The sequence below is a fragment of the Amycolatopsis mediterranei genome, from assembly GCF_026017845.1.
Lineage (GTDB): Bacteria > Actinomycetota > Actinomycetes > Mycobacteriales > Pseudonocardiaceae > Amycolatopsis > Amycolatopsis mediterranei.
Genome location: NZ_CP100416.1, coordinates 5803776 through 5884905, shown reverse-complemented (window position 1 = coordinate 5884905; position 81130 = coordinate 5803776). Strand labels below are relative to the sequence as shown.

Genomic DNA, 81130 nt, shown 5'->3' with positions numbered 1-81130 from the left:
CGCTGTCCGCTACGAAGCCACCATCCACATCGCAGCCATCGACGAATGGCTCTGACCGACTTCGATACAGGCCCTAGTGGCAAGTCGCCGAGGGCATCGGCGATGCGGTCGGCATCGGTCTCGGTGAGCTGGGGACGACGCGAGCGCAGCAAATCGACCGACTCGGCGCGGGCGAACTCCCGCACCGGCAGCGCGGCGCCGACGTCGGTCCAGTTGGGGTTGCGGGACGTGATGATGACGTGTCCGTTGCCGTCGGGTAGCAATGGCCGCAGCGCGGTGGCGTCTTCGGCGTTGTCGAACACGAGCAGCCACCGGCTGCGTGTCTGCAGCGTGCCTCGTAGCCGAGCCAGTGCGATGGTTGGCGGGTCCTGGTCGGTGGCCAGGTCCAGGGCCTGGGCGAGTGCGGCCAAGCGTTCGGCGATGAGGGCCGGGTCCTCGGAGGGCACCCACCAGGCTAGGTCGTAGTCCTTGGCGTAGCGGTGGGCGTACTCGATCGCGGTCGTGGTTTTGCCGACCCCGCCCATCCCGTTCATCGCCTGCACCACCGCGGGCTGGCCCGAACACAACGCGGTGCGCAGACCAATCAGGAGGTCTTCGCGGCCGGTGAAGGTGAACGTGCGGGCGGGGATGTTCCAGATCCGGCCCGCGGGCATCGACAGTTGCTTGGGGCGGGCGAGATCGGTCAACGCCTGCAGCAGCTCGGTTTCCAGCTGGTCGGGTGAGGACACCGTGGTCACGGTGACGCCGCTGTCGTGGAGCCGTTGCCGGAACGCTTCCTGCCGGGCCCCGTAGCGCAAATCCCGGAACAACGCTGGCGGCCCTGCGGTGTCCTCGGCCAGCAGAAACACCAACCGCGGCAGGCCGGTGTCCGTGGCGGTCTGGAACTCCTGCTCGGTGTAGGAGACCTCTGGGCGGTCCCGAACCGGCGTGCCGTAGCAGAAGCCCGCGATGAGGACATAGACGTCGGCCTCGGCCAGCTGCTCGCGGTCGACCTGCTCCGGTGTGACATCTCGGGCGGTGAAGTAGGCCATGTCCGCCACCGCGTCCCCGGCCCGCGCCACTGCCGCCTCCGCCGCCGCCACAAATGACCGCGGCTCCGGCAGCTCTCGCAGCTCGCTGGTGTGGCTAAGAAACACCCGCCGTGCCGACGGCTTCTTCGCTTGCGCCGGCCATAGTGCACCCCATGCGGGCCGTTCGTGCACGTGCAGGACGTTGCGGTAGTTGTTAATCAGATCGCGCCCCGCCTGCTGGATGACGCCATTCTCGGACGCCGTCGCCTCCTGGGCGATCCGGTCCGGATGCGTACCCACTTCCTGGGGAATCAGTGTGGTTGGGGAGGGTTGGTGATGTCGCGGCCGGCTTGCTGGATGATCGCGTTGTCCTTCGCTGTCGCGTGTTGCGTGATCGGTCCTGTCTGGGGCACTGGTTCGTTCGCGACTTCGACGGTCTGGCTGGTTGCCGGTGGTTTCGGCGGGGCGTCGGAAGGCTGCAGCCAGACGCTGACTCCAGCGCTGACCACCGTCAGAAGCCCCACCGCGACCCATGCCCACCAACTGTCCTTCACATCGGTTGCGACGTTAATCGCCACACCCAACCCCGACGTAACCACCGCCGCGCCCAGCGCCCATGCCCATCGACGACCTCGACCGCTCACAAGCTCTAGGTTCGTTCGTCGAGCAGTCAACGCAACCGGAACCCTGTTGCGATCACTCAAACGGACCAATGCCGGGTGGGTCGTGTGCCCTGACTACAGCGTTCAGCCTTCGTCAGGCAGCGCACACTCGTGGCTAGACACAGCGTCCGACCTGCGCAGACGCTGGTCTCACGACCGACTGGTCGAGACATAGGGGAATGCATTGGTCGTGGAAGGGGTTCGAGAACGGCGCTCCGGCACTCTATGGCGTCAATACTTGACGGAGAGTTGCAGCGTGGTCTCGCACTGACGGCAGCCGTGAGCCGCTGAGGTCGTGTGCCAGCGGCACTGGTCACCAGATCTCTGTGGGCACTGCGCTTTAGGGGAGCGCCGCCCCCACAGTGCCCCGTGCGCCTCTGAACACCGCAAATGCCGCTGGTGGACCATTCGGGGCTGCCACTTCGGGGCGTCCTCGGGGCGATGCGGCTTGCTATCGGGGCTCAGCACGTGTCGGCCGCCCGCGCACGGCGTGGGCTGGGCAGGCTATTGAGCCACGTGCCTCTGTCACGCCCAGCGTCGTATCTCGCCCTGGCGGGGGAGCCTGAGCGCTGAGGTTCACCCCGAACGGTGGACAGGGGCTTACGAGGGTTCAGGCGGCGGTGCGGAGTGACTGCTCGAAGTTGTCAGGACTGAGCATCCCGATCGAGGAGTGCCGCCGCACACTGTTGTAGAAACGAACCCAATTGTCAACTGCAGCAACGAGTTCCATCTTCGTGGCGTAGGCATGCCGGTAGTAGTGCTCGTGTTTGAACGTCGACCAGAACGACTCCGCCGGGCTGTTGTCCCAGCAGATCCCGGTCGCGCCCATCGACCGGCGCAGCCCGTGCCGGAAGCACGCTGTCGCGGTCAGGTGCGCCGTGTACTCCCCGCCGCGGTCGGAATGCAGAATCGTGCCACGACATCTGCCGCCACGGGCGGCCACCGCGTCGTCGATGGCGTCAGTGACCATCTCGGCGCCGATATGGTCGGAGATGCTGTAGCCCAGCACTTTCCGGGAGTGTCCGTCCCGGACCGCGCACAAGAACATCTCGCCCTCACCGCACGTCAGATACGTGATATCGGTCAGCCAGACCGCGTCCAGCTGGCCCCGATCGAAGTGCCGGTCGATCAGATCCGGCGGGAACGACGCAGCCGGATCGACCACCGTCGTCTTCACCTTGAACGTGCGCGGGCTGATGCCCTCCAGCCCGATCGAGGCCATGATCTTGGCGACCGTCTTTGCCGTGACCACCTCGCCCTGATCACGCAGCTCGGCGGTGATCCGCGGCGACCCATAGGTCCCCCTGGAGTCCTGGTGCGCCTCGGTGATCTTCACCTCGAGATCGGCCCGACGCTGCTGCCGCGGCGTCAACACCGTCGCCGCAGCGCGTTTGGCATGCGCGTAGTACCCGGCCCTCGACACGTCCAGCAGCCGCGCCATCCGCCGGACCGAGAACCGCGTGCCCTCGGGCGAGGTGGCGCCGACGGTCCCGGCGATGTCATCGGGGCCGGCGTACTTGGCCATCAGAGCGAACCGGGCCGGTTCTTCTGCATCGCGGCAAAGTACGCCGAAGCTTTTACCAGGAACGCGTTGTCCTTCTCCAGCTCGGCCACCTGCCCGCGCAGGCGCAGCAGCTCAGCCCGCTCGGCCGCCTCCAGGGGTTTGTCCCCGTGGACCTCGGCTGCGGTGATCCGGCGTCGTTCGTCTTTGACCCAGACGCTCAACATGCCCGGATCGAGACCCAGCTCGCGGGCAACCTCAGAGATCGTCCGGCCGGAATCGATCACGCGGTGAGCAGCCTCGACCTTGTACTCGGCCGTATACGACCGGCGCTTGCGAGGAGGCATGAGGACATCCTTTCAGCAGAACAGCTGGTCCTGCTAACTCGGTGTCCACTACCCGGGGTGAACCTCAGGTGGCCCTCCGGCTGCACAGGATCCACCAGGACAGGGCCAGGGAGCGGGCGAATGAGCGCCACCGCCGCGGCAAGGGCAAGAAGTGGGCGGATCTCGGTCTGGTGTTCGCGTCGGAGGTCGGCACGGAGCTGGACCCGCACAACGTCCGCCGAATGTTCCGGAAGGTCGTGAAGGCGGCCGGCCTGGAGCCGGAGGAGTGGACGCCGCGAGAGATGCGGCACAGCTTCGTGTCGCTGCTGTCGGACGCCAAGGTGCCAATCGAGGACATCGCGCGGCTCTGCGGGCACAGTGGCACCGCAGTCACCGAACGGGTCTACCGGCACCAGATCAGGCCGGTGATGGTGGAGGCTGCGACCGCGATGGACGAGATCGTGGGACGGAGGACCCGGGACCGGTAGTCAGGCAAGGCCCCGGAACGCCTCCCGCCGGCGATTATGGGCAGGGCAAGGTAGGGCAACGCAAAGGGCTCGTGAGCTGCGGTTATGCTGCTCACGGGCCCTGCAGGTGTGTCCGTCGGGCTGACAGGATTTGAACCTGCGACCCGTTGCTCTAATTCGGTTGTCATCGGACCTGCGAACTGGGCGTCGAGATGCCCGTTGGCCAGGGCATGTCCGGGGCGTCGTTGGCTATCGTTGGTCGTTCCTCGGTAGTGCGGTGTGGCATGGATGTGACACGGGTGGAGCTTGACCTCCGAGGGGCCGGCTGCAACACCGCTTTTGTGGATCATGTCTGCCATCGATCGTCGACCGTGATCGACATGTGTCGCCACCTGGCCACTTGCCCACGCTAGCTGGTCGGAGGCTGCTGTCGCTTGTGGTCGGTTCGCGACCATTGGCGAGGGTAAAGCGTGGGTGCGGGACAGCTGTCGGCGATGTGTGCCGTGCTGGTCTGACTGAGCGATGTCAGCGACGGATGTTCGGTGTTCGGTCACGACAAAACGCCGAACACCTCGCGTCGGGCAACGTCAACGTCGATGGTGTGGATGCGCAGGACCTGCTCGGCGAGCATGGCGAGGTTCGTGGCCGTGCCGATGTGCGGGACGAGTGGCCGAACTCATCCCCGTCGAAGTGGCTGAGGTCGTCTTCGTGGGCAGGGTGCAGCCTTGTCTTCACCACGTCTCATAGAAATGATAATTATGCATGAGATTGGATGGAAATCTGCTATTTGAATACGCTCAGGGTCACAGGTTGACCCACCACGGCCATTGTGCCAGCCGAAGGATCTTCGACAGCTACCGAGCCGGGTTTTCCTGGCCCCGGCACTTGTTTCAATTGGCTTACTGTAAATCCTAAGCGATTGAGCTCGGATATGGCGTCGGCCGCATCACGTGATACCACGTTGGGCATGGGCCTTAGAATTTGTTCGCCAATTGGTGGAAGGTTACGCGAAAAGATGCCAATGGCAAAGGCGGTGACTATGACGGTTGTCATCGCGACTGCTATGATCGCCGTAAGATATTGCCATCGCCTACTTCCTGTGTATCTGGACGACGTCCGCTCCCCTTTGTCCGCAACGAGTGAAGCTCCGGCCACGTGGGCGTCGACCAGGACATCTCCTCTGCCGTTGACTAGCAGGTGTATTAAAATAATCTCTCGGGGGTTCAGTAGAAGGCCTGGAACGGTAACTGTCCGATTATCCAATGTTTGCGGGCTAATCTCGTGGCCACTAGCTTGAATACGCGCCGATATAAGCTGGTCCTGCTTTGTGCATTGTACTGCTATTGGCGAGGAAAAGTCTTCTGGTCGGATTTCAACCTTCCCCGAGTTGCGGACTTCGATCATCAGAATTCGTGGGTCACTTAGATCTTGATCATCGAATCTAACCGATAGAGTCCCCCACTGGCTTCCGTGCACCCGCGCGCCGATATCCTGGTCAGCGACCGTGGTGTAAGATAGGCGTTTCGGCCGCGTATTTTTGACGTATACGAAGATTGCGAATCCAAGGGCGAGGAGTCCTACTATTGGGCTCAACTTGGTAATCAGGTCCATGTTGCGAAAAGTCGCTACGCGGGGAGCACCCGTTACATGCACGGTTCTCAGTGTCGGCGGTTGACTCAGCGGCAGCTTCGGAAGCCATCTCGGAGACCTGCCCGTCCGGCGAGGACATTCTCTTCTTCTTGAGCTGCGGCCCTCGGTGCAGCCGCCGGCCGGTCGCGTGGGTGCCGGAGGCGGGCCCCGCGCGTGCCGGCCGATAGCGGCGCGGCCCCGGAGGGGCCGCCTTGAACAAGTAGAGAAACTTTGAACACGCCCAAGCCTGTGATGGCCGAGGCGCGACTCCGTGATGGACGGCTCGTGGAGCGGCGGTCTCGGGAGCGATAGTCAGGCAGGTAGTCAGGCAAGGCTCGAAACGGCCCGTGCGGGTGATCACGGGGAGGAATAAGGCTGACTTACACAAAGGGCCCGTGAGCTGCGGTTATGCTGCTCACGGGCCCTGCAGGTGTGTCCGTCGGGCTGACAGGATTTGAACCTGCGACCCCTTGACCCCCAGTCAAGTGCGCTACCAAACTGCGCCACAGCCCGGACCCGCACTCGCTGAGTGCGTGAGAAGTACTCTAGCGCGTCCTCCGGACAGCCCTGCAACCAGGGTCCCCGGTCCTCCTGACCTGCGGAAACACGCCGACAGAACCGGACCCCGCGATCAACCCGGGTTGGTTGGGTCAGGGTCTGTCACGCCACGGACAGGCTGTTCAAGCCCGCCGGTCGTTGGTGCTCCGTCAACGTCCATGTGTTAGTCATCGGGGTGCCCATGCACGTCTTCAGCGTGTTGAAGCCCGGGGCCGGGGCCGAGGTTCAGATGCCCCGAACGCAGCCAGGAGGGCACCGCGAGCCCAGCCAGTGTGCGGAGCGGGGGACCAGTACCAAGTGTTCAGCCCACTGAACAGCCATGTCCAGCGGGCTGAACGAAACCTCAGCCGAGCCCGGAGGTCACCGCGTTCATCAGCACTCCGGTGTCGCCCGACATCTCCCATACCATCACGCCGAGCAAGCCGCGGGACTTGAGCCAGGTGGTCTTCAACCCGATCGACCAGGCATCGTCGAATGTCCACCACTGGCCGCCGTTGCCCGTGTAGCACGAGGTTGCGACCGCCGCCGTGTCGTGGTGGACCGTGCAGCCCGGTACGGCCGCCACCAGGTTCGCGTACCCGCGGGTGCCCGCTTCCTCGGGGAACTGGCCCGGCGCCGCGCCCGTCGCCGACTGCCACTCGCCGCTCTTTCCGCCGTCGGCGACGCCCTGCCAGCCGCGGCCGTAGAACGCCAGGCCGAGCGTCAGCCGCCGGGGGTCGACGCCCGCGTTCGTGTACGCGTTGATCGCGCTTTCTGCACTGAAGTGGAAGTTGTACGGGTCGTCGGCGTCGGCGTACAGATTGCCTTGGTGGCCCGTGCGGTTCGGCTCCCACGAATTGTCGCTGCCCGACCCGTGGAAGTCATAACCCTGCACGTTCGCGACGTCCAAGTAGTTGAACATCTTGGAAACGTCCCAGCCCGCGGCGACCTTCGCCGGGTCCGCCGGGGTGAATGCGTGCAGCTGGTACCGCTTGCCGGTGGTCGCGCCGTAAGCGTCCAGCTGCGCGCGGAACTCCGCCATCAGCGCCGTCAGGTTGGCCTTGTCGTTCGGGCTCCAGTGGTTGCCCGGGTGGCCGTCGGCGCTGGCGGGCCACTCCCAGTCGAGGTCGATCCCGTCGAAGATGCCGGCCGCGGTGCCCGGCCCGCCCGCGCCGCCGTAGGGCGCGATGTTGCCCTTGAGCCACGTGTCCACACAGGACGAGACGAACTTCTTGCGTGACGCGTCGGTGGCCGCGACATCGGAGAAGTACTTCGAATACGTCCAGCCGCCGAGCGAAACCAGCACCTTCAGGTTCGGGTGCTTTGCCTTGAGCTTTTTGAGCTGGTTGAAGTTGCCGCGCAACGACTCCCAGCCGGTGTCGGCCACACCGTCGACGGACTGCGCCGCCGCGAACGGCCGTGAGTAGTCGGCCTCGGCGTCACCGGCGCCGTCGCCCTGGCTGGGGTCCTGCGGGTTGGCCGTGGTGCCCTTGGTAACCCCGGACAGGCAGGTCAGGTTCACCGGATCGATGTTCTCGAACGCGTACAGCAGGTGCGTCAGCTTCGCCGCCGCCCCCGAAGTCTCCAGGTTCTTCACGAAGTACTGGCGTCCGTAGATGCCCCACTGGACGAAGTACCCGACCTTCGCGTAACCCGAGACGATGTCGCCGGTCCGTGCGGTCACCGGGGCGCTCGGCGCCGACACGTTGTCGTAGCCGTCGCGGGCGCGCACCGTGAACGTGTACGAAGTGGACGGTGCCAGCCCGGTCACCACCGCCGACGTCGTGGTCACCGTCGTGGCCAAAGTGGACCCGCGATAGACGTCGTAGCCGATCACGCCCGTGTTGTCGGTCGAGGCCGTCCACGTCAGGGAGACGCTGCCCGCATCGGCGGCCGTCGAGCGCAGCCCGCTCGGCGCGGACGGTGGCTGCGTGTCATCGGACGGGCTGTTGGTGGTCACCGCGAGCGCCGCGCTCGCCGGAGAGGCGTTCCCCTTGGCGTCCTTCGCTTTCACCGTGAACGAGTAGGCCGTGCCCGGAGCGAGCCCGGAAACCGTGGCGCTCGTCCCGGTCACCGACGCGACCGGCGAAGTCCCCTGGTAGACGTCGTACCCGGTGACCGGAAGCGAACCGGCGGCCGACGCGGTCCACGCCAGCGCGACCGTCTTGGTCGTCTTCGCGACCAGGCGCAGGTTCGCCGGCGCGCCCGGCGGGGTGTCCGGTGAACCGTCGCAGTTGGCGTTGTCGACGCGGCACTGCGTCGGCGTCGCCGCGGCGCTGAGCCGGAAAGCCGGGCTGTACGGGTAGGTGTTCCGGCCCGGCGCCAGCGTCGCGATGTAGTAGGCGGGGGTCAGCGTGACCTGGGTGCCGTTCTGGGTCACCGTGCCGTTTTCCCCGGTCGAAGCGGTGACGCCGGCGGGCAGCGTGAAGGTGATCGCCCAGTTGCTCACCGACGCGGTTCCGGTGTTGGCGACGGTGTAGGTGCCGGTGGTGCCGCTCATCGCCAGGGTGGCGGTCAGCGAACCGGCAGCGGCGGCGGGTGGCGCGAGCGCCGCGGTGCCGCCGAGTGCGATGAGCAAGGCGGCGAGTGCGGAGCGTAGTCGTGCAGGGGTGCGTCTCATGGCGGTTCTCCAAGCGGCACGAGGCGAGATTCGATGTGGTCTAGACCACATCGAATGTAACCCGGTGCGGGGAGAACCGCGCACGCCCGAACGGCGGCAACCCGTGTCCGAACGGACGGTTAACGCCCCGAGAAGGTCGCTTTCCCCGGTCCGTCGGCGAGGAACGACTTCACCGCGTTGCGGAGGTCCTCGGTTTCGAAGAGCTCGGCCGCGATCGTCGTGATGTGCGCGTTCGCCTCGGGGACGCCGCCGGCCGAGAAGTGGTCGAGGACGCGCTTGGTCGCCGCGTGGGCGCGGGTCGGGCCTTCGGCCAGCCGGCGGGCGAAGGACCGCGCGGCCTCGTCGAAGCCCTCGTCCGGCAGGACGCGGTTGACGACGTTCCAGCGCTCCAGCGTCGCGGCGTCGTAGGTGTCGCCGGTCATCACGAACTCCTTGGCGCGCCCGACGCCGGCCCGCGCGGCGAGCCGCTGGGTGCCGCCCATGGTCGGCGTCAGGCCCACGACCTTCTCGACCAGGCCGAACTTCGCGCGGTCGGCGGCGAGGATGAGGTCGCAGGCCACGGCCACCTCGAACGCCCAGGTCAGGCACAGGCCGTGCGCGGCGAACACGGTCGGGAACGGCAGCGCCGCGATCCGGTCCGGCACCGCGAGCATCTCGTCGAAGAGCACCTTCGCCTCGGCGGGGGAGCCCTGGGCGTCGAACAGCGAGACGTCGACGCCGCCGCTGACGATCTTGCCTTCGGTGCGGATCAGCAGCGCCCGCGCGGGTTCGGCCTCCAGCTCGCCGATCGCCGAGGAAAGCGAGGACTGCAGCGAAGCCGTGTACAGGTTCAACGGCGGAGCGTCGACGGTCAGGACGGCGAGCCCGCCGTCACGATCGAGGCGGACCTGCTCAGTCATGCTCACCCTGCTTCTTCGGCTTCGACGATGTCGTCCCAATACTGCTGGGCCTCGGGGCGCCAGTCGACGTGTTTGTGATGGAACAGTTCCGCCGCTTTCGTCCCGCTCCACTTCGCCGGGAGCAGCTCGGCAGGCAGCTGCGGGTCGAGGAACGGGAACCGCCGCCACTCGTGGACCAGCTCGGTCTGCGCGCGCAGCACCGCGCGGCCGCCGGTCGGGTGCAGGCCGGTGAAGCGGTCGATGAAGTCCTCGTAGCGGTCTTTCAGCTCGGTCAGGTCCCACGACCGGGCGACCATGGACTCCTGCTCGCCGACCTCGCCGTAGGCGGCCGTGAACGACATCGCCTGCGCCTCCAGGCCCAGGTCATTGACGATCTGCTGGGCCTCCCGCTGGCGGGACAGGTCCGGGCTGACCCACACCCCGGCGACCGGCGAGCCGAAGCCCGCCCAGGTCAAGCGGGTGCGCAGCCGGTGCCGGAGGTCGCGCTTGGCCTCCGGCACGGAGACGATCAGCATCAGCCACTGCCCGTTCCAGCGGCGCTGCTCGCGGCCGAACGCGTAGATCCGGTCGGCGCCCTCGGTCAGCAGGCGGCGCCCCGGCGGGGTCAGCGACCAGCGCACGCGGCGCCCGACGCGCTCGGAGACCACCCAACCCTCGGCGGCGGAGCGGGCCAGCGCCTGCCGTGCGGACTTCTCCTCGATGTCGAGGATCCCCAGCACCTCGACGAGCATCGACGTCCAGACCGGTTTGTCCCGGGGCAGCGCGTATTCGCCGAGGACGGTCATCAGCAGCGACCGCGCGCTGGCGTGACTGACCTCGCGACGCCTGCTCACCGTGGGCCGGGGCGCGGACGATCGGCCTTCCCTCGGCTTCGGCCTGCGGCCGAGGGTGACCGGGGGAGCGGGCTCGCCCATGCTGTTCACCGACCTCACTGCGCTGCGGGACTGACAACCGAACAGGGTACCCACACTGAGTGATCAAAGCGCCACGGGACACACACAGCCGGTGGTTTGACCTTGATCTGACCGTTCAGCAGGAGGTCGTAGACTCGGCTACCTCATGAGCGCAACTCTCGTCGCGAAGGACCTGGCCGCCGGCCACGGTGACCGCACCCTCTTCTCCGGCCTCGATCTCGTCGTCGCGCCCGGGGACGTCGTCGGCCTGGTCGGGGTCAACGGCGCCGGCAAGTCGACCCTCCTGCGGACCCTCGCCGGGCTCGCGAAGCCGGACAGCGGCGAGGTCCGGCTGAACCCGCCGGCCGCGACCGTCGGGCACCTGCCCCAGGAGCCGGAGCGCCGCGAAGGCGAGTCGGTGCGGGCCTTCCTGGCGCGGCGCACCGGCGTCTCGGCGGCGCAGGCCGACCTCGACGAGGCGACCGAGGCGCTCACCGCGGGCTCGGCGGGCGCGGACGACCAGTATGCGGCGGCGCTCGACCGGTGGCTCGCCCTCGGCGGCGCCGACCTCGACGACCGGGCCGCCGAAGTGGCCGCGGACCTCGGCCTGGCCGTGGACCTGGACCAGCCGATGACATCGCTCTCGGGCGGCCAGGCGGCGCGCGCGGGGCTCGCTTCGCTGCTGCTGAGCCGCTACGACGTCTTCCTGCTCGACGAGCCGACGAACGACCTCGACCTGGACGGCCTGGCCCGGCTGGAGCGGTTCGTCTCGGGGCTGCGCGCGGCGACCGTGCTGGTCAGCCACGACCGTGAGTTCCTGGCCAGGACCGTCGACCGCGTCGTCGAGCTGGACCTGGCCCAGCAGCAGGTGAACGTCTACGGCGGCGGGTACGAGGCGTACCTCGAGGAGCGCGAAGTCGCCCGGCGGCACGCGCGCGAGGACTACGAGGAGTTCGCCGACACGAAGGCGTCGCTCGAGGCGCGCGGGCGGATGCAGCGGGCGTGGATGGAGAAGGGTGTCAAGAACGCCCGCCGGAAGCAGCCCGACAACGACAAGGCGGCGCGCAAGTTCCGCTCCGAGGCCACCGAGAAGCAGGCGTCGAAGGCGCGGCAGACTGACCGGATGATCGAGCGGCTGGAGGTCGTCGAGGAGCCGCGCAAGGAGTGGGAGCTGCGGATGGAGATCGCCGCGGCCCCGCGGGCGGGCGCGGTGGTCGCGACTTCGCGTGGTGCGGTGGTGCGGCGGGGCGGGTTCACGCTCGGGCCGGTCGACCTGCAGATCGACTGGGCGGACAAGGTCGCGATCACCGGGGCGAACGGGTCGGGCAAGTCGACTTTGCTGGCCGCGCTGCTGGGCCGGGTGCCCCTGGACTCGGGCGCCACCACGCTGGGCCCGGGGGTCGTGGTCGGCGAGGTCGACCAGGCGCGGCGGCTGTTCCTGGGTGACGTCCCGCTCTTTTCGGCGTTTGCTCGTGAGGTGCCGGAGCTGGCGGATGCGGAGGTGCGGACGCTGCTGGCGAAGTACGGCTTGAAGGCCGCGCACGTGTTGCGTTCCGCGGCGACGCTCTCGCCGGGGGAGCGGACGCGGGCGGCGCTGGCTCTGCTGCAGGCGCGGGGGGTGAACCTGCTGGTGCTGGACGAGCCGACCAACCATCTCGATTTGCCGGCGATCGAGCAGCTGGAGGCGGCGCTGGACAAGTACCCGGGGACGCTGCTGCTGGTGACGCATGATCGGCGGATGCTTGATGCGGTGCAGGTGACGCGCCGGTTGGTGGTCGATGGCGGGAAGGTCAGTGAGCTGTGACCTGCGCTGGGGTGGGTCTCGCCCCTCGCCCCTCGACTCCGCGGCCCCTCGGCGGTTGGTGAGCGGTGCTCTCGCTTTGGAGCACCGGGTGAAGCATTGTTGTGAGCAGTGCTCTCGACGGTGAGCGCTGCTCGCAGTAAGTTGTGAGCAGCGCCCTCAACCATGAGCGGTGCCGCTGTTCGGTGAGTGAGCAGTGCTCTCGCTTTGGAGCGGCGGGTTGAGAATGGTTGTGAGCAGTGCTCTTGCTGGTGAGCGCTGCACGCAGTGGGGTGAGAGCGGTGCTCTCGAGTCTGAGCGCTGCACGCTGTTAATGCGAGAGCGGCGCTCTCGCACCGGAGCGCCTCCCGCAGTCGCGCGTGAGCAGTGCTCTCGAATGCGAGCGCTGGCCGCGCAAGTCGAGTGAGCAGTGCTCTCGCAGGAGAGCGCCGCTCACCCCTTCGTCGCTCCGCCGGTCAAGCCCTTCACGAACTGCTTCTGCAACGCCAGATAAAAGATCAACACCGGCAGCGTCGCCAGGAACATCAGCGCGAACACGCTTCCCAGATCCGCCTGGTACTGGCCGATCGACCGGTAGATACCCGTCGTGATCGTGGTTCCCTGGCTGGGGCCCAGGATGATCAGCGGGTCGATGAAGTCGTTCCAGATCCAGACGCCCAAGAAGATCAACACCGAGGCCGTCGCCGGGCGCAGCAACGGGAACACCACTCGCCAGAACACCTGCATCCGGCTCGCACCGTCGAGCAGGGCCGCCTCCTCCAGCTCCACCGGCACGCCGCGGATGAACCCCGTGAACACGAACACCCCGAACGGCACGTAGTACCCCACGTTGAACAGGATCAGCCCCTGCAGGGTCGCCATCAAATGCGTCACGCGCAGGACGTCGGTGATCGGGATCAGGATGACCTGCGGCGGGATCATCAACCCGGCCAGCAGGACCAACGTGAGCACCTTCGTCCACCGCTTGCCCGAGCGCGCCAAGTAGTGGCCGAGCATCGCCGAAAGCACCGTCAGGACCAGGATCGACAGCACCGTCACCACGATGCTGTTGGTCAGGCTGACCCAGAACAACCCGTCGGGCCGGGTCAGCACCGCGTGGATGTTCGCCAACGTCGGCGGCAGCGGGAGCGACGCCGGCTCCTTCGCGATCAGCTCACCGCGCTTGAACACGTTGGCCAGCACCAGGTACAGGGGCACGAAGAAGACCGCACCGACCAGCAAGGCCACCGCGGGGCGCACCGAAAATCGGGTCACAGGTCCACCTCCCGGCGGCGGAGGAAGTTCAGCACCACCGTCGTCACCAGTGCCACGATCACCAGCATCAGCACGGCCATCGCGGACGCGTACCCGACGTGGTTCGAATCGAACCCCGTCTGCAGGACGTCGAACGCGATCGTCGCCGTGGCGCCGGAACCCGGGCCGCCGTTGGTGATCACCTTGACGTAGTCGTAGGTCTTGAACGCTGAAATCAGCAGCACCACCGTGTTGATCGTCAGCGACGGTGCCAGCAGCGGCCACGTCACCGCGCGGAACCGGCGCAACGGCCCCGCGCCGTCGATCTCCGCCGCCTCCAGCAGCTCCGGCGGCACCCCCTGCAGCCCGGCCAGGTAGACCACGACGCAGAACCCGAGCATCTGCCAGCACACGATCGACGCGACCGAGTACAACGCCACGTCCGGATCGGACAGCCAGCCCGGCGGGTGCGAGACACCCAGGTCACGCAGCAGGCTGTTGAGCGGCCCGCGGTCGTCGAGCAAGCGGGACCAGACGATCGACACCACGACCGAGCTGAGGATCACCGGGGTGAAGAACACGCTCCGCAAAGCGTTGTACAGCCACCCCTTCCGGTCCAGCAGCAGCGCCACGCCGAGGCCCAGGACGTTGGGCACGATCACCACGATCAGCGTCAGGATCGTGGTGACCTGCAGCGCGGTGAGAAACTGCGAGTCGGTGAACAGCAGCCGGTAGTTGTCGAAGCCGACGAACTTCACCGGCGGGTGGAACGGGTTGTAGTTCGTCAGGCTGTAGCCGAAGCTGATCAGGATCGGCGCCATCACGAAACACAGGTACACGAGCACGCCCGGCGCGCCGAACGACGCGAAGTGCGCCAGCCGAGGCAGGACCGGCCGGCGTCGGCGGCGACGCCGGACGACCGTGCTGGGCGGGGCAGGGGGAGCGGCGACGGCGGTCAAGGACGTCAGCCCGCCTTCGCCCATTCGGTGTCCAGGAACGCGCACGCGTCGGCCACCGGCTTGCGGCCGGTGATGACGTCCTGGGCGGCCTGGTCGACCTTGTCCTTCATCCCGGGCAGCAGCCCGTCGTCGGCGGTCTCCCAGCGGAACGCGTGCACCACGGCGTTCTGCTGCACCGCCTGCGTGTACAGGTCGTAGCCGGCCTTGAACGTCGCCCCGACGTCGGGCGGCGGCGTGTAGCCCTTGATCGCCGGGAACAGGCCGTCGGCCTTCACCGACGCGTCCAGCTGGTCCTTGTCGAGCTGGAAGCCGAGGGCGAATTTCCGCGCCGCGTCGAGGTTGGTGGCCTTGGCGTTGACGATCATGCCGCCGCCGGTGTAAGCGGGGACGACGAGTTTGCCGTCCTCGGTGGGGAAGTTGAAGACGCCGACCTCGAAGTCGTGCTTCTTCGAGTCGGCGTTGGCGGAGAACCAGTTGCCCATCGGGTACATCGCGCTCTGGCCGTCGAGGAACGCCTGCTCGGTCGCCGCGTAGTCGCGCGACACGCTGGTCTTGTCCACGTACCCCTTCGCCGCGAGGTCGGCGAGCTTCGCGAACGCGTGCTGGAACGCGGGATCGGCGAACTTCACCTTGTCCTGACGGCGCTGGGTGAGCCAGTCCGGCATCGTGTTGTAGACCTCGGTGCTGACCAGCCCGGAGAGGATCATCGACGACGGGAAGCCGTCCTTGCCGCCGCCGATGGTGAACGGCGCGTAGCCCTTGTCCTTGAGCTTGCCGGCGTCGGTGACGAGTTCGTCCCACGTCTTCGGCGGCGCCGCGATGCCCGCGTCGGCGAACATCTTCTTGTTGTAGTAGATCGGCGGGATGGTCTGGGTGTTCGCCGGCAGCTGGTAGTACTTGCCGTTGACCGGGTTGGCCTGCGGGAACTGGAAGTCCTTCAGCTCCTCGGGTGTCCACGCGTAGAGGTTGCCCGCTTCGGCGAAGCCGGCCGAGTCGACGGCGATCATCACGTCGGGGAACTGGCCGGACTGCAGGAGCTGCTTCGCGTACGACGTCCGGCCGTCGGCGGTCGGCGCGACGAGTTTCTTGACCTTGATGCCCGGGTTCTTGTCCGTGACGCGCTTGATGGCGGCGTCCCAGTAGGCCGGGGTGAGGTTCGGGGTTTCGAACGTCAGGAAGGTGATCTCCGCGTCGCCGCCCCCGCCGGTGTTCGACCCGACCGAGCACGCGCTCACCGCCAGGAGCACCGCTGCTCCCAGCGCCAGGAACCTTCTCATGACCGCCGCCTTCCGTCACCCACCATATGTGATGTACGAGGCATTCGATCGGACGTTTACCGCAGTGTCAAGCGTCGAATTCGGTCGAAATTCCGGCCGATGGCCGGATAGATCAGATCTTTACCCGGTTGAGGCGGACGACTCTGCTGGCGAAGTCGCCGGTCGGGAGGCCGGGCGGCAGTCCGCGGGCGAGGAGCACGGCGCCGCTGTGCGTGGTCCCGGCATCCGGATCCAGGTACCGGTGAGCGGGATCGAGGCCGGCCAGCCGCAGGGGCCGCTCCGGCGCGCCGAAGTGCGCGGCCTGCCGGTAGGCGAACACGACCGCGCGATCGCCGTGCACGTACTGGACCGCGGTGACGCCGTCGTCGACCGGCGGCCGGAGCCGGTACAGCGCGCCGTGCTGCACGACCGGCCGGATGTCCTTGTAGAGCGCCACGAGATCGCGGGCCGCCGCGAGGTCGCCGGCGGGCCAGTGCACGATGTCGCCGCCGAGGCCGAGCACGCCGGCCATGGCGACGTGGAACCGGAACTCGAGCGGCACCGAGCGGGCCGTCACGAAATTGGGGTTGTCGGTGACCCAGGCCGACATCGCGCGGGCGGGGTAGAGCTGGCCGTACCCGTGCTGGATCCGCAGCCGGTCGAGCGTGTCGGTGTTGTCGGAGGTCCAGACCTGGTCGGCGCGGGCGAGCACGCCGAGGTCGATCCGCCCGCCACCGCCCGCGCAGGCCTCGATCCGCAGGCCGGGGTGGTCCGCGCGCAGCCGGTCGAGCAGCGCGTACACCGCGTGGGTGTGCTCGACCCACAGCCGGTCCTGGTCGCTTTCGCCGGGCCAGCCCGCTTCGCTGAACGGCCGGTTCATGTCCCACTTGAGGAAGTCGACGCCGTGCTCGCCGACGAGCCGGTCGAGCCATTCGTGCGCCCACGCGGCGACGTCCGGGCGAGCGAAGTTGAGCACCAGCTGCCGCCGCAATTCCGAGCGGCGCCGGTGCGGGTGGTGCAGCACCCAGTCCGGATGGGTGCGGTAGAGATCGCTGTCGGGGTTGACCATCTCGGGCTCGACCCAGATGCCGAACCGCATGCCGAGCCCGTGCACCGCGTCGACCAGCGGCTTGAGCCCGTCGGGGAAGCGCTCCCGGTTGACCTGCCAGTCGCCGAGGCCGGCGTGGTCGCCGGTGCGCGCGCCGAACCAGCCGTCGTCCATCACGAACAGCTCGACGCCGAGCGCCGCCGCCCGCTCGGCGAGCGCGCGCTGCCCCGCCTCGGTGACGTCGAATCCGGTGGCCTCCCACGAGTTGTAGAGCACCGGACGCAGTTCGCCCGGGTGCGGCAGGACGTGCGCGAGGACGTAGGCGTGCCACGCGCGGCTCGCCGCGCCGAACCCGCCGTCGGTGTAGAGCCCGGCGGAAACCGGGGTGGTCAGCGGACGGCCCGGCCCGACGCGGTGGACGACGCCGTCCTGGCCGAAACCCCCGCTGACCGTCAGCCGTCCGGTCGACGAACGGGTGGTGGTCAGGCGCCACGACCCGCTCCAGGCCAGCACGACGCCGTAGACCTCGCCGTGGCGTTCGGTCGCCGTGCCGTCGTCGACCATCACCCACGGATTGGCGTGGTGGCCGGTGATTCCGCGACGGCTCCCGAAGCCGGTTTCGCCGTGCGGGGCGCTCGCGCGGTGCAACTGCGTCTCCGCCGCCCAGCGACCGGTGACGTGGCTGAGCCGGTAGTCCTCGAAGAGCGGCAACGCCCAGGTGGCCGAGTCGGCCCGGACGACCTCGACGTCGGTGTCGGCGCTCAGCTCGGTCCAGCGTTCGAGGACCGCGCCGCGCAGCCGGTAGTGCAGGGTGATCCGCAGCGGGTAGTGCCGGTCCGCGAAGAACAGCCGCAGGTGCCCGGCGGTGATCTCGTGGCGTTCGTACCGCCATTCGAGGGCGCGGGTCCCGTCGGCGAACCGGACCTGCAGAGCCGGTGTCCAGTACCGGGTGCCGCCGTCGGCGGCGAGTTCGGCGAGTCCCTCGTTCGGGTCGTTGAAGCCGTCCCACCAGGGAAGCGTTTTCGCGGACAGCTCGACGACTTCGGCGTCGGACAGCGGGGGTCCCCAGTGGACGTGGGTCGGGACGTCGTCTTCGTCCAGCCGCAGCGCGTAGGTGCTCGAGTCGCCGGTGAGCACCCAGGTGCGGTGTTCTTCGAGGAAGCTGATCCCGGCCATGCGGGACATCCTGCTCACCGGCGTGGCCGCCGCCAAGGGATGTCCCGCTCACCGGTCACCACCGAAATGTAACACCAGTGCTTCCTCAGCGTTATTCCCTGCGGCTGTTCGAGTGGCTTTCCAGGGGCGGTACTGGTTCTATCGGGTGGCGGTCGTAACAATGAGTGAGATCGGAAAGATTTGAGGGGTGGCGACGTGGCGGCGGCGCCGTCGTCAATGAGGGGAGCTCGCCGTGGTGGTCGACAGCATGTTGAAGAAAGAACAAGAGCGACCGGTGGTCCAGGTCGACTGTCCGTCCCTGCCCGATCTCATCGAGGCCAGGAAAAAGGGGCCGTCGGAGTTCGCGAAGACGCGAGAGGCGTACGAGCGCAGCCAGGGAAAGATCTTGGAGGAGTACTACGCGCTCAACTTCCCGGCGGCTATCTTGCTCGTCCGCGCGAAGGAGCAGAATGGGGCGGACGGCGGCGCGGAGCGGAACGTCCTCAAAATGAGGCTGTACTACGACGCGTTCGAGAGCACGCCGGACGTCGACGACGTCTTCCGGTCGGCTCGCCGGGTCGAGCGGAAGTACTCGGTGCTGTTGGAGGGGAAGACGCAGGAGATCCTGGCACGCGGCATCTACACCACGGCCGTCGTCCTCCTGGGCGTGCTCGACGCGATGGTGGGTTCGCCGGACAAGCCCAAGCGGATGCCCGTCGCGGCCGCGTCGGCCCAGAAGGAGATTCGCCAGATCGAGCAGAACGCGCGTGACGCCGCCCTGGACCGCGCGCTTGTCCGCTATCTCGGTGGTCTCGCCGCGGGTTTCGTCTTGGCTGTCGCCGGCGTGATCGTCCTGAAGTTCGTGCCGATGAAGGCGGAAATCGGCGCCAAGCTGATCACCTGCCTGATGGCCGGTGCCATCGGCGCGATTCTGAGCGTCATGATCCGCACGGCCCACCGGCAGAAATTGAGTGTGAGCCTCGCCCAGGGGCCGTTCGTGGTCTTTCTGTCCGGGGTCTTCCGGCTGATCATCGGCGCCGTGTTCGGCGCGGCGATGTTCGTGCTCGTCAGCGCCGGACTGGTGCCGATCGCGGTGCCCGATTCAGCGGAAAAGGTCAATTTCTTCTTCGCCGGGCTCGCTTTCCTCGCCGGGTTCAGCGAACGCTGGGCGCAAGACACGATCGTCCGCACCTTGCCCGGCGCCGCGGACCAGAACGCGGTCGTGCCGGCGCGGGGCAAGGACGGCTGAGCGCTCACGGGCGGTCGGTGAGGTACCCGCCCATCGTCTTGAAGTACTCGTGCGCGGGCAGCTCGGTTCCGTCGGCGGTGCGGACGCGCTCGACGAGCAGGCCGGGGGACTGCCCGCGGCGGGCGTCCGGCCCGGCGACGACCACCACGCCGTCGCCCTCGCGGATGAAGATCCGGCCCGGCGTGCCGCCGTAGTTCCCCTGGGACACCGACGCCTTCGTGATCCGCAGCTCCTCGCCGCGGTGGTAGGCGAACGCGTTCGGGTACGGGTCCGACAGCGCGCGCACGAACCGCTCGAGGTCGGCGGGCGGCAGGGTCCAGTCGATCAGGCTGTCGCGCCGGGCCCGCTTGTGGAAGAAGCTGGCCTTCGCCCGGTCCTGCGGCACCGGCGTGTAGCCGGTCTCGATCAGGGCGATGGCTTCGGCGGTGATCGGCGCGATGAGGTCGACCGTGCGGTGGAAGAGGTCGGTCGTGGTGTCCGCCGGCCCGACCGGGATCGCGCGCTGCAGCACGATGTCGCCGGCGTCGAGCTCGCCGTCCATCATGTGGGCGGTGACGCCGACCTCGGGCTCGCCGTTGATCATCGCCCAGATGAGCGGGGAGAAGCCCGCGTAGGCCGGCAGCAGCGAGTCGTGGATGTTCAGGGTGCCGTGGCGCGGCAGCGCGAAGATCTCCGGCGGGAGCCAGGTGCGCCAGTTGTTCGCCACGATCAGGTCGAGGTCGGCGGCCTTGAGCTCGGCCAGCAGTTCGGCGTCGTCGGGGCGGTTGCGCAGGAGAACCGGGATGTCGTGCGCGGCGGCGAGGTCGGCGACCGAGTCGGCCCAGATCCGCTCGTAGGCGTGGTCGCTCTTCGGGTGCGTGACCACGAGGGCGATCTCGTGGCCGGCGTCGATGAGTGCCTGCAGGGTCCGGTGCCCCCAGGTCTGGTAGCCGAACATCGCCACGCGCATTCGAGAGTGCCTTTCGTGATCGGGGACGAACATCACCCTGAACGTACTAGGCGAGGCTCACCTAAGTTAGGTTAGGGTTCCCTGAACCGTACCGGAGCGCGCGAGGGAGCAACATGACTGCAGAGGTCCCGATCCACGACATCGTCGGCGTGGGCTTCGGGCCGTCGAACCTGGCCCTCGCGATCGCCCTCGCCGAACACAACGCGGGCGCCGGGGCGCCGGTGACCGCGCACTTCCTCGAGCGGCAGCCGCGCTTCGGCTGGCACCGCGGGATGCTGATCGACACCGCGACCATGCAGGTGTCGTTCCTCAAGGACCTGGTCACCCTGCGGAACCCGACCAGTGAGTTCAGCTTCCTCAACTACCTGCACGCGGCCGGGCGGCTGGTGGACTTCATCAACCACAAGAACCTCTTCCCGCTGCGCGTGGAGTTCCACGACTACTTCGAGTGGGCGGCCGCCAAGGTCGACGACGTCGTCTCCTACGGCACCGAAGTCGTCTCGGTGACGCCGGTGTACGACGGTTCCGGAGTCGCGTACTTCGACGTCCGGGCCTCGGACGGCTCCTGCCTGCGCGCCCGGAACCTGGTGATGGGCACGGGTCTGCGGCCGCAGTTGCCCGAGGGCGTCACCGCCGGGGCCCGGATCTGGCACAACAGCGAACTGCTGTTCCGCGTGGACGCGCTGCGCGGTACCGACCCGAAGCGGTTCGTCGTGGTCGGGGCCGGGCAGAGCGCGGCCGAGGTCGCCGCGTTGCTGCACGAGGAGTTCCCCCGCGCCGAGGTGTGCGCGGTGTTCGCCCGCTACGGCTACAGCCCGGCCGACGACAGCTCGTTCGCCAACCGCATCTTCGACCCGGACGCCGTCGACCAGTTCTACCGCGCGGGCGAGCCGGTGAAGGACCGGCTGATGCGCTACCACGGCGCCACGAACTACTCGGCCGTCGACGTCGACCTGATCGACGAGCTCTACCGGCGGGTCTACCGCGAGAAGGTGCTGGGCGTGGAACGGTTGCGGCTGTTCAACGTCTCGCGCCCGGTCGAGGTGACCGGCACCGGAACGGTGACGATCGAGTCCCTGACGACGGGCGAGCGCACGGTCCTGGACGCCGACGCGGTCGTCTACGCCACGGGTTACCGGCCCGCGGACCCGACGCCGCTGCTCGGCGAACTGGGCCCGCGGTGCCTGCGTGACGAAGAAGGCCGGCTCCGCGTCGAGCGCGACTACCGGCTGGTGACCGAATTCCCGTTGCGCGGCGGGATCTACCTGCAGGGCGGCACCGAGCACACGCACGGCATCACGTCGTCGCTGCTGTCGAACACCGCCGTGCGGGTGGGGGAGATCCTGCAGTCCGTCGTGGACCGCCGGGTGGTCGCGGAGCCGGCCGGGGAGTTCGCGGTCAGCGCGCGGTGAGCTGCTCCCGGAGGATGTCGCCGTGGCCGGTGTGGCGGGCGAGCTCCTCGATCAGGAACAGGTAGACGAAGCGGAGGGTGACCTCGCCGACGACCGGGTGCGTCCAGCGGTCGTCGAGCGAGAAACCCGCCGCGATCTCGCGTGAGCGCGCGCTGGTCCGTTCGTACTCGGCGATCACGTCGTCGACCGTTTCTTCTTCGGTGACCACGAAACTGGGGTCCCCGGGGGTCGAAGGCCCGTCGATCTCGGCCTCGTCGAGCCCGGCGATCAGCCACTGGAACCAGCGGCGCTCGGCGACGGCGGCGTGTTTCACCAGGGCGATCGGCGTGGTCAGGGACGGCACCAGCCGGCGCCGGGCGTCCGCTTCCGACAGGCCGCGCGCGTTCTCGACGAGCGCGAGGCGGCCGCGGTCGAGCATCGCCTCCAGCAGCTCGCGTTCGGGGCCGGTGGTCTTTTCGGGCAGCGCGTACACGGCAGTCAGCTTCCTTGGTGGGGGATTCGGCCGGATCGGTCCTCCGAGACGGTGAGGACGGCCGGCACCCAGGATAGCGCTAGTGCACCGGGGCCGGGTGGTGCCGGCTGATCGGGATGACCATCGGCGTCCCGCTCACCGGGTCCGGGGTGACCTGGCAGCGGACGTCGAAGACCTCCTCGACCAGGCTCTCGGTGATCACCGACGCCGGCTCGCCGGAAGCCACCACGCGGCCCGCCTTCATCGCGATCACGTGGTCGGCGTACCGGCACGCCTGGGGGAGGTCGTGCAGCACCATCACCACGGTGCGGCCCTCGGCGCGGTTGAGGTCGACGACCAGGTCCAGCACGTCGATCTGGTGGGCCAGGTCCAGGTACGTCGTCGGCTCGTCGAGCAGCAGCACCGGCGTGCCCTGCGCGATCGCCATCGCGATCCACGCGCGCTGGCGCTGGCCGCCGGACAGCTCGTCCACCGGGCGGTCGGCGAGGTCCAGCAGCGAGGTGGCGTCCAGGGCCGCGCGGATCGCGCCTTCGTCCGATGTGGACCATTGGCGCCACCAGCGCTGGTGCGGAGCGCGGCCGCGGCCGACGAGGTCGGCCACCGTCATGCCCTCGGGGGCCACCGGGGACTGCGGCAGGATGCCGAGCCGCTGGGCGACCTGGCGGGTCGGCAGGTCGTGGATCGAACGGCCGTCCAGGTACACCCCGCCGGACTTCGGCGTCAGCAGCCGGGCCAGCGTGCGCAGCAGCGTCGACTTGCCGCACGCGTTCGGCCCGACGATCGCGGTGATCTTGCCGGCCGGGATGTCGAGGTCGAGGCCGTCGATGACGACCCGGTCGTCGTAGGCGACGCGCAGGTCCCGCACGCGCAGGGACGGTGTCATCTTCTCAGCCTCCGGAGCCGGATCGGTTGGCCCTGGCCAGCAGCCAGAGCAGCAGCGGGGCGCCGAGCGCGCCGGTCACTATGCCGACCGGCAGCGGGGACGCGGTGAGGGTGCGGGCCAGGAGGTCGCTGCCCAGCACCACCACCGCGCCGGTGAGCGCGGACGCGATGAGCGGCGGGGATGGCCGGCGCGCCAGGCGTTGCGCGATCTGCGGCGCGGTCAGCGCGACGAACGAGATCGGGCCGGCGGACGCCGTCGCGAAGGCCACCAGCCCGGCGCCGGCCAGCAGCAGCCCCAGCCGGACCGGCTGCACCGGCGTGCCGAGCCCGGCCGCCACGTCGTCGCCGAGCTGCAGCGTGCGCATCCACCGCGACAGGGCCAGCACGAGCGGCAGCAGCACCGCCAGCGCGCCGGCCAGCGGGACGACGTGCTCCCAGCCGCGGTTGGCGAGGTTGCCGACCAGCCAGCCGATCGACGCCTGGGCTTCGGTGATCTGCGCGCGGCTGAGCAGGTAGTCGGTCAGGCTGGTGCACATCGCGAAGATGCCGATGCCCACCAGGATGATCCGGTAGCCGGTGGTGCCGCGCCGCCACGCCAGGACGTACACGAGCAGGCCGGTCAGCAGCCCGCCCAGCAGGCCGAGCGTGGTGGTGCCGAGGCCGCCGCCGAAGCCGAAGGAGATCCCGGCGACGACGGCGGTGGCCGCGCCCGCGTTGATGCCGATCAGGTCCGGGCCGGCCAGCGGGTTGCGCGTGATGGTCTGGAACACCGCGCCGGACGCGCCGAACGCGAGCCCGGCCAGCAGCCCGGTCAGCGCCCGCGGCAGCCGCAGCTCCTGCACGATGTAGCCGGTGCCGCTGTCGCCGCCGCCGAACACCGCGGACAGGACGTCGGACATGCTGAGCGGGACGTCGCCGATCGTCATGCCCACGCAAAACAACGCGAACGCCAGCACGGCGAGCACGAGCGAGACGGCCACCAGCCGGAGCCGGATCTGACCGGACACCGCGGGTTTCGCGAGGCGGAAGGTCACGCGGTCGCGCCGCACGTGCAGCAGGCTCATCAGGCTTCCACCAGCTTGCGGCGGCGGACCAGGTAGATGAAGAAAGGTGCGCCGAGGAAGGCGACGATCACGCCGGCGCGGACCTCGCCGGGCCGCGCCATGATCCGGCCGAGGATGTCCGCGGCGAGCAGCAGGCAGGGCGCGAGCACCGCGGTGTAGGGCAGCAGCCACCGGTGGTCCGGGCCGATGACGAACCGCACGGCGTGCGGGACGATCAGGCCGAGGAACACGATCGGGCCGGCGACCGCGACGGAAGCGCCGGTCAGGAGCGTGATGGCCAGCGCGCCGCGCAGCCGCAGCGGGCCCAGCCGCCGCCCGAGCGCGACCGCGACGTCGTCGCCGAGCGCGAGGCTGTTCAACGCGGGTCCGCTCGCGATCGCCAGCACCACGCCGACGAGCAGGAACGGCAGGACCCGCAGCAGCGATCCGCTGTCGACACCGGCGAGCGAACCGGCCGACCAGAACCGGAACCGGTTGAGCGCCACCGGGTCCGAGAGCACCATCGCGCTGGTGAACGAGCCGAGCAGGGCCGTGACGGCGGCTCCGGCGAGGGCGAGCTTGACCGGGCTCGAGCCGCTGCGGCCCCGGGTGCCGAGGAAGTAGACGACCGTGGTCGCGGCGAGCGCGCCGGCGAAGGCGAACCAGATGTAGCCGTAGAGGGAGCTCACGCCGAGCACGGTGATGGAGAAGACGATGGCGAACGCGGCCCCGGCGCTGACGCCGAGCAGTCCCGGGTCGGCCAGGGGGTTGCGGGTCAGCGCCTGCATGAGCGTGCCGGCCAGGCCGAGCGCGGCGCCGACCAGCACCGCCAGGAGGGTCCGCGGGATCCGGACACTGTGGATGATCACGGCGTCGGCGGAGCCGTCGTCGTGCCACAGGACCTGCCAGACGGCGCCGAACGCAATCTCCTTGGAGCCCAGCCAGACACTCAGCAGGCCGAGGAAAACCAGGACGCCGAGAGCGGCCAGCAGACCGAGCGCGCGGCCCGTGTGTGGCGGGCGTCGCTCGAGAGCGATCCCTCCGGGGTCTGTTCGCACCGCACCTCCGACTGGTACTGATTTAGGTAAGGCTAACCGATGGTACAGGAGTGCATCCCCACCATCCGTTTGTTAGGGTCACCTAACTTCGCGTCCCGGTCGGGGCGCCGTGAGCAGCGGGAGGCTGGTCTACCGGTGAGCAACGGTGACGCTGTGCAGCAGCAGGTGTCGAGGCTCGGTTTCTGGCGCGACCGCCTCGCTTCGGCGCCGAAGGAGCTGCCGCTGCCGGTCGACCGGCCCTATCCGGCGGCGCCCGCCGCCCCGGCGACGCTCGCCCGGCCCGTGCCCGAGGCCGACGAGCTGACGCTCCTCGCGGCGTTCACGGTGCTGTTGTCCCGCTACGCGGGAACGGCCGACGTCCTGCTCGGGATCGGCTCGCTGGTGCCGCTGCGGGTGGATCTGGGCGGCTCGCCCGGATTTGCCGACGTCGTCGCGCGCGTCCGTGAGGCGCGAGAAGCTGCGCTGGGGCACGAGGTGCCCTTCGCCGACCTGGTCGCCGAGCTGGAGCCGGAGCCCGGTCGCGGCGGGTCGCTGCTCGTCAATGTCGGCTTCGGCGCCGCGACCGACCTGCCCCTGGACCTGAACCTGACCGGCGAGGGGGTGCGCTACCGTCCCGACGTCCTCGACGAGTCCACTGTGGACCGCATGCTCGACCACCTCGGCCACCTCCTCGCCGAGGCGGCGGAACGTCCACAGTGGCCGGTCGACCGGCTCGCGCTGATGGCCGCGCCGGAACTGCACCGGATTCTCGACGACTGGAACGACACGGACCTCGCGACGCCGCTGTCCACCTTGCCGGAGCTGTTCGCGGCCCGGGTCCGGGCAAACCCGGACGGGATCGCGCTGGTCTTCGAGGACACCGAACTCACCTACGCCGAACTCGACGCCCGCGCGAACCGCCTCGCCCACGTCCTCATCGCCCGTGGCGCGGGTCCCGAGCGGGTGGTCGCGCTCGCCGTGCCGCGGTCGGTGGACATGATCGTCGCCGAACTCGCGGTGCTCAAGGCCGGCGCCGCGTACCTGCCGCTGGACCAGGACTACCCGGGCGAGCGCCTCGCGTTCATGGTCGCCGACGCCCGCCCGGTGTGCGTGGTCACCACCCGCGCACTCGCCGGCCGGTTCGACGGCGACGTCCTGCTCCTCGATGAGCTCGACATCGGCGACGCGCCGGCGACGGACCCGGCCGCCGCGATCGTCCCGGCCAACGCCGCCTACGTCATCTACACTTCCGGCTCCACCGGACGGCCCAAGGGCGTCGTGGTTTCCCACGCGGGCGTCGCCAAGCTGGTCGCGACGCAGTCCGAGCGGTTCGGGGTGGGCCCGCACAGCCGGGTGCTGCAGTTCGCGTCGCCGAGTTTCGACGTCGCCTTCTGGGACCTGTGCCTCGGCTTGCTTTCCGGCGGCCGCCTGGTGATCGTCCCGGCCGAACGGCGGGTGCCCGGGCCGGAACTGGCCGAATACGCGCACGCCCACGGCGTCGACTTCATGATCTTGCCGCCCGCCCTGCTCGCCGAGTTCCCCGAGGACTGCGACCTGCCGCGGAACAGCGTGCTGCTGGCGGGCACTGAACGGGTGTCGCCGGAGCTGGTCCGCCGCTGGGCGCCCGGACGGCGGATGTTCAACGCCTACGGACCCACCGAGGCCACGACCAACTCGACGCTCGGCCTCTGCGACCCGGAGATCGCGCCGGGCTCGGCCGTCCCGATCGGCGTGCCGGACCCCGGCACCCGGGCGTACGTCCTCGACGCGCACCTCGCGCCGGTGCCGGTCGGGGTGGTGGGGGAGCTGTATCTCGCGGGAAGTGGTCTGGCGCGGGGGTATCTCGGGCGGCCGGGGCTGACGGCGGAGCGGTTCGTGGCGGACCCGTTCGGCTCGGGCGGACGGCTTTACCGGACCGGTGACCTCGTGAAGTGGCTGCCCGATGGCCGGTTGGTGTTCCTGGGCCGCGCCGACGACCAGGTCAAGATCCGCGGTTACCGGATCGAGCTGGGCGAGATCGAGTCGGTGCTCGCCGAACACCCGCGCGTCGGCCAGCCGGTCGTCATTGCGCAGGACGGGCAGCTGATCGCCTACGCCGTGCCGGTGCCCGACCGCGACCAGGCGGCCGAGCAGGGCCACGTCGACGAATGGCACGACGTCCACGAGGAGATGCTCGCCGGGTCCCACGGCATCGAAGAGAACTTCGCGGGCTGGAACTCCAGCTACGACGGCTCGGAGCTCCCCCGCGCCGAGATGCGGGAGTGGCACGCGGCGACGATCGAGCGGATCCGGGCGCTGCACCCGAAGCGGGTGCTGGAGATCGGCGTCGGCAGCGGGCTGATCCTCTCGAGGATCGCCCCGGACGCCGAAACCTACTGGGGTGTGGACCTCTCCGAGAGCGCCGTCGAGAACGTCCGGCGCGAGGTCGCCGCCATGCCCGAGCTGGCGGGCAAGGTCCAGCTCGCCGCGCGGCCCGCCCACGACCTGGGCGAACTGCCGGACTTCGACACGGTGATCATCAACTCCGTCGCCCAGTACTTCCCCAGCGCGGACTACCTCGCCGAAGTCGTGAAAACCGCCGCCGCGCGGCTGGTTCCGGGCGGCACGATCTTCCTCGGCGACCTCCGCAACCTCCGTTCGCTGCGGGCGTTCCGGACCGCCGTCGAGCTGCACCGCGGCCGCACCGACGTCGCCGCGGTGGACCAGGCGATCGCGCGCGAAGGCGAGCTGGTCCTCGATCCGGACTTCTTCCCGGCATTGGCCCGGGAACTCGATGGCTTCGGCGACGTCGACCTGTGGGTCAAGCGCGGCACCGCGCACAACGAGCTGACTCGCCACCGCTACGACGTCGTCCTGCGGAAGGCGCCGCGGCCGGCGGCGGCCGAAGAGCAGGTCGTCGCGTTCGGCGACCTCGGTGCGGTGGAACGGTTCCTGGCCGCCGAGACGCCGGAGCGGCTGCGCGTCACCGCGATCCCGGACGCGCGGCTGGCGGGCGAGCTGGCCGCGGTCCGCGCCCTGGACACCGGCGACGCCGAGGCCGCCCTGGCCGCCCTCGACCGCCGCGACGGCGTCGACCCGGAAGACCTCTACCGGCTCGGCGAGCGCGCCGGCTATCGCGTGGCGGTGACCTTGGCGGCCGAAGGCGGCGAGCTGGAGGCCGTCTTCTCGAGGGGGGAGGACGGCCCCGCCTACCGCCCGGTGCGTCCGACGGGCACGCCGGGTTCGTACGCCAACAACCCGGCGGCCCGGCGGGAAACCGGTGCGCTGGTGGCGTCGCTGCGCGCGCACGTCCGGGATCGGCTGCCGCGGTACATGGTGCCTTCGGCGTTCGTGATCCTCGACAAGCTGCCCGTCCTCGCCTCCGGCAAGCTGGACCGCAAGGTCCTGCCGAGCCCCGAGCGGTTCACCGCCGGACCCGGCCGCGCGCCCCGCAACCCCGTCGAGCAGCTGCTGTGCGAGATGTTCGCCGACGTCCTCGGGGTGCCGCAGGCCGGACCGGACGACGACTTCTTCGCGCTCGGTGGGCATTCGCTGCTCGCCACCCGGCTGATCCAGCGCATCCGCGCGGCGGTCGGCGCCGAAGTGCCGGTGCGGGCGGTGTTCGACGCTCCGACGCCGGCCGCGCTCGCGGACTTCCTCGCCGGCGCCGTCACCGAGACCGGGCGGCGCCCGCTCGGGCGCGTCACCGAGCGGCCGGAGCGGCTGCCGCTGTCCTTCGCGCAGCAGCGCCTGTGGTTCCTGCACGGGCTGGAAGGCGGCTCGGCGACCTACAACGTCCCGTTCGTCGTGGGGCTCGCCGGCGAACTCGACGTCGACGCGCTGCGTTCGGCGCTCGCCGACGTCCTGGACCGGCACGAGGCCCTGCGGACGGTCTTCCCGGTCGTCGACGGCGTGCCGTACCAGCGGATCCTGCCCGAGGGGACGGTGGAGCTGACCGTCCGGGAAGTGTCCGATGTGGACGCCGAAGTGGACGAGCTCGTGCGCGGCGTGTTCGACCTCGGTGCCGGGGTACCGGTGCGCGCGGAACTGCTGACCGTCGACCCGCGGCGGCACGTGCTGGTGCTGGTCGTGCACCACATCGCCGCCGACGGCTGGTCGCTGTCCCCGCTGTGGCGGGACATCGCGGCGGCCTACCGCGCCCGGCTGCGCGGTAAAGCTCCACAGTGGACGCCGCTGCCCGTGCAGTACGTGGACTACACGCTCTGGCAACGTGATCTCCTTGCGGCGGAAGAGCAAGGCCAGCTCGAATACTGGCGTGAGACGTTGGAAGGCTTGCCCGACCGGATCCCGCTTCCGCTCGACCGGCCGCACCCGCCGGTCTCGGCCTACCGCGGCGGGTTCTTCACCTTCACCTGGGACGCGGGGCTGCAGGCCGGGCTCGCCGACCTCGCCCGCGCCTGCGGGGCCAGCCCGTTCATGGTCGTGCACGCGGGCCTGACGGCGCTGCTGTCCCGGCTCGGCGCGGGCACCGACATCCCGATCGGCACCCCGATCGCCGGCCGCACCGACCCGGCCCTGGACGACCTCGTCGGTTTCTTCGTCAACACCCTGGTGCTGCGCGTCGACACCGGCGGCGACCCGTCGTTCCGCGAACTCGTGGCCCGGGTGCGCGAGCGCAGCCTCGACGCCTACGCCCACCAGGACGTCCCGTTCGAGCGGCTGGTCGAGGCGCTCAACCCGGCCCGGTCGCTCGCCCACCACCCGCTGTTCCAGACCATGCTCGCCTGGCAGAACACCCCCGGCACCGGCGTCGAACTGCCCGGCCTGACCGTGACCGAGCGGCCCGTCGGCACCGGCACGGCCAAGTTCGACCTCTGGTTCTCCTTCACCGAGCGCGCCGACGGCCTGCGCGGCCAGGCCGAATTCAACGCCGAGGTGTTCGACCGCGCCACCGTGACCGGCCTCCTCGACCGCCTGGAAACCCTGCTCCGGCAGGTCGCCGCCGCCCCGGACCGCCGCCTCGGCTCCCTCGACGTGCTCACCCCGGCCGAGCGCGCCGGCCTCGAAAAGACCTGGTCAGGTGCCATCGAGGACGTCCCCGCGGTCACCGTCCCCGAGCTGTTCGCCGCCCAGGTCGCGCGAACTCCCGACCACCCGGCGCTGGTGTTCGAGGACGAAGTACTCACCTACGCCGAGCTCGACGCCGTCTCGAATCGCCTGGCCCGCGTGCTGGCCGCGCGCGGAGCCGGGCCCGAGCGTGTGGTCGCCCTGGCGCTGCCTCGCTCGACGCACCTGGTCACGGCGATCCTCGCCGTGCTCAAGACGGGCGCGGCCTACCTGCCGCTCGACCCCGGCTATCCGGCCGACCGCATCGCGTTCATGCTCGAAGACGCCGCCCCGGCACTCGTGCTGGCCGTCGCGGACACCGCCGTCCCGGGCGCCGTGCTCCTGGACGACCCGGCCAACCTGGCCGGCGTCTCGGACGCGCCCCTGGAAGTCGTGCCGCGGCCGGAGAACCCGGCGTACGTCATCTACACCTCCGGGTCGACGGGCCGGCCGAAGGGCGTGGTCGTCCCGCACGCCGGGATCGTGAACCGGCTGCTGTGGATGCAGGCCGAGTACGGCCTCACGCCCGACGACCGCGTGCTGCAGAAGACGCCGTCCAGCTTCGATGTGTCGGTGTGGGAGTTCCTCTGGCCGCTGATCACCGGCGCCACCGAGGTGCTCGCCCGGCCGGACGGGCACAAGGACCCCGCCTACCTCGCCCGGCTGATCCGCGACCGGGACATCACGACCGTCCACTTCGTCCCGTCGATGCTCCAGGTCTTCCTCCAGGAGCCGGCGGCGGCGGAGTGCACGAACCTGCGCCGGGTGCTGTGCAGTGGCGAGGCCCTGCCTCTGGACGCCGTCGCGCAGTTCGGCCAGGTGCTGGACGCCGAGCTGCACAATCTGTACGGCCCGACCGAAGCTTCGGTCGACGTGACGTCGTGGCGGACGTCCACAGAGGACGGTTCCATCCCCATCGGACGTCCGGTGTGGAACACCCGCACCTACGTCCTCGACGCCGCCCTGCGCCCGGTCCCGCCGGGTACCCCCGGCGAGCTGTACCTGGCCGGCGTCCAGCTCGCCCGCGGCTACCTCGGCCGGGCCGGGCTCACCGCCGAGCGGTTCGTCGCCGACCCGTTCGGCGCGCCCGGCGCCCGGATGTACCGCACCGGCGACCTCGCCCGCTTCCGCCCCGACGGCGTCCTCGAGTTCCTCGGCCGCGGCGACGAGCAGATCAAGATCCGCGGGTTCCGCGTCGAACCCGGGGAGATCGCCGCGACCCTGGCCGCGCACGACGACGTCGCCCACGCCGTCGTCGTCGCCCGCGAGGACCGCCCCGGCGACGTCCGCCTGGTCGGGTACGTCGTCCCGGCCGACACCTCCGGCTCGGCCGAGGAGGAGACCGAGCAGGTCGGCGAGTGGCGTGAGCTGTACGACTCGATGTACTCCGGCGACGGCGACGAGTTCGCGGGCTGGAACTCCAGCTACACCGGCGAGCCGCTCCCGCGGGCCGAGATGCGCGAGTGGCGCGACGCGATCGTCACGCGGATCCGGTCCCTCCGGCCGCAGCGGGTCCTGGAGATCGGCGTCGGCAGCGGCCTGCTCCTGACCGAGCTGGCTCCGCACTGCGAGGCCTACTGGGGCACGGACTTCTCCGCCGAGGTCATCGCTACGCTCGGCGAGCGGGTCGCGGCCGATCCCGCGCTTGCCGGGCGGGTCGAACTGCGCACCGGCGACGCCGCCGACGTCACCGGCCTGCCGGCCGGGTTCTTCGACACGATCGTGCTCAACTCCGTCGTCCAGTACTTCCCGAGCGGGACGTACCTCCTGGATGTGGTGCGCAAGGCCCTGGAACTCCTGGCGCCGGGCGGCTCGCTCTTCGTCGGAGACGTCCGCGACCTGCGCCAGGTCCGGGCGTTCCACACAGCTGTGGCCCAGGCGCGCGGCGGTGACGTCGAACAGCGGCTGCTGCGGGAGAAGGAGCTGCTCGTCGCGCCGGAGTTCTTCGCGGGCCTCGACGGAGTCGCGGCGGACATCCGGGTCAAGCGCGGCCGGGCGGTCAACGAACTCACCCAGTACCGCTACGACGTCGTCCTGCGCCCCGGTGCCGCCGGGCCGCTCCCAGGGGCAACGCTGACCTGGGGTACCGATGTGTCCACTGTGGACGAGGTGGCGGAACGGGTCCGCGACGGCCTGCGCGTCGAGGGCGTTCCCAACGGGCGGATCACCGAAGGCGTGAACCCCGAGGACTGGTACGAACTCGGCGCGGTCGTGACCTGGTCCGCGGCCGCTGACGGCTCGGTCGACGTCCTGTTCACCAGCGGCGACCCGGCCGGCGCGTTCCGGCCCGGCCCGGAGCCGCTGCTCTCCTACACCGGCAATCCCCGGCGGTCGCACCGGAGCACCGCCCTGCCCGCGGACCTGCGCGCGCTGGCCGCCGAACGGCTGCCCGAGCACATGGTGCCGTCGGCGATCGTCGTGCTCGACGCGCTTCCGGTGACGGCGAACGGCAAGCTCGACCGCCGCACGCTCCCGGCCCCGGAGAGGAGCGCGCCCGTCTCCGGCCGCGAGCCGCGGACGCCGGTCGAACGGCAGCTGTGCGAGCTGTTCGCCGACGTCCTCGGCCTCCCGCGGGTGGGCCCGGACGACAGCTTCTTCGCGCTCGGCGGGCATTCGCTGCTGGCCACCCGGCTGATCGCCCGCGTCCGCGCGGCCCTGCACGCCGAGCTCGAAGTGCGGGCGGTCTTCGAGACGCCGACCCCGGCCGGCCTGGCCGGGGTGCTCGCCACCGCCCGCGGCGCCGCGCGGCCGCCGCTGGTCCCCGCGCCTCGCCCGGAGCTCGTCCCGCTGTCCGGCGCCCAGCAGCGGCTGTGGTTCCTGCACCACCTCGAAGGGGCGTCGGCCACCTACAACGTCCCGCTGATCATGCGGCTGGAAGGCGATCTCGACGTCGAAGCGCTGCGCAGGGCGTTGTCCGATGTGGTCGCCCGCCACGAGGCACTGCGGACCCGGTTCCCACAGCGGGACGGTGTGCCCTACCAGGACATCCTCGCGCCCGGGGAGGTCGACCTTCCCGTCCGCGAGGTCGCCGAACTCGACGAGACCCTGACCGGGCTGGTCCGCGGATCGTTCGATCTCGAGCGGCACGTGCCGGTGCGCGCGGAGCTGCTGCGGCTCGGCGCCCGCGAGCACGTTTTCGCCCTCGTGTTCCACCACATCGCCTCCGACGGCTGGTCGATGGCCCCGCTGTGGCGCGACCTCGCCACGGCCTACGCCGCCCGAGGCGCCGGCGAAGCTCCACAGTGGACGCCGCTGCCGGTGCAGTACGCGGACTACACGCTGTGGCACCGGGATCTGCTCGGCCGCGAAGACGACCCGGACAGCGTCCTGAGCGCGCAGCTGGACTACTGGCGGACGGCCCTCGACGGCCTGCCGGACCGGATCGAGCTGCCCCTGGACCGGCCGCACCCGGCGACCGCGACCTTCCGCGGCGAGCTGCACACCTTCACCTGGGACGCCGGCCTCCACACCGGGCTGGCCGAACTGGCCCGCGAGAGCGGCGCCAGCGTGTTCATGGTCGTGCACGCGGCCCTCGCCGCCCTGCTCACGCGGCTGGGCGCCGGCACGGACGTGCCGATCGGCTCGCCCATCGCCGGCCGCACCGACCCGGCCTTGGACGACCTCGTCGGCTTCTTCGTCAACACCCTGGTCCTGCGCGTCGACACCGGCGGCGAGCCGACGTTCCGCGAACTGCTCGCCCGGGTCCGCGAACGCAACCTCGACGCGTACGCCCACCAGGACGTGCCCTTCGAGCGCCTGGTCGAACTGCTCAACCCCGCGCGGTCACCGTCCTACCACCCGCTGTTCCAGGTCATGATCGCCGGGCAGAACAACGCCCGGGCCGAGGTGACCCTGCCCGGCCTGGCCGTCACCGAGCTCCCGGTGACCACGGGGACGTCGAAGTTCGACCTCTCGATTTCGCTGACCGAGCGCGACGCCGGGATCGCCGGGGTGCTGGAGTTCAACGCCGACGTCTTCGACCACGCGGGCGCGAACGCGATCCTGCGCCGCCTCGAAGTCCTGCTGCGCGCGGCCCTGGCCGAGCCCGACCGCCCGGTCGGCGCCCTCGACCTCCTCGACGGGGACGAGCGCGACCGGGTGCTCACCGAATGGGCGGGGTCGCTCGAACCGGCGGGCACCGAGACGTTCCCCGGGATGTTCGCCCGCCGCGTCGCCGAGGCACCGGATGCGGTGGCGCTCGTGTTCGAGGACGTCGAGCTGACCTACGCCGAGGTGAACGCCCGCGCCAACCGGCTCGCGCACTTGCTGCTCGAGCGCGGTGCCGGGCCGGAGCGGGTGGTCGCGCTGGCCGTGCCGCGCTCGGTGGACATGATCATCGCCGAGCTGGCGGTGCTCAAAGCCGGTGCCGCGTACCTGCCGATCGACGTCGACTACCCGGGCGACCGCATCGCCTACATGGTCGAGGACGCGGCCCCGGTCTGCGTGGTGACGACCCGGGACATCGAGGCGAAGCTACCCACAACCCTGCCTCGGGTCCTTCTGGACGACGCGGCACTCACCGCGATGTCCACAGAGGACCCTTCGGTGGTGGTCCGGCCGGAGAACGCGGCCTACGTGATCTACACGTCGGGCTCCTCCGGACGGCCCAAGGGCGTCGTCCTCCAGCACTCGGGTGTCGCGAAGCTGGTCGCCACCCAGGTCGAACGCTTCGGCGTCGGCCCGCACAGCCGGGTGCTGCAGTTCGCGTCGCCGAGCTTCGACGTCGCGTTCTGGGACCTCTGCCTCGGCCTGCTCTCGGGCGGGCGGCTGGTCGTCGTCCCGGCCGAGCGGCGGGTCGCGGGCCCGGCGCTGACCGAGTACGCGCACGCCCACGGCGTCGACTTCATGATCCTGCCACCCGCGCTGCTCGACGCCATGCCGGCGGACTGTGACCTCCCGCGGGACGGTGTGCTGCTGGCGGGGACCGAGCGCGTGTCGCCGGAGCTGGTGCGCCGCTGGGCGCCGAGGCGGCGGATGTTCAACGCCTACGGCCCGACCGAGGCGACCACCAACTCGACGCTCGGGGAAAGCGACCCGGCCGAGCTGGCGGACGCGACCGTCGTCCCCATCGGCATCCCCGACCCCGGCACCCGCGCGTACGTGCTCGACGCCCGGCTGCGGCCGGTCCCGCCCGGTGTGGTGGGGGAGCTGTACCTCGCGGGAAGCGGCCTGGCGCGGGGATATCTCGGGCGGCCGGGGCTGACGGCGGAGCGGTTCGTCGCGGACCCCTTCGGTTCGGGCGGGCGGCTCTACCGCACGGGTGACCTGGTCAAATGGCGTCCGGACGGGCGGCTGGTGTTCCTCGGCCGGGCCGACGACCAGGTCAAGATCCGCGGCTACCGCATCGAGCTCGGCGAGATCGAGTCCGTGCTGGCCGAGCACCCGGCCGTCGGGCAGTCAGTCGTCGTCGCCCGGGACAGCCGGCTCATCGCCTACGCCGTGCCGTCGGCCGGACGGGACGAAGAAGCGGAACGGGACCACGTCGGCGAGTGGCGGGAGCTGCACGAGAACGTCTTCACCGAAGCGGCGTCCGGCGGGCTGGAGGAGAACTTCACCGGCTGGAACTCCAGCTACGACGGCTCGGAGCTGCCCCTCGCCGAGATGCGGGAGTGGCACGCGGCGACGATCGAGCGGATCCGGGCGCTGCGGCCGAAGCGGGTGCTGGAGATCGGCGTCGGCAGCGGTCTGATCCTGTCGCGGATCGCGCCGGACGCCGAGGAGTACCGGGGCGTCGACCTGTCCGAGCAGGCCATCGCGAACCTGCGGCGGGAACTCGCGGCGACGCCGTTCGCGAGCAAGGTCCACCTGGCCGCGCGGCCCGCCCACGACCTGGGCGAACTGCCGGACTTCGACACGGTGATCGTCAACTCGGTCGCGCAGTACTTCCCGAGCGTCGGCTACCTCGCCGAAGTCCTCCGCACGGCCGCCGCGCACGTCCGGCCGGGTGGTGTGCTGTTCCTCGGCGACATCCGGAACCTCCGTTCGCTGCGGGCGTTCCGGACCGCGACCGAGCTGCGGCACGGCCGCCGGGACGTCGCCGCGGTGGACCAGGCGATCGCTCGCGAGGGCGAGCTGGTCCTGGACCCTGACTTCTTCGCGGCCCTGGCTCTCGACGGCTTCGACGACGTCGACCTGTGGGTCAAGCGCGGCCACGCGCACAACGAGCTGACCCGGCACCGCTACGACGTCGTCCTGCGAAAGGCACCGCGGCCCGAAGCGGCCGAAGAGCAGGTCGTCGCGTTCGCCTCGGTGGACGAGCTGGAGCGGGTCCTGGCGGCTCGCCCGGCCCGGCTGCGCGTCACCGGCGTGCCGGACGCCCGGTTGTCCGGCGAACTCGCCGCCGTCGCGGCGCTGGCCGCGGGCGACGCCGAGACGGCACTGTCCTCTCTGGAGGATCGGTCCGGAGTGGACCCCGAGACGCTGCACGATCTCGGCGGCCGTCACGGTTACCGCGCGTACGCGACCCTCACCGCGGACGTCGGCGAGCTGGAGGTCGTGTTCACCACGGGCGAGCCCACCCGGATCCACCGCGGCCGCCCGGTCCGGGCCGCCCTCGACGCGCTGGGCAACCACCCGGCCGGGCAGCGGGACGCGAGCGCGCTGGTGGCGGCGCTGCGGGCGCACGTCCGCGACCGGCTGCCGCAGTACATGGTGCCGTCGGCGTTCGTGCTGCTGGACCGGCTCCCGCTGCTGGCTTCCGGCAAGCTGGACCGGCGCGCCCTGCCGAACCCCGACAAGCAGGGGACGTCCACGGGCCGGGCGCCGCGGACGCCGGTCGAAGAAGTCCTTTGCGGGCTCTTCGCCGAGGTGCTCGACGCGGCGTCGATCGGCGTCGACGACGACTTCTTCGCCCTCGGCGGGCATTCGCTGATGGCGACCCGGCTGGTCGCGCGGCTGCGCGCGGTGTTCGGCGTCGAACTGCAGGTGCGGTCGGTGTTCGAGACGCCGACGGTGGCCGGGCTGGCCGCCCTGCTGTCCACTTCGGACTCCGGAGCGGCCCGGCCGGCGCTGGTGCGCGTCGATCCGCGTCCGGACGTGCTGCCGCTGTCGTTCGCCCAGCAGCGGCTGTGGTTCCTGCACCGCCTGGAAGGCCCGTCGGCGACGTACAACATGCCGACGGCGGTCCGGCTGACCGGCACCCTCGACGTCGACGCGCTGCGCACGGCGCTGTCCGACGTGGTCGAGCGCCACGAAGCCCTGCGCACGGTCTTCCCCGAGATCGACGGCGAGGCCCGGCAGCTCGTCCTCGGCGACGTCACCATCCCGCTGCCGATCCGCGCGGTCACCGAGGCCACGCTCGCCGACGCGGTGTCCGAAGCGGCCGCGACGGTGTTCGAGCTCGAGGCGGAGATCCCGCTGCGGGCGCAGCTGCTCCGGCTGGGCGCCCGCGAACACGTCCTGGTGCTGGTGTTCCACCACATCGCCTCCGACGGGTGGTCGACCGCGCCGCTGTGGCGTGACCTCGCGACGGCCTACACCGCCCGCCAGGCCGGTGATGCTCCACAGTGGACGGCGTTGCCGGTGCAGTACGCGGACTACACGCTGTGGCAGCGCGACGTCCTCGGCGAGCCGGTGATCGAGCCCCAGCTGGCCTACTGGCGCGAAGCCCTCGCCGGCCTGCCGGAGCGGATCGAGCTGCCCACCGACCGGCCGCACCCGGCGGAAGCGTCCTACCGCGGCGAGCAGTTCGCCTTCGGCTGGGACGCGGAACTCCACAGTGGACTCGTCGAGCTGGCCCGCACCTGCGGCGCGAGCGTGTTCATGGTCGTGCACGCCGGGCTCACCGCGGTGCTCACCCGGCTCGGTGCGGGCACCGACATCCCGCTCGGCACGTCCATCGCCGGTCGCACCGACGCCGCGCTCGACGACCTCGTCGGGTTCTTCGTCAACACCCTGGTCCTGCGCGTGGACACCGGCGGCGACCCGTCGTTCCGCGAGCTCGTCGCCCGGGTCCGGGACCGCAGCCTCGACGCCTACGCCCACCAGGACGTCCCGTTCGAGCGCCTGGTCGAAGCCCTGAACCCGGTCCGGTCGCTCGCCTACCACCCGCTGTTCCAGACCATGCTGGCCTGGCAGAACAACGCCGTCGCCGACCTCGCGCTGCCGGGCCTCACCGTCGCGGAGGAGCCCGTCCGCACCGGCACCGCCCGCGCCGACCTCACGTTCTTCGTCGGCGAGCGGCCCGGGCACCGGGCCGGGATCCGCGGCACCGCCGAGTACAACACCGACGTCTTCGACCGCGCGAGTGTCGAGGCGATCCTGGAGCGGCTGCGGACGCTCCTGGCCGCCGTCGTCGCCGACCCGGACACGCGGATCGGCGCCGTCGACCTGCTCACCGGCGTCGAGCGCGACCAGCTCGCCGCCGACCCCGCGATCCCCCTGCCCGCGGAGACGCCCGCCGGGCTGTTCGCCGCCCAGGTCACCCGGACACCGGACGCTCTGGCGTTGGTGTTCGGCTCCGAGCGGCTCACCTACGCCGAACTGGAGACGCGGGCCACGGTCCTCGCCCGGGCGCTGCTCGCGCGGGGAGCGGGCCCGGAGCGCGTGGTCGCGGTCGCGCTGCCGCGGTCGGTCGAGCTGGTCGTCGCGCTGCTGGCGGTGCTCAAGATCGGCGCCGCCTACCTGCCCCTGGACCTGAACCACCCGGCCGAGCGCCTCGAGCTGATGCTCGCCGACGCGGCACCGCACCTGGTCATCGCGGAGGACGGCTTCGGGGACCGGCTCGTCCGGCCGGGGGAGACCGGGCCGGAACCGGCCTGGCCGCCGATCAGCCCGGACCACCCGGCGTACGTGATCTTCACGTCGGGCTCCACCGGACGCCCGAAGGCCGTTGCGGGAACCCAGCGAGCCCTGGCCAACCGGCTGCACTGGGGCCGCTCGGCGCTCGGGCCCGGCGTGCGCGTGGCCAAGAGCGCGCTGACGTTCATCGACGGCTCGACCGAGCTGCTCGGCGGCCTGGTCGCGGGCGACCCGGTGGTCCTCGCCGACGACGCGACGGCCACCGACCCGATGGCCCTGGCCGAATTCGTCCGCGAGTCCGGCGCTCAGGTGCTCACCGTGGTCCCGAGCCTCCTCGACAGCTTCGCCGAAGACGCGTCGGCCGGGGCGTTCGACGCGGTGACCACCTGGATCACCAGTGGCGAGCCGCTTTCGGACGTTCTCGCCGAGAAGGTGGCCCGGCGGTGGCCGTCGGCGAAACTGGTCAACCTCTACGGCTGTTCGGAAGTCGCGGGCGACAGCCTGGCCCAGGTCTGCGGGCCGGTAGCGATCGGGCGGCCGATCGCGAACACCCGAACGTACGTCCTCGATGCCGCGTTGCGGCCGGTGCCACCGGGCGTACGCGGCGAGCTGTACCTCGCCGGTGCCGGACTCGCGCGAGGCTACCTCGGCCGGCCGGCGCTCACCGCCGAACGGTTCGTCGCCTCGCCGTTCGAGCCGGGGGAGCGGATGTACCGCACCGGCGACCTCGTCCGCCGCCGGCCCGACGGGACACTTCAGTTCCTCGGCCGCTCCGACCAGCAGATCAAGATCCGCGGGTTCCGCGTCGAGCCGGGTGAGGTGGAAGCCGCGCTGAGGGCCGGCGCCTCGGTGGCGCGCGCGGTCGTGATCGCCCGGGAGAACCGGCTGATCGCCTACGTGGCGCCGTCGGGTGACCCGGTCGCGCTGCGGGCGTCGCTCGCCGCGCGGCTGCCGGAGTACCTGGTGCCGTCGGCGATCGTCGTCCTGCCCGAGCTGCCGGTGAACGCCAACGGCAAGCTCGACCGCGCCGCCCTGCCCGACCCGCAGGTCCGCGCGTCCGGCCGGGCCGCGCGGACCCCGGCCGAGCAGGCGTTGTGCGAGCTGTTCGCCGACGTCCTCGGCGTTGCGGCGGTCGGCCCGGACGACGGGTTCTTCGCCCTCGGTGGGCATTCCCTCCTGGCGACGCGGCTGGTCAGCCGGATCCGCGCGTTGCTCGGCGTCGAGGTGCCGATCCGGGCGGTGTTCGACGCGCCGACCCCGGGCCGGCTCGCCGAAGCCCTGGATCCGGGCCGGGGCCGCCGTCCGGCGCTGGTCCCCGCCCCGCGGCCGGACGTCCTGCCGCTGTCGTTCGCGCAGCAGCGGCTGTGGTTCCTCGACCGCCTGGACGGGCTGTCCGCGACCTACAACATCCCCTGGGCCTGGGAGTTGACCGGCCCGGTCGACACCGACGCGCTGCGAGCCGCCTTGGGTGACGTCGTGGCGCGGCACGAGGTCCTCCGGACGCTCCTGGTCGAGGAGCAGGGCACGCCCCGCCAGGTCATCCTCGATCGGGCCGACCCCGTGCTGGTCACCGAGACGGCTGCCGACCTCGACGAGCGCGTCACCGCCGCGGCGTCGTACTGCTTCACCCTCGACGCCGAAATCCCGATCCGGGCCACGCTCGTCTCGGCCGGGCCGGAGCGGCACGTGTTCGTGCTGCTGGTGCACCACATCGCGGGCGACGGCTGGTCGCTGCCGCCGCTGAAGCGGGACCTCGACACCGCGTACGCCGCGCGGCTCGGCGGTGAACGTCCACAATGGACGCCATTGCCGGTGCAGTACGCGGACTACACGCTTTGGCAGCGGCAAATGTTCGGCCGCGCCGACGATCCGGACAGCCTCCTCGGCCGTCAGGCGGCGTTCTGGCGTGACACCCTCGCGGGCCTCCCCGACGAGCTGGCCCTCCCCGCCGACCGGCCGCGCCCGGCACGCTCGACCGGCCGCGGCGCCGCCGTGCCGTTCACCGTGCCCGCTTCCGTCCACAACGGACTCCGGGAGCTGGCCCACCGCAGCGACACCAGCACGTTCATGGTCGTGCAGGCGGTGCTGGCCGCCCTGCTGACCCGGCTCGGCGCGGGCACGGACATCCCCCTGGGGACGCCGGTGGCCGGCCGCCCGGATCACGCCCTCGAAGACCTCGCCGGGTTCTTCGTCAACACCCTCGTCCTGCGGACCGACACCGGCGGCGACCCGACGTTCCGGCAGCTCCTCGACCGCGTCCGCGAGGCCGACCTGGCCGCGTACGCCCACCAGGACCTGCCGTTCGAGCACCTCGTCGAGCTGCTCAACCCGCCCCGATCCTTGGCGCGGCACCCGCTGTTCCAGGTCATGCTCGCGGTCTACCACTCGGGCTCGGAGCCGGATCGGTTGCTCGGGCTCGACGCGGCCTACCGGGACACCGGGCTGCGGCAGGCGAAGTTCGACCTGTCGTTCGACCTCGTCGAAACGGCCGACGGCATCGACGGCGACCTCGAATACAGCCTCGACCTGTTCGACGAGCCGACGGCCCGGACGCTCACCGAGCGCCTGGTCCGGGTGATGGCGGCGGTCGTCGCGGACCCGGACCGGCCGCTGAGCCGGATCGACGTCCTCGACCCCGGTGAGCGGGAACGGATCCTGCGCGACTGGGGTGCCGGGGCGCCGCTGACCCTCCCGGCGCCGACGGTCCTGGATCGGCTGGCCGGCCAGGTCGCGGCCACCCCGGACGCGACCGCGCTGAGCGACGCGTCCTCGAGCGTCACCTTCGCGGAGTTCGCCGCGCGGACCGACCGCCTCGCCCGGTGGCTGGCGTCCCAGGGGGCTGGACCGGAGAAGGTCGTGGCGCTGGTCCTGCCGCGGTCGGCGGCGGTCGTCGAGGCGATCTTCGGCGTGTTCAAGACGGGCGCGGCCTACCTGCCGGTGGATCCGGACCAGCCCCTGGAACGGATCTCGGCGATCCTCGCCGACGCCGATCCCGCGCTGGTGCTCACGAGCCGTTCGCTGGCTTCGGTCGTTCCTGGCGCCTTGCTCGTCGAGGACATTGTGGACAGTGACGCGACACTGATCCCGCCTTCGCCCGCGAACCCGGCGTACGTGCTCTACACCTCGGGCTCGACGGGCAAGCCCAAGGGTGTGGTCATCCCGCACTCCGGGCTCGTCAACCTGTTCCACAGCCACCGCGAGACGCTGTACCGACCGGCCGTCGCCGCGGCGGGCGGGCGGCGGCTGCGGGTCGGGCACGCGTGGGCGTTCTTCTTCGACGCGTCCTGGCAGCCGCAGCTGTGGCTGCTCGACGGGCACGAGGTGCACGTCGTCGACGACGACACCCGCCGCGACCCGGACCGGCTGGCGGCGGTGGTGCGCGAACGCGGGCTCGACTTCCTCGAACTCACGCCGTCGCACTTCGCGCAGCTGGCCGCGGCCGGGGTGATCTCGGCCGGCCGGTGCGCCCTCGGCGTGGTCGGCGTCGGCGGTGAAGCCGTGTCGCAGACCCTGTGGGAGACGCTGTCGTCGATGCCGGGCACCCAGGCGTACAACCTCTACGGCCCCACCGAGGCCACGGTGGACGCGCTGGTCGGCCGGTTCGGCGACGCCGACCGGCCGGTGATCGGGCGCCCGGTGCACAACACGCGGGCGTACGTCCTCGACGGCGGGCTTTCGCCGGTCCCGGCGGGCGTGCCGGGCGAGCTGTACCTGGCCGGCGCCGGGCTGGCCCGCGGCTACCACGGGCGGCCGGGCCTCACCGCGGACCGGTTCGTCGCCTCGCCGTTCGAGCCGGGCGAGCGGATGTACCGCACCGGCGACCTCGTGCGGTGGCGGCCGGACGGGCAGCTGGAATACCTCGGCCGCACCGACGACCAGGTCAAGATCCGCGGCTTCCGGATCGAACCCGGCGAAATCGAGACGGCACTGGCCCGCCACGACGACGTCACGCAGGCCCTGGTCGTCGTCCGCGAAGACCGGGACAAGCGGCTGGTCGCCTACGTCACCCCGGCGACCGCGGATCCCGCGCGGTTGCGGGAGTTCGCCGCCCGGTCGCTGCCGGAGTACATGGTGCCCGCGGCGATCGTCCCGGTGGACGCGTTTCCCGTGACACCCAACGGGAAGCTGGACAAGGCGGCGCTCCCGGTGCCCGACGTCGCGGCTCGCGGCCGGGCGCCGGAGACGCCGCTCGAGCAAGCCCTCTGCGAGATCTTCGCGGAGGTGCTGGACGTCGCCGCGGTCGGCGCCGACGACGACCTGTTCACCCTCGGCGGCCACTCGATGCTGCTGGTGGTCCTGCGCAACCGGATCACCGAGCGGCTCGGGACCGAATTGCCCATCGCCGAGTTCTTCCGTACCCCCACCGCGGCCGGGCTGGCCGCGCTGTCGACCCGAAACCCGGAGTAGCCGTGCACCGCACCCTGATGAACGCCAAGATCCACCGCGCCACCGTCACCCAGGCCGACCTGCACTACGTCGGCTCGCTGACCATCGACGCGGACCTGATGGCCGCCGCGGACATCGTCGAAGGCGAGCAGGTCCAGGTCGTCGACATCACCAACGGCGCCCGGCTGGAGACCTACGCCATCACCGGCGAGCCGGGCTCCGGCGTGATCGGCGTCAACGGCGCGGCCGCGCACCTCGTGCACCCCGGCGACCTGGTCATCATCATCACCTACGCGCAGGTCCACGAGTCCGAGCGCGCCAGGCACCGGCCGCGGGTGGTGCACGTGGACGCGGACAACCGGCAGGTCCACCTGGGACACGACCCGGCCGAGCCGGTGCCCGGCGCGGCGGCGCAGCTGTCCGGCCGTGGGCGTTGACACAGCGCAGGCCCGGCGGTTGCTTTTGCGAGGCTGTCTTAAATAAGGTATGCCTATCCTAAGTCTGGCTGGTACGTCCGGGCCTGCGGCTCCGGCACCCGGACCCCCGAAAGCTCTCGAAAGGTGCTCATGTCCGTGTTCCAAGGCGCTGCCGGGCTCAGCCGGCGCGGATTCCTGATCGGGGCGGGCGGCGTCGCGGCCGCCGCGGCCCTCACCGCGTGCGGCAGCGGCGGCAAGCCGGCGGCCGGCGGCACCACCGGCCCGTGGGAGTTCACCGACGACCGCGGTCAGAAGGCCGCGCGCGACCAGCGTCCCGCGCGGGTGGTGGCCTACGCCAGCTCGGCCGCGGCGCTCTGGGACTACGGCATCCGTCCGGTCGGCGTGTTCGGCCCGCAGAAGACGGCAGGCGGTGGCAAGGAAATCCAGGCCGGCAACATCGACCTGAACGCCGTCACCTCGATCGGCAACGCCTGGGACGACTTCAGCATGGAGAAGTTCGCCGCGCTGAAGCCGGACCTGGTCGTCACCGGCCTGACCGGCACCAAACCGACGGACATGTGGGTGCTCACCGACGACCTCGGCCCCAAGGTGCAGCAGATCGCGCCGATCGTCGCGCTGTCGGAGTACAAGGTCACGCTGCCCAAGGTGATCGAGCGCTACTCGCAGCTGGCCGTCGCACTGGGCGGTGACGCGAACTCGGACACCATGAAGAAGGCCAAGGACGACTTCGCCAAGGCGTCGGAAGACCTGCGTGCGGCGGCCAAGGAGAAGGCCGGGCTCAAGGTCCTCGTGCTGTACGGCGACAAGGACGGTCTGTACATCGCGAAGCCGGACTACTTCGCCGACCTCGCGTACTACCGCGAACTCGGCCTGGACATCGTCTCCGGCGGCGGCAGCGAGGACTACTGGGAGCAGCTGTCCTGGGAGCAGGCGGGCAAGTATCCGGCGGACCTGATCCTGACCGACTCGCGCTCGTACGCGCTGCCGCGCGCCCAGATGACGCAGTTCCCGACCTGGAACCAGCTGCCCGCGGTCAAGGCCGGGCAACTCGGCGACTGGTCGGCCGAGCCGCGCTTCAACCACCTGCTCGCCACGCCGGTCATCGAGAAGCTGACCGCGCTGGTGAAGGGTGCCCGCACGGACATCACCGCCTGAGGAGGCCCGCGATGACCAACCCGTTCGAAGACCCGTCCGGGACGTACCTCGTCCTCGTCAACGCCGAAAACCAGCACAGCCTGTGGCCGGAGCCCAACGACGTCCCACCCGGCTGGACGGTCACCTTCGGCCCCGCCGCCCGCCAGTCCTGCCTGGACCACGTGGAAGCGAACTGGACGGACATGCGCCCCAAGTCCCTGGCCGACGCCATGGACGCCTGACCACCTCCCGCACGACACGCCGGAAGCCCAACGACTTCCGGCGTGTCGTCTTTCCAGGCACGCGTGTCGTCCGTCTGGGCACGCGAGTCGTCCCTTCAGGCACGCAATCCGACCGCCTGAGTACGCAACCCGACCCTCCAGGCACGCGAGCTCCGCCTTCGATCACGCGACTTCCGTGTACTGGAACGGACGACACGCGTGTCTGGACGGACGACACGCGTGTCTGGACGGACGACACGCGTGTCTGGAGGGTCGACTCGCGTGATTGGCGGGACGACACGGCGTCAGGCGCGCTGGCCGGACCAGGCTTCCCACAGCTTCGCGTACTGACCGCCCGCGGCGACCAGGTCTTCGTGGGTTCCCGACTCCACCACCGCTCCCGCGTCGAGGACCACGATCCGGTCGGACGCCGCCGCCTGGGTCAGGCGGTGGGCCACCACCAGCGCCGTGCGGCCCTCCAACGCCGCCGCGGCCGCCGACTCCAGGACGCGTGATCCCGCGCTGCCCGCCTCCGCCGTGGCCTCGTCGAGGATCGCGATGGGCGGGTCGGCCAGCACCAGCCGGGCCAGGGCCAGCTGCTGCGCCTGCGTCACCGTCAGCTGGTGGCCGCCTTCGCCGACCACGGTGGCCAACCCGTCGGGGAGGGACGAAACCCAGGTCAACGCGCCCACCTTCGCGAGCGCGGCCCGCAACTCGGCCTCGGTCGCCGACGGCCGCGCCAGCCGCAAGTCCTCGGCCAGCGGGCCCGCGAAGACGTGGACCTCCTGGCTGATCAGCCCCACCGTCCGGCGCGTGGCCTCCGGCCCCAGCTCGTCCAGCGACACGCCGCCGAGCGTGACCGACCCCTCGTCGGGGGCGTGGATGCCGGCGATCAGCTTGGCCAGCGTCGTCTTCCCGGCTCCGCTCGCGCCGACCAGCGCCACCCGTTCGCCGGGTGCGACACCGAGGTCGACGTCCCGCAGCACCGGATGACCGTCCACATAGGAGTAACCGATCCCCGCCGTCTTCACCGACGCGTCCACCGGCCGTGACGGCTGCGCGGGCGACGGCTCGGCCGGCTGGTCGGCGACGCCGATCAGCCGCGCGAGGCCGGCCGCGGCCGCCTGGGCGTCGTCGACCAGCGCCAGGGCCGTCGTGATCGGCCCGAACAGGCTGTGGAAGTACAGCGCCGCCGCCGTCGCGACCCCGACCGTCACCGCGTCCGCGCCCACCAGCAGGAACCCGAGCGCCAGCACCGCCGACAGCCCGACGAACTCCGCCAGGTTGAGCCGCGCGTAGAACCGCGTCACCAGCCGGATTCCCCGCAACGCCAGTGAGACGGCCGCGTCGGACCGGTCCCGCACGCGCTCGAGGTGGGTGTCCGCCAGCCGGAACGCCCGGACCGTCTTCGCGCCGCCGATGGTGTCCAGCAGCTGCTGCTGTTGCGCCCCGACCGCCTCGCGCTGGGCCGCGTACAACGGCTTCGCGCGCGGCACGTACCAGCGCACGGTCCACAGCTGGATCGGCACGGCCAGCAGCGCGGCCAGCAGGAACCGCCAGTCGAGCACGGCCAGCGCCCCGAGCGTCAGGACGACCGTCAGCACCGATCGCCCCAGCTCGGGCAGCGCCTGCCGGACACCCTCGGCGACCACCGACACGTCGTTCGTCACGCGGGCGGTGAGGTCACCGGAACCGGCGCGCTCGAGTTGTTCGAGCGGCAGGCCGAGCGCGCGTTCGACGAAGCGTTCGCGCAGCTCGGCCAGGATCGTTTCGCCCAGCCGCGCCACCAGCGACACGCCGAGCGCGGTCGCCACCGCCTGCGCCACCGCGACGAGCACCAGCCCCACGATCGGCGTGACCAGCTCCGCGGCCGGCCGCCGCGTGGCGACCAGGTCGACGACCCGGCCGAGCAGGGGCGCGGTCAGCAGGCCGATCGTGGTGGCCGCCACGAGCATGCCGAACGCGGCCGCGGCCCGGCCTTTCGCCCGGCCGGCGAGTTCGCCGAGGACGGCGCGGATCCGGCGGCTGTCGGCCACGGGGAGCAGTTCGCGGGTCATGACAGCACCGCCGCTCGGTAGTCGGGACGGCCGGCCAGTTCGGCGTGACTGCCTTCGCCCGCGACGCGCCCGTCGTCGAGCAGGACGACGCGGTCGGTGGCGGCCAGCAGCGCCGGGCTGGTCGTCACGAGGATCGTGGTGCGGCCGCGCCGCAGTTCGGCGAGCCCGGCGGCGATCCGCGCCTCGGTGACCGTGTCGACCGCGGTCGTCGGGTCGTGCAGCACCAGCACCGGCGCGTCGGCGGCGAGCGCCCGGGCGAGTGCGACCCGCTGGCGCTGCCCGCCCGAGAGCGACCGCCCGCGTTCGGTGACGGCGGTCGCGACGCCGTCGGGCAGCGCGCTCGCCACCTCGTCGACGGCGGCCGCGGTCATCGCTTCGGCGGTCTTCGGCCCGGTGGCCACGTTCTCGGCGAGCGTCCCGGCGAACAGGTCCGCGTCGTGCGCGGCGACCAGCACCACTTCGCGGACCCGGCCGGGATCCACTGTGGACAGATCGACCGAGTCGACCGACACCGAACCGCCCACCGGATCGGCGGCGCGGCCCAGGCAGTCCAGGAGGTCGGTCGCGGCGGCCGGGTCGGTGGCCACCACACCCAGCAGCTCACCCGGGCGCGCCTCGAAACCGACGTCACGCAGGGCGCCGCGGTTCAGCGCGGACAGCTTGACGTGCCCGGCCGCCGGTACCGGCAGCACCGCGTCCCCGGCTCCGACGGCGTGGGCCGCGTTCAGCACCTCGGCGATCCGCGCGGCCGACGCCCGGCCCTGCGCCAGCTCGCCGTTGACCCACGAAAAGATGCTGAACGGCGTGATCAGGTACTGCGCGAGCCCGACCGCGGCGACCAGGTCGCCGACGGTGATGTCGCCCGCCGCGGCGAGGTTGCCGCCGACGAAGGCGACGACGGCGATGAAGATCCCGGTGAGCGCCAGCAGTGCGCCGTTGTGCCAGGCCTGGGCGCGGGCGGCGCGCAGGGTCGCTCGCAGCGAGTCCTGGCTGGTCCGCCGGTAGCGGTCGACGGCGGCGCGTTCGGCGCCGACGCCCTTGAGCACGCGCAGCCCGGCGACGAGGTCCGTGGCGACGCCGGAGGCGACCGCCGACCGCTCCTGCTCGGCCTCGCTGCGGCGCTCGAGGGGCTTCCCGATCAGGTGCGCCAGGTACAGCATCGGCGGCGTGCCGAGCAGCACGAGCAGGCCGAGCGGCAGCGACATGGTGAGCAGGGCAACGGCGCTGACCAGCAGCCCGGCCAGGCCGGCGACGCCGAAGGGCAGGACACCGTTGACGGTGCCGACGCGTTGGGCGTCCGAGGTCCCGATGCTCACCAGCTCGCCGGCGAGGGTGCCGGAGCCGGCCACGCCGCCGGGGTGCAGCACCCGGCGTCCGACGTCGAGGCGCAGGTCGTGGGCCGCGCGTTCGGCGGCGCGCTCGCCGAAGCGGGCACCGAGGCGGTAGCTGGTTGACAGCGCGGCGAAAAGCACGCCCAACACCGCCAGCCAGAACAGGAGTGTGCCCACCGAGCCGCCCGCGACGGCCTGGTCGATGACCACGCCGATCACCACCGGGACCAGTGCTTCGCCGCCTTGGTGGCCCGCGGTCAGGAGCGCCGCGAGCGCCACCGATCGTCGTTGCCCGGCGATCGACCGGCGGAGGACCTGCCGTCCCGTCGTGCGCACCCGCGCCTCCCTGTCCAGAGCTGGGATAGGTAAGGCTAGTCTAAGTAAACAAGTTACGGGAGCACGGTCGGCTTCGTCTCATTCCGCGGTTCGGTCGCCGGCTCGCCGAACCGGGCCAACGCGAGCGCGGCCACCACGGCGAGCGTGAACCCGGCGACGGCGACGAACGCGAAGCCCGGCCGGGTGCGGTCGCCGAGCGCCAGCACGCCGACCAGTGACGGGAAGATCGTCTCGCCGAGCACCATCATCGCGGTCGAGGTGGTGACGCTCCCGCGCTGCAACGCCGTCGCGTAGAACAGCATCGCCAACCCGCCGGCGACCGCGACGGTGTAGGTCGCGGGGTCGGTGAGCAGGTCGAGCGGCGCGAGGCTGGGGATGATCCGGCCGGCGATGGCGACGACGCCGAAGCACAGCCCGGCGACGAGCCCGAGCGCCGGCGTCCGGATCCGGCGGTTCGCCTTGCCCGCGACGATCCCGGCCAAGCCGAGGACGGCGACCGCGGCGATGAGGACGAGCCGGAAGCCGAGCCCGACCGGGTCGGAGCCCTCGCTTTCGGCGGCGGTGCCGAGCAGGGCGAGCCCGGCGCACACGACGCCGACGGCGGCCCATTCGCGGCGGCCGAGCCGCACGCCGAGGAACCGCGCGGCGACGGCGGTCACGGCGAGGCTGGCGGCGAGCGCGGCCTGCACCACGAACAACGGCAGGACGTGGAGGGCCACGATCTGCGCGACGAACCCGAGGACGTCCAGGGACAGCCCGAGCACGAACTTCCCCTGGCCGAGCACCCGGACCAGCAGTTTCGGGTCGACCCCGTCGGCCCCGGTGTCCGTGGCCCGTGCGGCGACCGACTGCATCACCGAAGCCACGCCGTACGCGCATGCCGCGCCCAGAGCGCAGAGCAGTCCCCACCACATGCCGGTCACTCTATTTTGTCGGTCCGCTGGGGTACGGTGCGGCCATGTCGAACACAAGTTCGAAGACGTATCGCCACTGGCCCGCTCCGGTGGCGTCCGACGAGCTGCGCCTGTTGCTGGACTTCCTGCAGTTCCTGCGCGCGACGGCGGTGAACAAGCTGGCGGGGCTGACGTTGCCGCAGGCCACGGCGACGCCGCTGCCGGCATCGCCGCGAATGAGCGCACTGGGCGTGGTGAAGCACCTGACGGCGGTGGAGCGCTGGTGGCTGTCGATCGAGGCCGGCGGGGCGGACCTGCCGTCACTGTGGGCGGGCAGCCCGGACCCGAGCTGGGACGTCGGACCGGACGACACGCCGGCGTCGGTGGTGGCGGCGTACAAGGCGGAGTGGGGCCGGGTGGAGAAGGCGCTGCGCGGACTGAGCCCGGACGACCGCACGCGGCGGCGATCGGAGTTCACCGTGCGGTGGGTGCTGGCGCACGTGGTGCAGGAGACGGCGCGGCACGTCGGGCATCTGGACGTGCTGCGCGAGCTGGCGGACGGGGAGGTGGGTGAGTGACGCGGAGGTGAGTAGGCGGTGGGGGGACGAGACGGTGGTCCGGGTCTCGGTGCGGGTTGCCGGTTGCCGGCTTGCCTGACCAGCCTTGGCTCGGCCTGGCCTGGCCTGGCCTGGCCTGCCCAGCTCAGCTCAGCCCTGGCATGGCCGGCCTCAGCTCGGCCTGGCTCGCTGGCTTGGCCTGGGGTGTCTCGGCTCGGGCGGGTTCTGCTCGGCCCGGCTGGGCTGGCCCGGTTGGCTTGGCCTGGGGTGCCTCGGGCCGATTCGGCTAGCCTGGCCCGGCTGGCTAGCCTGGCCGCAGCCACTCCACCGCGATGATCCTCGCTGCGCTGCGCTGCGCTGCGCTGCACTGCGGGCGCTGGCCGCGAAGCCCGCCGAAGACGTCCTGCTCGTCTGCGCGGGCATCGTCTACCGCCGGGACAGCATCGACCGGCTGCACAGCGGCACGCCCTACCAGCTCGACCTGTGGCGGATCACCCGCGGCCCCACCACCCGCGCCGATCTCGAGGAGATGGCCGGCGCCCTCGTCCCGGACCGCGACGTGAGACTCGAACCGCGGCGACATCCGTACACAGTGGACGGTGCGCAGCTGGACGTCGGACCCGAGGGTGCGTGGGTGGAGGTCGCCGAATGCGGCCGGGCCCACCCCGCCGTCCTCGCCCGGGCCGGACTGGACGGAACCTGGTCCGGGCTCGCCCTCGGCCTGGGCCTCGACCGGATGCTGATGCTGCGCAAGGGCATCCCGGACATCCGGCTGCTGCGCGAAGCCGCCCCGGCGGTCGCCGCCCAGATGACCGACCTCGCGCCCTACCGCCCGGTCTCCGCCCTGCCGCCGGTACGCCGTGACCTCTCGATCGCCGTCGACGCCCACGACCGGGCCGAGGACCTCGGCGACCGCGTCCGCGACGCCCTCGGCGAAGACGCCGGCGTCGTCGAGGCGGTCGAGATCCGGCAGGAAACGCCGTACGCCGGGCTCCCACCGCAGGCACGAGCCCGGCTGGGCGTCCGCCCGGACCAGAAGAACCTCCTGGTCCGGCTGGTGCTCAGACCCCTGGACCGGACGCTGTCCGACGCCGAGGCGAACGTCCTGAGAGACCGGGCCTACGCGGCGCTCCACCAGGGAAGCGCCCACGAGTGGACCACCCCGTAGGGTGGGCCCATGGCAGATCGGCTCTACTTCCGGCAGCTGCTCGCCGGGCGTGACTTCGCCGTCGGCGACCCCGTCGCGACGCAGATGGCGAACTTCGCCTACCTGATCGGGGACCGCGAAACCGGGGACGCCGTCATCGTCGACCCGGCCTACGCGGTGCGGGACCTGCTCGACGTCCTGGCGCAGGACGGGATGCGGCTCACCGGTGTGCTGGCCACCCACCACCACCCCGACCACGTCGGCGGCGAGATGCTCGGCTTCTCCCTGCCCGGGATCGCCGAGCTGCTCGCGATCGAGCAGGTGCCGATCCACGTCAACGGCGCCGAGACCGAGTGGGTCCGGCGGGTCACCGGCGTGTCCGGCACCGACCTGCGCGCGCACGACCACGACGACGTCCTCGAGGTCGGCGCCATTCCCATCCGGCTGCTGCACACGCCAGGGCACACGCCGGGCAGCCAGTGCTTCCTGGTCGAGGACAAGCTCGTCTCCGGTGACACGCTCTTCCTGGAAGGCTGTGGCCGCACCGACTTCCCGGGCGGTGACGCCGAAGAGATCTACCGCAGCCTGCAGGCGCTCGCCGGCTTGCCGGGCGATCCGGTCGTCCACCCCGGGCACCAGTACTCGGCCGAGCCGTCCGCCGCGCTCTCGGAGGTCAAGCGCACCAACTTCGTCTACCGGCCGCGGTCGCTCGACGAATGGAAGGTCATGTTCGGCGGCTGAAACAAGTGCGTCCACGGGGTGAAACACGGGGTGTTCACGGAGTGGGCGCCGATTGACTTCGCTTCCCGGGGACCGGAAGGTCGGGATCACGCCATCCCGAACATCCCCGTCCCCGGGAGAAATCCGTGTCGATTTCCACCACGGGCGTGCTCACGCGCGCCCGGAAACGCGCCGCCGAGCCGCCGCGCACCGCCGTGCGGCGGCCCGATCTCCGGCGCTGGATCAGCCCGGTGGTGCTCCTCGCCGCCTGGCAGCTCGTCAGCGCCACCGGCGTCCTGCCGCCCGACAAGCTCAGTGCACCGTGGACGGTCGTGCAGGCCGGCCTCGAAGCCGCGCGCAGCGGCGAACTCGGGGACGCCTTCGCCGTTTCGCTCGGCCGGGTCGGCGCCGGCTTCGCGCTCGGCGCGGTCGCCGGTGTCCTGCTCGGCATCGTCTCCGGGCTGTCGCGCTGGGGCGAAGCCCTGGTCGACCCGCCGGTGCAGATGCTGCGCACGCTGCCGTTCCTCGGCCTGATCCCGCTGTTCATCCTGTGGTTCGGCATCGGCGAAGAGACGAAGATCGTGCTGGTCGCCCTCGGCGTGGCCTTCCCGCTCTACCTCAACGTCCACTCGGGAATCCGCGGCGCCGACCCGGCCCTCGTCGAAGCCTCGCGGTCGCTCGGGTTCAGCCGCGCGGAACGGCTCTGGCACGTCGTCGTGCCCGGCGCGCTGCCGCAGGCGCTCGTCGGGCTGCGGCAGTCGCTCGGCCTCGCCTGGCTCGCGTTGATCGTCGGCGAGACGGTCAACGCCGACGCCGGGGTCGGCTACCTCATCAACAACGCGCGGGAATTCCTGCGCACCGACGTCGTGGTCGTCGGGCTGGTCCTGTACGCCCTGCTCGGCCTGGTCACCGACGCGCTGGTCCGGCTGCTCGAACGGAAGGTGCTGCGGTGGCGAACCCGGTAGCCGAGGTCCGCGGCCTCACCAAGCGGTTCGGCGAGCGGACCGTCCTCAGTGGACTCGACCTGACCGTCGAGCGCGGTGAGTTCGTCGCCCTGCTCGGCCGCAGCGGGTCCGGCAAGTCGACGCTCCTGCGGGTCCTCGCCGGCCTCGACGGTGCCGTCGAAGGCAGCGTGGAAGTCACCGGGACCGTCTCGGTCGCGTTCCAGCAGCCGAGACTGCTGCCGTGGCGGAAGGTCTGGCGCAACGTCGTCCTCGGCCTGCGTCAGGATGGCGTCGCGAAGTCCCGCAACCGGGCACTGGCCGAGAAGGCCTTGGCCGAAGTGCACCTGGCCGAGCACGCCGACGACTGGCCGCTCACGCTGTCCGGCGGCGAGGCCCAGCGCGTGTCGCTGGCCCGCGCGCTGGTGCGCGAACCCGGCCTGCTGCTGCTCGACGAGCCGTTCGGTGCCCTGGACGCGCTCACCCGGATCTCCATGCACGGCCTGGTCCAGGACCTCTGGCGGCGGCACCGGCCGGGCGTGCTGCTGGTGACCCACGACGTCGACGAGGCCCTGCGGCTCGCCGACCGCGTCCTGGTGCTCGACGGCGGCCGGATCGTGGCCGCACACCGGCCGCGCGAAACCGCCGGCCACGACGACCTCCGCCGCCGCGTGCTGGCCGACCTGGGAGTGACCGAAGATGCTGTGGCGTAAGGGAATATTGGCCGTTGCGGCGGCTCTCGCGGTGTCCTCGTGCGGCACGGCGACCGGCGGTGAAGCACCGGTGCCGACCGCGGTGAGCGCGGCCGACCTGGCGAAGGTGACGCTCAAGGTGGGCGACCAGAAGGGCGGCGTGAAGTCCCTGCTCACCGCGGCGAACCTCCTGCAGGGGACGCCGTACAAGATCGAATGGGCGACGTTCACCTCGGGTCCGCCCCTGCTGGAAGCCGCCTCGGCCGGCGCCATCGACACCGGGCGCGTCGGCAACACGCCGCCGATCTTCGCGGCCGCCGCGAAGGCGAAGATCAAGGTGATCAGCGTGTCGCGCAGCAACGTCGAGCGGGAAGCCGTGCTCGTGCCGCCGGATTCGCCGCTGCAGGACGCCGCTTCGCTGAAGGGCAAGACGATCGGCGTCGCCAAGGGCTCCTCCGCGCACGGGCAGCTGCTGAACACGCTGCACCGCAACGGCTTGTCCACCAAGGACGGGAAGCTGACCTTCCTGCAGCCGGCCGAGGCGTACGCCGCGTTCACCCAGCACACGATCGACGCCTGGGCGATCTGGGACCCCTACACCGCGCAGGCGCAGATCGAGGCCCACGCGCGGGTGCTGGCCGACGGCCGCGGCGCATCCAACGGCCTGGGCTTCCTGACCGCGAGCACGGCCGCACTCGGCGACCCCGGCAAGAACTCCGCCCTGCGCGACTTCGCGGTCCGCGTGGTCAAGGCGCAGAAGTGGGCCGACACGCACCGCGAAGAGTGGGCGCAGGCGTGGGCCGCGGAGACCGGGCTGAAGCTCGAGGTCGCGCGGAAGGCCGTCGAAGCGGGCCGCGACCTGCCGATCGTGCTGGACGACGCCGTGGTGGCCTCCGAGCAGCAGCTCGCGGACGCCTTCACCGACGAGAAGACTTTGCCGGGCAAGGTGGACTTCGCCGCCTTCGTCGACCGGCGGTACGGTCCCGACCTGGACCAGGCGAGGAGCAACGGATGAGCATCAGGCTGCACTGGTTCCTGCCCACCAGCGGTGACGGCCGCACGATCGTGGAACGCTTCCACGCCAACCGGGCCGCGGGCCCCGCCGCCCAGCGCGACCCGGACCTGGACTACCTGGCCCAGGTCGCCCGCGCCGCCGAGCGGCAGGGCTTCGAGGGCGTCCTGACGCCGACCGGCACGTGGTGCGAGGACGCCTGGCTCACCACGGCCGCGCTGATCCGCGAGACGACCCGGCTGAAGTTCCTGGTCGCGTTCCGCCCGGGCGTCATCTCACCGACCCTGGCCGCGCAGATGGCGGGGACCTTCCAGCGCCTGTCCGGCGGCCGGGTGCTGCTCAACATCGTCACCGGTGGCGACGCGGTGGAGCAGCGCCGCTTCGGCGACTGGCACGACCACGACGCCCGGTACGCCCGAACCGACGAGTTCCTGACCATCGTGCGCGGGGTGTGGTCCGGCGAGCCGTTCAGCTTCGAGGGTGAGCACCTGCAGGTCGAAGGCGCGACCACGCTGGCCGCGCCGGACCCGGTGCCGCCGATCTACTTCGGCGGCTCGTCACCGGCCGCGCTGCCGGTCGCGGCCCGGCACGCCGACGTCTACCTGACCTGGGGCGAGCCGCCCGCGCAGGTCGCCGAAAAGATCGGCAAGGTGCGTGAACTGGCCGGGGACCGGCCGATCCGGTTCGGCGTCCGGCTGCACACGATCTCGCGCGACACTTCGGCCGAAGCCTGGGCGGAGGCGCAGAAGCTGCTCGACGCGCTGAGCCCGGACCAGGTCGCGAAGGCGCAGGCGCAGCTGGCCGCCAGCGAGTCGGTCGGCCAGCAGCGGATGGTCGCGCTGCACCGCGGGAAGCACGACGGCGGGGTCCGCGGGCTGGAGATCCACCCCAACCTGTGGGCGGGTGTCGGTCTCGTCCGCGGTGGTGCGGGGACCGCGCTGGTCGGCAGCCACGAGGAGGTCGCGGACCTGATCGAGGAGTACCACAGCGTCGGCGTGAGCGAGTTCGTGCTGTCGGGCTACCCGCACCTGGAGGAGGCGTACTGGTTCGGCGACGGCGTCCGGCCGGAGCTGGCCCGGCGCGGCCTGCTCGAGGAGTACTAGTCCCAGCGCGTCGAGGCGTAGACCACAATGTTGTCGCGGTAGGAGCGTTTCGCCGCGTCGAAGCTGCCGCCGCAGGTGATGAGCCGCAGCGCGCTGCCCGGCGCGGGCCCGTAGACGGCGTCCGTCGGGAACGCGTCCTTCGGGTAGCGCTGGACGGCGTCCACGACGAACCGGGTCTCCTGCCCGTCGGAGCGCGCGACGAACACCTGGTCGCCCTCGTGCAGGTCGCGCAGCCGGAAGAACGGCGCCGGCCCGGACCGGGAGTCGACGTGCGCGGCGATCACCGCCGGGCCCGGGTCGCCCGGCACCGGGCCGGCCGCGTACCAGCCGACGTCCTCGAACCGCAAGGGCGCTTCCAGCTGGTGGGCGGCGCCCAGCCCGAGCGGGACGAGCGCGGCCGCGTCGACGCCGATGGCGGGGATGCGCAGCCGCAGCGGGCGGACGCCGGCCGCGGCGGGCAGCGGCTGCGGCCCGCTCGCGGACGGCGGAGCCACCGGCGAGGCCGGGACGACGGGTGGCGGCGCGGCTGTGCCGGCCGTGCTGGCCGCCGAGCAGCCCGCGGCCAGCACGGCCACGACGAGCAGCGCGCCGGCGTCAGCGCGCACGAGCCGCCCGGCGCCCCACGAGGAGCGCGGCCAGCAGCCCGGCCGCCGCCGCGACCACCGGCCACAGCGGGGTGGACCCGGGCGCGGTGCCGCCGCCCCCGGTCTCGACGCCGAGCTTCGGCGGTTCGGGCAGCGACGCGCCGTCGGAGAGCGGGTTCGCCTTCAGCGCGCCGGCGTTCTCGGTGACCAGCACCGTCGTGGACGACCCGGCCTTGACGTCGACGTCGGCGGCCGACTTGACCGAGCCGCCGCTCAGCTGCAGCGGCCACCGTCCTTCCGGGACGTCCACATAGGACGACGTCTGGCCGTACGCCGCGTCCTTCGCGAGGGTGACACCCTGCGGTCCCGCCACGGTGACCGGCGCGATCGCCGCCGACCCCTGGACGACCCGGACGCGGCCCTTGCCCGCGGCCGGCGGGGTGAGGTCGTCGGTGACCAGGTCGCCCTTGAGCGTGCCGCCCGGGCCGTTCGTGAAGACCAGCAGCGAATAGGCGTTGCGTTCGGCGACCTCGATCGTCGCCGACAGCGCGGGCGGGGTGGCCGGTGCGGCGTCGGCGGGCCGCATCGAGAGCGTGTACTTGCCGGGGCCGAGCGACGAGTACGGCGTGACCGCGCCGTAGCCTGCCTTGCGGATGACGACCTTCTCGGCCTGGCCGAAGGGCGCGAAATAGATGTCCACCGGCGGCACCTTCGGCGACAGGTGGCCGACCCGGATCCAGCCGACGCCTGGGCCGGGGCCGGTCGCCGCCTCGGCCGTCACCGGCGTCAGCGCGACGAACAGGAGGGCTGCGGCGGCCAGCCCGCCGGGTCTGAGGAGGAGGGTGCGCATGGGAGGGGCCTTTCACCGTCAGGGGGAGGAGAACGGGACCAGCAGTCCCGGAGGTGCGAACAGCGGGTACGTGACGAGCACGCCGCCCGCGGTGCGGGCGACCGAGGACGGCCGGAACAGGTCGCGCTGGCCGGCGTAGAACGCGGCCGCGCCTTCCTCGCCGTCGGTCAGGAGCACCCGGCGGCGCGGTTGCCCGGCCGGGTCTTCGCCGGGGACGGCGGGGAACCCCGCGATGCCGACCGGCTGCAGGGCCGCGAGCGCGGCGATCGTCGCGATCAGCCGCGGGTCGGCGCGGCCCGCGCGCAGCACGGCGACGGCGTCCGGGGTGCAGGTGATCCGGGCCGACGCCGCCAGCGCCGCACCCGCGTGGGTGCGGGCGGACTCCTCCGACGGCGCGGCCCGGTCGGCGGCGGGCAGGCCGAGGCGGGAGACGGTGACCTGGCCGAACACCGCGGTCACGCCGGCGTCGGCCAGCGCGGTGTCGAGGGCCGGATAGCGGCTCCGGAGGTCGTCCGCGCCGGTGGTGAACACGGACCAGTCGGCGGCCGGGCAGCCGGACGCGCACGCGGCGACCGGGACGAGCAGCCCGGTCGGCCAGCCGGCCTTGGCGAACTCGGCCCACGCGCCGTCGTCGACGAGCACGCGCGCGCCGGAAGCGTTGGCCCGCAACCAGTCCTGGGCTTCGACGAGCGGTCCGCCGCGTTCGGCGGCCGGCCGCAGGGCGGGGTAGCCGTAGCCCCAGCCGGTGGCGACCACGGCGACGAGCACACCCGCGGCCAGCACGGTTCCGGGACCGCGGGCGCGGTTCCCCCGGTGCACCGGGACGCGTTGGCGCGCCAGGGCTTGGACGACCGCGGCGAACAGCAGGGGGGTGAGGGGCAGCAGCAGCGCGAGCACGGCGGTGTCCGGTACGCCGGGCACCAGCAGGGCCGCGACGAGGAGCAGGCCGGACACCGCGAACGGCCGCAGGGCGGTGACGGCCAGAGCGGCCACCAAGGCGACCGTCGAGAGCACGGCCCACGCCGGGTCGAGAGCGACCCAATCGGCCACCGACGGCGGGCTCGCGGCCGCGAGGTGCGGGCGGAGCGCGGCGGCCGCCGGGCCGAACGCGATGCCGAGCCCGAGGTTGAGCAGCACCGCCACCAGCGCCGCGCGGGCGGGCGCGCGCCGCACCAGCAGCCAGCCGGCGGCGGGCAGGAAGAGCAGCGCCAGCGGGGAGGTGAGCACCGCCGCGAGCAGGCAGACCGCGGCCGCGGCGTCGTGCCGGATCCGGGCGCCGGGGCGGGTGATGAGCACCAGCGCGCCGAGGAGCCAGACGGCCGCCAGGTGCTCGACGACGACCAGCCGCTGCAGGCCGAGCGCCAGCGGCGACGCCGCGACCAGCAGCACCGCGGCCGCCGACGCCCACCGCGTCAGGCCGAGCCGGCGCGCCAGGACCCACAGCAGCACGGCACCGAGCACCGCGGCGACGAGCATGGTTTCCCGGACCGCCGCGAGCGCCGAGGCCGAGCGCCCGAAGGCGTCGGAGACCATCGTGTACGCCGTGAGCTGCCACCAGCCGAACGGGCTGACCCCGGCGCCGCCGGCGTCGGTGAACGGCGTGAGGTGCCCGAGCGCGTAGGCGTGGGCGACGTTCGCGGCCTCGGCGGGCAGGGCCGGCGCCGGCGCGGCGAGGTACAGCACGCGCAGCCCGCCCGCCAGCGCCAGCAGCGCCAGCACGATGTCGAGCGACAGCAACCGGTGTGCGGCCGGGAAGCCGGTGGCCGCCGGTTCGGGAAGCGTCGCGGGGGAGCGGCCCGGGTCGGTCGTCTCCCGGCTGTGCTGGGCCATTGGACGGATCGTAGCCCCTCCCGATCACCCGTCCAGCTCGGGACGGTCACGTCAGCCGGACGGCCCAGTCGCGGGAAAAGCGTTGCCCGGCAAGATTATTTCCCACTGTGCGGGCCGGAGCCGGTGAGGGTCCGGCTCAGCGCCAGTGCGACCGTTCGGACGGCGGGGGCGACCCGTTCGGTCCGCATCCGGTTGGCCCAGCCGGAAATCGACACCGCCGCCACGGCGACACCGCGCGTGTCGAGCAGGGGGCTGGCCGCGCACACCACGCCGACGCCGGATTCCTCGCGCTCCAAGGCGATTCCGTCTTCGCGGACGCGGGTGAGCTGCCGGCGCAGCAGGCCGGGTGCGGTGATCGTCCGCGCGCTCATCCGCGGCAGCCCGGCTTCGATCACCTGGTTCACCACCGGTTCCGGCGAGAACGCGAGGATCGCCTTGCCGACACCGGTGGCGTGCGCGGGGAACCGGCCGCCGATGCGCGAGGGCAGCGTCGGTGCGTCCGGCCCGCGCAGCACGTCGAGGTACACGACTTCGGTGCCTTCGAGGATCGCGAGGTGCACGGTGTTGCGCGTGGCCTCGCGCAGGTCGGCCAGGTACGGCCGGGCCGCCTCGACCAGGCCACGGCGGGGCGAGGCCAGTTGGCCGATTTCGAACAGCCGCAGCCCGAGCCGCACCGCGCCGCCCTCGCGTTCGAGCAGGCCGGTTTCGGTCAGGTGCCCGACGAGCCGGTGCACGGTCGTCTTCGCCAGGCCGGTCCGGCGGGTCAGCTCGGAGACGCCGAGGGTCTCGTCACCCGGGCGGAAGGCTTCCAGGAGCGCGGCGAGCCGGGCCGCGACGAGGCCGTCGCCGCTCGCGCCGTCGTTCCGCCCAGCGGTACGCATGGGTTGAGTCTGCCCGATCCGCCGCGCGACTGTCACCAGGTCGGGCAAGGGAGGTGCGTCAGTGGCCGTCGGCGCCGAGGACGAGTTTCACGCAGTGCGCGACGAGCCGCTCGCGCGAAACCTTCAGCGAGCCGTCGAGGTAGGCGACGAAGACGTTGGTCAGCGCGCCGACCAGCCCGACGGCGACCATCCGGCGTTCGGTCTCGTCTCCGTGGGTGAGCTGTTCGCCGACCAGCGCGGCGAACACCGGCAGCAGGTGCAGGCCGCGGCGGGTCAGCGCGGGGTCGGTGAGCGGGGCGAGCAGCAGGACCCGGCCCTTGCGGGGGTCGTCGACGATCAGCTCGACGAACGCGCGCACGGCGTGCTCCGCCCGCGACACGGGAGTGGGGGCGTCCCGCACCGCGTCGACGAGCGCCTGCCGCGCCTGCTCGCCGACGTGTTCGTAGACCGCCGCGACCAGCTCTTCGCGGTCGGCGAAACTCTCGTAGAAGTACCGCTCGGTCAGCTTCGCGTGCCGGCACACCGCGCGGACGCTCGTCCCGGCCGAGCCTTCGGTGCCCAGCAGCTCCAGGCCGGCGGCCACCAGCTGCTCGCGCCGGAGCGCCTTCCGGTCGTCCAGCGTCGTGCCCGCCCAGGTCCGGCCCGGCATCACAGCTCCTCGGTTGACTACAACTGTTGTCAGATCCTAGCCTGACAACAGCCGTAGTCAGTTTGGACTCGACGAGGAGTGCGCCGATGACACCCCCACCGCTGGGGCCCGACTCGCTGACGTGGAAGTACTTCGGCGACTGGCGCGGCCTGCTGATCGGCCTGTGGGCCGGCTCCATGCAGAACATGCACCCCGGCCTCGGCGCCGGCGTCGAGCAGCACTCGCGGTTCTTCGAGGAGCGCTGGCAGCGGCTGTTCCGTTCGCTCTACCCGATCGGCGGGGTCGTCTACGACGGCCCGCGCGCCCACCGGACCGCCCTCGAAGTCCGCGGCTACCACGACCGCATCAAGGGTGTCGACGCACAGGGCCGCCGCTACCACGCGCTCGACCCCGACACCTACTACTGGGCGCACGCGACGTTCTTCGTCAGCACGATCCTCATCGCCGACCACTTCATGGGCGGCATCGGCGAGGCCGAAAAGCGGCAGCTGTTCGACGAGCACGTCCGCTGGTGGCGGATGTACGACATGACCATGCGGCCGGTGCCGGAAAGCTGGGAAGACTTCCAGCGCTACTGGAAGCACATGTGCACCGAGGTCCTGGAGGACAACAAGGCCACCCGGGACGTCCTCGACATCCGCGGGCTCGGCAAGCCGCCGTTCCTGCCCTGGCTGCCGGATCCGCTGTGGCGGCCGGTCCAGCGGGTGGTCGCGCGCAACTTCGTGTGGCTGACGATCGGCCTGTACGACCGCGAGGTCCGCGATCTGCTCGGCTTCCGCTGGACCGGACGCGACGCCCGGCGGCACCGGCGGTTCGGGAAGCTGGTCAACGCCGTGTTCACGCTAGTCCCGCACGACCGCCGCTACCACCCGCGAGCGCGCGCCGGCTGGCGTCGCGAGCGCGGCGAGGTGGCTGCGGACGCGCCGTTGGTCGAAACTCCACGCAGGAACCTGCCGCCGCTGTCCGAGCGGGGCAAACCCGAGCACTACGCGCCGAACGTCTAGGAGGCATTCGTGAAGCTGGGATTCCACGTCGGGTACTGGCAGAGCGGCCCGACCCCGGGTGCGCTGGAAGCCGTCCTCAAGGCCGAGGAACTCGGCTTCGACTCGGTGTGGACCGCGGAGGCGTACGGCTCGGACGCGTTCACGCCGCTGGCCTGGTACGGCGCTTCCACCAGCCGGATCCGGCTCGGCACGAACATCGTCCAGATGGCCGCGCGGACGCCGACGGCGACGGCGATGAGCGCCCTGACCCTCGACCACCTCTCCGGCGGCCGGATGGTGCTCGGGCTCGGCGCGTCCGGCCCGCAGGTCGTCGAGGGCTGGTACGGCCAGCCGTACCCGAAGCCCCTCGCGCGGACCCGCGAGTACGTCGACATCGTCCGGCAGGTGATCGCCCGCGAAGCGCCGGTGACCCTCGACGGTGACCACTTCCAGCTGCCGTTCAAGGGCGGCACCGGGCTCGGCAAGCCGCTGAAGCCGACGGTGCACCCGCTGCGCAAGGACATCCCGATCCACCTGGCGGCCGAAGGCCCCAAGAACGTGGCCCTCGCGGCGGAGATCGGCGACGGCTGGCTGCCGCTGTTCTTCTCGCCCAAGAGCAACGGCTTCTACAAGGCCGCGCTCGAAGAGGGCTTCTCACGGCCGGGCGCGCGACACACCTTGGAGACGTTCGAGGTGCCGTGCTCGCTGCCGGTGATCGTGCACGACGACGTCGAGGAGGCGGCGGGCTGGATCAAGCCGTCGCTGGCGTTGTACATCGGCGGGATGGGCGCGAAGAGCGTCAACTTCCACCACGACGTCTACGCGCGGCTCGGCTACGGCGACGTGGCCGACAAGGTCCAGGAGCTCTTCCTCGCCGGCCGCAAGGACGAGGCGGCCGCGGCGATCCCGACGTCGCTGGTGGAGGACACCTCGCTGATCGGGCCGCCGGCGAAGATCCGCGACGAGCTGCAGGCCTGGGAGGAGACGGTGGTCACCCAGCTGCTGCTGCGCGGTGACGCCGCCACGCTGGAGAAGATCGCCGGCGCTCTGCGCTGACCGGCGGGCCCCGTCGTGGCCTTGGTCACGACGATGGCACGATTCCCCTCGACCACTACCGGGTGCGCGCCGAGATCGAATACTCATGGCCTGCACCCGGTACGCCGTTTCGAGGAGGATCATGGCGACGCTGTCCGGCCGGACGAGGTTCCGCTATTCGCTCGGCTCGTTCGTCACCGGGTCCTTCGGCACCGTCCCCGGCCTGGTGCTGGTCAAGTACCTGACCGACACGATGGCCGTGCCCGCCGGCTGGGCCGCCGCGATCGTGTTCGTGCCCAAGGCCTGGGACGTGCTGTTCAACCCGATCGCCGGGCGGATGTCCGACGCCGACCTGATCAAGACCGGCAGCCGGCGGCGCTTCCTGCTGATCGGCGGCATCGGCGTGGCGATCCTGTTCGCGGCGATGTTCGCCCACCCCGGGTTCGGCGGCCCGCTGCCGGACGCGCTGTACGTGGCGATCACGTTCGCCCTCTGCGCCACGGCGTACGCGCTGTTCCAGGTGCCGTTCAACGCGCTGCCCGCCGAGCTGACCGAGTCGGCGACCGAGCGGACGAAGCTCACCAGCGTCCGCATCGGGGTGCTGGCCGTGACGATCCTGATCTGCGGCGGCGGCGCCCCGGCGATCACCGCCGGGATCGAGGGGGTCGCCGGCTACCGGATCATGGCCGTGGTGATCGGGCTGATCGTGCTGGTCGCGACGCTGCTCGTGTACTTCGGGCTCAAGGACGCCCCGGTCGGCTCGCTGCGGCCGAACACGGTGAACCTGAAGGAGCTGGTGCGCACGCTCGCCGCCTGGCGGCCGTTCCGCTGGCTGCTCGGCACGTACTTCATCCAGGCACTGGGCATCGGCACGGTGCTCGCCGCGATCCCGTTCTTCGCCCAGCGCATCCTCGGGAACGACGCCTACGGCACGATCCTGTTCGTCATCTTCGTCGGCCCGGCGCTGATCACCATGCCGCTGTGGCCGCGGCTGGGCGACCGGGTCGGCAAGCTCAACGGCTTCCGCCTGGCCACCGCGGCCTTCGCGATCGGGCTGCTCGGCCTGGTCTTCGCCCAGGAGATCCCGCTGGTCGTCTCGTTCGTCTTCGTGGCGCTCTGCGGGGTCGGGTACGCCGGGATTTCGGTGTTCCCGCTGGCCATCCTGCCCGACCTGATCACCGCCGAAGAGGAGCGCACCGGCGAAACCCGCGCGGGGATCGCGGCGGGGGTGTGGACCGCGGGGGAGACCCTCGGGCTGGCCTTCGGCGGCGGTCTCTGGGCGCTGATCCTGGCGTTCGGCGGATACGTGTCCAGCACGGACGCCACCGCGGCGCAGCCGCACAGCGCGATCGTGGCGATCCTCGTCGGGGCGTCGATCGTCCCCGGCGTGCTGATCGCGCTGGCGCTGCCCCTGCTGCGGCGCAAGGTGCTGGAGCCGCGCCGTGAACCCGTCTGAGGACGTGCTCGCGGCGCTGCGGGAGCTGCGCGCGGGCGACCTGCCGACGCACGGCGGCCGGACCCTGGCCTACGTCTACGACAGCGGGCTGTCCGAAGTGGACTTCCTCGGCGCGGCGGCGCACGCGCTCGCGTCGTCGGCCAACGGCCTGGATCCGACGGCGTTCCCGAGCCTGCTGAAGATGGAGAACGACCTCGTGCTGGCGGCGTCCCGGTTGCTGGGTGACGTCCCGGGCGTGGTCGGTTCGGTGACCTCCGGTGGCACGGAGTCGTGCCTGCTGGCGGTGCTCGCGGCGCGGGACGCCCACCCGGAGATCGCCTCGCCTTCGGTGGTTCTCCCGACCACCGCGCACGCGGCGTTCCACAAGGCGGCCCACCTGTTCGGGCTGCGGCGGATCGACGTCCCGGTCGACCCGGTGACCTTCCGCGCCGACCCGGCGGCGATGGCCGCGGCGATCGACGACTCGACGGTCCTGGTCGTGGCGAGTGCCCCGTCGTACGCCCACGGCGTGCTCGACCCGGTGCCCGAGATCGCGGCGGCGGCTGCGGCGCGGGGCGTCCGGCTGCACGTCGACGCCTGCATCGGCGGCTGGGTGCTGCCCTACTTCGCCCGCCTCGGCGCGGACGTGCCGCCGTTCGACTTCCGCGTCCCCGGCGTCACGAGCATCTCGGTGGACCTGCACAAGTACGCCTACTGTCCGAAGGGGACGTCGGTGCTGCTGCACGCCTCGGCGGAGCTGCGGCGCACACACTACTTCGCCAGCGCGGCCTGGCCGGGCTACACGATGCTGAACACGACCATCCAGAGCACGCGCTCCGGCGGCCCGCTCGCCGCCGCGTGGGCGGTGGTGAACCACCTCGGTTCCGACGGCTACCTGAAGCTGGCGGCCGCCGCCCGGGAAGCGACCGCCCGCATCCGTTCCGGCATCGCCGGACTGCCCGGCCTCCGGATCCTCGGCGACCCGGTGTCGACGCTGATCGCGTTCACCGGCGACGACGGCTTCGACCTGTTCACGGTGGCCGACGAGATGAAGGCGCGCGGCTGGTACGTCCAGCCGCAGTTCGCTTTCGAATCGTCGCCGGTCAACCTGCACCTGACGGTGACGGCGGCCAACCACGGTAGTGAGAAGGAGTTCCTGACCGACCTGGCCGCGTCGGTGGACGCGGCGCGGGCGGCGGGCCCGGTGGTCGTCGACGCCGCCGTGGCCGAGTTCGTGGCGGAACTCGACCCGGCGACGCTGACATCGGAGCAGTTCGCCGGCCTCCTCGCGGCGGCCGGCCTCGGCGGCGCGGCCGGTCTCCCGGACCGGATGGCCCCGATCAACGCCCTCCTCGCCACCGCTCCCGCGCCGCTGCGCGAACGCCTCCTCCTGGAGTTCCTGGGCGCCCTCTACACGCCCTGAATCTCACTGGTTCCGGGAAGCCAGTCCGGCGGGAGCCGACTTGACGGCCGCGTGGATCGCGTCCGCCAGGGCCAGCGCGTCCTCCTCGGTGAGCTCCACCGCCACCCGCGCCGACGCGCCCAGGGCCGGGTTCCGGAAGTCGATGTTCACCGTGTGCGCGTAGGGCGCGTGCACCGGGTGGTCGACGTACACGGTGCCTTCGTTCAGGCGGAACCAGCCGCGGGCGCCCTTGCCGCTGCCTTCGAGCGCGAACTTCTCCGTCAGGTAAGTGCACATCGGCGGGTCCTTTCAGGCGGTGAGCGTGCGGGCGTAGAAGTCGAGGATGCGTTCCCAGCCGTCCTTCGCGGCTTCGGGACGGTAGCTCGGGCGGTCGACGGCGAAGAACGCGTGGCCGGCGTCGGCGTAGGTATGGAACTCGTGCTCCTTGCCGTGCTTTTCCAGCTCCGCCGCCAGCACGGCCACCTCGTCCGGGCCCGGGAACTGGTCTTCGGCGCCGAAGATGCCCAGCAGCGGGCAGGACAGCTGGGGTGTCAGGCCGAGCAGCGGCTTCATCTGCCTCATGGCCTCCGGCGGGTCGTTGACGACGAACGCGCCGTAGCAGTCCACCGCCGCGTCGAGCTCCAGGGAACAGGCCGCGAGGAACGCGTGGCGGCCGCCGGAACAGTGCCCGATGACGCCGACGCGGCCGTTCGCGTTCTCCAGCGCGCGCAGGTAGTCCGCCGCGCCCGAGACGTCGCCGACCAGGCGGTCGTCCGGGATGCCGCCCGCCGCGCGGACCGTCGCGGCTGCGTCGTCGGGGTCCGCGCCCGGCGCTTCCCGCGTGTACAGGTTCGGGCAGAGCGCGTTGTAGCCCTCGACGGCGAAGCGGCGGACCATCTCCTTCGTCGCCGCGTCGTAGCCGGGCAGGTGGTGGATCACCACGACGCCGCCGCGCGGGGTCTCGTCGGTCGGTTTGGCCAGGTAGGCCTCGAGCTCGTCCCCGCCGTGGCCGGTGATGGTGACGGTGCCGGCGATGATCTCGTCGGTCATCGGTTCTCCTTCGCTTCCTCGAGTGGGTGGAGCTGCCGTGCGCCGCGTGAAGCGGACGCGATCGCGGCGACGACGGCCATCGCCGCGGCCGCGGTGAACACGACCACCAGGCCGTGGTGGAACGGGCCGGAGACCAGCCGCGGGAAGAATTCGCCGCCGGTGAGGGCGGTCCGGTCGGCCGGCGCCAGTCCGGAAAGGACGTCCGGGCCGAGCAGGTGCCCGACCGGGTTGCTGCCGAGGAACGCGGCGAACAGCGTGCTGACCGGCGGGAGCTGCGCGACGCCGTCGGCGACCGGCGCCGGGACGCCGTGGGCCTGCAGGCCGCCCGTCAGCGTCTGCGGCAGCGACGTGGCCAGCCCGGCGATCATCAGGGAGAAGAACACGCCGATCGACAGCGACGTCCCGGAGTTCTGGAACGTCGCCCGCATGCCGGAGGCGACGCCGCGCTGCTCGGTCGGCACGCTGCTCATGATCGCCGAGGTGTTGGGCGCGGCGAACATGCCCTGGCCGATGCCGCTCAGCACGAGCAGGGCGGCGAACGCCGGGTAGGAGAAGTCCACCGGCAGGGCCAGCAGGCCGAGGAACGCCGCGGCGACCAGGAGCAGCCCGCCGGTGGCCAGCGGCCGGGCGCCGAACCGGTCGGACAGGTACCCGGACACCGGCCCGGCGATGAGGAACCCGACGGTCAGCGGCAGCAGGTGGATGCCCGCCCACAGGGGCGTCCGCTCGTAGTCGTAGCCGTGCAGGGGCAGCCAGATCCCCTGCAGCCAGATGATGAGCATGAACTGCATGCCACCACGCGCGACCGAAGTCAGCAACGCGGCGATGTTGCCGGCGGCGAACGCGCGGATCCTGAACAGGGTCAGCTGGAACATCGGCGCGGCGATGCGCGTCTCGATCACGCCGAACAGCAGGAGCAGCAGCACGCCGGCGCCGATCCCGCCGAGGACCCAGGGATTGCCCCAGCCGGTGGCGGCGCCGCCGTAGGGCTGGATGCCGTAGGTGATCCCGGCGAGGACCAGCGCGGTTCCCGCCGCGAAGGTGACGTTCCCGCCCCAGTCGATCTTCGCGCGCTGCGGTGTCCCGACCTCGCGGAGGCTGCGGATCGACCAGATCGTGCCGAGCAGGCCGAACGGCACGCTCACCCAGAACACCGCGCGCCAGTCGATCTCGGCCAGCAGCCCGCCGACGACCAGGCCGAGGAACTGCCCGGCCAGCGCGGTGATCTGGTTGACGCCCAGCGCCATCCCGCGCTGCCGGGCCGGGAAGGCGTCGGTGAGGATGGCCGCCGAGTTCGCCGTCAGCATCGACCCGCCGACGGCCTGCACGATCCGCCAGCCGATCAGCCAGAGCGCGCCGGCGCCGGCGTGGAACGGGTCGAACGAGAGGGCGATCGACGCGGCGCTGAACACGACGAACCCGAGGTTGTACATCTTGACGCGGCCGAACATGTCGCCGAGCCGCCCGAGCGTCACCACCAGCACCGCCTGCACCAGCAGGTAGCCGAGGATCATCCAGAGCAGGTAGCCGATGTTGCCCGGGGCGAGCGGGTCGAGCCCGATGCCGCGGAAGATCGCCGGCAGCGAGATGATGACGATCGAGCCGTCGAGCGCGGACATCAGCACGCCGAGCGTGGTGTTCGACAGCGCGATCCACTTGTAGCTCACAGCTCGTCCGCCAGCCGCTCGATCAGCGGGATGGCCGTGATCAGCGCGCGCTGTTCGGCCGCGGTGAACTTCCCGGCCAGCACGGCCGCCATCTGCCGGGTCGTCTGCGAGCGCCGGTCGGTGAGCAGCTTGACGCCGGTTTCGGTGACCGACATCAGCACCTTGCGGCCGTCGGAGTCGTCCTTGCGCCGCTCGACCAGCCCGCGTTCGACCAGCCCGGCGAGGGTGACGCCCATGGCCTGCGGCTTGACCCGTTCGAGGTCGGCGAGACAGCCCGGGGTGGCCGGGCCCTCGCGGTCGAGCCGGGACAGAACCGAGCGTTCGGGCAGGGTCGGTTCGCCGGCGACGTAGCTCTGGCGCAGCCGCCGGACCAGCCGGCCGAGCGCGACCCGCAGGTCGGCGCTCGCCTGGAAGAGCTCCTGGTCCGTCACGATCGTCAACCTAGACTGATAAACCTGGGTTTATCAACTCGGACGGATCGGCCGCTATCGGGTGAGCCGGGAGCTTTCGCCCGGACGGGTGGAGCATCCGGTGTTACCGTCCGAAGTGGACACACATCGAGAAGGGGGCAGCCGATGACCATGCTGCACGTGCAGCACGCCGGCCACGACCACGTCCACCGTGAGGGCTGCGGCCACGCGGCGGTCCCGCACGGCGACCACATCGACTACGTGCACGAAGGGCACCTGCATCGCGCCCACGACGGCCACTTCGACGAGTGCGAAATCGCCGGGCACGTGCCGCACACCGGCCACGAACACGCCCACGGCGACGGCTGCGGCCACGTGGCGGTGCCCCACGGCGACCACGTCGACTACCTGCACGACGGCCACCGCCACGCGGTCCACGAGGACCACTACGACGACCACTGACGCCTCAGCCGGGCAGCGGGATCACGACGGTGCCCCGGCTGCCGGAGGACTCGGCGGCCAGGGTGAGCACCCGCGCCCCTTCCGGCGGCCCGGGTTCGAACGTGCGCCGTTGTCGCCCGCGGCCGCCAGGCCAACAACCCCGCGGATCTCGCCGGTCGAAATCCGCCTGCCGCCCGTTTGGCGGCTGCCCGCGCCCAGACTGTCGGCGATCAGCTTCTCCAGGTATCGCCGCCCGTCCATGCCGCCATTCTTCCGCCGCGGTCAACCGAGGTGGACGTGCTTCACCAGCCGGACCTCGCCGTCCACCTTGATCGGCACGAGGTCGGGCACGGCCGCCTTCCGTCGCGACCGGCGGGACCGCGTGGTGCTGCGGGACAGCTTCAGCTTGGCGACGGCCATCAGCGGTCGCCCCGCTTCCCGTAGCGGCGGTGGAACTTCTCGACCTGGCCGGCGCTGTCCATGATCCGCTGGGTGCCGGTCCAGAACGGGTGCGACCACGAGCTGATGTCGACCAGGACGAGCGGGTAGGTGCGGCCGTCGGACCACTCGATCGTCTTCTCGGAGGTGATGGTGGAGCGGGTCAGGAAACTGTCGCCGGTCGACGAGTCCTTGAACACCACGGGGTGGTAGTCGGGGTGGATGCCGGATTTCATCGGTCTTCCTTTCGGTTCGCCGCGATCGCGTCGTGGCGCGCCGGGTCGGGGTGACGCAGCCACTCCTCGGATCCGGCGGCCAGTTCTTCTTCGGTCAGTAGAGCGCCGCGCAGGGCCACGTCGATCTCGCCGGGCGTTGTCTGGTGCGTCACGATGACGAGTTCCTGCGCCGGGTCCCAGCGCAGGGACGCCGGCGTGCGGCGCTCGGGGGGAGGCGTCCGTCCACTCCCTCCGGGAATACGGGCGGGGTACGGTGCGTAGAGTAGATGACAATGATAACCACTATCAACTCGGCAGGGTCCTTACCCGCCGTCGCCGAGCTGAAGGCGAAGGGGTGAAGCTGTAATGGCGAAGAGCACCGACGTCCGGCCGATCATCAAGCTGCGGTCCACCGCGGGCACCGGCTACACGTACGTGACGAAGAAGAACCGCCGCAACGATCCGGACCGGATGGTCCTGCGCAAGTACGACCCCGTGGCGCGCAGGCACGTCGAGTTCAAGGAAGAGCGCTGATGGCCAAGACGTCGAAGATCGCGAAGAACGAGCGGCGGAAGGTGATCGCCGCCCGGTTCGGCGGACGCCGTCGCGCGCTCAAGGCCGTCGTTGCCGCACCCGGCTCGTCGCCCGAGGAGAAGGCGGCGGCGGTCGTCGCGCTGCAGAAACTGCCGCGCGACGCGAGCCCGGCGCGGATCCGCAACCGCGACGCCGCGGACGGCCGTCCGCGCGGCTACCTCCGGAAGTTCGGGCTGTCGCGGGTGAAGATGCGGCAGGCCGCGCACAACGGCGAGCTGCCCGGCGTCACGAAGTCGAGCTGGTGAACGGGTTTCCGGCCCGCCGCTGATATTCGGATGCGCGCACGCCGGGCGGTGCGCGACCATGGGCGTCCGAAAGGGGGCGTCGCACGAGGATGTCCTGACGATCAGGAGGTCCACGCTTGCACGCCCAGCTCACGGTCACGCCCGCCCGGCTGCCCGAGCTCCTGCTCACCACCGCCGTGGTGCGGCCGGTGTTCCTCTGGGGCGCGCCCGGGATCGGGAAGTCCTCGCTGGTGCGCGAGTTCGCGGCGTCGCTGGGGCTCGACTGCGTTTCGCTGCTGGGCACCCAGCTCGCGCCCGAAGACCTGATCGGCGTCCCGCAGATCGTCGACGGGCGCAGCCGGTTCTGCCCGCCCGAGCAGATCGCCCGCGACGAGCCGTACTGCCTGTTCCTCGACGAGCTGAACGCCGCGGGGCCTGACGTCCAGAAGGCGTTCTACTCGCTCATCCTCGACCGCCGCATCGGCTCCTACGAGCTGCCGCCGGGCTCGGTCGTGATCGGCGCCGGCAACCGCGCCACCGACCAGGCCCTGGCCCGGCCGATGGCCTCGGCCCTGGTCAACCGCCTGGTCCACGTCCACCTGCGCGCCGCGCCGGCCGACTGGCTCGCCTGGGCCGCCGGGAACGGCATCCACCCGTGGGTGATCGAGTACCTCACCCAGCGGCCGGACCATCTGTGGAGCCCGCCGCCGAAGACCGAAGAGCCGTTCTCGACGCCGCGGTCCTGGCACATGCTCTCGGACCTGCTCCACTCCGCCGGCGACCCGGCCGACGACGAGACGGTCGCCCTGCTGGCGTACGCCACCCTCACCCCGGCCCACGCCGGCGCCTTCCGCGCCTACCTCAAGGTGGCCCGGCACGCTTTCGACCTGGAAGCGATCCTCAAGGGCGACGCGCGCTGGCCGGCCGAACCGGGTGACCGCGACCTGCTCTACTTCCTCGCCGAGACCTTCCGCGCGCGGCTGGTCAAGGACCTGCCCGCGGACAAGCGGCACGCGTCGGCGGCCGTGCGCCAGTTCGCCTTCCGCGCGAAGAGCCTGCTCGTGGAGCTGGCCGAAATCTCCCTGGAGATGGCGCAGCTGGTCATCGCCGACGACGAGGCAGGCAACCCGCGGCTGCCGTCGTGGTTCCTGGTCGAGGCGGCCCGCGACCTCCCGCGGCTGGTCGCGGCGCGCGCATGAGCAACGCGCGGGCGGAGGCCCGCCGCCGGGAGCGCCGGCAGAAGGCGATCGCCGACGGCTGGGCCGCGGTGCGCGCCAACACCGTCCTGGACCACCTCGCCCGGGGCGCGAGCCTCGGCCAGGAGAGCCTGACCGGCACCGGCAGCTGGGCCGTCGTCACCGATCGCGGCGTCATCACCGCGAACCGCGCCCGCGACGCCGAACCGGGCGAGTGGGCCTGGGTGTTCGCGCATCTCCTGCTGCACCTCGGCCTCGGCCACCTCGACGACGAGACCCTCGACGACGCGGACGCCGTGACGCCGCACCTCGAAATCGATCCGGCGTACGCCGCCGCGTGCTGCGTGGCCGTCCACCGGTTCGCCGAGGCCGTCCACACCGGGACGCCGGTGGTGGCGCTGCCCGAGCTGCCGGGCACCGACGAGCTCGCCCTCGTCCGCGCGTGGCGCGAGAGGGGGATCCCGGAGCCGTTCAAGGGCCTCGGCACCGGTGGTGCGCGGCCGTGCCTGGCGCTCGCGGAGCCGATGTCCCGTTGGCAGCTGCAGTACCACGGGAAGCCGCAGCCGTGGACGGAACGCTTCGCCCGCGGGCTGATCGCCTCGGCCACCGAGGCGATGGAACGCGCCGCCGACGCGCACGGCCAGACCCGGCACCGCCGGGCGATGGGGGAGTGGGATCGCGCGCTGGCGTGGTTCGTCTCGTCGTTCCCGCTGCTCGGCGCGGTGGCGGCGGGGTTCACCCTGATCGTCGACACCGAGGTGGCCCGGGCGTGGGACATCTCCCTGGCGGCGGTCGACGCCGAGCACGGCGAGATCTACGTCAACCCGAGCGCGGCGCTGACCGCGGAGGAATGGCGGTTCGTGCTGGCCCACGAGATGCTGCACGCCGCGCTGCGGCACGACCGCCGGGCGCTGGGCCGTGACCCGTACCTGTGGAACGTCGCCTGCGACTACGTGATCAACGGCTGGCTGGTCTCGATGGGCGTGGGCGAGCTGCCCCACGGTGTCCTGCACGACCAGCAGCTGACCGGGATGTCCGCGGAGTCGGTGTACGACACGCTGACGACCGACATCCGCCGTGCCCGCAAGCTGCTGACCCTCGGCTCGCGCGAGGCCGGGGACGTGCTGGGCGACTGGCTGACCGAACCGGACGCGGTGCAGCGCCGGTCGTCGAAGCGGGCCGAGGCGAAGCCGCTGCCGTGGCGCGCGGGCGACCGGGCCGGCGGCGTCGACCTCGACGAGTTCTACCGCCGCGCGCTCACCCAGGGGCTCGAGTACCACCACGCCCAGGGCCGCGGGCTGCTGCCGGCCGGGCTCGAGCAGGAGATCCGGGCGCTCGACCACCCGCCGCTGCCGTGGGACGCGCAGCTGGCCCGCTGGTTCGACGAGCACGTCCGGGTGGAGCTGCCGGTGCGCAGCTACGCGCGGGCCTCCCGTCGCCAGTCGGCGTCGCCGGACATCCCGCGGCCGGGCCGCGTCCGCCCGGAACGCCTCGATCGGCGTGTCACCTTCGGCGTGGTGCTGGACACCTCGGGGTCGATGAACGCGGAACTGCTCGGCAAGGCCCTGGGCGCGATCGCGTCGTACGCACTGGCCCGGGACGTCCCGGCGGCGCGCGTGGTGTTCTGCGACGCCGTCGCCTACGACGCCGGCTACCTCGCGGTGGAGGACATCGCGGGCCGGGTCAAGGTGCGCGGGCGCGGCGGGACGGTCCTGCAGCCCGGCGTCGACCTGCTGCAGCGCGCCCCCGACTTCCCGGCCGACGGGCCGATCCTGATCATCACCGACGCCGCGTGCGACCACGTCCGGCCGCGCCGCGAGCACGCGTACCTGGTGCCGCGGGGCGCGCGGCTGCCGTTCGTGGCCCGCGGGCCGGTGTTCCGGGTGGCGTGACCCACGCTGGGCTGGCGCGGGAGTGAACCCCCAATAAACTCCCGGCCATGGACGACCCGCACTACCTTTCCGGCCTCCAGCTGACCGGCCGCCGCGTCGTGATGATCGGCGGCGGCACGGTCGCGCAACGCAGGCTGCCCCGGCTCATCGGCGCGGGGGCCCGTGTCGAACTGGTGTCGCCGCACACGACGCCGTCCGTGCAGGGGATGGTGGACGCGGGCGAGCTCGTCTGGCACGAGCGCCCCTACGCTCCCGGTGACCTCCGCGACGCGTGGTACGCGCTGGCCTGCACGAACGACCCCGAGGTGAACGCGGCGGTCTGCGCCGAGGCCGAGCGGGAGCGCGTGTTCTGCGTCCGGGCCGACGAAGGGGAGTCGGGGTCCGCGGTGACACCGGCGTCGGGGCGGCACGGTGGCCTGCTGTTCGGTGTCCTGTCCGGCGGCGAGCCGCTGCGCTCGGCGGCGGTCCGCGACTCGATGCTCGACGGCCTGCACAACGGCACGATCGAGGACGGCCGTCAGCCGCACCCGGAGGGCACGCTGCCCGGGGTGGCGCTGGTCGGCGGCGGCCCGGGCGACCCGGAGCTGATCACGGTCCGCGGCCGGCGCCTGCTGTCGCGCGCGGACGTCGTGGTGGTGGACCGGCTGGCGCCCCGCGAGCTGCTCGACGAGCTCGCGCCCGAGGTGGAGATCGTCGACGCGGCGAAGATCCCGTACGGCCGCGCGGCCAGCCAGGACGTCATCAACAGCACGCTGATCGAGCGCGCCAAGGAGGGCAAGTTCGTCGTCCGCCTCAAGGGCGGCGACCCCTACCTGTTCGGCCGCGGCTTCGAGGAGGTGCTCGCCTGCGCCGAGGCGGGCGTCCCGGTGACGATGGTCCCGGGCATCACGAGCGCGTTCGCGGTCCCGGCGGTGGCGGACGTCCCGGTCACCCACCGCGGCGTGGCCCACGAGGTGGTGGTGGTCTCCGGCCACGTCGCCCCGGACGACGACCGGTCGTTGGTGGACTGGGAGCTGCTGGCCCGGATGAAGGGCACGATCGTGCTGATGATGGGGGTAGAGCGGCTCCCGCAGTTCGCAAAGGCCCTCCTGGACGGCGGCCGCCCGGCCGACACCCCGGTGGCGATCATCGAGGACGGCACGATGCGCACCCAGCGCAGTCTCCGGTCCACTTTGGACACGGTGGTCACCGACGCGGCGGCGTCCGGAGTCCGCCCGCCCGCGGTGATCGTGATCGGCCCGGTGGCCGGCCTCGCCCCGGTGTCCTGAGGGGAATCTCGCGTGCGCCGGCGGGCATCACGCGTGATCAGCGGGGCATCACCGCGAGCCCTTCATCACGCATGATGCCCGCCCAGTCACGCTTGATGCCCCTCCAATCACGCGAGTTGCGCCTTCGATCACGCGAGTTACGGGTCTGACCATGCCGAGCGCAGTCGGCCGGCAGCGGTGAGGACGGCTTCGGCGACTTCGGCCGGCGGTCTGGTGCCGTCGATGATCGTCGCGCCGAGGCGCCGGCGTTTTCGTCGAGGGCCGCCGCCGGCTCCTCCGGGTGGTTGCCGAAGCTGTTCGTGGTGCGGGTCAGGAGCCGGTGGCGGAGCGAGTCGTCGTCCGTCCGCGTCGACCGCGGGCGCGCCCCGGGCTTTCAGCAGCGCGCAAACCGCCGACTTGCCGGCCCCGGAGTTGCCGGTCACCCACACCAGCGGCAACTCAGTCCTCGTAGCAGCTCGCGGCGAAATCCCGGATCGCGTCCGAGAGCCGGGTCGGGTCGAGCCGCAGCTCGACCGGGCTGCGGGCCTGGACGAACTCCGCGTCCGGCATGTCGACCGCCAGGGTGTCCGCGTCACCGAACGGGTGGATCGGGTCGCCCTGGTGGCCGATCACCAGTGCGCGCGTCGTGATCTTGCGGCGGACCGACTTCGGCGGCGCGATCCGGCCGAACAGCACCCCGTGCAGCAGGGCCGCCATCGAGGCCGGGCGCTGCGAGAGCGTGTCGGTGACGACGTCGACCCACTGGTTGCCGTGCGGGACCGCCGAGGCCGCCAGCGCCACCGCCTGCACCGTGAACGGCAGGAACCGGGCCGCCATCAGCAGCGGCGCGAACGTGAACAGGCCGGCGACGATCGCGTTGTCCAGCACCGGCATCTCGACGATCAGCCCGCGCGCCCGCGAAGGGGCCTGCACCGCCACTTCCAGCGAGACGTTCGCCCCCAGTGACGTCCCGCCGATCACGGCGGAGGACACCTCGAGGTGGTCCAGCAGGGCGAGGGTCTGCTCGGCGAAGGAGGGCATCGAGTACAGCCACGACTCGGTCGGCCGGTCGGAGTCGCCGTGGCCGAGCAGGTCGAGGGTGATCACCCGGAAGCCCGCGCGGGCCAGCCGGCGGGCCAGCGGGGCGTGCATCCGGCGGGTCAGCATGATGCCGTGGGTGAGGACGACGACCTTGTCGCCGCTGCCGAACTCGGTGTACCAGAGCCGGTGTCCCTCGTGGTCGAACGAGCCGGTCAGCTCGATCGGGCGGGACGAGCGCCGCGCGGGCGCCGACGGCGGGTCCGGTTCGATCACGGTCGCGCTACTGGCCGGGCTCATGTCCCACCGTCCTCCCCTGATCGTGGCGTCGTTCTTTCAGGAAAGCATCCCGTGCCCGCCCCGGCACGGTGACGCGGGCGGCAATTGGCAAGGTGCCAATGGCGGGTCGTCACGGCCATGGGTCAAGATGACCCCATGACCGCTACTGCTGACAGTCTGCCCGACCTGGTCTCCTTGAAGGTCGACGTCGACGGCCACGTGGCCGAAGTGACGCTTCTCGGCCCGTCGAAGGGCAACGCGATGGGCCCGGACTTCTGGCGCGAGCTGCCCCTGGTGTTCCGCGCGCTGGACGCCGACCCGCAGGTCAGGGCCGTGGTGCTCACCGGCAGCGGCAAGCACTTCTCCTACGGTCTCGACCTGCCGGCGATGATGGGCGACTGGGCGCCGATGCTGGGCGGGGACAGCCTGGCCGGCCCGCGCACGGCGTTCCTCGACCAGGTCCGGTCGCTGCAGGCGGCGGTCGGCTCGATCGCGGAATGCCGCAAACCGGTCGTCGCGGCCGTCTCGGGCTGGTGCATCGGCGGCGGGGTCGACGTCGTCGCGGCCGCCGACGTCCGGCTGGCCAGCGCCGACGCCAAGTTCAGCGTCCGCGAGGTGCGCGTGGCCATCGTCGCCGACCTCGGCAGCCTGCAGCGGCTCGCCTCGATCATCGGTGAGGGGCACCTGCGGGAGCTCGCCCTCACCGGCAAGGACGTCGACGCCGCCCGCGCCGAGAAGATCGGCCTGGTCAACGACGTCTACGAGGACCAGGACGCGGTGCTGAAGGCCGCGCGCGAACTCGCCGGCGAGATCGCTGCGAACCCGCCGCTGGTGGTGCAAGGTACGAAGCAGGTACTGGCGGCGAACACCGAGCGCCAGGTCGCCGACGGCCTCCGGTACGTCGCCGCCTGGAACTCGGCGTTCCTGCCCAGCAAGGACCTCGGCGAAGCGGTCCAGGCGTTCATGGAACGGCGCGCGCCGGAGTTCAAGGGCGAATAACGGAGGAGGCAGCGTGAGCGCTTCGGAGGTCCACCACGCGTTCCGCGTCGCGCGGGACTACCTGTTGACCCACCGCGAGGACTACGACACGGCGTACCGCGACTTCGCCTGGCCGGAGTTCGACGAGTTCAACTGGGCGATCGACTGGTTCGACGTCGTCGCGCACGACCCGGACAACGCCGAGCGGTACGCGCTGTGGATCGTCGAGGAGGACGGCACCGAGAACCGCTGGACCTACCCGGAGCTGTCCGGCCGGTCCAACCAGGTGGCGAACTGGCTGCGGAACCTCGGCGTCCGCCGCGGCGACCGGCTGATCCTCATGCTGGGCAACCAGGGCGAGCTGTGGGAGACGATCCTCGCCGCGATCAAGCTCGGCGCGGTGATCATCCCGGCCTCCACCCTGCTCGGGCCGGCCGACCTGGCCGACCGGGTGGAGCGCGGCGCCGCCAAGCACGTCGTCGTCCGCTCGGTGGACGCGCCGAAGTTCGACGGCGTGACCGGCGACTACACCCGGATCGTGGTGGGGGAGCCGGTCGACGGCTGGCACTCGTACTCGGCGGCGTTCGCCGAGTCGCCGGAATACGCCCCGGACGGCCCCACGCAGGCCGGCGACCCGCTGCTGCTGTACTTCACCTCCGGCACGACCGCGAAGCCGAAGCTGGTGCAGCACACGCACGTCTCGTACCCCGTGGGCCACCTGTCCACGATGTACTGGATCGGGCTGGAGCCCGGCGACGTCCACTTGAACATCTCCTCGCCGGGCTGGGCGAAGCACGCGTGGAGCAACTTCTTCGCGCCGTTCAACGCCGAGGCGACGGTGTTCCTCTACAACTACGGCCGGTTCGACGCGGGCGCCCTGATGGCGCAGATGGACCGCTGCGGCGTGACGAGCTTCTGCGCGCCGCCGACGGTGTGGCGGATGCTCATCCAGGCCGATCTGACGGCGCTCGGCACACGGCCGCGCAAGGTCGTCGGGGCGGGGGAGCCGCTCAACCCCGAGGTGATCGAGCAGGTCCGGAAGTCGTGGGGCGTCACCATCCGCGACGGCTTCGGCCAGACCGAAAGCAGCGTTCAGATCGCGAACACGCCGGGCCAGGACGTCGTGCCCGGTTCGATGGGCCGCCCGCTGCCCGGCTTCGTGGTGGCGCTGGTGGACCCGGTCAGCGGCGAGCGCGCCACGGAGGGCGAGATCTGCCTGGACCTCGCCCACCGGCCGGTGGGCCTGATGACCGGGTACGCGGACGACGACGAGCGCACGTCGGCGGCCTTCGGCGGCGGCTTCTACCACACCGGTGACGTCGCTTCGGTCGACGAACGCGGCTACCTCACCTACGTCGGGCGCACCGACGACGTGTTCAAGGCGTCGGACTACCGCATCTCGCCGTTCGAACTGGAGAGCGTCCTCATCGAGCACGAGGCGGTGGCCGAGGCGGCGGTCGTCCCGGCCCCCGACCCGATCCGGCTCGCGGTGCCCAAGGCCTACGTCGTGCTGGCCGTGGGGTTCTCCGCGGACGCCGAGACCGCGCGGTCGATCCTGGCGTACTGCCGGGAGCACCTGGCGCCGTACAAGCGGATCCGCCGGCTGGAGTTCGCGGAGCTGCCGAAGACGATCTCGGGCAAGATCCGCCGCGTCGAGCTGCGGGGCCGCGAGAGCGACCCGAAGCGCGGCCAGGGGACCGAGTACCGCGAAGAGGACTTCCCGGACCTCAAGTCCTGACGGGTCAGCCGCGCTTGCCCTCGACCTGGCGGCCGTCCTCGGTCGAGCACGCCGTCACCGGGTCGTTCGGGCCGCTGCCGCACGTCCACTCGTCGAGGACGATCGGGCCCGGGCCGTCGGCGTCGTTCGCCTCGGCCGGGGTCAGCTTCGCGAAGTAGTCCTTCAGCAGCTTCGTCGCCGCGGCGCACTCGACCTTGCCGTGCGCGACGACCGCTGTCTTCGCGCCGCCCGCACCGGTCACGTCGCCGCCCGGCACGCCGGGGGCCGTCGACCCGGCCGCCGCCGCGGCGGCGGGCACCGGAGCGGGTGCGGCGGACGACGGCGCGGCGGGCGCCGGGTCGCCGCCGCAGCCGGCCAGTGCGGCGGCCGCGGCGACGAGCAGCAAGGGGTACGCGAGTGTCTTCATGGGCCCTTCAGGAGCGCGAGGAGATCGGAACGGACTCACTCGGACGGCACGACGGCGGCGAAGACCGTCTGCTCGCCCTTGGTGCAGGTGGTGCCGCCCTGGGCGGCAGGCGGCCCGGAGGTGCACAGCCAGCCGTCGACGGTCTCGTTCACCGCGTCGTTCGAGCCGGCGCCCTGGCGCCCGGCGATCTTGCGGTGGAAGTCGCCGACCAGCTTCGTCGCCGAGACGCAGCTGACCCCGGCGGACCCGCTGTCGAAGACGTAGAGGGTGAGCCCGCTGGCGGCGGTGACGGTGCCGCACGACCCGGGCACCGACGGCGGCGGCCCGGACGGCTTGGTCACCGGGGCGGGCGCGGACTCGCTGCCGCCGGGCGCCGGTGGCGGCGGCGGGGTGCCGGCCGACGTCGGCGCGGACGTCGGAGCAGTCGAGGACGGCGGCGCCGGGGGAGCCTGCGCGGCGGGATCGCCGGAGCAGGCGGCGAGCGCGGGCAGGGCGAGGCAGGCCACGAGCCACGTCCTCGTGGTGGTCGGGTGGGGCACCGCGATCCTTCCTCCCCGGTCAGCTCGGTCCCCGCGCGGCCACGCGCCCACGGGTGTGCCGGAGATTACAACAGCGGGCAGGCGGCCGGTCCGGTGGCTGCCGGAATGACGTCCACAATGGACGATTAACATCCCGTTCACGCTCCGAAACCTCCCGCAGTCATCAAGAATCGATCGGTCTAATTCGCGCCGCGACGGTTAACAATCCGGCCCCGCGCGCCGAAGATCTTGGTGGAGGCCGAAGGGCTTCCCCGTCCCGAATCCCCGTCCCGAATCCGTGAGAGCGATGAACGCCGACGCTGTGACCAGCACCGAAGACCCGTCCAGTCCGCCGACCGTCCCGAGCACCGTGGTCTGGTGCTGCGGCCGCCCCTACGTCCTCGAGGGCCGAGCCGGCCGCGCCCGCTGGATGGGCACCGACTACCGGGGCCGCCCGGAGTCGCTGACCAGCGCCGAACTGCAGCGACGCGGGTGGAGCCACCGCCGCCGCGCGAGCTGATCCGATCCAGGCCACGGGGGCCCGGCCGGCCCGAGGGGTGCGGGCCGGGCTGCCCCGCCGGCCGTCACACCGGCGTGCCACCACCGGGCGGCCCGGGCCCGTGCCGCTGTTTAATGGCCCGGTGAGCACAGCCGCCCCCGAACCCGCCGCTCAGGCCGGTGCCGAGCCGTCGTTGCTGCGGCAGGCCCTGAACGTCCCCAACATCCTCTCCCTGCTGCGGCTGGCCGGGGTCCCCGTCTTCCTCTGGCTGCTGCTCGGCCCGCAAGAAGACGGCTGGGCGCTCGCCCTGCTCGTGTTCAGCGCCCTGACCGACTGGCTCGACGGCAAGCTCGCCCGCTGGCTCAACCAGATGTCCCGGCTCGGGCAGCTGCTCGACCCGGCCGCGGACCGGCTGTACATCCTGGCCACCCTCGTCGCCTTCCTCGTGCGCGGCATCATCCCGTGGTGGGTCGTCGTCCCCCTGGTCCTGCGGGAGGCCGTGCTCGGCGTCTGCGTCGTCACCCTGCGCCGCCGCGGCTTCGCGCCGCCCGAGGTCACCTACATCGGGAAGGGAGCCACCTTCGTCCTGATGTACGCCTTCCCGTTCCTGCTGCTCGCGCAGGGCGGCTCGGACGTCGCCGCGGTCGCGCGGCCGATCGGCTACGCCTTCACCATCTGGGGCGCCGTCCTCTACGTCTGGTCCGGCGTGCTCTACGTCGTGCAGGCGCGCAACGCCCTGCGCGGCACCGGAGCGGAATGAGCTTCGGCCGGGTCGTGGCGGGCGGCTGGGCCGTGTGGGTGTAAGACTTCGCCCAACACTTTTCGCCAGTGAGGGCATGAAAGGGGACCGGCGTTGTCC

The 81130-nt window shown here is 71.6% G+C and carries 65 protein-coding genes and 1 tRNA gene (1 of these 66 running past the window's edge); 30 read left to right on the top strand and 36 right to left on the bottom strand.

The genetic code is table 11. From position 1 onward, the window contains the following. From ISP_RS26315 to ISP_RS26300, 4 genes are all read right to left on the bottom strand, one after another. Positions 1–1310: DUF4062 domain-containing protein (locus tag ISP_RS26315; protein ID WP_265049859.1), on the bottom strand; the 1310-nt coding region annotated here is incomplete at its 3' end. Between the two features lie 11 nt (positions 1311–1321). Further along, the gene (locus tag ISP_RS26310) at positions 1322–1588 is read right to left on the bottom strand and encodes a hypothetical protein (RefSeq protein ID WP_141748480.1); all 267 of its coding nucleotides are present in this window, start codon (positions 1586–1588) and stop codon (positions 1322–1324) included. 694 nt (positions 1589–2282) lie between these two features. After that, the gene (locus ISP_RS26305) at positions 2283–3197 is read right to left on the bottom strand and encodes an IS3 family transposase (protein ID WP_013226879.1); all 915 of its coding nucleotides are present in this window, start codon (positions 3195–3197) and stop codon (positions 2283–2285) included. After that, positions 3197–3520 (bottom strand): transposase, encoded by a 324-nt coding sequence (locus tag ISP_RS26300; RefSeq protein WP_013226878.1) that lies wholly within the window; start codon positions 3518–3520, stop codon positions 3197–3199. The genes ISP_RS26305 and ISP_RS26300 overlap by 1 nt, the downstream gene beginning before the upstream one ends. Before the next feature lie 68 nt (positions 3521–3588). Here ISP_RS26300 and ISP_RS26295 point away from each other — a divergent pair, with 68 nt between their 5' ends. Further along, entirely contained in the window at positions 3589–3987 is a 399-nt protein-coding gene (locus tag ISP_RS26295; protein ID WP_013226877.1) for a tyrosine-type recombinase/integrase, read from the top strand. Between the two features lie 762 nt (positions 3988–4749). On the opposite strand, the gene ISP_RS26290 is transcribed toward ISP_RS26295, so the two are convergent. The 5 genes from ISP_RS26290 to ISP_RS26270 form a co-directional block, all read right to left on the bottom strand. Further along, the gene (locus tag ISP_RS26290; protein WP_158314397.1) at positions 4750–5019 is read right to left on the bottom strand and encodes a PASTA domain-containing protein; all 270 of its coding nucleotides are present in this window, start codon (positions 5017–5019) and stop codon (positions 4750–4752) included. A 1015-nt stretch (positions 5020–6034) separates the two neighbouring features. Continuing rightward, positions 6035–6108, bottom strand: a tRNA-Pro gene (locus ISP_RS26285). Between the two features lie 388 nt (positions 6109–6496). Next, positions 6497–8710, bottom strand: coding sequence for a glycosyl hydrolase family 18 protein (locus ISP_RS26280; RefSeq protein WP_013226876.1), 2214 nt, complete (start codon positions 8708–8710; stop codon positions 6497–6499). A gap of 161 nt (positions 8711–8871) precedes the next feature. After that, on the bottom strand, positions 8872–9651 hold the full coding sequence (locus tag ISP_RS26275; RefSeq protein ID WP_034284646.1) for an enoyl-CoA hydratase/isomerase family protein: 780 nt from the start codon (positions 9649–9651) through the stop codon (positions 8872–8874). Positions 9652–9653: 2 nt separating this feature from the next. Further along, a complete protein-coding gene (locus ISP_RS26270) occupies positions 9654–10565 on the bottom strand; it encodes a PaaX family transcriptional regulator (protein ID WP_071831584.1) in 912 nt (303 codons plus the stop codon). Positions 10566–10710: 145 nt separating this feature from the next. On the opposite strand from ISP_RS26270, the gene ISP_RS26265 reads away from it, so the two are divergent. Continuing rightward, a complete protein-coding gene (locus ISP_RS26265) occupies positions 10711–12348 on the top strand; it encodes an ABC-F family ATP-binding cassette domain-containing protein (protein WP_013226873.1) in 1638 nt (545 codons plus the stop codon). Between the two features lie 429 nt (positions 12349–12777). Here the strand turns inward: ISP_RS26265 and ISP_RS26260 are convergent, their stop codons facing one another. The 4 genes from ISP_RS26260 to ISP_RS26245 all read right to left on the bottom strand — a co-directional run bounded on the left by ISP_RS26260 (position 12778) and on the right by ISP_RS26245 (position 18017). Beyond that, the gene (locus ISP_RS26260) at positions 12778–13599 is read right to left on the bottom strand and encodes a carbohydrate ABC transporter permease (RefSeq protein ID WP_013226872.1); all 822 of its coding nucleotides are present in this window, start codon (positions 13597–13599) and stop codon (positions 12778–12780) included. Then, a complete protein-coding gene (locus ISP_RS26255; RefSeq protein ID WP_013226871.1) occupies positions 13596–14561 on the bottom strand; it encodes a carbohydrate ABC transporter permease in 966 nt (321 codons plus the stop codon). Before ISP_RS26255 ends, ISP_RS26260 begins: the two co-directional genes overlap by 4 nt. Next, the gene (locus ISP_RS26250) at positions 14543–15814 is read right to left on the bottom strand and encodes an extracellular solute-binding protein (RefSeq protein ID WP_013226870.1); all 1272 of its coding nucleotides are present in this window, start codon (positions 15812–15814) and stop codon (positions 14543–14545) included. Before ISP_RS26250 ends, ISP_RS26255 begins: the two co-directional genes overlap by 19 nt. A 112-nt stretch (positions 15815–15926) precedes the next feature. Continuing rightward, positions 15927–18017 carry an alpha-galactosidase gene (locus ISP_RS26245; RefSeq protein ID WP_013226869.1) on the bottom strand — a complete coding sequence of 697 codons (2091 nt, stop codon included), beginning with the start codon at positions 18015–18017 and terminating at the stop codon, positions 15927–15929. A gap of 232 nt (positions 18018–18249) precedes the next feature. Between ISP_RS26245 and ISP_RS26240 the strand changes: the two genes are divergently transcribed. Then, complete coding sequence (locus ISP_RS26240) at positions 18250–19245, top strand: hypothetical protein (protein WP_013226868.1); 996 nt, start codon at positions 18250–18252, stop codon at positions 19243–19245. A 4-nt stretch (positions 19246–19249) separates the two neighbouring features. On the opposite strand, the gene ISP_RS26235 is transcribed toward ISP_RS26240, so the two are convergent. Continuing rightward, positions 19250–20194, bottom strand: a complete 945-nt coding sequence (locus ISP_RS26235) for a methionyl-tRNA formyltransferase (protein WP_013226867.1) — start codon at positions 20192–20194, stop codon at positions 19250–19252. 113 nt (positions 20195–20307) lie between these two features. On the opposite strand from ISP_RS26235, the gene ISP_RS26230 reads away from it, so the two are divergent. Further along, entirely contained in the window at positions 20308–21606 is a 1299-nt protein-coding gene (locus tag ISP_RS26230) for a lysine N(6)-hydroxylase/L-ornithine N(5)-oxygenase family protein (protein WP_013226866.1), read from the top strand. On the opposite strand, the gene ISP_RS26225 is transcribed toward ISP_RS26230, so the two are convergent. The 4 genes from ISP_RS26225 to ISP_RS26210 all read right to left on the bottom strand — a co-directional run bounded on the left by ISP_RS26225 (position 21593) and on the right by ISP_RS26210 (position 25061). Then, positions 21593–22078 (bottom strand): DinB family protein, encoded by a 486-nt coding sequence (locus ISP_RS26225; protein ID WP_013226865.1) that lies wholly within the window; start codon positions 22076–22078, stop codon positions 21593–21595. The two genes, ISP_RS26230 and ISP_RS26225, sit on opposite strands and share 14 nt — an antisense overlap. Positions 22079–22157: 79 nt before the next feature. Continuing rightward, positions 22158–22961 carry an ABC transporter ATP-binding protein gene (locus ISP_RS26220; protein ID WP_013226864.1) on the bottom strand — a complete coding sequence of 268 codons (804 nt, stop codon included), beginning with the start codon at positions 22959–22961 and terminating at the stop codon, positions 22158–22160. 4 nt (positions 22962–22965) lie between these two features. Next, on the bottom strand, positions 22966–24024 hold the full coding sequence (locus ISP_RS26215) for a FecCD family ABC transporter permease (RefSeq protein ID WP_013226863.1): 1059 nt from the start codon (positions 24022–24024) through the stop codon (positions 22966–22968). Next, on the bottom strand, positions 24024–25061 hold the full coding sequence (locus tag ISP_RS26210; RefSeq protein WP_013226862.1) for a FecCD family ABC transporter permease: 1038 nt from the start codon (positions 25059–25061) through the stop codon (positions 24024–24026). The genes ISP_RS26215 and ISP_RS26210 overlap by 1 nt, the downstream gene beginning before the upstream one ends. Before the next feature lie 135 nt (positions 25062–25196). On the opposite strand from ISP_RS26210, the gene ISP_RS26205 reads away from it, so the two are divergent. The 4 genes from ISP_RS26205 (at position 25197) to ISP_RS26190 (ending at position 45024) form a co-directional block, all read left to right on the top strand. After that, on the top strand, positions 25197–43232 hold the full coding sequence (locus ISP_RS26205; RefSeq protein ID WP_013226861.1) for a non-ribosomal peptide synthetase: 18036 nt from the start codon (positions 25197–25199) through the stop codon (positions 43230–43232). 2 nt (positions 43233–43234) lie between these two features. Then, on the top strand, positions 43235–43648 hold the full coding sequence (gene panD / locus ISP_RS26200; protein ID WP_013226860.1) for an aspartate 1-decarboxylase: 414 nt from the start codon (positions 43235–43237) through the stop codon (positions 43646–43648). A gap of 129 nt (positions 43649–43777) precedes the next feature. Next, positions 43778–44803: an ABC transporter substrate-binding protein gene (locus tag ISP_RS26195; RefSeq protein ID WP_013226859.1), complete on the top strand. Its 1026-nt coding sequence runs from the start codon at positions 43778–43780 to the stop codon at positions 44801–44803. Between the two features lie 11 nt (positions 44804–44814). Continuing rightward, positions 44815–45024 (top strand): MbtH family protein, encoded by a 210-nt coding sequence (locus ISP_RS26190; RefSeq protein WP_013226858.1) that lies wholly within the window; start codon positions 44815–44817, stop codon positions 45022–45024. 284 nt (positions 45025–45308) lie between these two features. Here ISP_RS26190 and ISP_RS26185 read toward each other — a convergent pair whose 3' ends face one another. From ISP_RS26185 to ISP_RS26175, 3 genes are read right to left on the bottom strand one after another with little or no spacing between them, the layout of a single operon-like run. Continuing rightward, entirely contained in the window at positions 45309–47060 is a 1752-nt protein-coding gene (locus ISP_RS26185; protein WP_013226857.1) for an ABC transporter ATP-binding protein, read from the bottom strand. Further along, positions 47057–48727 (bottom strand): ABC transporter ATP-binding protein, encoded by a 1671-nt coding sequence (locus ISP_RS26180; RefSeq protein WP_013226856.1) that lies wholly within the window; start codon positions 48725–48727, stop codon positions 47057–47059. The genes ISP_RS26185 and ISP_RS26180 overlap by 4 nt, the downstream gene beginning before the upstream one ends. 53 nt (positions 48728–48780) lie before the next feature. Further along, a complete protein-coding gene (locus ISP_RS26175; protein WP_014467192.1) occupies positions 48781–49641 on the bottom strand; it encodes a DMT family protein in 861 nt (286 codons plus the stop codon). A 44-nt stretch (positions 49642–49685) separates the two neighbouring features. Between ISP_RS26175 and ISP_RS26170 the strand changes: the two genes are divergently transcribed. The 7 genes from ISP_RS26170 (at position 49686) to ISP_RS26140 (ending at position 55792) form a co-directional block, all read left to right on the top strand. Further along, positions 49686–50198 carry a DinB family protein gene (locus ISP_RS26170; protein WP_034284641.1) on the top strand — a complete coding sequence of 171 codons (513 nt, stop codon included), beginning with the start codon at positions 49686–49688 and terminating at the stop codon, positions 50196–50198. Positions 50199–50283: 85 nt separating this feature from the next. Next, the gene (gene srmL, locus ISP_RS26165) at positions 50284–51345 is read left to right on the top strand and encodes a PheS-related mystery ligase SrmL (protein ID WP_230468349.1); all 1062 of its coding nucleotides are present in this window, start codon (positions 50284–50286) and stop codon (positions 51343–51345) included. Between the two features lie 9 nt (positions 51346–51354). Next, positions 51355–52065 (top strand): MBL fold metallo-hydrolase, encoded by a 711-nt coding sequence (locus ISP_RS26160; RefSeq protein WP_013226852.1) that lies wholly within the window; start codon positions 51355–51357, stop codon positions 52063–52065. A gap of 125 nt (positions 52066–52190) precedes the next feature. Continuing rightward, positions 52191–53009, top strand: a complete 819-nt coding sequence (locus ISP_RS26155) for an ABC transporter permease (protein WP_013226851.1) — start codon at positions 52191–52193, stop codon at positions 53007–53009. Continuing rightward, the gene (locus tag ISP_RS26150) at positions 52994–53698 is read left to right on the top strand and encodes an ABC transporter ATP-binding protein (RefSeq protein WP_013226850.1); all 705 of its coding nucleotides are present in this window, start codon (positions 52994–52996) and stop codon (positions 53696–53698) included. The genes ISP_RS26155 and ISP_RS26150 overlap by 16 nt, the downstream gene beginning before the upstream one ends. Next, a complete protein-coding gene (locus tag ISP_RS26145; RefSeq protein WP_176742148.1) occupies positions 53685–54692 on the top strand; it encodes an ABC transporter substrate-binding protein in 1008 nt (335 codons plus the stop codon). Before ISP_RS26150 ends, ISP_RS26145 begins: the two co-directional genes overlap by 14 nt. Continuing rightward, positions 54689–55792 carry an LLM class flavin-dependent oxidoreductase gene (locus tag ISP_RS26140; RefSeq protein WP_013226848.1) on the top strand — a complete coding sequence of 368 codons (1104 nt, stop codon included), beginning with the start codon at positions 54689–54691 and terminating at the stop codon, positions 55790–55792. Before ISP_RS26145 ends, ISP_RS26140 begins: the two co-directional genes overlap by 4 nt. On the opposite strand, the gene ISP_RS26135 is transcribed toward ISP_RS26140, so the two are convergent. The 5 genes from ISP_RS26135 to ISP_RS26115 all read right to left on the bottom strand — a co-directional run bounded on the left by ISP_RS26135 (position 55789) and on the right by ISP_RS26115 (position 60586). Then, entirely contained in the window at positions 55789–56397 is a 609-nt protein-coding gene (locus ISP_RS26135; protein WP_013226847.1) for a class F sortase, read from the bottom strand. The two genes, ISP_RS26140 and ISP_RS26135, sit on opposite strands and share 4 nt — an antisense overlap. Beyond that, positions 56387–57226: a DUF4397 domain-containing protein gene (locus tag ISP_RS26130; RefSeq protein ID WP_013226846.1), complete on the bottom strand. Its 840-nt coding sequence runs from the start codon at positions 57224–57226 to the stop codon at positions 56387–56389. The genes ISP_RS26135 and ISP_RS26130 overlap by 11 nt, the downstream gene beginning before the upstream one ends. Positions 57227–57244: 18 nt before the next feature. Next, positions 57245–59056, bottom strand: coding sequence for a glycosyl transferase (locus tag ISP_RS26125; RefSeq protein WP_013226845.1), 1812 nt, complete (start codon positions 59054–59056; stop codon positions 57245–57247). Between the two features lie 95 nt (positions 59057–59151). After that, entirely contained in the window at positions 59152–59937 is a 786-nt protein-coding gene (locus tag ISP_RS26120; protein WP_013226844.1) for an IclR family transcriptional regulator, read from the bottom strand. A gap of 58 nt (positions 59938–59995) precedes the next feature. Further along, complete coding sequence (locus tag ISP_RS26115; protein WP_013226843.1) at positions 59996–60586, bottom strand: TetR/AcrR family transcriptional regulator; 591 nt, start codon at positions 60584–60586, stop codon at positions 59996–59998. Between the two features lie 86 nt (positions 60587–60672). Between ISP_RS26115 and ISP_RS26110 the strand changes: the two genes are divergently transcribed. The 4 genes from ISP_RS26110 (at position 60673) to ISP_RS26095 (ending at position 65462) form a co-directional block, all read left to right on the top strand. Further along, positions 60673–61590 carry an oxygenase MpaB family protein gene (locus tag ISP_RS26110; protein ID WP_013226842.1) on the top strand — a complete coding sequence of 306 codons (918 nt, stop codon included), beginning with the start codon at positions 60673–60675 and terminating at the stop codon, positions 61588–61590. Positions 61591–61599: 9 nt separating this feature from the next. Next, a complete protein-coding gene (locus tag ISP_RS26105) occupies positions 61600–62625 on the top strand; it encodes an LLM class F420-dependent oxidoreductase (RefSeq protein WP_013226841.1) in 1026 nt (341 codons plus the stop codon). Positions 62626–62746: 121 nt separating this feature from the next. After that, positions 62747–64060 carry an MFS transporter gene (locus ISP_RS26100; RefSeq protein ID WP_013226840.1) on the top strand — a complete coding sequence of 438 codons (1314 nt, stop codon included), beginning with the start codon at positions 62747–62749 and terminating at the stop codon, positions 64058–64060. After that, a complete protein-coding gene (locus ISP_RS26095; protein ID WP_013226839.1) occupies positions 64047–65462 on the top strand; it encodes a pyridoxal phosphate-dependent decarboxylase family protein in 1416 nt (471 codons plus the stop codon). The genes ISP_RS26100 and ISP_RS26095 overlap by 14 nt, the downstream gene beginning before the upstream one ends. Before the next feature lie 3 nt (positions 65463–65465). Here the strand turns inward: ISP_RS26095 and ISP_RS26090 are convergent, their stop codons facing one another. From ISP_RS26090 to ISP_RS26075, 4 genes are read right to left on the bottom strand one after another with little or no spacing between them, the layout of a single operon-like run. Further along, the gene (locus ISP_RS26090; RefSeq protein ID WP_013226838.1) at positions 65466–65738 is read right to left on the bottom strand and encodes a DUF6295 family protein; all 273 of its coding nucleotides are present in this window, start codon (positions 65736–65738) and stop codon (positions 65466–65468) included. Between the two features lie 12 nt (positions 65739–65750). Further along, positions 65751–66491, bottom strand: a complete 741-nt coding sequence (locus tag ISP_RS26085; protein WP_013226837.1) for a dienelactone hydrolase family protein — start codon at positions 66489–66491, stop codon at positions 65751–65753. Next, positions 66488–68158 carry an MFS transporter gene (locus ISP_RS26080; protein WP_013226836.1) on the bottom strand — a complete coding sequence of 557 codons (1671 nt, stop codon included), beginning with the start codon at positions 68156–68158 and terminating at the stop codon, positions 66488–66490. The genes ISP_RS26085 and ISP_RS26080 overlap by 4 nt, the downstream gene beginning before the upstream one ends. Further along, a complete protein-coding gene (locus ISP_RS26075) occupies positions 68155–68589 on the bottom strand; it encodes a MarR family winged helix-turn-helix transcriptional regulator (RefSeq protein ID WP_034284623.1) in 435 nt (144 codons plus the stop codon). Before ISP_RS26075 ends, ISP_RS26080 begins: the two co-directional genes overlap by 4 nt. Before the next feature lie 144 nt (positions 68590–68733). Here ISP_RS26075 and ISP_RS26070 point away from each other — a divergent pair, with 144 nt between their 5' ends. Further along, the gene (locus ISP_RS26070) at positions 68734–69030 is read left to right on the top strand and encodes a hypothetical protein (protein WP_013226834.1); all 297 of its coding nucleotides are present in this window, start codon (positions 68734–68736) and stop codon (positions 69028–69030) included. 261 nt (positions 69031–69291) lie between these two features. On the opposite strand, the gene rpmF is transcribed toward ISP_RS26070, so the two are convergent. Genes rpmF through ISP_RS26055 form a run of 3 tightly spaced genes read right to left on the bottom strand, consistent with a single transcriptional unit; the run spans position 69292 to position 69835 of the window. After that, a complete protein-coding gene (gene rpmF, locus ISP_RS26065) occupies positions 69292–69429 on the bottom strand; it encodes a 50S ribosomal protein L32 (protein WP_013226833.1) in 138 nt (45 codons plus the stop codon). Continuing rightward, entirely contained in the window at positions 69429–69683 is a 255-nt protein-coding gene (locus tag ISP_RS26060) for a type B 50S ribosomal protein L31 (RefSeq protein WP_013226832.1), read from the bottom strand. The genes rpmF and ISP_RS26060 overlap by 1 nt, the downstream gene beginning before the upstream one ends. Beyond that, positions 69680–69835 carry a hypothetical protein gene (locus ISP_RS26055; RefSeq protein ID WP_014467189.1) on the bottom strand — a complete coding sequence of 52 codons (156 nt, stop codon included), beginning with the start codon at positions 69833–69835 and terminating at the stop codon, positions 69680–69682. Before ISP_RS26055 ends, ISP_RS26060 begins: the two co-directional genes overlap by 4 nt. A gap of 193 nt (positions 69836–70028) precedes the next feature. Here ISP_RS26055 and rpmG point away from each other — a divergent pair, with 193 nt between their 5' ends. From rpmG to cobA, 5 genes are all read left to right on the top strand, one after another. Then, entirely contained in the window at positions 70029–70196 is a 168-nt protein-coding gene (gene rpmG / locus ISP_RS26050; protein WP_013226831.1) for a 50S ribosomal protein L33, read from the top strand. Continuing rightward, on the top strand, positions 70196–70501 hold the full coding sequence (rpsN, locus tag ISP_RS26045) for a 30S ribosomal protein S14 (RefSeq protein ID WP_013226830.1): 306 nt from the start codon (positions 70196–70198) through the stop codon (positions 70499–70501). Before rpmG ends, rpsN begins: the two co-directional genes overlap by 1 nt. A 116-nt stretch (positions 70502–70617) precedes the next feature. After that, the gene (locus ISP_RS26040; RefSeq protein WP_013226829.1) at positions 70618–71679 is read left to right on the top strand and encodes an ATP-binding protein; all 1062 of its coding nucleotides are present in this window, start codon (positions 70618–70620) and stop codon (positions 71677–71679) included. After that, the gene (locus ISP_RS26035) at positions 71676–73568 is read left to right on the top strand and encodes a vWA domain-containing protein (protein ID WP_013226828.1); all 1893 of its coding nucleotides are present in this window, start codon (positions 71676–71678) and stop codon (positions 73566–73568) included. Before ISP_RS26040 ends, ISP_RS26035 begins: the two co-directional genes overlap by 4 nt. 47 nt (positions 73569–73615) lie before the next feature. Beyond that, positions 73616–74836 carry a uroporphyrinogen-III C-methyltransferase gene (gene cobA, locus ISP_RS26030; RefSeq protein WP_013226827.1) on the top strand — a complete coding sequence of 407 codons (1221 nt, stop codon included), beginning with the start codon at positions 73616–73618 and terminating at the stop codon, positions 74834–74836. 438 nt (positions 74837–75274) lie between these two features. Here the strand turns inward: cobA and ISP_RS26025 are convergent, their stop codons facing one another. Continuing rightward, on the bottom strand, positions 75275–76153 hold the full coding sequence (locus ISP_RS26025) for an alpha/beta fold hydrolase (protein WP_014467188.1): 879 nt from the start codon (positions 76151–76153) through the stop codon (positions 75275–75277). Positions 76154–76288: 135 nt separating this feature from the next. On the opposite strand from ISP_RS26025, the gene ISP_RS26020 reads away from it, so the two are divergent. Further along, entirely contained in the window at positions 76289–77131 is an 843-nt protein-coding gene (locus ISP_RS26020; RefSeq protein ID WP_013226825.1) for a crotonase/enoyl-CoA hydratase family protein, read from the top strand. A gap of 13 nt (positions 77132–77144) precedes the next feature. Continuing rightward, the gene (locus ISP_RS26015) at positions 77145–78848 is read left to right on the top strand and encodes an AMP-binding protein (protein ID WP_013226824.1); all 1704 of its coding nucleotides are present in this window, start codon (positions 77145–77147) and stop codon (positions 78846–78848) included. A 4-nt stretch (positions 78849–78852) separates the two neighbouring features. Here ISP_RS26015 and ISP_RS26010 read toward each other — a convergent pair whose 3' ends face one another. Next, complete coding sequence (locus ISP_RS26010; protein WP_265049858.1) at positions 78853–79254, bottom strand: hypothetical protein; 402 nt, start codon at positions 79252–79254, stop codon at positions 78853–78855. A gap of 35 nt (positions 79255–79289) precedes the next feature. Continuing rightward, positions 79290–79793, bottom strand: coding sequence for a hypothetical protein (locus ISP_RS26005; RefSeq protein ID WP_013226822.1), 504 nt, complete (start codon positions 79791–79793; stop codon positions 79290–79292). 286 nt (positions 79794–80079) lie between these two features. Here ISP_RS26005 and ISP_RS26000 point away from each other — a divergent pair, with 286 nt between their 5' ends. The 3 genes from ISP_RS26000 to gcvH all read left to right on the top strand — a co-directional run. Then, on the top strand, positions 80080–80292 hold the full coding sequence (locus ISP_RS26000; protein ID WP_013226821.1) for a hypothetical protein: 213 nt from the start codon (positions 80080–80082) through the stop codon (positions 80290–80292). A 121-nt stretch (positions 80293–80413) separates the two neighbouring features. Next, positions 80414–81031, top strand: a complete 618-nt coding sequence (locus ISP_RS25995; protein ID WP_013226820.1) for a CDP-alcohol phosphatidyltransferase family protein — start codon at positions 80414–80416, stop codon at positions 81029–81031. A gap of 93 nt (positions 81032–81124) precedes the next feature. Beyond that, positions 81125–81130, top strand: partial view of a glycine cleavage system protein GcvH gene (gene gcvH, locus ISP_RS25990; RefSeq protein ID WP_013226819.1) — the 5' end (the start) only. The gene runs 381 nt beyond the window's last position; 6 of the gene's 387 nt are visible here — the first part of the coding sequence; the start codon lies at positions 81125–81127; its stop codon lies off the right edge, out of view.

Excerpts from the sequence above, each read along its gene's own strand:
- ISP_RS26305 (WP_013226879.1), bottom strand. The coding sequence starts at position 3,197 with ATGGCCAAGTACGCCGGCCCCGATGACATCGCCGGGACCGTCGGCGCC.
- ISP_RS26300 (WP_013226878.1), bottom strand. The coding sequence starts at position 3,520 with ATGCCTCCTCGCAAGCGCCGGTCGTATACGGCCGAGTACAAGGTCGAG.
- ISP_RS26290 (WP_158314397.1), bottom strand. The coding sequence starts at position 5,019 with ATGACAACCGTCATAGTCACCGCCTTTGCCATTGGCATCTTTTCGCGT.
- ISP_RS26275 (WP_034284646.1), bottom strand. The coding sequence starts at position 9,651 with ATGACTGAGCAGGTCCGCCTCGATCGTGACGGCGGGCTCGCCGTCCTG.
- ISP_RS26270 (WP_071831584.1), bottom strand. The coding sequence starts at position 10,565 with ATGGGCGAGCCCGCTCCCCCGGTCACCCTCGGCCGCAGGCCGAAGCCG.
- ISP_RS26265 (WP_013226873.1), top strand. The coding sequence starts at position 10,711 with ATGAGCGCAACTCTCGTCGCGAAGGACCTGGCCGCCGGCCACGGTGAC.
- ISP_RS26255 (WP_013226871.1), bottom strand. The coding sequence starts at position 14,561 with ATGGGCGAAGGCGGGCTGACGTCCTTGACCGCCGTCGCCGCTCCCCCT.
- ISP_RS26250 (WP_013226870.1), bottom strand. The coding sequence starts at position 15,814 with ATGAGAAGGTTCCTGGCGCTGGGAGCAGCGGTGCTCCTGGCGGTGAGC.
- ISP_RS26245 (WP_013226869.1), bottom strand. The coding sequence starts at position 18,017 with ATGGCCGGGATCAGCTTCCTCGAAGAACACCGCACCTGGGTGCTCACC.
- ISP_RS26235 (WP_013226867.1), bottom strand. The coding sequence starts at position 20,194 with ATGCGCGTGGCGATGTTCGGCTACCAGACCTGGGGGCACCGGACCCTG.
- ISP_RS26230 (WP_013226866.1), top strand. The coding sequence starts at position 20,308 with ATGACTGCAGAGGTCCCGATCCACGACATCGTCGGCGTGGGCTTCGGG.
- ISP_RS26220 (WP_013226864.1), bottom strand. The coding sequence starts at position 22,961 with ATGACACCGTCCCTGCGCGTGCGGGACCTGCGCGTCGCCTACGACGAC.
- ISP_RS26215 (WP_013226863.1), bottom strand. The coding sequence starts at position 24,024 with ATGAGCCTGCTGCACGTGCGGCGCGACCGCGTGACCTTCCGCCTCGCG.
- ISP_RS26195 (WP_013226859.1), top strand. The coding sequence starts at position 43,778 with ATGTCCGTGTTCCAAGGCGCTGCCGGGCTCAGCCGGCGCGGATTCCTG.
- ISP_RS26190 (WP_013226858.1), top strand. The coding sequence starts at position 44,815 with ATGACCAACCCGTTCGAAGACCCGTCCGGGACGTACCTCGTCCTCGTC.
- ISP_RS26185 (WP_013226857.1), bottom strand. The coding sequence starts at position 47,060 with ATGACCCGCGAACTGCTCCCCGTGGCCGACAGCCGCCGGATCCGCGCC.
- ISP_RS26175 (WP_014467192.1), bottom strand. The coding sequence starts at position 49,641 with ATGTGGTGGGGACTGCTCTGCGCTCTGGGCGCGGCATGCGCGTACGGC.
- ISP_RS26170 (WP_034284641.1), top strand. The coding sequence starts at position 49,686 with ATGTCGAACACAAGTTCGAAGACGTATCGCCACTGGCCCGCTCCGGTG.
- ISP_RS26160 (WP_013226852.1), top strand. The coding sequence starts at position 51,355 with ATGGCAGATCGGCTCTACTTCCGGCAGCTGCTCGCCGGGCGTGACTTC.
- ISP_RS26145 (WP_176742148.1), top strand. The coding sequence starts at position 53,685 with ATGCTGTGGCGTAAGGGAATATTGGCCGTTGCGGCGGCTCTCGCGGTG.
- ISP_RS26140 (WP_013226848.1), top strand. The coding sequence starts at position 54,689 with ATGAGCATCAGGCTGCACTGGTTCCTGCCCACCAGCGGTGACGGCCGC.
- ISP_RS26130 (WP_013226846.1), bottom strand. The coding sequence starts at position 57,226 with ATGCGCACCCTCCTCCTCAGACCCGGCGGGCTGGCCGCCGCAGCCCTC.
- ISP_RS26125 (WP_013226845.1), bottom strand. The coding sequence starts at position 59,056 with ATGGCCCAGCACAGCCGGGAGACGACCGACCCGGGCCGCTCCCCCGCG.
- ISP_RS26120 (WP_013226844.1), bottom strand. The coding sequence starts at position 59,937 with ATGCGTACCGCTGGGCGGAACGACGGCGCGAGCGGCGACGGCCTCGTC.
- ISP_RS26115 (WP_013226843.1), bottom strand. The coding sequence starts at position 60,586 with ATGCCGGGCCGGACCTGGGCGGGCACGACGCTGGACGACCGGAAGGCG.
- ISP_RS26110 (WP_013226842.1), top strand. The coding sequence starts at position 60,673 with ATGACACCCCCACCGCTGGGGCCCGACTCGCTGACGTGGAAGTACTTC.
- ISP_RS26100 (WP_013226840.1), top strand. The coding sequence starts at position 62,747 with ATGGCGACGCTGTCCGGCCGGACGAGGTTCCGCTATTCGCTCGGCTCG.
- ISP_RS26090 (WP_013226838.1), bottom strand. The coding sequence starts at position 65,738 with ATGTGCACTTACCTGACGGAGAAGTTCGCGCTCGAAGGCAGCGGCAAG.
- ISP_RS26085 (WP_013226837.1), bottom strand. The coding sequence starts at position 66,491 with ATGACCGACGAGATCATCGCCGGCACCGTCACCATCACCGGCCACGGC.
- ISP_RS26070 (WP_013226834.1), top strand. The coding sequence starts at position 68,734 with ATGACCATGCTGCACGTGCAGCACGCCGGCCACGACCACGTCCACCGT.
- rpmF (WP_013226833.1), bottom strand. The coding sequence starts at position 69,429 with ATGGCCGTCGCCAAGCTGAAGCTGTCCCGCAGCACCACGCGGTCCCGC.
- ISP_RS26060 (WP_013226832.1), bottom strand. The coding sequence starts at position 69,683 with ATGAAATCCGGCATCCACCCCGACTACCACCCCGTGGTGTTCAAGGAC.
- rpmG (WP_013226831.1), top strand. The coding sequence starts at position 70,029 with ATGGCGAAGAGCACCGACGTCCGGCCGATCATCAAGCTGCGGTCCACC.
- rpsN (WP_013226830.1), top strand. The coding sequence starts at position 70,196 with ATGGCCAAGACGTCGAAGATCGCGAAGAACGAGCGGCGGAAGGTGATC.
- ISP_RS26035 (WP_013226828.1), top strand. The coding sequence starts at position 71,676 with ATGAGCAACGCGCGGGCGGAGGCCCGCCGCCGGGAGCGCCGGCAGAAG.
- cobA (WP_013226827.1), top strand. The coding sequence starts at position 73,616 with ATGGACGACCCGCACTACCTTTCCGGCCTCCAGCTGACCGGCCGCCGC.
- ISP_RS26025 (WP_014467188.1), bottom strand. The coding sequence starts at position 76,153 with ATGAGCCCGGCCAGTAGCGCGACCGTGATCGAACCGGACCCGCCGTCG.
- ISP_RS26020 (WP_013226825.1), top strand. The coding sequence starts at position 76,289 with ATGACCGCTACTGCTGACAGTCTGCCCGACCTGGTCTCCTTGAAGGTC.
- ISP_RS26010 (WP_265049858.1), bottom strand. The coding sequence starts at position 79,254 with ATGAAGACACTCGCGTACCCCTTGCTGCTCGTCGCCGCGGCCGCCGCA.
- ISP_RS26000 (WP_013226821.1), top strand. The coding sequence starts at position 80,080 with ATGAACGCCGACGCTGTGACCAGCACCGAAGACCCGTCCAGTCCGCCG.